We start from the raw sequence: 115,343 nt of genomic DNA, 5'->3' as shown, positions 1-115,343 counted from the left end.
GTGACAAACACCGGAGAGCAGTATTCGGGACGGGAAGTGGTGGAGATCTACGTTTCTGCGCCGGACGGCATGCTGGAAAAGCCGTATCAGGAGCTGGCGGCCTATGCAAAAACGGACGTGCTTGCCCCGGGAGAAAGTCAGACAATGACAGTGGTCAGCCTGACGCCGGAGCTTTCTTCGTATTCTGAGGAGCTGGCCGCATGGGTACTGGAGGCCGGAACTTATCTGGTACGGGTTGGAAACAGCTCCAGAAATACAAAAGTGGCGGCAGTTCTGGAACTGGACAAGACGGTTGTGACGCAGCAGGTGAGCCATCAGCTTGTGCCTCCGGGAGAGGTAGAGGAGATTTCGAAAAAAGGGATTCAGCCGTATACGTATGACAAAGAGGAGGAAGAGATTGCGAAGGCGCAGGTCATACAACTTGACGCTTCTTCCTTTGAGACAGCAATCAATATTTCACCGTACGAGGATGAGCGTTCGATCGCTTACGTTTCTGATACCACGCAGACAGAATATCTCGCAGAAAATCTGCCCTATGAGCCGGAGAGTATTTATCACGGCGCGTATAAGGCGGACGTGGTGTATCTGGACGGTGATTTCAGCAGTGCGACGCTTCGCGATGTGTATGACGGGAAGGTTTCTGTTGAAGCATTTGTTTCCGGACTTACGGTATCGCAGATGGCAGATCTCGTCATTGGCGGGAATAAGCTGGCCGGGGCTTCCGGGCAGTCAAAAGGCGCTGCCTCTGAAAATATGAAACATGCAAGTGACAGTGCGCTTGCAGCGGCGCAGGCGCTTTCTGTACAGGGAGCGGCAGGAGAGACGGCAGGGCTTTATATAGAAGATAAAAAGATTCCGAACATCATTCTGGCAGACGGCCCGGCAGGACTTCGGCTGAAACAGGAATATGAGGATGAAAATGGTCAGGAGTACCATCAGTTCTGCACTGCGTGGCCGATCGGAACCATGCTGGCACAGACGTGGGACACAAAACTGATAAAGGAAGTCGGGGCCGCTTTTGGGGAAGAGCTTATGGAATATGGCGTGACAATTTTACTGGCTCCCGGCATGAATATCCATAGAAACGCGCTGTGTGGCCGGAATTTTGAGTACTATTCAGAAGACCCTTATCTGACGGGCACAATGGGCATTGCGCAGACCCTCGGTATCCAGTCCAATCCGGGCATCGGCGCCTGCATCAAGCATTTTGCGGCAAACAACCAGGAGGCAAACCGGAGAGCGGAAAACAATCTGATTTCAGAACGGACGTTCCGGGAAATCTACTTAAAAGGGTTTGAGATGGCGGTAAAGGGTGCGAAGCCGATGACGATTATGTCGTCTTACAACCGCAACAACGGTGTGCCGGCCGGAGATGATTATGATCTGCTGACGGATGTACTGCGCGGAGAATGGGGCTTTGAGGGACTGGTGATGACAGACTGGGGCGGAGGAGCGTCCACGCCATCCATTTCGATGCATGCGGGCAACGATCTGATCATGGCTGGAAAATATGTGGAAGATATTACAGTCCGGGCGTTTGCCGATGAGGAACCTGTTTTTGGGGAGGATGGCATTTATCCGAAAATCGTGTTGAAGGAGAGGAAGGGCGTATACACTGCCACAGAAAAATGGGGAGAATTTGTTCTGAATGCAAAAGGTGAGGATTCCATTACCCGTTCCGTACCGACGGAGGTATTTCAGCGCGCAGTGTGCGAGGTGCCGGATGAAAGCGGCGCTCTGGTTACTGTTCCGGTTAAAAAGATGCTCGATGAGCTTGGCGACTGTGTGCTGCTGGATGACAACGGCGAGACGACAACGGTGATTTACCGGGGGTATTATAAAAAGAACAACATTACGCTCGGAGATCTGCAAAGAAGCGTGATTCGTATTTTAAATCTGATTTTGGAGTCGGCACAGTTTGCTGGACTGTTTGATGATGTGGAGACAAAGCCTTACTGTGAGGAGGGAGACGAACGTCTTACGGTTTATCTGAGATATTTTTAGCAACAAAAAAGTGCAGCAGTGCAAAAATTTGCTTCTGAATTTGCAATAAACTGCACATATCAGCAAAAAATTGAAAACAAGGGTCTGAAACTGCCTGTTATACTTATTTCTGTAAAAAACGTTTGGAGTTTTTTGACAGAAAGGAGAGCATGTATGAAAAGAAACACAGGCAAAAAGGTAATGGTTGCCGTGCTGACCGGTTCTATGGTACTTGGAACAGCCGGAAGCGCATTCGCCGCAGGACCGGGTGCAGCAACTTCACCGGAGGTCACACAGCATGAGATCGACAGTGCAGAGATTTCGCTTCAGATGGCGACAGAAGGTATGGTCCTTCTTGAAAACAACAACAATGTACTGCCGATGGCAGGAAGCGGAGATGTAGCGCTTTACGGCGCAGGCGCAGTTCAGACGATCAAGGGCGGTACCGGTTCCGGTGCGGTTAATAACCGTATCGTATATCCGGATGGAAGTCATGTGGATGGTGTGGCAATCGCTTCTTCCGTACTCGATGGTTTCAAGAATGCAGGCTACAATGTACTGACCGAAGATTATCTCCGGGAGTACGATGAGATCAACAGCTATGCAGTATCCGGTATGGGACGTGGCGCACTTCCGGAGGACTGGATGCTGACCTACAGCCAGGTTGTTGATATGGCGCAGAAGACAGACACAGCCATTTACGTGGTGCGCAGAAATGCAGGCGAAGGCGCTGACCGCACACCGACGAAGGGCGACTATTACCTGAGCGATACCGAGCTTGGCAATATCCAGCTGCTCAGTTCTGTGTTTGACAAATGTATTGTTGTTCTGAACGTAATCAGCATTGATTCGAGCTGGTTTGAGGAGTCGGGTGCAGATGCGCTGGTTCTGATGTCCAATCCGGGTATGCTCAGCGGTGATGCGCTGGTACAGGTATTAAACGGAACAGTCACCCCATCCGGTAAGCTTGTAGATACCTGGGCTTCTGATATTACGGACTATCCGTCTACCGAACATTTTGCAGCGATCAATGAAGAAGATCCGTGGTCATCCTTCGTAGAGTACTATCTGGAGGATATCTATGTAGGCTATCGTTATTTCGATACGTTTGCTCCGGAAAAGGTTAATTATGAGTTTGGATACGGACTTTCCTACACAACCTTTGATGTTGTGACTGACAGTGTGACAGCGGATGGAGACAAAGTAACCGTAACGGCTACGGTAACAAATACCGGTGATACATATTCCGGAAAAGAAGTTGTCGAAGTTTATTTCTCAGCACCGACAGGAAATCTTGACAAACCGTACCAGGAACTTGCAGGTTTCGGAAAAACGGATAATCTGGCGCCGGGACAGTCCCAGACATTGACGATCAGTTTCAAAACGACAGAGATGTCTTCCTATGACGAAGCACAGGCTGCTTACGTGATGGAAGCAGGCGATTATGTCATCCGTGTCGGCAACAGCTCACGTAATACAGAGCCGGCAGCAGTGATTACACTGGATGAGACGGTTATTACAGAACAGCTTACAAACCAGATGACAGTAGACCGTGACGGCGGCAATGTAGGTGGTTCCGATAACAGCAATGGCAGCGGACGTGGAACACCGCCGTACAATGAGAAAATTGAATTGAGTGTGGAAGAGAACGTGGAAAATCTGAACACGCTGCGGGATGCATTCAAAGAGGCAGGCGCATCGGGAAGCATGTACAGTGACGGAAAGTCAACCGCAAACGCAGTTGCAATTTCTCTTGCAGGCGCTGATATTGAGAATACGGAAAGTATCTATCCGGTTCTGGCAGATGGCGCTACGTATGAAGACGTAAATGAATACGTTTCTGCTACAACAGACGATGTGGCAGTAAACGGCTACAATTATGAGACAAACATTGCTTATAATGTAAATAAGGTTTACTATGATGCAGAAGGAAACGCTGTATCAGAGAAACCGGCAGAGCTGGCAGATTTCCGTGTAAAGAGCGGAAGCGAGGAAGACGGAACAGCTGAATACTATACACTTCTCGATGTATATAACGGCGTACTGACCATGGAGCAGTTTGTTTCCGGTATGAACATTGAAGAGTTGGCAAATATGGTAGAAGGCGGAAACAAATCGCCGAATGCAGACGGTCAGTCCGCAGGAGGAACTTCACCGAGCACCAAGTATCTGAATGCGGAAGCTGCACAGGCAATTGACAATCTGTGGGTACGTGGTGAGGCAGGCGAGACGTGCGGTCTCTATATTGAAAGCCGTATGATCCCGAATACCACAAATGCAGACGGCCCGGCAGGCCTTCGTGTAACACAGAGCTATGAAGAAGACGGAACGACCTACTATCAGTTCTGTACGGCATATCCGGTAGGAACGATGATTGCACAGAGCTGGGATACAAGCGTTGCACGTCAGATGGGTGAGGCGATTGGCGCTGATATGAAGGCAGCAGGCGTAACCCTGTGGCTGGCTCCTGGTATGAACATTCACAGAAATCCGCTTTGCGGACGTAACTTCGAGTACTATTCTGAAGATCCGCTGCTTTCCGGTATGATGGCAGGCTCCGAGGGCGCAGGCGTACAGGAAAATCCTGGACTTGGCGTTACCTACAAGCACTATGCGGCAAACAATCAGGAGACGAGCCGTAACGCAAGCAACAGCGTTGTTTCAGAGCGTGCGCTTCGTGAAATTTACCTGAAGGGATTTGAGATTGCGGTTAAGATGAGCAAGCCGATGGCAATCATGACTTCCTACAATGAAATCAACAACGTTCCGGCAGCAAACGATTATGAGCTGATCGAGAATATCCTTCGCAAAGAATGGGGCTTTGACGGTCTGGTTATGACAGACTGGGGCGGCTCAGGCGGATATTCTGATGCACGTGCAATGCATGCAGGAAACGACCTGATCTGTGCAGGTAAGACCGTTTCTAACATCACAGGTTACATTACAGACGCTGCACCGGCGATTGAGCTGGATGAAAATGGCGTTGCAACAGACGGCGGATATCCGTTCGTTTCAAAGACAACACGTGCAAGCGGTACTTCTGTAACGTATACAACAGTGACACATTGGGGCGATTACCGTCCGGCAGCAGAGGGCAGAGAGTACACAGTAACTACCACAGCAGAAGCATTCGATGGCGAGACACGTCCGGTACGTATCTACATGGACGAGGCAGGCGCTTACTATCTGGCAGCTCCGCAGGGCGTAACGACAACACAGGAAATCCAGGAATGGACCATCCGTGAAATGCTTGACGGCAAGGATCTGGGCGAGACTCACCTGAACGGCATGGTGGATGACGGAACAGCTTCTTACAAAGAAGAAGACGGTGTTGTGACAATTACCTACAAGCTGGAAAAACTGTCTGCACTGGATAATATAAGTCAGGGACATCAGGAAGCAACAACAACGGATATCTTTGGCGATCCGGACGAGAACACACTGACGCTTGGCGACCTGCAGAAGAGTGTTCTGAATATTCTGAACATTGTAATTTCTTCCAACCAGTTTGCAGATCTGGCTGATATCGAGGCTGTATCTTATACACAGGCAAGAGCAGATCAGCTTCAGAGCTTCGTAGAGTGTGCGAAAACAGATGTGCAGTAAAAAGTAAGAAAACAATATGAAATTTCTTTCCTAGAAAGATAACAGGAAGCCGCCGCTTCGCAGCCAGCATATGGCTGCGGGGCGGCGCTTTTTCTGTGTTGTTTTTATTGTTTGCCATGCACAAATTTACTGAAAAGGAGGCAAAGAAAACCGCATTTTTGTGCTTGATAATTGCGCTGGTTACGTCTATACTGTCAATGAATTGAAATCCCGGCATTATTTCAGAAGGCCGGAAGAAGAAAGGCAGGAAGGTTTATGTTTCATTTGAAAAAAATCAGTCTGGCTGTGGCAGTTTCAGTGTTTGGCATAACATCCACAGCGCAGGCAGTGGAGATTCTCGCGATTGAGCAGGAGACAGAACAGGGGCTTGTTCAGGTACAGCCGGAAACAAATGTGCAGGAGATAGAGGTGGATATCAGTGCGGCAGAGGAACCGATTGTGATTTTGTCAAATTCCGGAGAGGTGGAGATTGAGGATATTCAGGAAGTACCTCAGCCATCTGACATTGTGGTAACCACGCCAGGTATACGCGCTGTGGAGACTATAGAGAACCTGAATCGGATGCTTGCGGATGAAAAAGTACAGACAACGGAAATGGAAAGAAAAAAAGAAGAGAGGGTGGAGGAACTTACCGGTTGGCTACAGGAACAGTTTGAGCTGGCAGGTTGCAGTGTGACCTGTGAAGGGATACAGAAGGCAGATGCTGCAAACGAAGTACAGACAGATGAGGAAGAAACATACCATAAAAGTTTTCTGGCTGTGCGGTCTGGCGAAAGCGGGGATGTACATGCTGATATTCTTATGTTGTCTTCCTATCTGGATTTGAATGCAGAAAAAGATGCCAGCGTTGCGGATGTAGCTGTTTTACTGGAAACGGCGAGGGAAATCTCCGGGCTTTCCTCCAATGTGGAAGTCTGGTTCGTGATACTGATCGGGGAAGACGGTGCACAGCAGGCATTTGCGTCGTTCGCAGAGACTTTGACAGAATTGCAGAAGGAACGGATGATTGCAGGCGTTCATTTAGATCTGACAGAAAGAACGGAAGCGGGCTATCAGGTAGCAGCAGAGAACGGTGTGCAGTCCTTGTTGTCAGATCGGCTGCTTGAGGCGGCAGAAACAGTATCCGGGAAGCCGGCTGAACTGACAGAGGTTCTGGAAAAAGATCAACATGCAATTGTGGCAGCCCCGATTCCTGTCGTGACATTCCAGGTCAAAAAGGAACTTACGGGGACAGCTTCCGGGAACATCAGCACAACAAAACAGGAAGAAGAGGTAGGAGAAACGGTACTGGACGAGTGGATTCAGATTTTGACTGCTTTTGTGTCAGATATTGCGTCAGAAGCACCGCAGAAGCTCGCGAGAGCGAATAGAGCCAGCCTGGTTAATCAACCGTGAAAATAAGAAAACCGTCGCCTCGTCATGTAAATGGCCAAGCGGCGGTTTTCTATATGAAAAGTATTTGAGTAAAAGTTTATTATTTTCGCATCTTTGTCAGTAATTCGTTGATTTTTTCCGTTGGAGATTCGATTTTACTGAGCGTCTGGTCATGGTTCAACGATTCGATGATCGTTGCGAGGAAACGGGTCATGTCAGCTTCTTCGTAGTAAGGCTTTGAAAAAATTTCTGGATCACGGTAGTTCAGGTTTGTGGTGACCACCTTGGTGATATAGCCGTTCTCGTAAAATTCGTCGAATTTATCAAACCCGTCTGTAAAAAGGCCAAAGGTTGTACAGATAAATACACGTTTTGCACCGCGCTCCTTGACCTGCTTGGCGACGTCGAGCATGCTTTCTCCGGAAGAGATCATATCGTCTACAATAATCACGTCTTTATTTTTTACAGAATCGCCGAGAAATTCATGAGCGACAATCGGATTTTTACCATTTATGATTGTAGAGTAATCTCGTCTTTTATAGAACATCCCCATATCGACACCGAGAATATTGGAAAAGTAAACGGCTCGGCTCATAGCACCTTCATCGGGGCTGATAATCATCAGATGATCGTTGTCGAGCTGGAAATCCGGAACGGAATCCAGGAGTGCTTTTAAAAACTGATAGGTGGGCATAAAGGAATCGAAGCCGCTCAGCGGAATGGCATTCTGAACACGTGGGTCGTGTGCATCAAATGTAATGATGTTTGAAACGCCCATATCAACTAGTTCACGCAGAGCAAGCGAGCAGTCAAGTGATTCCCGCTTGGAGCGTTTGTGCTGCCGCCCTTCATACAAGAAAGGCATTACGACATTAATTCGCTTGGCTTTCCCCGTTGCGGCAGAGATGATACGTTTCAAATCCTGGTAGTGGTTGTCCGGGGACATGTGATTTTCAAAACCGCAAACAGAATAAGTCAGGCTGTAGTTGCATACATCGACCAGGATATAAAGATCTGCTCCGCGGACAGAATCATTGATCTGTCCTTTGCCCTCTCCGGTACCAAAACGCGGACAATGGCAGTCGAGCAGGTAGGAATCGGAAATATAACCGGGTAGCGCGGCTGCGTCCCCATACAAATGTGCAGAATTTTTTCTGGATTCAACAAGACATCGGTCTACCGCCGCCCCTAATGCGCGACAGCTTTCCAGCGCGGCAATTTTGAGGGTACCGACAGGCAAAATATGACTCACTCCATCAATCGTAGACATGAACTTCCTCCCTATGTATTAAGACAGTATTAAGATATTTATATCATTTTGCGCGGAACGCGTCAAGAAATATGAGGGAAAATGTCAGATAAGCTTACTGATCGAGCATCATTATCTGTGAGGTAAATGTATTGCTGGTGCTGGATACATGGTATTGTCCGTCATATTTTTCTATAATTTCCTGTATGATACGTGTTCCGAGTCCATGCATCTGTGGATTTGGTTTTGTTGTGCACAGATGTGGATTTATTTTTAATACATCGTACAAGCATGTATTGGTACATTGAATCATCAGATAATCTTTGGTCTGGTGTATGGTCAGGGAAATTTCGGCATCATGGATGGGAATACAGGCTTCAATGGCGTTATCACAGAGATTTATGATCAGGACATTCAGATCGCTGATGCCAATTTTCCCTTTTTGTGGAAGTACAACGTCAGTATGAAACCGAATTCCTGCTTTTTCCGCTACGGTTGCCTTTTGATTTAAGATAATGTTCAGACTTTCGTCAGCAACAAAATGACGCAGGTGAATCCCGTCGTACTGATATTGGTGGAGGGATAAAAGATATTCGTGCAGTTCTTCCAGTTTTCCGGCTTTCAGAAATGTATCCATGGCAAAAAGCTGAGCTTTGTAATCATGCCGGAACTTTTTCAGAGAGTCCATCATGTCAATCTGTTGCCGCAGATACTGGTTTTGTACTCGTGTCTGTACGATCTGAGCATTGGCGGTCTTGTTTTTTTCGGCTGCCAGAGAGACGTATTTTATTATGAAAAGCAGCCCGACGGGAATCAGACCGAGGTACAGAGTTAGGAGAATTCGCTGCGGATAACTGGAAAGGATTCTTGGTATTGCAAAAATAGCATCAAACAGAAAGCCTCCAAAGGAAAGCAGGAAAAGCAGGATCCAGTAGGAGACTGGAAGCTCGATATTAAGTTCTTTCGGCCAGCACAGGGTCTTTTGAATGATGAAATATAAAATAAGTTTTACCCCAATCCGCCGCATAAAAAATAGGAACAGAGAAAGCGCAAAGTTCAAAGCATAAATGTCTGTTCCCCGAGGGCAGAGATGGATAATCAATGCCTCAAAACTTATGACAAGGTAGGTTAATACAAAGCAAAGCACTGCTTTTGTAATAAGCTGTCCTCGAAAATAAATGATACTGTAAAGAAGTGGCAGAAGGATCATTACTGTTATATATGGGACGAAGTTGTAATGGGAGAGAATATCGGTGAGATAAAGTGTGACAGCAAGGATTGTAACGACAGCAGCATTTCTGGGAATGGAAATTTTTTTCTTTGGTGTAAAATAACAGTTCACCAGATAGACAAAAAGTCCGGCATCTGCGATGTGACCAAGGATATGAATGGATTTCTGAATAATAAATGCGATCATTGGTAATTGAGCAGTTGATAACATAATAATCTCCTGATACGTATGAATATGTAATAAGTATTGCTGAATTTTTAAGAAAGATCGTATTCCATAAACAGCTGTCGTATTTCTTTTTTGCGAAGCCGGCTCATGGGTACCGTTCGCCCATCGTCCAGCAGAATATGATCGGGATTAATCCGGCGAATGTATTTATAGTTGACAAGATAGCTTCGATGAACACGAATATAGCGATATGGCGTCAGCGCTTTTTCAAGTTCTGTTATGGAACAACGGACCATTTCCTGTTTTTTGGCGCTTACAATATACTGATAATTATCTTTTGCTTCAATGTAAATCGTGCGGTTTACATGGATACGGACCGGATGGCCGAGAGAGTCCTCGAGCGTCACGATCGTTTCCTGTGGTTTTTTCAGATATTTGATGATGGTATTCATAGCTTCCAACATATCATCAGAAAAACAGTTTTTCCGTACGAAGGCCAGAGGCTGTGTTTTAAAGGTTTGAAATACCATGTCTTCTTTAGCTGATACGTAAATAATCAGAGCGTTGCTGTCTTTTTGCTTGATCTTTTCTGCCAGTGCAATACCGTTTAACTCCGGAATATCAATATCAAGAAAATAAAGATCAAAAAAATTATTTTTCTGGATATGTTCGGACAATTCTGTAGAGGAGGAAAACGGTACGGTTTCACACTCCAAATTTTGCGTGGTGAAATACCTTCGGATCATCGCTGACAAATGCGGAAGAAGTAGTATTTCGTCATCACAAATAGCAATTCTAATGTTTTCCATTGATTAATCTCCTGAGATGAAATGAAAGGGGGGATACCATTCGCAAAATAAAAACATCTGTTTTGTGCATTTGGCCACAAAAACGGTCATTTCACAGCATGATATTGGTATTTTTTTTGCTTGCATGCTATTGTAATACAAGTTACAGACGATGTCAATCAAATGCAGGAGGTGGATAAAATGAACAAAAAAATTTGTATGGCAGGATTGGCAGCGGCGCTTGCAGTTGGAATGTCTGTGGGCTCCACGTATGCAGCGGAAGCGCTCTCGCCATCGGAACAGGTGAACATTCTTATTGCAAATGTAAAAACCTGGAAGCCAACAAAGGGAGGCAGCTATGTCCTCACAGATTTGGATGGGAACGGCCGTCTGGAAGTAGTCACATCTTACGTTACCCGCAAACGTACAAAAGCGGTTGGTGTCTGGGAAGTGAATGCGGATGGAAACGGGATTGAGGCGTGTGAGCTTCCGTGGGAAGAGGACGAGGAAATGCCGGAGGTGACCCAGAAAAATGTACCGGTATATTATGATGCGAAAGCAGACATGTATTATTTTGTTTTCGGGGAGACAAACGGGACGGTGATTGCCTTGAAAGACGGCGTACTTTCCTGCTGCTCCTATGAAGAATTGGATATCGCAGAGCTGGAAACGCAGAATGGTGTGCTGAGCTGGATCAGTACAAGCGAACATCCGCTGGACGGGGCTCCGATGGAGCAGATTCTCGAGCTGGCCGGTGAATCCTGTGCAGCATTTTCTGTAAAAGCAGGCGAATAGACTGCACCATGCTTTAGATAGCAGATTGTTGCGGAATATTTATGAAAGTGGATGTTCCTGGTAAATGTATAAAAGCGGGGTTGCAAACAAGTTCCCCATTTTTCTGTACATTTTATAAGGGCTGTCCATAAAAGTTCCGGAACTGGCTATATAACAAAAAGGATAGAAAAGGAGAAGATGAATGAAAAAACGTATTGCAATGCTGATGGCGCTTGGGATGATGGTAACTTCCGTGCCGATGTCTGTTTTTGCAGCAGAGGAAACAGATGGCTCTTATGAGGTTCCGTTTGAAGTTCAGGTGGAAATTGTAGAGGCAGAAGGCGAGCAGGTGGGACTGGAAACGCACACAAAAAAGATGATCGAAGTGGATGGTCTGAAATTTAAGGATCTGGACGGTGACGGAGAACTCGATGTTTACGAAGACTGGCGGGCAGATGTGAATGACCGTGTGGAAGACCTTTTGTCCCAGATGACTCTGGATGAAAAGGTAGGAACCCTGTTTCATATGACAACCGGCGGTACCTTTACTTCCCTTTATCCGTACACGGAAGAATTTATGTACAGCAACGAAGATCAGATTGAAGTAAACGGAGATATGTATACGCCGATTTACCATCAGATTATTTCTGATTATAATACAACCTTCCTTCACAACGTTAATGGTACGCCGCTTGAACAGCAGAAGGAAATCAATGAGATTCAGGAGATTGCGGAAAGCGCGCGTCTCGGTATTCCGGTTGTGCTCAGCTGTGACCGTTCTTACAATACATGGGCCGGTATGGTAAATATGGCAAATTATGCATTCGGTATTGCACATGATGAAGAGCTTCTTTACAATATGGTTGCACAGTATGCGAAAGAGGAAGCTGCAATCGGTTATCACGTACCGTTCCATACATACGGTGTGGAAATCGGCAGCTGGTACGGAGATGAAGTGAACAACATTGCCAAATATACAGCTGTTGAGACGAAAGCTTATGAAGAGAATGGTGTAAATGCATGTACCAAGCATTTTATTGCCCGCGGAGGACGTTCTAATTATGCAGGGGCAAAGAGTCCGGCAAACCTGCTTGACAGCTGGATGGTAGGCTGGAAAGCAGCTGTTGATGCAGGAACATCCTGGATCATGCTCAATAATGGCTATGGCGAAAATGAGTGTAATGTAAATTATGATGCAGAAACAATGGGCATTCTCAGAAATGACCTTGGTTACAATGGAATTGTCGTAACAGATTGGCCGTTGTTCATGGCTGAGCCGTCCGCTACAGGCTTTACACCGGATGGCCGAGACCTTTCTCAGATGTCCGCAAAAGAACTGTACGCAACGATTCTGGAAGCAGATGTAGACCAGTACGGCGGTTTCTTTGCAGCTGACGGAACGGATTGCAGTCAGGCATATATTGATGAGAATTATCCGGGACGTATGCTGATGCACTGGCCGGAAATTGTAAAAGAAGGCATTGAGGACGGTACAATCAGTATGGAACTCGTTGACCGTTCCTGCCGTCGGGTACTGAAAAATAAATTTGTCCTGGGGCTGTTCGAGGATCCGTATCGCAGCGCGGAGGAGATTCTTGATCTTTGCGCAAGCGAAGCATATAAGGCAGATCAGTTTGAACTGACTGCTATTGATGATGTTTATGCGGCGCGCACCGATGAGATGAACGAGATGGAAAAGAAACTTCAGACCGAATCAACGGTACTGTTAAAGAATGACAATAACATCCTTCCGTTATCAGCAGGTACAAAGGTGTTTGTATACGATACAGACATTGATACCGAGGATATGGATAAGGCTGCAATCGGAGCATACACCGAAGTTGTGGAGACCATCGAGGAAGCAGATGTTGTCATTTCACGTATCAGCGATGTAGAAGAAAGTGCACAGTATATTATTGAGGAAGCAAACGCAGCAGGCAAACCGCTTATCCTTGCAGTAGAAGCGGCGAACGGAAGCTTTGCAACCGGTTCTGTGGAGCCGAATACGCTGACTGCTGAAAACAGCGCGGCGCTGCTGATGCTTACCTACAATGCACAGCCGGATCATGGTTCCACGATGGGCAATTTCTTTACACATACACTACCGTCTGTACTGGCAGAGATGCTCTTTGGAGACCGCGAACCGTCAGGAAAACTGATGTACGAAATCGCACGGAATAGTGAGGATGCACTTTCAGCATGGGGCGAGCTTGCTTATGACACTGGCGTAGACCCGACAACAAGACTGTACATGGCAGCAACGGTAAGACAGAATCCGACCGCAGAGCTCGCAAACAATATGGGTGACGTTTTGTATCCGGCTGAGTTTGGCATGAAATACGGTGAGGCGGCTGATATTAAGTTAAATACACTGATCATGGATACAGAGCTTGCAACCGTGGAACGTGAATCTATGAGAGGTGTGCAGGAAGTTACACTTGCAGTAAACAAGACGCAAAAATCCGGCGAAGCATTTGATATCTATATGATCGCAGAAAATGCCGGAGCAGACGGAACAATTTTCGCAGAAGCATATGACGGCGATCAGGTTGTAGGTTCTCAGGTTGTCAGCGTGGAAGGCGGAGATTTCGCAATCGTCACAATGAAAGTAACGCTGGACGGCGCAGGAGAGCATACGATTACCGTAGGTGAAAACAGCCTGACCGTGAACGTAGAGTAATTACTGGTATCGCACATATTTTACCCAAATGCGGTTCCTAAGTACTTTGCAACAATGAAAAGATGAATTTGTGGGCTGCTACAAAGCAGATGGAAAGAATATACTTTCTTCTGCTTTGCGGTAGCTTTTCTATTTGCGTACACCGAATACCAGCGGATTAAAATACCAGCTTATTCGTGGCCCGGGTTGCATTTTTCGGAAGGATATGATAACGTTGAAACAGATTGCGAACATGACAGGAGTTAAAATAGAAGATGAAAAAGAATTGCATGGAACATAAAATTAAAAGCGTTTATTCGGGAAGTATTGCGGAGGAGATGGAGCTGGAGCCGGGTGATGTGCTTCTCGCAGTAAACGGGCAGGAGATTGAAGATATTTTTGACTATCACTATTATATCAATGAAGAATATCTGACAGTGCTGGTGCGAAAGGCAGACGGAGAAGAGTGGGAGCTTGAGATCGAGAAAGAGTTTGAGGAGGATCTTGGGATTACTTTTGAGAATTCTTTGATGGATGAATACCGTTCCTGCCGTAACAAATGTATTTTCTGTTTCATCGATCAGATGCCAAAGGGCATGCGTGATACGTTGTATTTTAAAGATGACGATTCGCGGCTCTCTTTTTTGCAGGGAAATTACGTAACGCTTACGAATATGAGCGACCATGATATTGACCGGATTATTCGGTATCATCTGGAGCCGATCAATATATCTTTCCATACAATGAATCCCCAACTGCGCTGCAAAATGCTGAACAACCGTTTTGCTGGAGACATTTTTCCGAAGGTAAAGCGTCTGGCAGAAGCAGGTATTGAGCTGAACGGACAGATCGTTCTGTGCAAGGGGATTAATGATGGAGCGGAGCTTGAGGATTCGATTCAAAAATTAACGGATTATCTGCCATATCTACGCAGTGTATCGGTGGTTCCGGTAGGGCTTACGAAATTTCGGGACGGGCTGTATCCGCTGGAAGCATTTGAAAAAGAAGACGCCTGTGTGGTCATTGACTGTATTGAGGCCTGGCAGAAAAAGATCTATGATGAATATGGTATACATTTTATTCATGCTTCTGACGAATGGTATATCCTTGCGGGAAGACCATTTCCGGAAGAAGAGCGGTACGACGGGTATTTGCAGCTGGAAAACGGCGTGGGGATGATGCGGCTTTTGACGCAGGAGACGCGTGCGGCGCTCTCCGAAATGCAGAATCGCAAAGGCATACAGAATCAACTGCCGCGGGAACTGTCGCTTGCCACAGGGCGTTTGGCGGCACCATATCTGGAACGGCTCTATCAGGAGATCCGCGCGTATACGCCCGAGGTTACGCTTCATATTTACGGGATTCGAAATGATTTCTTTGGTGAGAAAATTACGGTTTCCGGGCTTTTGACAGGACAGGATCTTCTTGCACAGCTCAAAGGCCAGGTACTTGGAAGCGAGCTTTTGCTGCCGGTCAGTATGTTGCGCAGCGGGGAACAGGTTTTTCTGGATGACATGACAGTGGAGGAGCTGGAAAAGGCTTTACAAATCAGAATTCGTATTGTAAAATCAAGCGGATATGATTTTGTCCGTGCAGTGACCGGGCAGGAGGTTGCCATAGAAGAGGAGGAAGCGGATGAGTAAACCGATCGTAGCGATTGTTGGTCGGCCAAATGTTGGAAAGTCCACACTTTTTAACGCACTGGCCGGAGAAAACATTGCGATAGTTAAGGATACGCCCGGTGTGACCAGGGATCGTATTTATGCTGATGTGGAATGGCTGAATATCAATTTTACGCTGATTGATACGGGGGGAATCGAACCGGACAGCAGCGATATTATTCTTTCCCAGATGAGGGAGCAGGCGCAGATTGCGATTGACACGGCAGATGTCATTCTGTTTATGACGGACTGCAAACAGGGGCTGGTGGATTCGGATGCGAAGGTGGCTGATATGCTGCGACGTTCACACAAGCCGGTAGTCCTTGTGGTAAATAAGGTGGACAGCTATCAGAAATATATCGCGGATGTGTACGAATTTTACAATCTGGGAATCGGCGATCCGTATCCAATCTCCGCGGGTAACAAAACAGGACTTGGAGATATGCTCGATGCGGTGATTGCCCACTTCAATCCGGAGCAGCTGGACGAGGAAGAGGATGACCGGCCGCGCATCGCGATTGTCGGAAAGCCGAATGTGGGAAAATCTTCACTGATCAATAAACTGCTCGGTGAGAAACGCCTGATTGTTTCAGATATTGCCGGGACAACGCGCGATGCAGTCGACACAGCGGTGACATGGCAGGACCGGGAGTATGTCTTTATTGATACAGCGGGCCTTCGTCGCAAGAATAAAATAAAAGAAGAGCTCGAGCGCTACAGCATCATCCGTACCGTGACGGCAGTTGAGCGTGCGGATGTTGTCGTGATTATGATTGATGCGACAGAAGGCGTGACAGAGCAGGATGCGAAGATCGCAGGGATCGCCCATGACCGTGGTAAGGGGATTGTTATTGCAGTAAATAAATGGGATGCGATCGAAAAGGATGACAAGACCATTTACAAGCATACCAATGATATCAGGCAGGTTCTTTCTTATATGCCGTATGCTGAAATTATTTTTATTTCCGCAGAGACTGGTCAGCGTCTGCCGAAGCTGTTTGAGACGATCAATATGGTTATTGAGAATCAGACGCTGCGCGTTGCGACCGGTGTGCTCAATGAGATCATGGCAGAGGCAGTGGCTTTGCAGCAGCCGCCTTCGGATAAGGGCAAGCGTCTGAAGCTGTTTTATATTACACAGGTCTCCGTCAAGCCGCCGACATTTGTGATTTTTGTCAATGACAAGGAGCTAATGCATTTTTCATATACCAGGTATTTGGAAAACAAGATCCGGGATACGTTCGGATTTAAGGGAACATCGCTCAAATTTATCATTCGGGAACGAAAGGACAAGTAAAACTGATGGAACGCTTGATCTGTCTGGCAGTCGGGTACGTATTCGGACTGTTCCAGACGAGTTATATCTATGGCCGTCTGCACGGAATTGATATCCGTAAGCATGGAAGTGGAAACGCTGGGACGACTAATATGCTGCGTACGCTCGGAACGAAGGCGGGCGCAATTACGCTGCTTGGCGATGCGCTGAAGTGTGTAGCGGCAGTATGGGTGATTCGTTTGATTTTCCATGCCACTCATGCAGACATGCTTCCGCTTTTGTCTTTCTATACAGCGGCGGGTGTGATTTTTGGACACAATTTCCCTTTTTATCTGAATTTTCGAGGCGGAAAAGGGATTGCGGCAACAGCAGGACTTATTTTGTCCCTGAACTGGTATCTGACGCTGTTTGGATTTTTGACATTTGCGCTTACGCTGCTCTTGACGCACTATGTTTCCCTTGGCTCACTACTGGTATACGTCGGATTTATGATTGAGCTGGTTATTATGGGACAGCGGGGCGAATTTGGGATGGTGCAGAATTATCTGAATGAAATGTACGCAGTCGGTGCGGTACTGACGGTGCTTGCTTTCTGGATGCACCGCTCCAATATCCAGCGTCTGTGGCATCATGAGGAACGGAAAACATATCTTTTTAAAAAGAAAAATAGGGTAAAGTGATGGCGAAATTAGGTGTGATCGGAGCGGGAAGCTGGGGAACCGCGCTCGCAATTCTTTTAAATGAAAATGGAAATGAAGTGACGTTGTGGTCTCACCGCGAAACAGAGGCGGAGCAGATTCGCAGTACGCGTCAGGTTTCCAAGCTGCCAAAGGTCCGGCTTCCGGAAGCGATTCAGGTGACGTCAGATCTGGAGGCAGCGTCTGCACAAAAGGATATTTTGATTCTTGTGGTTCCCTCGCACTGTGTGCGGGAAACGGCAAAGAAAATGAGCAGTTATGTTGAGGCTGGAACTGTGATTGTCAGCGCTTCTAAAGGAATTGAGGAGAGCACACTGGCGAGCATGACGGATATCGTTTCGGAACTCATTCCGCAATCAGAGGCAGCTGTTCTGTCTGGTCCGAGCCATGCGGAGGAGGTGGCCAAGGGACTGCCAACGACATGCGTGGTGGGAGCGAGATGTGAAAAGACAGCCCGGTATCTTCAGCAGATTTTTATGAGTCCAGTTTTCCGTGTTTATATCAGTCCGGACATGCTTGGCATTGAGCTTGGCGGAGCGCTGAAAAATGTGATCGCTTTGGCTGCCGGTATTGCGGATGGCATGGGATATGGAGACAATGCAAAGGCGGCGCTGATTACGCGTGGCATGGTAGAGATTGAACGGCTTGGCGTCAGGATGGGCGGAAAGCCGGAAACCTTTTTCGGCCTGACTGGGATTGGGGATTTGATCGTGACCTGTGCCAGCATGCACAGCCGCAATCGCAGAGCCGGTATTCTGATCGGACAGGGGTATACGATGGAAGAAGCCATGAAAGAGGTAAATATGGTGGTGGAAGGCGTCTATTCTGCCAAATCTGCAATACTTCTTTCACGGAAATATGGAGTGGAACTTCCGATAATCGAACAGGTAAACAAGATGCTGTTTGAAGGTAAAAATCCAAAAGAAGCAGTCTCAGATCTGATGCTGCGCGACAATAAGCAGGAGAATCCCCTGCTTCCATGGGAGATATAAAGAGAATACAACAGGTGTATGAAAGCATTGTGACAAAAAACGCCGCGGAGTAAATGAGGGCTCATTTTTCCGCGGCGTTTTTGTGAAAAGTGAAAAACTGGAAAGGGAAAGTTCTAAAAAAAATACACGACGGTTGTTGTGAATGACAACAAGATATGGTATAATACCACCAAATGTCGTAGAATGACTAGACATGTGAAAAAAATAACAAACTTTTCCAGAAAGGAGAATACGCATGCATTTGATTCATGATGAAAATGGAAATCTGTGTGTGCACAGTCATGACCACGAGCATGTTCACACGCATACTTATGAGCATACTCATACGCACAGTCATGAGCATGGCCATGAGGATGAGCACGATCATGAGCACAGTCATACACACAGCGGCTGTGAGAGCGGTTGCAGTGGTTGTGGCGGTCATACGCATGAGGAGCCGCAGGGGGATAAGCTTGTGGCATTGCTGGATTATATGCTGAAGCATAACGAGCACCATGCGGCAGAGCTTGACCAGGTGGCTGAGAAGCTGCGCAGTGCAGGAAAGGGAGCAGCAGCAGACCAGCTGCGCAAAGCAGTTGATGAGTTTCAGAAGGGCAATCTGTATTTAAACCTTGCTCTTTCGCTGGTAAAAGAGAGCTAGAGCATTAAGCTTGTGCTGACAAAGCAATAGCGGGAATTCAAATCCGATATGGGAGGTGGACGCATGTGTCTGTCAACTGCATATAAATCAAATGAACCTGACAGTATTATCATGGAATATGTCAGCCGGATTGACATCGACGGAAAACAGGTTACGCTTACAGATGTGATGGGAGACCGCAAAACGGTCGAAGGTACGGTTGTGATGGTAGATCTGACCGGAGGAGTCGTAAAGATTCAATGTGATTAGCAACATGGATTTAATATTGATATAATAAGGAGGCAACAACATGGCGCAGGTAATAGCGATTGCAGGAAAGGGCGGAGTTGGAAAAACAACGCTTTCCGGTATGCTGATCCAGTATATGGGCCGGATGGGGAAACGCCCGATTTTGGCAGTGGATGCAGATGCGAACTCCAATCTGAACGAGGTACTTGGCGTGGAAGTAGAAATGACACTCGGCGAAGTGCGTGAGCAGATTGAACGCGCGGAGGACAGCGTGAAAAATCCGATTCCGGCCGGTGTATCAAAGGCAGATTATACGGAAATCATGTTCCAGCGCTGCCTTGCGGAGGATGATGATTTTGATCTCCTTGTGATGGGAAGGACCCAGGGCAAGGGATGCTACTGTTATGTAAATGGATTGCTTCAGGCGCAGATGCAAAGGCTGCTTCCGAATTATAAATTTATGGTTGTGGATAATGAGGCAGGTATGGAGCATATCAGCCGCGGGATTCTTCCGAAGGTTGACACGCTGATTCTGGTCAGCGACTGTTCCAGACGCGGCGTGCAGGCGGCAGGAAGGATTGCACAGCTTGCAAAAGATTGTAATCTGAATCCCAAAACCATGGGGCTGATTGTAAACCGCGCACCAGGCGGCGTACTGAATCAGGGCACATTAGAGGAAATCGAAAATCAGGGGCTGACGCTTCTCGGCGTTGTACCCCATGATGACCAGGTGTACGAGTATGACTGTGATGGCAAACCGACAGTTACACTGCCGGAGGATTCACCAGTGCGCCTGGCGCTGGGAGAGATTGTAAACAAGCTTTCCCTGTAAATACAGAAACACAGAGATACACCCATTTTATTTAAATATTCAAGGAGGTTTATAATGGGAGATTTTAAATTAACAACGGTGGAAGAGTTTGAAGCGGCTACCGAACGACTTCTGGAAACCGGAAAAAAGGTTGGAGCTGATGCATGGCAGTATCGTGTAAAAAATCAGACGCCGCACTGTAAGTTTGGCGAGCAGGGTATCTGCTGTAGAATCTGTTCTATGGGACCATGCCGTATCACACCGAAGGCTCCGAGAGGAATCTGTGGTTGTGACGCTCATGGTATCGTTGGACGTAACTATCTGAAATTTACGGCAGGCGGAGCTGCGACGCACTCTGACCATGGTCGTGAGATCTGCCATACTCTGTACTGTGCAGATCCGAATGGCGCATACAAGGTAAAAGATCCTGAGAAGCTGGTTCGCATCGCAAAAGAATGGGGTGTTGAGACAGAAGGCAAGGATATCTATGATCTGGCTCATGAGATGGCATACAAGGGACTGGAAGAATACGGAAAGGTATTCGGTTTCCAGAACTTCATGAATCGTCTTCCGGAGCATACACAGGAAATTTGGAAGAGAGAAGAAGTTGCTCCGCGTGCGATTGACCGTGAGGTTTCCTGTTCCTTACATATGTCCCATATGGGATGTTCTTCCAAGCCGGAAGCATTGATTCGTCAGTCTCTGCGTGCAGGTCTTGCTGATGGATGGGGCGGTTCCATGGCTGGTACGGAGTTCTCTGACGTACTGTTCGGTACTCCGAAGCCAATCGACACAGAAGCAAACCTTGGCGTTATGGTAGCAGAGAATGTCAATATCGTTGTACACGGACACGATCCGTCACTTTCTGAGATGATCTGTGAGTTTGCAGATGATCCGGAAATGATCGCATATGCGAAAGAAATGGGCGCAAAGGGCATCACTGTTTCTGGTGTATGCTGTACTTCAAACGAAGTAGCAATGCGTCGTGGTATTCCGATGGCAGGTAACTTCCTGCAGCAGGAGAATGTTGTACTGACAGGTGCCTGCGAGGCGATCGTTGTTGACGTACAGTGTATTTTCCCGGCACTCGGACCTCTTTCTAAGTGCTTCCATACAAAATTCGTCACAACTTCTCCGATTGCACAGATGCCGGATTCTGAATATATCCGTTTTTCAGCAGAGACGGCTGCTGAAAATGCAAAGTCTATCGTAAAGATGGCGATTGAAAACTTCAAGAACAGAAAGCCGGAGCTTGTACATATTCCGGATATGAAACAGAAAGCTACAGTTGGTTACTCGGTAGAGGCGATTGTTAAGACGCTTGACGGCGTTACAAATTCACAGGTAGACGTGACAGGTACGACAAAGCCGCTCATCGAGTGTATTACCTCCGGCGTTATCCGTGGTGCAGTTGCTATGGTAGGATGTAACAATCCGAAGATTCGTCCGGATACCGCTCACATTGAGCTGATGAAGAAGCTGATCGCAAACGACATTATCGTGGTTGCTTCCGGATGTTCCGCACAGGCAGCGGCAAAAGCAGGTCTTATGGATAAGAGAGCAAAAGATCTCTGCGGCGCAGGTCTGAAGAGGGTATGTGAGCTGGCAGACATTCCGCCGGTACTTCACATGGGTTCCTGTGTTGATATCAGCCGTATGATGGTTCTGGTTGCTACGCTGGCAAAGGATTCCGGACTGAATATTTCTCAGCTTCCGGTTGTTGGCTGTGCTCCGGAGTGGATGTCTGAGAAGGCCGTATCCATCGGTAACTACGTAGTAGGTACAGGTATTGATACCTTCCTTGGCGTTGACCCGTATGTAAGCGGTTCTGATCAGGTGGCAGGTCTTCTGACAAATGGTATCAGAGACTGGGTAGAGGCTGCTTATACAGTTGAGACAGATATTGAAAAGCTTGTTGACAAGATGATTGAGAGAATCGAAGAGAAGCGTGAAGCGATCGGAATCTAATCATCAGTCCGGGCGGATTATGAGGTGACGAAAACATGAAGATTGCTGTTACCGGGAAAGGCGGGGTGGGAAAAACCACCTTTGCTGCGACCCTGGCAAGATTATACGCGGAGGAAGGACGTCAGGTTCTTGCCGCGGATGTGGACCCGGATGCAAATCTGGGACTGGCCCTTGGATTTTCAGAAGAAGAGCTTGCGCAGATTGTACCGATTACCAAAATGCGCAAACTGATCGAGGAAAGGACCGGAGCGACACAGGGAAACCAGTTCTACAGTCTGAATCCGAAAGTGAGTGATATTCCGGATACTTATGGAAAGGTATTCGGCGGAGTGAGACTTCTTGTGCTCGGAACGGTAGATACAGCCGGAAGCGGGTGTGTTTGTCCGGAGCATGTGATGCTGAAAAGGATTATCAATAATCTGGTGCTCCATCGGAAGGACGTGGTAATTCTTGATATGGAGGCCGGACTTGAGCATCTGGGACGCGGCACGACCAGCGGAATGGATCAGTTTGTTGTTGTGATCGAACCTGGAGCCAGAAGTATTCAGACGTACCGCAATGTAAAACGTCTGGCCAGTGAGCTTGGCGTAAAGCAGGTACGTGTGGTGGCCAATAAGGTTCGGGATGAAAAAGACGAAGAATTTGTCCGTTCCAGGATTCCAGCGGAAGATTTGCTCGGTTTTGTCCATTACAATACAGAAGTAATAGACGCAGACCGAAACGGCGCTTCTCCGTATGATTACAGTAAATCTGCTGTGGAGGAAATCAGGCGGATCAAGGAACTGATCGACAAAGCAGAGGAAAACTGACAGCAGTCTGTGTTGAGATTATAACTTTAAAAGTTTAGTGGAGGTAGAACAGTGACTTTATTTGATGTTGTTTTTAGCGGAAACGATACGGTATACGGGTTGACAGAGTCAGCCATCAATGACGCGATTGAGAAATACGGCGCTGACAAGCCGGTTGCATTTCCGGATACCGCATACAGCCTGCCGTGCTACTATGGCGTGACAGGAACCAAGGTTGGAAATCTTGGTGAATTAAAAGAGGCTCTTGGCGTAGTAAAAACGCTTATGACAAGACAGAAGAGACTGAATGATGCATTCATGTCCGGTGTTGCCACAGCTCTTTGCGCAGAGTTTATCGAAGTATTGAAATATATGGACGGCGCTACACCGTATGCAGAGCCGTGCTATGGACACCTTGGCGATGCAATCATCCGTGAACTTGGTGTACCGCTTGTAACAGGCGATATTCCTGGCGTAGCAGTTATCCTTGGCTCAGCTCCGAGCGCTGAGGAAGGTGTTGCTCTTATAAAGAGCTATCAGGCACAGGGTATCCTGGTTACTCTGGTTGGCGGAATCATTGACCAGTGTGAAGAGATGGGTTACAAGACAGGTGCAAATGTACGTGTCATTCCGCTTGGTAAGGATGTAACATCTGTAATCCATGTAGTATCTGTTGCAGTAAGAGCAGCGCTTATCTTTGGTAATATTCAGGGCGGCGATGCAGCTGGTCTGATGGAGTATACCTTTAAACGTGTACCGGCATTCGTAAACGCATTCGCTCCGCTTGATCCGGTTATCGTAGCTTGCGGCGCAGGTGCAATCGCACTTGGCTTCCCGGTAGTGACAAATGATGTTGCAACTGCAGAAGCAGTGAACGTAAGGGTTCCGAAGAGCCTGATCGTACAGCCGGATGTTTCTAAATTCAATGCAACCTCTCTTGAAGCAAGAGACATTAAGATCAAGATTACAAATATTGATATCCCGGTAGCATTTGCATCCGCATTTGAGGGTGAAATCATCCGCCGTGGCGATATGCAGGTAGAGTTTGACGGTTCCAGAGTAGACTGCTGTGAGCTGGTTCGCACCTGCGAGGCTTCTGAGGTTGAAGATCACAAGATTGAAGTAATCGGACCGGATCTCGATGAGATGCCGGAAGGAAGCAAGCAGAGCATTGCTTACGTGGTAGAAGTAGCTGGAAAGACGATGCAGTCTGACTTTGAGCCGGTATTTGAGCGTAAATTCCATTCTTATCTGAACTGTGTAGAGGGTATGATGCACACCGGACAGCGTGATATGATCCGTATCCGTATCAGCAAAGACACCTTCAACGCAGGCTTCCGTGCAAAGCACATCGGTGAAGTGCTTTACGCAAAGGTAAAGAGCGAGTTCGCAGCCGTTGTTGATAAGTGTCAGGTGAAGATCTACACAGATCCGGCTGAGTGTACAAAGATCCGTCATGAGGTTGCAATGCCGATGTTCGACAAGCGTGACGAGCGTCTGACTACTCTGACTGACGAGTCCGTAGATGTTTACTACAGCTGTATCATGTGCCAGGCATTCTCCCCGAGCCACGTATGTGTGGTTACTCCGGAAAGACTTGGACTTTGCGGTGCCGTTTCATGGCTGGATGCAAAGGCAACCAACGAGCTCGATCCGCAGGGACCGTGCCAGGTTATTACAAAAGAACGAGTGATTGACGAGAGAATCGGTGAATACGAAGACGTTAATGAGGCAGTTCAGAAGTTCTCCCAGGGTGCCCTTGAGGATGTATCTCTGTACTCCATCATCGAGAAGCCGATGACCTCCTGCGGATGCTTCGAGTGTATCTGTGGTATTGAGCCGCTTTCCAACGGCGTATGTATTGCAAACCGTGAGTACGCAGGTATGACTCCGATCGGTATGACCTTCCCGGAACTCGCTTCCATGACAGGCGGCGGTGTTCAGACACCTGGTTTCATGGGACATGGAAAGCATTTCATTGCTTCCAAGAAGTTCATGAAAGCTGAGGGTGGTATTGAGCGTATCGTATGGATGCCGAAGGATCTGAAAGAACAGGTTGCAGAGAGATTGAACGCTACGGCAAAAGAGCTGTACGGAATCGACAACTTTACTGATATGATCGGTGACGAGACTGTAGCAGAAGATCCGGAGACATTGCTTGAGTTCCTGACAGAGAAGGGCCATCCGGCACTCTCCATGGAACCGATGATGTAAAGAATCAAAATCGGCGACGCCGATTTTAGGGGATTTGCGAAGCAAATCACCGTATGATGTCCGCAGTACAGGATGTCATTTATGACATTCTGTACAAGGGCAGCATGATTCTTTAACGAAGAAAAATGCCATGCATTTTTCTGAGTCTGAAATGAGAAATAGCGTGAATCATTTAACGGAAAAATGCTGTGCATTTTTCTGAGTCTGAAAGTGATAAACGAAGTGAATCATTTAGACTGAAATTTATTATGTGCGGTAGTCCGGATGCTATCTCATCCGAATTTTAAAATATATCTTGAAGAGAATACTGCGATGCAGCGCTGTTTTGCGGCTTCGCTGTGTCGGTATGTAAACACAAGGAGGTAAAAAAGAAATGCCGTTTACTGCAAAATCAGGAAAGTTTAATGCAAAAATTAATACCGTAGAAATCGGTACCGGCGATAAAGCGATCAAAATGGGCGGAGAAAATGTTCTTCCGTTTTACACATTTGACGATGCAATTGAAAACGCGCCGAAGGTAGGTATCGAAATTACGGATGGTGGTGTGGCAGCTGAGCCGGAATGCATTCAGAAATGCTACGAAGGTTGTGAGTCTGTTGTTGACATGGCAAAAAAGGCTGCTTCTTTTGAGGGTGTTGATTTCCTCAGCGTTCGTTTAGAGGGCGGAGACCCGAACGGACAGAACAAACCGACGGAAGAGCTGATTCAGCTTGTAAAGGATATCGCAGACGCTGTTGATGTTCCGCTTGTAATCTGTGGTTCCAAAAACGTAGAAAAAGATTCTGAGCTTCTAGACAAGGCAGCAGCAGCGCTGGAGGGCAGAAATGCTCTTATTCTGGCAGCAAAAGAAGAGAACTACAAGACCATCGGCGCTTCAGCAGGTCTGGCTTACAAGCAGGTTGTCGGCGCTGAGTCAGCCGTTGACATTAACCTTGCAAAGCAGCTGAACGTACTGCTTACTCAGCTTGGCGTTGACGGAAAGAATGTTGTAATGAATATTGGTACAGCAGCCGCTGGTTATGGTTTTGAATACGTAGTGTCCACGATGGACCGTATCAAAGCAGCAGCACTTCAGCAGGGTGACGTAACACTTCAGATGCCGATCATCACTCCGGTAGCTTCAGAGGTATGGGGCGTAAAAGAAGCGATGGCTTCTGAGGCCGACATGCCGGAATGGGGATGCCAGGAAGAGCGTGGAATTGATATGGAAATCGAAACTGCAGCAGCAGTTCTTGCTTCCGGTTCCAATGCTGTTATTCTGAGACATCCGGAATCAGTTAAGACGATTAAGACACTGGTTTCAGAATTAGTATAGATAAGTGAAGCATAAGGAGGAAAATCAAAATGGCATTAAAAGGTCTTGATATTTTTAAATTGTCACCGAAGAAAAACTGTAAAGAGTGCGGCAGCCCGACATGTATGGCATTTTCTATGAAGGTTGCGCAGGGCGCAGTATCTGTGGATGCCTGCCCTTATTTCTCAGAGGATGCAAAAGCTCAGCTGAACGAGGCTACTGCACCGCCAATGAAGACAATCAAGGTTGGCGCAGGAGACAGCGAGATGGTTCTTGGCGGAGAAACTGTTCTGTTCCGTCATGAAAAAACATTTGTTAATAAAACAAGATATGCCGTTTCCCTTTGCAACTGCATGGATGATGCGGCAATCGAAGCAAAACTGGCTGAGATTCCGAAGGTAGATTACGAGCGTATCGGCGAGCGTATGTTCGTTGAAATGGTATATGTGAATTACTGTGCAGACGCAGGAAAAGAAAAATACCTTGATCTCGTAAAGAAAGCAGAGGGACTTGGACGTGTACTGATTCTTGGATGTACAGATCCGGATGTTGCAAAAGAAGCGCTTGAGCTTGTAAAAGCAGGAAAGCCGGTTCTGAACGGAGCAAATGCATCCAACTATGAGGCAATGAGCGCAGTGGCTACTGCCGCAGGCGTTGTACTTGGCGTACAGGGCGCAGATGCCAATGAACTGTATGATACCGTTGCTGCACTTGAAAAGCTTGGCAACAAAAATCTGTTGATTGACTGTGGCGTAAATTCTGTAAAAGAAGCGTATGCAATTGCAGTACAGTTCCGTAAAGCAGCAATCAAGGACAGCGACCGTACTTGCGGTTATCCGTCTATCGTGCGTGTGGATCAGCTTGCAAAGGGCAACGCTCATCTTCAGGCAGCACTTGTTTCTCTGTTCACAATGAAGTATGGTTCCATTGTTGTACTGGAGCAGATGACTTATGCAGAGGCACTTCCGCTTTATGGTCTGAGACAGAATGTATTTACAGATCCGCAGAAGCCGATGAAGGTAGAGCCGGGTATTTATCCGCTGAATGGCGCAGACGAGAATTCCATCTGTGTAACGACGGTAGACTTTGCTCTTACATACTTCGTGGTATCTGGCGAGCTGGAGCGTTCCGGTGTACCGCTTAACCTGATCATCAATGATGCGGGCGGACTTTCCGTACTGACATCCTGGGCGGCAGGCAAGTTCTCAGCAGGTTCCATCGCAAAATTCTTCCAGGAGCAGGATATCGAGGGCAAACTTAAGAGCAGAAAGCTTATCATTCCGGGTAAGGTTGCTGTACTGAAGGGCGAACTGGAAGCAAAACTTCCGGGATGGGAGATCATCATCGCTCCGAAAGAGGCAGTTCAGCTCGTGAAATTTATGAAGGATATTACAGCGTAAGTAAACTGGTGAATAAAAAATTTAAGGAGATAAAACCATGGCAAAATTTGTTACGATTGGTGAAAGACTTTCAACCACAGCTCCGTCTGTGAACAAGGCGTTTACAGAAAGAGATCCGGAGCCGATTCTGCAGCGTGCAAGACAGCAGCTTGCTGCTGGAGCAGTTTATCTTGATGTAAACATTGGACCGGCTGAGAGCGATGGCGAAGATCTGATGAAGTGGGTAGTTCAGCTTCTTCAGAGCGAGTGCGATAATGTTCCGCTTGCACTGGATACAGCCAACAAAAAAGCGATTGAGGCAGGTATCTCTGTTTACAACCGTTCCAAAGGAAAACCGATTGTAAACTCTGCAGATGCAGCTGGAAGAATCGAGTATGTAGACCTTGCAGCTGCAAATGATGCAATCGTTATTGCACTTTGCAATGGCGAAGGTATTGCTAAGGATAATGATGAGCGTATGGCATACTGCCAGACACTTCTCGAGAGAGGTCTTGAGCATGGCATGGAGCCGACCGATCTGTGGTTTGACCCGCTGTTCCTGGTAGTAAAGGGAATGCAGGACAAGCAGCTTGAAATTCTTGAGTGTATCAAGATGTTCTCTGATATGGGTCTGAATTCTACCGGCGGACTTTCCAACAACTCCAATGGTATGCCGAAGCACATTCGTCCGATCATGGATTCCGCACTTGTTGCAATGTGTATGATGCAGGGTCTTACTTCAGCGATCGTAAACCCGAATGACCTTCGTCTGATGGAAACAATTAAGTCTTGTGATGTATTCAAGAACAATACGCTGTACGCAGATTCCTATCTGGAGATCTAAGTCAGAAATTTTTACAGCACCCGGAGGTAACCATTTGCTTCCGGGTGTATCATTAAATATTCCAAAGAGGCAGGATGATCTGAAAATAAGAGCATGAGGTAAATTATGTATACAGTAACTTTTAAGTTTGAGAATGGCGACCGTGTAGCGGCGTACGCCGTTCCCGGTGAGAATCTTCTTGAGGTAGCGCAGAAAACAAATGTGGCTATCGACGCACCATGCGGAGGTAATGGGGCTTGCGGAAAGTGTAAGGTAAAGCTCGTTGGCGGTGAACTTGAGTCTCCGAAGACGCATCATATCACAGACGAGGAATATGCACAGGGGTGGAGACTGTCCTGTGTGAGTAAAGTAACTGCAGATGTGGAAGTACTGGTTCCGGATATTGCATCTGCATACCGTAGCAGGATGAAAGTTGCGGACCTTGATTCCGCAGAGGAATTACATATTTTTGAAAAAACAAAGGCTGACGTCATGGAGGCTGGAATTGAATTCAAAAATGACTTAGAAGTTATGATAGTTGCAATGGAAGCACCGTCTCTTGACAATACGATGCCGGATAACGAACGTCTCATTTGGGCATTGAAGGATGCAGGCAGCGCTTCTGATGTTAGCATTACCTATATTGCTTTGAAAAAGCTGGCAGAAACGCTTCGAAAGTCCTCTTTTAAAGTACAGTGTGTGATTCAGCGTGTAGGAGATAAAATTAAGGTTCTTGATGTCATTCCGGCAGGTGAGGCAGCAAAAGTATGCGGTCTGGCTGTCGATATTGGAACCACTTCTGTTGCGGCGCTCATTATTGATATGCAAAATGGAGAGATTCTGGCAAAAGCCTCTACCGGAAACGCACAGATCCGTTACGGAGCGGATGTGATTAACCGTATTATTGAGCAGCAAAAAGACGGTGGAAGAAAGAAATTGCAGGATGCCATAGTAGAAGAGACTCTGAATCCGCTCATTGGCGAGATGTGCCGTTCTGCGAAGATTTCACCGAAGCAGGTGTATCGGATGTGCGTGGCTGGAAATACGACAATGAACCATCTGCTGCTTGGAGTGGATGCAGATCCGGTGCGTATGGAGCCGTTTATCCCGACCTTTTTTGAGACAGATTCTCTGGTGGCACAGGATCTTGGTCTGAATATTTATCCGCGCGCCCGAATCATCATGGCGCCAAATATTGGAAGCTATGTCGGAGGAGATATCACGGCTGGTACTTTGGCGAGTACCATTTGGAACAGTGAGGAAATGTCTCTGTTCATTGACCTGGGCACAAACGGAGAGCTGGTTTTTGGAAATGCAGAATTTATGATGAGCTGTGCCTGCTCCGCAGGGCCTGCTTTCGAGGGCGGCGATATTAGCTGTGGTATGCGTGCGACGGACGGAGCAATTGAAGCCTGTGAAATCGATCGGGAAACGATGGTACCAACGTTCAAAATAGTTGGAGATGCGGGACAGAAGCCGGTCGGCATCTGTGGTTCCGGTATTATTGATATCATCAGTGAGCTGTTCCGATGCGGAATCATCAGCCCGAAAGGAAAGTTTATTCGCGAGGGTGAACGGATTCGCCACGATGAGTATGGCATGGGAAGCTATGTGCTGGCCTTTAAAGAAGAAGCGGCATCGGTTAAGGATATTGAGCTGACCGAGGTGGATATTGATAACTTTATCCGTGCAAAAGGCGCTATTTTCTCAGCAATCCGTGTGATGCTGCAATCGCTTGATTTCGACGTGAGTATGATTGATCGTGTGCTTGTTGCGGGCGGAATCGGAAGTGGTATCAATATGAAAAATGCAGTGAGCATAGGTATGTTCCCGGATATTGAGTTGGAAAAGTTTTTATATATTGGAAATTCATCCCTGTCCGGTGCTTATACGATGCTGTATTCTGTCTCGGCAGAGGAAAAGGTGGCTGAGGTTGCTCACAATATGACGTATCTGGAGCTCAGCAATGAGCCGACGTATATGGATGAATTTGTGGCTTGCTGTTTCTTGCCGCATACGGATGCAGGATTATTTCCCTCATTGGAAATGAAATAAATTATGGAAATGCAATAGATCTGACAGAGCAAGGAGACAAACATGAATATCGAATACGAAAAGGACAACAAGGAACGCGTCCCCTTTGAACACTACAAAGAAGAATACCGGAGCATGAATCCTTCTGAGATTTCCAGGCGTACGGGATTTCCTTATCTGGAAGAAAAAAAGTGCTTTCTTGTCCGTTTTCTTGGAAAAGAGTATGAAGTTTCTTTTCCTGAATTTTCCGTTGTCCGGACGCAGGAGGAGGATGGTTTTTGTCCGTTACTTTCGATTACGGCGGCGCAGATTCTGATGATACGTTTTCTGACCCACGGCTGCCAGGTTCCCGGAACAGGAAAGTTTCTGACCTATCGCGAGGTTCCGTGGGGAGAAGTGTACTACAGACAGTTCAGCGGTCGGTGTATGGCGCGGCTGGCATTCTCCTACGGGAGTAGAATTGATGCATTTTGTTCTGCGTTTGAGAAAATGCATGCAAAGCCCATCAAGGCCGGAGATGCCGGATATGAGGTTGAGCTGTTTGACGGATTTTTTATTCGGTTTCAGATATGGGGTGGAGACGAAGAATTTCCGCCGTCTTCTCAGATTCTGTTCAGCGACAATTTCCCGGCAGCTTTTCACGCGGAAGATCTTGTTGTCGCCTGCGATGTGGTGATTGGGACAATGAAGAGTGTGTGATGATCGGACGCCCTCTGGCAGCATACCTGTCCGCGGGGTTCCGACAAAGAAGTCACCTCGCGGACAGGTATTCTGCCAGGGAGCTGACTTCGATAATAATTTACAAATTATAACATATTTTATCATAAAAATAGGTGTTATTGTGTTTGTGAATGATTTGGAAATTAAAAAAATTTAGAAGGAGATAGAATAAATGGGATTTTCAACAGTACCATGTAATGAATTTGTTGAAGTACTTGCTTCTAAGGCTCCGGTTCCGGGCGGCGGCGGCGCATCGGCACTGGTTGGCGCAGTGGGCACCGCGCTTGGAAATATGGTGGGAAGCCTGACCGTTGGCAAGAAGAAGTACGCTGATGTTGAAGCAGAGATGTATGAACTGAAGGCAAAATGCGATAAGCTTCAGGAAGAGCTTCTGACCCTGGTAGAGCGTGATGCGGAAGTATTTGAGCCGCTTTCCAAGGCATACGGAATGCCGAGGGCAACGGAAGAAGAAAAGGCAGAGAAAGCTCGTGTGATGGAGATTGTTCTGAAGGATGCATGCTCTGTTCCGATGGAGATCATGGAGAAATGCTGTGAGGCAATCGAACTGATCAAAGAGTTTGCCGCAAAGGGTTCTGCGTTAGCAATCAGTGATGCAGGCGTGGGCGCTGCATTTTGCAAGGCAGCTCTGATGGGAGCCAGTCTGAATGTTTATATTAATACAAAATCCATGGCAAACAGAGAATATGCAGAAGAGCTGAATGCAAAAGCGGATGCAATGCTGGCGAAATATCCGCCGATGGCTGATGAAATTTTTGAGAGCGTACTTGGACGTCTGAAATAGAGAAACTGCGGATTTGGATGACCGCGGATGAAAGGAGCAAAACAATGGCAAAACAGTTACTTGGTAAAGAGGTTACCGCTGCTTTGAACGAAAGAATCAAAGCAAAGGTAGCAGAGGTTGAGGCAAAAGGAATCAAACCGACGCTTGGAATCATTCGTGTCGGAGAAAATGAAAGTGATATTTCTTATGAGAGAGGCGCTACAAAACGCTGTGAAACACTCGGTGTTGCATGTGAAAAAATTCTTCTTCCGGGTGATGTTTCTCAGGAAGAGCTTCTGAAAGTTATTGATGATGTAAACAAGAACGACGCAATTCACGGCGTACTTCTGTTCCGTCCGCTTCCGAAGCACCTGGATCAGAGCGTGATTGAGAATGCGCTTGATCCGGCAAAGGACGTAGACTGTATGACAGACGGTTCCATGTCCGGTGTATTTACTGGAAAGGCAATTGGTTTCCCGCCATGCACACCTCAGGCTTGTATGGAAATTCTTGATCACTATGAAATCGACTGTACCGGAAAGAAAGCGGTTGTAATTGGCCGCAGTCTTGTAGTAGGGAAACCGGCAGCCATGATGCTGATCAAGAAAAATGCGACCGTTACTGTTTGTCATACAAGAACAGTAGATATGCCGTCAGTTGCAAAAGAGGCAGATATCATCATCGTTGCCGCAGGCCGTGCAGGCGTAGTTGGCGCTGAGTACGTGAAACCTGGTCAGGTGGTCATTGATGTAGGTATCAACGTTAACGCAGAGGGCAAGCTTTGCGGCGATGTGGATTACGCTGCGGTAGAACCGATTGTAGATGCAATCACACCGGTTCCGGGTGGCGTAGGCAGTGTTACGACTTCTGTACTTGTAAGCCATGTAGTAGATGCAGCTGCAAAAAAAGCAGGACTGTAATGCAACGGAATAGCTGTGCCTGACCGTGTACAAGGCACAAAACGGTTGACGATTTTCAGAAACCGTGCTATATTTTTAGCGTGTAATGAGAAATTGCCGTATCAAGTGCAGTTTATCTGAAAAGGGAATCAGGTGCGATGCCTGAGCGATCCGGTCACTGTATACAGGGAGTGAGCTTCAAAGTCCATTGCGTACCCAATGAGCGCGAGAAGGAGAAGCAGGCGATGATCTGTGAGCCAGGAAACCTGCTTGATATGAGAGAAGTGCTTCCGAGTAAAGCAAAACACTCCGCACCGGCTGGCTGCCGGTTGTCTGTATCGGGTTAGTCAGACAAAGAAAAAATGGAATGTTGTCTCAAGGCAATGGAGATATACACAAACATACCTCCTTGTGCTCTGGCTGGCATCAGCTTTTTATAAAAGTAAGCCTTCGGAGCTGCGTACAGATGACGTTCCGCAAGCTGATCTGTACGACCGGCGTAGCCTTTTGCAGTCCGCAATGCAAAGAAAGGCTACGCCTTTTCATTTTAGAAAGCAAGCTACCATACAGGCAAAAATGTCTTCGTTTTCATATGATTGAAGAAATTTCTTTAAAAGCGTTCTGAGGTCCATTCCCCCTGCATATATTTAACCAGTATATGCAGGGGGTCTTTTGATGGAAAAATTTGATTTATACAAGGATATTCAGACGAGGACAGGCGGCGATATTTACGTGGGCATCGTAGGCCCTGTGCGGACAGGGAAATCTACCTTTGTGAGAAAAGTAGTAGAGCATTTGGTACTGCCGGAGCTTGAAGGACAGGAACATGACCGGGCAAAAGATGAGATGCCTGCCAGTGCAACCGGAAAGACAGTGACGACAGTAGAACCCAAATTTATTCCGAGAGAAGCCGCACAGATTGCAATAGGGGATGGCACCGTTATGAAATTACGAATGGTGGACTGTGTCGGATTTCTTGTGCCGGGAGCCGAGGGAACAGAAGAGAATGGTGTACCACGTATGGTCAAAACACCATGGCAGGAACAGCCTATGGCGTTTGGCGAGGCAGCCAGAATGGGAACACAGAAAGTAATTACAGATCATGCAACCGTGGGGATTGTAATTACTACGGATGGAAGCTTCGGAGACCTTCCAAGGGAAAGTTTTCTTGAGGCAGAAAAAGAAGCGATTACACAGCTTCAGCAGCTCGGGAAACCGTTTCTTGTGATTTTGAATTCCGCAAAGCCTTACAGTGAAGAAGCACGGGCGGCATCTGCGTATCTGAATGATACATATGGCGTTTCCAGTATGATCCTGAACTGTGAACAGATTGGAACAAAAGAAATTCAGACTGTATTTGAAGAATTTTTGCTGGAATTTCCGCTTACCAGGGTTGTATTTCAGATTCCCAAGTGGACGGAAACACTGGAAAATGGCCATTGGCTGAAACAGGATCTATTTGCAGCTGCAAAGAATGCAATGCAAAAGCTTCATACGGTACGGGATATTTATGCGGACTCGCTCGGCGTAAACAGCGAATTTATCAAAAAAGCAAAGCTTGAAGCGGTCGACCTGTCAAACGGAAATGCAGAGATTGATATCCAGATGCAGGATTCACTGTATTATCAGGTGCTGAGCGAGATGACAGGGACGGAAATAGCAAGCGAATACAAGCTGATTTCCATCGTCAGGGAGATGTCAGCCCTGAAAAAAGAATATGAAGCAGTAGCCAGCGCAGTAAATGCAGTGAGACAGACCGGTTATGGCGTGATCACGCCGCTGAAAGAAGAAATTCAGATGGATGAGCCGGTGGTCATCCGACAGGGAAATAAATATGGCGTAAAGATCAAAGCTACATCACCCTCGATTCATCTGATCCGTGCGGATATTGAGACTGAAATCGCACCGATTGTGGGGAGTGAATCTCAGGCCGAAGATCTGATTAATTACATGCGGGAGAATGAAAATTCTGAAGAAGGAGCCTGGAACACGCTGATTTTTGGAAAATCTATTGAACAGATGGTAGAAGACGGGATTCAGGCAAAACTTTCCTCAATTGGTGAAGAAAGTCAGCAGCGCCTTCAGGATACGATGAAAAAAATTGTGAATGAATCTAAGGGAAGAATTATCTGCATCATATTCTAATCATATTGTTTTTGTATAGTAACCATAAACAGCCTGCAACCCGGCAATTTTATTAAGCGGTACGCGCAAAATGTAACAAAATATGGTTTTTTGTACATAATTGTTTCATTTTGCGCCAGGTTTTGTTTGACATAGTGTAATATTTATCATATAATATGAATCAAATGTTACGAAAACAAATCGAAATTATTAAGTTCCAGAGGAGAAAGTGATGGTTACGAAACACAGGAACAGACGGATGCTATTTGTTACAGTCATATTGTTTTTACTCATGTTTTCCTGTATGAGTGTCCGTGCAGAAGCAGGCTGGAAAAAGAATTCGAATGGCACCTATTCCTATTATTTAAAAGGAAAAAAGGTAAAGAAAAAGTGGATCAAAGAAGGGTCAAAGTCTTACTATGTCAATTCCAAGGGAGTCCGTCAGACAGGCTGGCTCTACAAAGGAAAGAAATGGTATTACTTTAAAAAGACCGGTGTGCTAGTAAAAAATAAATGGATTAAATACAAGAATAATATGTATTATGCAGGCTCCAATGGTGCCGTGTACGCGAATGGCATGAAAAAGGCTCCAAATGGATATACATACGCCTTTGACAAACGCGGAGCAGTTCAGAAGGGCCGACTGACCTACAACAAGAAGATCTATTATTTTGAGTCCAAGCACGGTCGCATGGTAAAAAATAAATGGGTCAAGACAAATGGAAAATACTATTACTACGGCGCAGATGGGGCCATGGTAAAAAACAAATGGATTGGCCGCTACTATGTAGGCAAAACCGGACTCCGTTTGAAAAATACCTGGAAGGATGACTGTTATCTTGGAAGCAATACAAAGGCGTGTATTGGATTACAGAAAATAGGTACCGATTATTATTACTTCGATCCCAAAACCTACAAGAAAACAGTCAATGTAAAACTGACAATTGAAGGAAAAACGTATCAGTTTGACGGAAATGGTATCGGAACAGAGGTTTCTGAGAATGGAGCTCCAAAGCCAACCGCAGGTGTCAAGGTACATAACGAGTATTTTACGGATCCGCTCACAGACGATGAAACACTTCTTGCCACGATTATATACTGTGAATCCGGAAATCAGTCCTATACCGGAAAGGTGGCTGTCGGGCTTGTGCTTTTGAATCGCTTATACAGTCCGTTGTTCCCAGATGTGCTGCGTGAGGTTGTTTATCAGGACATGCAGTTTGCTCCTGCGAGAGACGGAAGTCTTACACGGGCACTGAAAAATCCGGCTCTGGTTGATCCGGAATCGAAAAAGGCGGCCAGAACAGTCATCGCAAGATTTGAGGCCTGCCGGGCGGCAGGTACCGATATCTATTTGCAGCTGGATGGAAAAAAGAAGCCGTTTGATTGTCTGTTTTTCATGACACTGCCGGCATACACAAGTCTTGGTCTTGTTTCTGAATATCAGAAGATTGGGGATCACGTATTTTTTGAAGTATGGAAGCGTTAAGAACAATTTCAAAGAAAAGGATAAAATCGAACGTATGATTGATTTTATCCTTTTCTTATGTTAAAATGCAGAAAGTAATTGCAAAACAGGATAGATGATAAGTTGTGCCGGGTAATCGGAATAAATCATTTGAGAAATTGAGTTCAAAAGATTTTGCGATGATTGTACATGGAACCTACAGAAAATAAGCGTAGGAAAGGGTTTAGCGTGAAAAAAGCAGATATTATATTAGGTGTATCTGTCATTACCGCTGCTATTTTTTTGCTTGCGGCCCGTTCTTTTTTTCAAAAGGATGGAGCACTTGTTGTGGTAGAGAAGGATGGCAGAGCTTACGGAGCGTTTCCTTTGTCAAAAAACCAGGAGATCTGGATCGGCACTGGAAATCGTATCAGGATTCAGGATCATAAAGTCTGGATGATCTTTTCTGACTGCCCGGATCATCTGTGTGAGCATCAGGGTATTATTCAGACAGAGGGAGAAATGATTGTCTGTCTGCCCCATCGTGTTGTTGTGCAGGTTGAGGAAGATAAAGAAAGCCAGGAAGAACAGCCGGATGTCATTGTATCTTAATAAGGCAAAAAGCCGGAGGGAAAGATGAGAGCAAATCGAATCGCATATTTGGGCATTTTTACAGCTTTGGCTATGATTCTTGGTTATATCGAATCACTTTTTCCTTTTCTGGGAGGAATACCGGGGGTGAAGATCGGAATAGCGAACAGTATCTCTTTGTCGGTTTTATACCTGATGGGCTATCAGGCAGCTTTTTTGACAGCCGTGATTCGGATTGTTCTGACCGGAATCCTGTTTGGAAATACTGCTTCTGTTTTATATAGTCTGGGAGGGGCACTGCTTAGTCTGACCGTTATGATTCTGGTGAAAAAAACAGATATTTTTTCCATTGTTGGCACCAGTATTGCAGGCGGGATATCGCATAATATCGCACAGCTACTGATCGCTATGTTGCTTGTTGAAAATCTATCTGTTCTGTACTATCTGCCGGTCTTATTGATTTCTGGTGCTATGGCGGGTGTGGTTGTCGGTGTGGTGAGCCAGGAGGTTGTAAAGCGGATTCCGGCAAAGATATTGGATGAATCAGGGATAAATTCATTAGAAGAATCGTGCAAATAGCAAAGTGGTTGCAAATTATTTTGAATAAATTTTGTGTTTATCGAACAGAAGTTCAAAGAGGAAGGAAAAAGAATGATTGCATATGTACAGGGGATTGTAGAAGAAGTGACGGAAACGAAAGTGGTGCTAGATGTAAACCACATCGGGTTTCAGATTTTTATTTCCGGGCGGGATGCGCAGGAGATGCCGGGGAGAGGCGAAGAAGTACGGATTTATACATATATGAATGTCAAGGAAGACGCGATGCAGCTCTTTGGTTTTCTTACACAGGATGACCTGGAGATGTATCGGCTTCTGATTGCAGTAAACGGCATCGGGCCGAAAGCGGCGCTTGGGATTTTGTCTGTTTTGACAGCCGATGATTTGCGTTTTGCGGTTCTTTCGGATGACGCGAAGACGATCGCAAAGGCGCCTGGCATCGGAGCCAAGACAGCCAAAAAACTGATTTTGGAACTAAAAGACAAGCTGAGTCTGGAAGATGCATTTGAAAAAAAGATACAACATACAGAAGCCGCGCATGTTTCGGGCAGTGAGGCTTCCGCAGCAAAAGCAGAAGCAATTCAGGCGCTTACTGCACTTGGGTATTCAAACAGCGATGCACTGAAGGCGGTAAGCAAAGCAGACCTTACAGAAGATATGGACACTGAGACGATTCTGAAGCTTGCACTGAAGCAGATGGCATTTTTATAATTGAGGGAAAAAGTATATGGCAAAAAGAATTATCACAACAGATACGACGGAAGAAGATATTCGGCTGGAGACCGGACTTCGTCCGCAGCTTCTGAAGGATTATATTGGACAGGAAAAAGTAAAAAGTACGCTAAAGATTTTTATAGAGGCGGCAAAGCAACGAAAAGATTCTCTGGATCATGTTTTGTTTTACGGTCCGCCCGGACTTGGAAAGACAACGCTTGCCTGTATTGTGGCAAATGAAATGGAGGTCAACATAAAAATCACGTCTGGACCGGCAATTGAAAAACCGGGAGAAATGGCAGCAATCCTCAATAACCTTCAGGAGGGAGACGTTCTGTTTGTGGATGAAATACATCGTTTAAACCGTCAGGTTGAGGAAGTACTTTATCCAGCTATGGAAGATTTTGCGATTGACATTATGATTGGAAAAGGGGCGGCTGCCCGTTCAATACGTCTGGATCTGCCGCATTTTACTCTGGTCGGAGCAACGACTCGGGCAGGCATGCTGTCCGCTCCTTTGCGCGACCGTTTCGGTGTGGTAAACCATCTGGAGTATTATTCTGAAAAAGAGTTACAGACAATCGTGCTTCGCTCTGCTCAGGTATTGGAGGTATGCATGGATAACAGAGGCGCACTTGAGATAGCGCGCCGTTCGCGCGGCACGCCGCGTCTTGCCAACCGTATGCTGAAGCGTGTCAGAGATTACGCACAGGTGCGCTATGACGGAAGTATTTCAGGGGCCATTGCGTCAGAAGCACTTGATCTGCTGGAAGTAGATCGTTATGGCCTGGACCGTATTGACCGGGGAATTTTGGAGCTTATGATTGATAAATTCGGAGGCGGGCCGGTAGGACTCGAAACACTTGCAGCTGCCATTGGAGAGGATTCCGGTACAATAGAAGACGTATATGAGCCATATCTGATCAAAAACGGTTTTCTCAATCGGACTCCCAAGGGCAGGGTAGTGACCGATTTTGCCTACAGACATCTGGGCCGCGAGAAATAGTTGTTGTAATTATGTATAATTTGTTTATAATATAAGATATGCGAAGCATATCTTAACGAGGGAAAATGTGCAACATTTTCTCGAGTCTAATTGTAGAGGTTTTGTAATGTAAAATATGCGAAGCATATCTTAACGAGGGAAAATGTGCAACATTTTCTCGAGTCTAATTGTAGAGGTTTTGTAATGTAAAATATGCGAAGCATATCTTAACGAGGGAAAATGTGCAACATTTTCTCGAGTCTAATTGTAGAGGTTTTGTAATGTAAGATATGCGAAGCATATCTTAACGAGGGAAAATGTGCAACATTTTCTCGAGTCTAATTGTAGAGGTTTTGTAATGTAAGATATGCGAAGCATATCTTAACGAGGGAAAATGTGCAACATTTTCTCGAGTCTGTTGTATTAGTTTTGGTAATGTAAGAAGTTTTAAGTCTGAAGATAAATGGAAAGGAAGTTCCTATATGTCATCCAAAAATACCACACAGGTAATCATAGCCGGAAAAATTTATACGCTCAGCGGCTATGAGAGCGAGGAGTACCTGCAGCGTGTTGCAACATACCTGAATGCAAAGATTTCAGAGCTTAAAAATATGGACGGGTATGTCAGACTTTCCCCGGATCTCAGAAATATTCTGCTGAATCTGAATACGGCAGACGACTATTTTAAGATGAAAAAAAAGGTGGAGGAGCTGGAACGTGAGCTCTCTGAAAAAGATAAAGAGCTGTATGATTTTAAACATGAACTGATCACAGCGCAGATTAAGCTGGAGAATGCAGAGAAGGAAGCACAGTTGCTTCAGGAAAAAAATGTTCAGTTACAAAAAGAGAATATTCAGCTGGATACCCGGCTGAAAAATCAGAATAAACGTTAAGCGTCCGGCTGCAATGATTTGCATATACTTTTGTTTCGCGGAAAAAGAAGATATGGAGATGTTGCAGTCGTTTTTCATATTAGAGTGATATTTGGGAGAAAGGAAAAAGGGTGTTGCAAAATGTAGCATTCCCTGAAAGAAAAATTATGGTTGAATTACTGGCGCCGGCTGGTTCTTATGAAGGACTTTGCGCTGCGGTAAATGCCGGGGCAGATGCGGTATATATTGGAGGTACGATGTTTGGTGCCAGAGCATATGCGGAGAATCCGGACGAGGAGCTTCTCTTGCAGGGAATTGATTACTGCCACCTTCGTGAACGAAAGCTTTACATGACTGTGAATACTCTGTTAAAAGAAGAGGAGCTTGAGAATAAACTGTATGACTATTTGTTGCCGTACTACAGAGCAGGTCTGGACGGTGTGATTGTGCAGGATTTTGGTGTGGCTCACTTTTTGAAGGAATACTTTCCAGGACTGGACCTTCACGCCAGTACGCAGATGACTGTGACCGGTGTGGATGGCGCACAGCTTTTAAAAGAGGCCGGTTTTACGAGGGTAGTACCGGCAAGAGAACTTTCTCTTGATGAAATACGGAGAATTGTAGACGAGACAGGGCTGGAGGTTGAGACCTTTATTCACGGAGCAATGTGCTATTCCTATTCGGGTCAATGTTTGATGAGCAGTATGATCGGTGGCCGCAGTGGGAACAGAGGCCGATGTGCACAGCCATGCCGGCTTCCATATCGCGTCATAGGAAACGGAGATAGTACAGGTTATCCGACTGCGGAGCAGTTCCGTAACAGCCGGAACACGAAATATGAGGGGAAACATGAGCAGCCTTTGTATGCACTCAGCATGAAAGACATGTGCACGGTTGATCTGATTCCGGAACTGCTTTCGGCTGGAATTGCGTCTCTGAAAATAGAGGGACGCATGAAACGGTCTGAATATGCGGCCGGTGTTGTGCACATTTACCGCAAATATATTGATCTGTATCAGGAACAGGGCGACAGAAATTTCTGTGTATCAAAGGAAGACAGAGAAATTCTTCTGGATTTGTATAATCGCGGAGGATTTTCACAAGGGTATTATCATTTGCATAATGGCAAGTCCATGATGGCACTGGCACGTCCGAATCATCAGGGGACACAGGCCGCCAGAATAAAAAATATCGGTAAAAATACTGTTTCTGCGATAGCTGCTGAGGAACTTCACAGAGGCGATGTTCTGGAACTTCCGGACGGAAGCTCAATGACGCTGACGGAGAATACGGCTGAGGGCTCTTTGTTTCAGATCAGGAGGCAGGGGCCTTCTATAAAGCCTGGAAGTATTCTATACCGGACAAAAAATGAAAAATTGTTGCAGGAGTTGTCTGATTCATATATAAAAAGAGATAATAAAGAAAAAATTAAGGGTGAATTAAGGATTTTTGAGCATTCACCTGCTATACTAAAGGTAGAAATTGGGCATTTTTCCACTACCGTTTGCGCAGAAATTGCAGAACCTGCAACGAACCAGCCAACCACTCCAGAACAAGTGCGAAAACAGATGATGAAAACGGGAAATACGCCATTTGTATTTGATTCTCTTGATCTTTGGATGGAGGACGGCCTGTTTGTGACTGTCCGGGCATTGAATGAACTGAGAAGAGAAGGACTTTTGCAGCTGCAAGAGCAGATGTTGGCGTCAGCGCGGCGTAAAGCCCCCGGGTGTGTACCGCAAAAAGCGAATATTCCAAAAGAAAGGAACACGTTGCAGAAGAAGACTTCTGATTTGGAAACGACGGGATATGCACTGAATATCTCTGTTATGAGCCGCGTGCAACTGATGGCAGTTCTCGAAGCGTCACAGGATATTGCAGTGGACACGCTGTATTTGGATACCACACTTTTCGGAAATGAGGCAGAACTGCACACAGCATTTACAAATCTCTCAGAGATGATTCAGTCTGTAAAATCTGCGGGGATGCGCTGTTTTTTAAATTGTCCTCCCATTTATCGTTATCAGGAGCGTTCTTTTTTTGAACATCCGGTGATGCGCAGGCTAATGGCAATGCTGGATGGATTTCTTGTTCATACGATAGATGAACTTTCTTATTTCAGGGCTTATATCCGGAAGGCCGATTGTGGTGCGGTGCTTGTTGCGGATGACAATCTGTATTCCTACAATCACCGGGCAGAAAAGTTTCTGCATACATACGGCGTTGAGAGAACTGTGATGTCCTCGGAACTGAATGTACGGGAGCTGAAGCAGTCGGGTCGTGCGGGCCGGGAACTGATTGTATACGGCTATCAGCCTTTGATGCAATCCGCGCAGTGTGTACAGAAAAATATATTTGGTTGCACAAAAGTACCTGGATTTCTTTTGCTGGAAGATCGAAAAAAGGTGCGCTTTCCTGTGCAAAACCGATGTGCGTTTTGTTGTAATACGATATACAACAGTGTTCCGCTTCAGCTTGGCGGGTACCGCAAGGAGATAGAAGAATTGTCCTTGGCTTTTGTGCGGTTATCTTTTACCATAGAATCTGCTGAGGAAACAAGGCAGATTTTAAAGCAGTATCACAGGCTGCTGTTTTCCGGGAACGGTATGTGCGATGAGATGCCAGCCGGTACGCGGGGACACTTCAAAAGGGGAGTAGAGTAATATATGACGAATCTTATCATTCAGGTTTCAAAATATCTTATTATTATTCTGATGGCCCTGTATACGTTTCAAAGCTATACAGTATTTCACAAAAAGGATGATGAGGCCAGAGAATACCTTTTTATGCGGCAGAATATGCTTATGTTTATGATGCATTTTGTGGCGTTTATGGTATTGTTTCTGAACATCTCAGAGACAACGGTGCTTCTTTTTTATGGTGCACAGGTAATCTATCTGGCAGCGGTTCTGGTACTGTTTAAAAACCTTTACCCGCTTGCATCGAGGCTTGTGATCAATAATATGTGTATGCTGCTCTGTGTGGGCTTTATTATGATTACGAGGCTGTCCTACGATCAGAGCATCAAGCAGTTTAAGATTGCCGTGTTTGCTACGGTAGTTGCGTTGTTAATTCCGGTTATTATTCGAAAACTGCGTTTTATTACAAAAATGTACTGGCTGTATACCTTGGTAGGGATTGGTTTGCTTGCCCTTGTGGCGATTGCCGCCCGGTCAACGTATGGGGCAAAGCTGTCATTTACCATAGGCGGGATTTCGATTCAGCCCTCGGAATTTGTCAAAATTATCTATGTGTTTGCGATTGCAGGGCTTCTGACTCACGCCAGAGATTTCCGGCGCATTGTAATTGCAACAGGACTAGCAGCGCTCCATGTCCTGATTCTGGTAGTATCAAAAGACCTGGGAAGTGCATTGATCTTTTTTATTACGTATCTGGTGATGCTGTTTGTTTCTACGAAGAATCCCTTTTATGTGTTGGCAGGGATTTTGTCTGGTTCAGTGGCTGCGGTCGGCGCTTATTTTCTTTTTAACCATGTGCGTGTCAGAGTTGAGGCATGGCAGGACCCGTTTCAAGATTATCAAGGTGGCGGTTATCAGATCTGCCAGTCACTGTTTGCAATCAGCGCCGGAGGATGGTTTGGCACAGGTCTTGGACAGGGATCACCAGGCGCCATTCCTTTTGTGGAACAGGATATGATGTTTTCTGCAATTTCAGAGGAACTTGGCAGTATTTTCAGTATCTGCCTGATTCTCGTGTGTATGAGCTGTTTTATTATGTTTGTAAATATATCTATGCAGCTCACGAACCGTTTTTATCGTCTGGTGGCAGTTGGACTTGGTTCCACGTACGCGGCACAGGTGTTTCTGACTGTAGGAGGCGGGATTAAGCTGATTCCACTGACTGGAGTGACGTTTCCGCTCGTCAGCTATGGCGGCAGTTCCGTACTCAGCACATTAATTATGTTTTCTATCGTGCAAGGACTGTATATGCTGCAGCGGGATGAAGAAGTAAAAAGCGAGCAAAAGCGCATGTTACAGGAACAACAGCTTTATCAGCAGCAAAATGGAGGCTATTATGGCGCGTATGGTGAAAACATAGCCTATACGGGCGAATATGCCGAACATGAATATGAAGATCCGAATGCATCATATGACAGATATGGAGGAAACCGATATGGCAGGGAACAGGGACCATACAGACAAAACCAATACGAAGACCCGCAGAATGCGTATGGACGACCGAAACCCGGAAGAAAACAGGAGACGTACACAGACAGCGGATATGGAAGAGCGGAAAACACGTACGCGGATGAGGGATACGGAGGAATGCGCGATGCATTCCGACAGGAAGGATACCCAGGCTCGCAGAACACGAACGCGCACAACAAATACGCAAGAAGGCCGGAAACGTACGAAGACGGCAGATACGCAGGAAACCCGGAAGCGTTCGAAGACGACGGATACGCAGGAACGTGGGATGAGTTCGAGTACGACGGATACGATACACCATACAGATAAAACGGAAAAGGCACACAGTGGGAAAAAAATACCGCTCAGGGTAAAGGAAGTTTACTTTGAGCAGGAGCCTGAGCCTGTAACGGGAAAGGGCCGCAACACGGAACTTGGTATTGTGACGTATACCTTTGTATTTCTTTTTTTACTGATGATTGGGTATCTTTCCTATTTGAATGTTTTCAAGGCTGATGAGCTGAATTCCAGTTCTTATAATACAAAACAGGATGCAAATATTGACAAATATATCCGTGGTTCTATTATATCCTCGGACGCAAGCGTTTTGGCAAAAACAGAGGTGTCAGAAAGCGGTGAAGAAACGCGTGTATATCCGTACGCTAATGTTTTTTCACACGTTATAGGGTATTCTTCCAATGGAAGGTCTGGCCTGGAGGCAAGCTGTAATTCAGATTTGCTATCGTGCCATGCTTCTGTGCTGACGCAGCTTAAAGATGAATCAAAAAATGAAAAGATGCGTGGAGATTCTGTGGTTGTTACATTGAATGCAGCATTACAGAACGCGGCCTATGAAGCGCTTGGTTCTTATAATGGAGCGGTGGTTGCATTGGAACCAGATACAGGCAGAATTTTGGTTATGGTTTCCAAACCTGATTTTGATCCGAACTCCATTGCGCAAATATGGGAAAGTCTTGTCACAGACAATACGAGCAGTGTACTTTTAAACAGGGCAACCCAGGGATTGTACCCGCCGGGATCGACTTTTAAAATTCTCACAACCTTGGCGTATATGCGTCAGAAGCCGGGGGAATTTCGCGGATTCCAATATGATTGTACCTCCAAAATCACGGTAGATAATGTTACGATTAACTGTAATAACAGCAAGGTGCATGGGACAGAAGACCTGAAGAGTGCTTTTGCCCATTCATGCAACACTGCTTTTGCATCGATCGGGATGGATTTGGATAATACGGATTTCCGTTCACTTTGCGAGGAATTTTTATTCAATCGGACCCTTCCAGCCCCGATGCAGCACAGTACCTCACAGTTTAATCTTGAGGCAAATGATTCCTACGGGGATCAGATGACAACAGCGATCGGCCAGGGTGAAACGCTTGTAACACCGCTTCATATGGCGCTTTTAACTGCAACGGTCGCAAATGGCGGAATTATGATGCGCCCATACTGTGTAGAACGGATTGAGACGTATGACGGGGACACGGTGTCAAAGACAAGCCCTTCCAAGTATAAGCGGCTTATGACGACGGAAGAAGCGCGGTTTCTGACTGAGTATATGCAGGAGACAGTAAACAATGGTACGGCTTCTTCGCTTGCATGGTATAATTTTTCAGTGGCCGGTAAAACCGGCTCTGCAGAGTATGTGTCAAATGGCAGCGTAGGTACGCATTCCTGGTTTGTAGGCTTTTCAAATGTGGAGAACCCGGATCTGGTAGTTGCCGTAATTGCAGAAAACGGTGGAACCGGAAGTGAAACGGCTGTACCGATTGCTGCTAAAATTTTTGAAATGTATTACAATATTTTTGGATATTAATCAGGCGAATTTATTTCCTGTTGCGTGATCTGTGAAAAAGAGTTATACTGTTTGCAGTCATTTGTGGCACAACGCAAACAGGAGGGATTGCAATGATTGAGGCAACAAGCTGTGGCGGTGTGGTGATATTCAGGGGGAAGATACTTGTTTTGTACAAGAGCTATAAAAACAAGTATGAAGGCTGGGTGCTGCCGAAGGGTACGGTAGAGGAAGGCGAGGAGTTCCAGGAGACGGCTGCCAGGGAGGTATTAGAGGAGACTGGCGTTCGGGCTTCCATCATTAAATATATCGGCAAGAGCCAGTATACGTTTAATGTTCCGGAAGATACCGTAGCGAAGGATGTCCACTGGTATCTGATGATGGCAGACAGCTATTACAGCAAACCACAGCGAGAGGAGTATTTTATTGACTCAGGGTATTATAAGTATCACGAGGCGTACCATCTTCTGAAATTTACAAACGAGAAGATGATTTTGGAAAAAGCCTACAGTGAGTATCTGAATTTGAAAAAGAATAATCTCTGGGGAAGCAAAAAATACTTTTGACCACTGAATGCCGGGATTTCGCCTGTTGCGGAATGTCGGCATTTTAAACACACAGGATGTCAGAATAAATAAAAATAAAAAATATCTGAGACTTTAAGATAGAAGAGGTAAACTATGAACTGGTATCCGAACCTGTATGTGGGGAAAAAAGCAGAAAAGAAAAGAGAAGTTTTGATTCGAAAGCTTGAAACTGGGAAGACTCCAGCTAATACGTATCTGCTCACGTTGCCTTTGGGAGAAAAAAATCAGCTTGAAATTATTCCGGCATGGAATTTAAAATTCTGGTACAAGAAACGGATGGTACCTATGATTATCGGGCTTGGCTGTGGGAGAGCGGAGATGCTGGAGTTGTTGCAGCAGATTACAGAAGAGGTATTTAGGCAGACGGGCGGCGCAGATCTGCGAGGATATTTTGAACGTACCATATCAAAATTTGACAGGAAACAGTAACTTTTGGAAATAACTGAGTTAAGAGAGGGTACAGGAGAATATGCTGCACATTATTCTGGGTATACTAAAAGTGATCGGGATTCTTCTGGGATTCCTGCTCCTGTTTCTTCTGGTCTTGCTGTTTGCAGTTCTTTTCTGTTCTGTCCGATATCAGGTACAAGCGGAAAAGCAGGCAGGCAGGACAGAAGGCAAAGTAAAAATAAGCTGGTTGTTTCGTGTGGTTAGTGTGACTTTTTCCGTAGATCATTCCAGGAGATTCTTGCTGGCCATTCGGCTGTTCGGAATGCGGTTGCCTATTCCTGGAAATAAAAAGGTTCGCAAAGCTCAAAAACGCAAAAGGACGAAACAGCAAAGACAACAACGCAAATACAGATCACAGAAAGAGGAAGCAGAGGTTGTTTCGAAATCCATTAATCTGACAGAAACGCTGATTTCGGAGACAGACGATACCACAGAGACTTTCAGTTTGGAAAAGAAGGATGCTATAGAAACACCGATTTCAAACAATAGCAATACGCCAGAGACATTTGTTTCTAAAATAGATCATACAGCTGATACGTTTCTTTCAAAGGCAGAGGATATAGAAGATAGATCAGAAGATAAAAAAGGGTCCCTTTGGCAGAAAATCCGGGATTTTATTAAAATCATTTACGGAAATATCAGAGCTTTAATTGTTTTTTTATCTTCCCTGCCGGAAAAAATACGGCAAACGATAAACGGATTTCGGCGGTTGTGGTCGAAAATCGGCAGTATCGTCGCGAAACCAGGGCAGACTTTGAAACTTATGGAAGAGCTGGAGGCGCGGGAAGTTTTTGGAAATGCTGCCGGATATGTAAAATATCTGTTGCATCATTATAAACCGCGCAGAATCAAAGGCTTTATGCATTTCGGTACCGGAGATCCTATGATTACTGCATATTTGACAGGAATTTTGTATTTAATCCTTCCGGCCAAAGCAGATGATTTTTTGATACAGCCGACGTTCGATGAAGTAGTTTTTGAGACGCAGATAGATGTTCGGGGAAGAATCCGCATGTGCCATCTTGTATATGCTGCATGGAAAGCATTTCGGGATAAAAAGCTGCGGCGAATCATCCGGTATTTGAAAAAACGAGTGTAATGATTGGTAATTTTCAAAATATAGGGTCAGATGAGAGGAGAAAAAATATGGCTGAAAATTTTCAGAATACGGTAGAATCATTATTTAAAGGAATGGAGAATTTTATTACAACCAAAACGGTGGTCGGAGATGCGGTCACGGTTGGTGAGACGATCATTCTTCCGCTTGTGGACGTTTCTTTTGGTGTCGCAGCTTCCGCAAAAACCGAAGAAAGAAAAAACAATGGCGGTGGAGGAATGGGTGGTAAAATTTCTCCAAGCGCAGTTCTTGTAATTCAAAATGGAACGACAAAGCTGGTCAATGTAAAAAATCAGGACAGTGTGACGAAAATTCTTGATATGGTTCCTGATTTTGTAAATAAGTTCGCAGCCGGAAGGAGCACGGAATCAGAGCCAAAGACCAACCCCAATGTGGATGAGGCAATTCATAATGCTTCCAAAGAAGAGACAACTTTCTAAAATCATGCATCGCTGCATATGATAATAAGAAAAGGAAAAAGTATCATATGCGCAGGCTGATCGGCTATACGTTATTCTGGATCGCGGTGGGAATGGTAATCGAATTGTTTATTGAAAGTATCTTTTTCAGTATACTGTTGATACTTTTTCTGTTGCTGCTCGGATATAATCTTTTTGTATGTTAAGTGTAGGAAACTATATAAATGCTCGTAGCATAGAGTTGGAATCTGAACTGCGAACAGATCACGGAAATGGACAAAAACGGTGGGCTATAAAAAATCGCCCCTTGATTTGTCCATTTTCCTATGATACGGGTTCTGAAAAAAGGGTTTTTGAAAAAAAGATGCCCCGTCATATCAAACTTCAAAATCTGAAATTTCATATGACGGGACATCTTATAAAATCATTTTGAATTCCACGCATAAAACATGATTAAGCTCGTTCAACTTTGCCGGATTTCAGACAAGAAGTACAAACATACATCTTCTGAGCAGCACCATTAACCTTAACTTTTACATGTTTGATATTGGCTTTCCATATTTTGTTGCTTCTTCTATGAGAATGACTCACATTGTTTCCGAAATGAACAGCTTTATCACAAATAGCACATTTAGCCATGACCGCACCTCCTTGAAATAAATTAAGTCTACCCTCACGATATAGACTCACAGCACGATTATTCTACCAGATATAACAATATTTTGCAAGCGGAAAATGCGAAAATCATAAATTATTTTAATAATTGGAAAAAACTATCTTTGCAAGCGCCTGCTTTTCTGTTAGAATACGTAGAGAGCAGGGCATGACAGGGAGTTTTGTGCCATTTTGATGCCAGGCTTTTATCCTCAGAAGTACATTGTGATTAACGAGACAATAAATAGATGGAGGTTCTTGTTTATGAAAGGACGTATGAGCAATGAGCTTGGATCGATCGTAATCGATCCTGGTGTGATCGCTACCTATGCAGGCAGTGTTGCAGTAGAATGTTTTGGTATTGTAGGTATGGCGATTGTTAATATGAAAGACGGACTGGTTAGGCTTCTCAAACGAGACAGCCTTGAACGCGGTCTGAGTGTCCGGATTGAGGAAAACAGAATTACAATAGATTTTCATGTTATCGTATCTTACGGTGTCAGTATTTCTGCTGTAGCAGACAATCTGTTTGGAAATGTAAAATATCGTGTAGAAGAATTTACCGGTATGGAAGTCGAGAAAATCAACATGTTTGTTGAAGGCGTCAGAGTGATTGATTAAGGAGGAACTACCAGTGAGTATAAATACGATAGATGCATCTCTTTGCGCCAGAATGTTTCTGGCCGGTGCCCAAAATCTGGAGTCAAAAAAGGAGTGGATTAACGAGCTGAATGTTTTTCCGGTTCCTGACGGAGATACAGGTACCAATATGACTCTTACGATTATGTCCGCAGCGCGTGAGGTAGTTGCACTCGAAACGCTTACGATGGAGACATTTGCAAAGGCCGTCTCTTCCGGTTCACTGCGCGGTGCGAGAGGAAATTCAGGCGTTATCTTATCCCAGCTGCTCAGAGGCTTTACGAAGGTCATTAAGGAAGAACGGGAAATCAATGCGGCAACGCTTGCAGCTGCATTTCAAAAAGCAGTAGAGACAGCTTACAAGGCTGTTATGAAACCAAAAGAAGGAACGATTCTTACCGTTGCCAGAGGCGCTGCTGACCGTGCAGTGGAACTGTTGGAAGAAAACCCGGACACAACACTGGACGTGCTGATTTCAGAAGTGATAAAGAGGGCAGAAGAAGTCTTGAATCGGACACCGGAGATGCTTCCAGTCCTGAAAGAAGCGGGTGTGGTAGATTCCGGTGGCCAGGGACTATTGCAGGTATTAAAGGGCGCCGCTGATGCATTTGCAGGAAAAGAAGTAAACTACCTGATTGAAGATACAAAAGTGCAGTCAGGTGCGCCGGTTGCTTCGAGCACACAGTCGTCAGAGATTTCTACAGCTGATATTAAATTCGGTTACTGTACAGAATTTATCATTATGCTCGAAAAAGAGTACACAGAGAATACAGAGCTTGACTTTAAGGCGTTTCTGGAATCCATCGGCGATTCTATCGTAGTTGTATCGGATGACGACATTGTGAAGGTTCATGTGCATACAAATGATCCGGGGCTTGCAATTCAAAGAGCGCTGACCTACGGTTCTCTGACCAAAATGAAAATTGACAATATGCGTGAGGAGCATCAGGAAAAAGTAATCAAAGAAGCAGAGAAGCAGGCTGCAGCTGATACAGCCCGGACAGCTCCGGCAAAGGCTGAAAGCACGCAGCGCAAAGCAACCGGTTTTATTTCTGTCTCCATCGGCGAGGGAATTGCTGATATTTTCCGGGATCTTGGTGTGGATTATCTGATTGAAGGCGGCCAGACGATGAATCCGAGTACAGAGGATATGCTGAATGCAATCGAAAAAGTAAACGCAGATAATATTTTCATTCTTCCGAACAATAAAAATATTATTCTTGCAGCCAATCAGGCGAAAGAACTGACGGAGGACAAAAATATCATTGTGATTCCTACAAAGACCATTCCGCAGGGAATTACGGCAGTCATCAACTATGTACCGGAGAAGTCCGCAGAGGAAAATGCGGCGGTCATGGAAGAAGAGATTGCCCGTGTGAAAACAGGACAGCTTACGTATGCTGTCAGAGACACACACATAGATGATAAGACCATCCATGCCGGAGATATTATGGGCGTCGGTGATCATGCGATTTTATCTGTTGGCAAAGAAATCAATGCGGTGGCGCTTGATACGGTTGCTCAGATGGTGGATGATGACACAGAGCTGATCAGTATTTATTACGGAGAAGATATCGGTGAGGAAGAAGCACAGGTACTGCGCGACAAATTGGAAGAGCAGTACGGAGATTTTGATATCGAATTGAATTTCGGCGGCCAGCCGATTTACTATTATATTATTTCAGCAGAATAGGATACGACTATGGAATTAGAGGACTCCCTCGATTGCCTGAAAGGGATCGGGGAAAAGACGAAGCAGGTTTTTCAGAAAACCGGCATTGAAAATTTAAGAGATTTGATTACACATTATCCCAGAACCTATGAAGCTTACGAACCACCAAAAGAAATTCGCGCACTATCAGAGGGAGAGGTGGCAGCTGTGGCTGTGCAGCTTACAGCGCCTCCTGCCACACGGTACATTCGCGGGCTTTCTATTTCCACCGCATTATGCAGTGATGGAAATGAGGTCATGGCGGCAACTTGGTTCAATATGCCGTTCTTAAAAAACCAGCTTCGAAGCGGAGTTCCCTACATATTCCGGGGAAGAATAAAAACAAAAGGCAATCGGCTGCTCATGGAGCAGCCGGCTGTTTTTCATGTAGAACAATACAAAGGACTTTCTGGAGCACTTTTGCCCATTTATACGCTTGTCAAAGGGTTAACAGGCCAGATGATTCAAAAAGCAGTGCGTCAGGTCCTTGCGCACAAATCTTTACTGACGGATTATCTGCCGGAAGAGATTCGCAGCCGCTATCAGCTTTCAGAATATAATTTTGCAATTGAACAGATACATTTTCCGAAAGACTATCATGCTATGCTGCTGGCAAGGAAACGGCTTGTTTTTGATGAATTCTTCTTTTTTATTCTGCAGCTTCGGAGTCTGAAATCTGTCCGGGAAAAAGCGGCAAATCACTTTCAGATTAAAAAAAGTGAAAAAACACAGGTTTTGCTCAACAATCTTCCTTATAAACTGACAAACGCACAGCTTCGGGTCTGGAACATAATGGAACAGGAAATGACCGGAGATACTGTGATGGCAAGGCTGATTCAGGGAGACGTCGGTTCCGGAAAGACCATCGTGTCAATTCTTGCACTTCTGATGGCTGCGGACAGCGGATATCAGGGTGCATTGATGGTGCCGACCGAGGTGCTTGCAAGGCAGCATTATACCTCATTGCAGGAGCTGTTTGCAAAAAATGGGTTCTCTTTTGAAGTTGTTTTGCTCACCGGTTCTATGACTGCAAAGCAAAAACGGGAGGCTTATGCTAAAATTGCATCCGGAGAGGCATCCGTTGTCGTTGGTACACATGCGCTGATCCAGGAAAAAGTGATTTATCAAAATCTGGCGCTTGTGATTACAGACGAACAGCACCGGTTTGGCGTAAGGCAGCGGGAGCTGCTTTCCATGAAAGGAGAAATGCCGCATACTATCGTTATGAGCGCCACGCCGATTCCGAGGACGCTTGCCGTAATTTTGTACGGTGATCTGGATATATCGGTCATTGATGAGATGCCGGCGAACCGCCTGCCGATTAAAAACTGCGTGGTAAATACAGGATACCGGAAAAAGGCATACGAATTTATAAAAAATCAGGTAGCGCAGGGCCATCAGGCATATGTGATCTGTCCGATGGTAGATGAAAGTGAAGCGATTGAGGCAGAAGATGTGATTAATTACACAGAAGTGCTTCGGCGTGAACTTCCGGATGGAATATGCGTGGAATATCTGCATGGAAAAATGAAGCCTTCTCAGAAAAATGAGATCATGGGCCGTTTTCTTGCAAATGAAATTCAGGTGCTTGTATCAACGACAGTCGTAGAAGTGGGGGTCAATGTACCGAACGCGACAGTGATGATGATTGAAAATGCAGAGCGCTTCGGACTTGCGCAGCTTCATCAGCTGCGTGGACGCGTTGGCAGAGGCTGCGATCAGTCATACTGCATTTTTCTGCATGCAATAGAAGGAAAAGCGATCCGGGAGCGGCTTGATATTCTGTGCAAATCAAACGATGGTTTTGAAATTGCAAACCGTGATATGCAGCTGCGCGGGCCGGGAGATTTGTTTGGCGTACGACAAAGTGGTATGCTGGATTTTACACTTGCGGATATCTATACGGATGCGGAGGCGCTTCAGCAGGCCAACGAAGCGGCAGGAATCATTCTTTCAGAGGACCCTGAGTTGAAAGAGCCAGGACATCAGAGACTGCGCACGCATTTTGACCTTCTCATCCGGCATCAGAGTGACCATCTGAATTTATAAATAGAAGCAGGCAAAACATTTTTTGTTGTTAAAAAGTGCTTTGCCTGTTTTTGTTTGTGCGTTTTTATTTTTTATATTTAAGACATTGCAGAGTTCACACTTAAAAATCATCCGAGCGGATATTCAGCCTCCAGTCAAGATCTCCGCGTGCAAGCCCCAAAACAAGAGATTCTGCGGTTGCAATATTCGTTGCAATGGGGATGTTGTATTCGTCACAACAGCGGGTGATCGCGTAAATATCAGGCGCATTTGGACTTGTCTCCAGCGGATTGTAGAAGAAGATGACCATATCCATACAGTTTCGTTCGATCATATCAATGAATTGCTTGTCGCCGCCAACGCTTCCCGGAAGGAATTTGTAAACCTTCAGATTTGTAACGTCTTCAATTCTCCGTCCCGTAGTTCCTGTCGCATAGAGCCTGTGCTTTGAAAGAATATACTTGTATGCGAGACAGAAATTTTCGATCAGAGTTTTTCTGTTGTTGTGTGCGATAAAACCGATATTCATTTTCATCAAACCTTTCAAAATATATTGAACCAAATTTATACATATTAAGTATATCAGAAATTTCTAAAAAATCAATAATTATTTTGCTTTTTTTAGGAATAATGACTGAAAGAAAGCGATGGCTATTCTGTTCAAAATGTCGTATACTGTCAGAGAGCAGGATGCGGTGGCCAAAACCGTATCCAATTTATGAGACAAAATTAAAAACGAGGTACAGAATGAAAACAGGATTTGATAACCAAAAGTATCTGCAAATGCAATCTGAAAAGATCAAAGAACGGATTTCCATGTTTGACAACAAGCTTTATCTGGAATTTGGCGGAAAGCTGTTTGACGATTATCATGCTTCCCGGGTTCTTCCGGGATTTGCGCCTTCCAGTAAACTTCAGATGCTGTTACAGCTCCGGGAGCAGGCTGAGATTATCATCGTTATTAACGCAGAAGACATTGAAAAAAACAAAGTTCGTGCAGATCTTGGAATTACCTACGATCTCGATGTATTGCGTTTGATTGAAATTTACCGCTCCCACGGACTTTACGTTGGCAGTGTTGTTCTGACCAGATACCATAATCAGGGAACGGCTATTTCCTTTAAAACCAAACTTGAGAATCAGGGAATTCCGGTTTACTGCCATTATAAAATCGAAGGATATCCGAAAAACATATCTCTGATTGTAAGTGAAAAGGGTTATGGAAAGAACGACTATATCAAAACAACCCGTCCGCTCGTTGTCGTGACAGCCCCGGGACCGGGAAGTGGAAAAATGGCCACCTGCCTTTCTCAGCTCTATCATGAGCACAAACGTGGAATACGCGCCGGCTATGCAAAATTTGAGACTTTTCCAGTTTGGAATCTTGCACTTTCCCATCCGGTCAATCTTGCTTATGAAGCAGCAACTGCGGATTTGAATGATGTAAACATGATAGATTCCTTTCATCTGAGCGCTTACGGGATCTCTACGGTAAATTATAACAGGGATATTGAGATTTTCCCGGTTCTTTATGCAATGTTTGAGCGTATTTTCGGAAAAAGCCCCTATAATTCTCCCACAGATATGGGAGTCAACATGGCGGGGTACTGTATTGTTGATGATGAGGCCTGCTGTGAGGCGTCAAAGCAGGAGATTATAAGGCGTTACTACGAATCCATGCTTCGAAAAGCTGACATGGAAGCGACTGATGACGAATTGTTTAAAATTGAATTCCTCCTGCAGCAGCTCGGTATGACACCAAAGGACCGACCATGTGCAAAGGAGGCCAATGAACTGGCAGACCGGCTGCAGAGAAGTGCGGCAGCGATTGAGCTGGCTGACGGAGGTATCGTGACCGGAAAGACTTCAAAGCTACTCGGACCTTGTTCTGCCGTTCTTTTGAATGCATTAAAAAAACTGGCCGGTATTGAACATGAGCATCTTCTGATTTCGGCAAAAGCGCTTGAGCCGATTCAGAAATTGAAGACTCAGTATTTTGGAAGCAGAAACCCGCGCCTTCATACGGATGAGACGTTGATCGCACTTTCGATCAGCGCCGCAGAAAGCGTGATGGCGCAGCGTGCACTCGACTGCATCCCCATGCTTCGCGGATGCCAGCTTCATTGTTCTACCAGACTTTCCAAGGTGGATTTGAGTACGCTGCGCAAGCTTGGCCTTCAGGTGACAACAGAACCGATTATGGAACGTATTTGATTCCGGATCTTGCCTGTTGCGCGGAGATTTGCCTGTGTTCATTATCGGGATGCTGTTTCTGATATGATCTGGTTTATATTGGCAAAATCATTGGCAATAATGACCAATTTTGTCCCTTTTGTTTTGGCTATATGTCACGAAGTTTTGATGGAATCGTCCGTATTTTTGACTTGCACTGCTCCCGTTTTTGGTTTATGATTCAAAGGAAAGAATTAAGCTGAGTTTGCGCATATACTAAAAAAGGAAATGCAGAGAAGTCGTAAGCTTCACTTTCAGGAGGGATTTTTAGAATGAAGAAAATCGTAAAAGATGCAGAAATTGCAGCAAAAGAAACTGCGGAGAAGGTAGTTGCCGAAGTAAAGGAAGCGCCTAAGACAGCCAGAAAAGTGACACGCAAAGCAGTGAAAGCTGCCACAGAAACAGTAGCCGGAGCAGCAGAGATTATGGAAAAAAAGGCGGAGGAAGTAAAAACTGAGGCAAAGAAGGCGGTAGCAGCAAAAAAAGCAGCTCCGGCCAAAAAAGCAGCAGTAAAGGAAACGGTCTATCTTCAGTATCTTGGGAAAGAGATCAATCAGAACGACTTGATGAAGCGCGTAAAAGAAATCTGGACGAAAGATATGAAGCAGAAAACGGGGGACCTGAAATCCGTAACGCTTTATGTGAAGCCGGAAGAGAACATGGTTTATTATGTGTTGAATAACGATGTGACAGGAAGCATTGGTATCTAATCCTTTTCCTGACACTGAAAAGACGGGGCAGATACAGGAAGTATTTGCTCCGTCTTTTTCTCACAGCATAACTTTTAATTTAAAAGCCCTGTTGTGACTGCTTCTTTTTTGTACTTTAAGAAAGTTACATCATCGTGCCGGATGTCTGAGTAGTTCCGGACATCTGAGTGTTACCGGACATCTGACGCTCCTGCGCCTCGATCATTTTCTTTACCATATATCCGCCAACAGAACCATTCTGCTTGGATGTCAGGTTTCCGTTGTAGCCGTTTGTAAGCGGCACACCCAGTTCATTTGCTACTTCAAATTTAAAACGGTCTAATGCACTCTTTGCTTCCGGTACTGCTGTTGTGTTTGTTGATGACATATCAAACGCCTCCTTTGTTTTCAGTTCTTTTTTTATCTGTCGATTTTTTTTAATGCAGTTCTTTACTGCACTTCTAGTATATGCAACTGTGAAAGATATAAACTGGAAATTGTTGCAAATTGTTTTCATTCTTTTTTTCATGAAAAAAACGTGAATCGGCAGAATGTCTGTTCCGTATTGACATGATTCGTAGGAATCTTTATAATAATTCAGAATAGTCTATACATTAAGGATGATATATGAGAGTTATAGCTGGAACAGCGCGGAGACTTCCGCTTAAGACAGTGCCTGGAATGGATACAAGGCCAACCACAGACCGAATCAAAGAGACGCTGTTTAATATACTGCAAAATGATATATATGAATGCCGTTTTCTGGATATTTTCAGTGGAAGCGGAGGGATCGGGATAGAAGCCTTAAGTCGTGGAGCGGTTCATGCCTGCTTTATTGAACAGAATAAAGCGGCGGCACAATGTATTCGGGAGAATTTGACCTTTACGCATCTGGATGCACAGGCAGATTTGCTGCAATGTGATGTATTTTCTGCTTTTTCCAGAATGGCCGGACAGGCGCCATATCAGATCGTGTTTATGGACCCGCCTTACGGAAAAAATCTGGAACGGGATGTTTTAGAATATTTTTCCATGCATCGGCCAACCTTTGTCAATCAGGAAACACTGTTTATCACAGAGGCGTCGCTCGGTACTGATTTTTCTTATGCATCACAGTTGGGATTTGAAGTGGTGCGTGTAAAAGAATATAAGACAAACATGCATGTTTTTTTAAAAATACTGGAAGGGGAGCGTTCATGAAGCGTGCGGTATATCCCGGAAGTTTCGACCCTGTGACAAAAGGTCATCTTGATATCATCGAGCGTGCAGCAGCAATGGTGGACGAGCTGGTGGTCGGTGTACTGAACAATAATGTGAAAACACCGTTGTTTTCCGTTGGGGAACGTGTTAAAATGTTAGAGGATGTGACCAGCCATATTCCGAATGTCCGGGTAGAGTCTTTTTCCGGTCTTTCTGTTGAATTTGTCAGAAAATGTGAGGCTTCTTTCATCGTCAGAGGACTTCGTGCCGTAACTGATTTTGAATATGAATTGCAGATGGCTCAGACAAACCGGAGCATTGATCATACCGTAGATACACTGTTTCTTGCAACAGAACTGAACTATGCGTACATAAGCTCAACAATCGTCAAAGAAGTGGCGTGGTATGGAGGAGACATATCAGGCTTTGTTCCATTTTCTATTGCAGAGCTTGTCTACCGCAAAATTGAACAAAAGAAGAAGGGTATAAGTAAAGTATAATTAATAAGGAGAGAGCACTATGAGCAGCAGGATTGAACAGATTATTGAAGAAATTGAGGAATTTATCGACAGCTGTAAATTTCAGCCTCTTTCGTCCACAAAGATTGTGGTAAATAAAGAGGAATTGGAGGAACTTCTCAGAGAACTTCGGATGAAAACACCGGATGAAATTAAGCGTTACCAGAAGATTATCAGCAATAAGGATGCTATTTTGGAAGATGCACAGACGAAGGCTGATAACATCATCGCAGAAGCACAGGCGCAGGCGCAGAAGATCGTGAGCGAGAGCGAAGTGATGCAGGTGGCTTTGCAACAGTCTAATCAGCTGATTGAACAGACGAATGCACAGGCACAGGAGATTATGGACAAAGCCACGGAAGATTCCAACAACATCCGTATGAGCGCGATTCACTATACAGACGAGATGCTGGACAATCTTGAGAAGATCATGAGCCATTCCATCGAAGCTGCCGGCAGTAAATATAATAATTTTATTAATTCCATTCAGTCCTGTTACGATATTGTCAGCAAAAACCGTGCAGAGCTTTCACCGCAGGTAGCGCCGTCAAGTTATACTTCTGTGCCGTCAGAGCCGGAAGATCCTCAGGAATAGAATCGAAAAAATTGAAAAAGCGATCGTGAGCAGGGTAATCATTACCCTGCTTTTTATATAATAAAAAAGTGTTTTTTCTTTCAGTCCGGCAATGGAAACGGTCTGTGCCAGAGCAGACAGTCCGCCGAATGCACAGAGTGCATTTACCAGAACAAATTTTACATGTACGGACAACTGTGAGACAGCAAGCAGATGAACGCCTCCGGTCACTTCAATGGATGCGCCAAGAAACAGAAGGATCGGATTACCGGAAGGGAGAACAGCAAGGACCGCATCGCTTATAATTTTAAATACCGTTATATAAACGCCCAGTTTTACGGTATTTAGAACAGCGCCATAGATACAGCTGTCAATGATCTCATAGGTTCCGGCAAGATCAAGTGCATGAAGAACAACAGGCTGCGACACGGAATGGCCCTTTCTGAGGTTTTTTGAGGTAACATATCCATAAAGCAGCGCGGTACCGAGAATGTTCATCAAAAAAAGTAATTTATACTGCGGAAGCCCCATCTGACTGACAGAAACATACGACAAAAGAAAAGCCGGGCTCACATTATTGACGAAACCATACAGATAATGTGCTTCACGTTCACTTATTTTTCCCTCTGCCTGAAGATCGGAAGTTATTTTTGCTCCCATGGGAAAGCCACAGAGAAAACCAATTAATACTGCAAATGCTCCGTGTACACTCACACCAAGAATTTTCTCAAAGGGCCTGGTCAGTCTGGCCGGGACATGTTCCATCAGACCAAATTTCAGAAGGAGGCTGCTTACCAGCATAAAAGGAAACAATACAGGAAGTACAGAATGATACCATAAAAGCAGTCCGGCACGCGTACTTTCCAGTGCGTTTTCCGGAAAAAAGAGAAGATAGAGAAAGAAAATAAAAAGGCCTGGCAGGAGCATGGCAAACCTCAAAAGATCATGTCCTTTTAACATATGTAGGAAACAAGCAAGAATATACATGGTCTATCTGTCTGTGCCCGTTCATATATATAGAAGGAAGCCTTTTCGGAGTACCTGGCAATGAAAAATTTCAAACAATTTCTGCATTACCTTCTGTTGATCTTTCTGTTGTTTCTGACTTCCTCCTGGCTTTCACAAATTATATATCAGCAGAGTATCGCAATCAGGCTGACCTATGTGGCGCCGGATGCTTCCTCGTTTCGTGAACAGCGGCTGGCAGAAATGGAACTGCAGCCTTTTTTTGAGCTGTCACAGAACTCTCAGTTGACACCCGGAGAACTGATGCTGATCGGGAACTGTATTTCACCGGGACATCCCTTTTCAGGAGAATACGGCTTGGATGAATCCGCGTATCTTAAATGGAAGTATCAGATGCTGAAATACAACAGTGAAGGTTATGAAAAACTTGCATCTGCATATGGCGCAATCTGGAATGATATTGAATGTTTTCCGGTTCCGTCAAATGATATTACATTTGAAAACAGCTGGATGTTTGAACGAAATTATGGTGGAAAACGTGGCCATGAGGGGACTGACTTAATGCCTTCCGAAAATATACCAGGCCATTATCCGGTTGTCAGTATGACGGACGGAGTTGTCGAAAAAGTCGGATGGCTGGAAAAGGGAGGCTGGCGGATTGGAATAAGAAGTCCTTCCGGCGGTTATTTTTATTATGCGCATCTTGACCAATACAGCCGTGATTTTCAGGAAGGAGATGTGGTCACGGCCGGAACCGTCCTTGGCAAAATGGGAGATACCGGCTACGGTCCGGAGGGAACCAGGGGAAAATTCGATGTACACCTGCATCTTGGGATTTATATTTGCACAGAGGAGTACGAGGAACTCAGTGTGAATCCTTACTGGATTTTGAATTATGTGCGGCAATATTTGTAAAATACCGGCAACAAGTAATTGGTTAAAAATTATTTTTAAGAAGATTTAGACCTGTATTGAGGTGTAAACGATTCATTGCAACTTGTGTATAAATATGTTATTATATTTATTTAAGGCTAACCACGATTCCGGGATCACCGGGTAAGTGATGCGGACACAGTCCGACTGGAGGTAACCTATGGAAATACAGTTATGGCGTGAGATATTGACTCCATATGATCTGGCAGTAAAAGAGCTCATTGTAAAATTTGAGCATTTGATGCAAGAACACCGGAACCAGGGGCAGTACTGCCCGATTGAGCAGGTAACGGGACGCGTAAAAACAATTGCTAGTATTTTGGATAAAGCACAGAAGAAAAGAATTTACATCAGCGAGATTGAAGATAAGCTTGTCGATATAGCCGGCGTCCGCATCATCTGTCAGTTTGTGGAGGATATTGAAAAGGTTGTGGAAATTATCCGCAGGCGAACGGACATGGAAGTTATCAAGGAGCGCGATTATATCAATCATATGAAAGACAGCGGATACCGCAGCTATCATATGATCGTCCATTATGAGGTACAGACGTTGCAGGGAAGCAGGAAGATAAAAGTCGAGATTCAGATCCGCACGCTGGCCATGAATTTTTGGTCTACCATCGAGCACTCCTTACAGTATAAATACAAGAAAAATATCCCGGATCATATCCGTGAAAAACTGATGAATGCGGCAAATGCAATTATTGCGCTTGACAATGAAATGTCCTTTGTGCGCAGTGAGATTATGGATGCCCAGAATTCCTTCCAAATACATACAAAGCTGGTCTCTGATATTCTGAATAATCTTCAGAATCTATACGGAATCGCCAATGAGCGGGAGGTACTGAAAATCCAGGATGAATTTTATCGCATTTACGAACTGAATGACATTGACCAGCTGAATCGCTTTGGCAGAGAGCTGGATATTATCGCGGAGGGCTACCGGGCGCAGTCCTTCTCAATGGAGGAAACGTAAGTGATACCAGTACTTCCGAAGACTTTTATGGATCGGATGAAAAAACAGCTCGGAGAGGAATTTGATTCTTTTCTGGCTTGTTTTTCCGATGAAGAATACAGTGGAATCCGGGTAAATACCGGAAAAATATCCGTAGAAGATTTTTTATCAAAGATACCATTTCACTTGTCACCAGTACCATGGTGCGAAAACGGCTTCTACTATCACAAAGACGAACATGCAACCAAACATCCGTATTATTTTGCAGGACTTTATTACGTCCAGGAACCAAGCGCCATGCTGCCGGCTGCGAGACTTCCCATCGAAGAAGGAGATATTGTACTCGATCTGTGCGCAGCACCGGGTGGAAAATCAACGGAACTGGTATCAAGGCTTCAGGGAAGCGGACTTCTGATTTCAAATGACGTCAGCGCCAGCAGAGCAAAAGCGCTTGTGAAAAACCTTGCTGTCTGGGGTTCTGCCAACTGTTGTATCACAGCGGAAACCCCTCAGAAACTACTGGAACAGTTTGGTTGTTGCTTTGATAAGATTCTGGTGGATGCGCCTTGCTCCGGAGAGGGAATGTTCCGCAAAGATCATTCCCTCATGGAAGCATGGGAGGAACGGGGGCCCGAGACATACATACCTTTACAGCTGGAGATTCTTGACTGTGCGGTGCAGATGCTAAAGCCGGGCGGGCTGCTTGCCTATTCAACGTGTACCTTCTCAGAGGCCGAGGATGAAGAAACAGTCGCTGCCGTGCTTTTGCGATACCCGGAGCTGGAACTGGTACAGCCTGAGCTGACGGACGGATTTTCATCCGGGAAAGCGCCATGTGAAAAGAGCATTCGACTCTGGCCGCATAAGATCAAAGGAGAAGGCCATTTTTTTGCGCTTATGAGAAAGCGTTCCGCTTTGACGGAAGCGGAAATACAGAGCAACCAGACAACGGAATCTCATACAAAAAAGCATACAGAAAATGCGTCTCTTGCATTGTATTCAGAGAGTGAGCTGCGTAAAAATCACAGTAAAATACCAGAGGAAGTAAGAGACTTTTTGCAGCAGTTGCCGGAAAAATTTCAAAAAAGCTTTGTTTTTGCACAGCTTGGAGAACAGTGTTTCCTACTGCCGCCATACCATTTGCCGCAAAAGATTCGATATCTACGCACCGGAATCCTTCTCGGAACTTTCAAAAGCAAACGTTTTGAACCTTCCCAGGCTCTCGCGATGCTGCTTGACGCATCCTCCTTTCCCTGTGTTTTGAATTTAAGTGCTTCAGACACAAGGGTACTTCGGTATCTGAAGGGAGAAACGCTGGAGCTGACCACAGAAGAAGAGGCAGCGCAGAAACAAAAAGGATGGATACTCATCTGTGTAGATGGCTTTGGCCTTGGATGGGGAAAATACGTAAACGGAAGTGTCAGAAATAAATATTATCCCGGCTGGAGGCTTCAGTAGACAATGGAAATGATACGTTTGGACAGGTTTCTGACCCAGGCCGGCGTCGGAACAAGAAGTGAGGTAAAAAAGTACCTGAAAAACGGGATGGTGCAGGTAAACGGTGAAACGGTAAAAAAACCGGAACAGAAAATTGATTCGGAAAAAGATCAGATTACATATCAGGGAAAGCTTTTGCAATACGAAAGTTTTGTGGCATTGATGCTTCACAAACCAGGCGGGTGTATTACAGCTACTTCAGACCGCTTGCAGAAAACGGTTCTGGATTATATCGACCATCCGCGTAAGGAAGAGCTGTTTCCGGTGGGGCGGCTTGATATTGATACGGAAGGCCTGGTTATTCTGATGAATGACGGAGACCTGGCCCATCGTATGCTTTCTCCGAAATATCATGTAGAAAAGACGTATTTTGTCCGGGTAAACGGTTCTCTTTCGGAAGAGGATGTGACTGCTTTTGCAGAAGGCATGGAAATCGGGGAAAAGAAACCCACACTGCCTGCACGGCTTCATATTTTAAAATCCGGTGAAATTTCCGAGGCTGAAGTTACCTTGCGTGAAGGAAAATTTCATCAGATCAAGCGGATGTTTGCAGCCCGCGGCGGTCAGGTTTTATATCTGAAGCGGATTTCCATGGCGGGAATTGCGTTGGATGAAGCGCTTGCGCCAGGAATGTGGCGAGAACTGACACAGGATGAAAAAGACAAGCTTCTGCAGCCTTGATGGGGCCAGAAACAGGAGGAGAAAAGATGCTGACAGAAATGTTAACCGGAATAAATGCTGTTATTTTTGACCTGGATGGAACTTTGATGGATTCTATGTGGGTCTGGACTGATATTGATATTGAGTATCTGGGCAGATACGGACAGACGCTTCCGGAGGATTTGCAGGATGACATTGCCGGCATGAGCTTTACCGAGACCGCCGAGTATTTCAAAAAACGTTTTCAGCTTCCAGAGTCACTTGATGAGATCAAAAAAGAATGGAATCGTCTGGCGTATGAGCAGTATGCAAAACATGTCACCTTAAAGTCCGGAGCAGCGGCATTTTTGCAAGAGCTAAGAGCGGCGAAAATCCCTCTTGGGATTGCAAGCAGCAACAGCCGGGAACTGATTACGGCATGCCTGCGTTCCAATCATGTTGCTGATTTTTTTGACAGCATTACGATTTCCTGTGATGTGCCAAAAGGCAAGCCTGCGCCGGATGTTTACCTGCTGGCAGCCAGATCGCTCGGTGTACAGCCACAGGATTGTCTCGTGTTTGAGGATATCCCAGAGGGGATTCTGGCAGGCAAAAATGCGGGAATGAAAGTATGTGCCGTAGAAGATGCTTTTTCGGCCCATCTAAAGCAGGAAATCCGGCGCCTGGCAGATTATTATATCAGATCGTATGATGAAATTGCGGACGGTACATATGAGGCGCTCGCAGAGACTCCCTAAAGACAGATGGAGGAAATAAATATGAACAGAAGATTTCTTCCGACAACTATGGCAGAGCTTCAGAAGCGGGGGATAGAACAGCTTGATTTTGTATATGTGACAGGCGACGCCTATGTAGATCATCCGTCGTTTGGACATGCCGTAATCAGCCGGGTTCTGGAAGCTCATGGCTACACGGTCGGCATTCTGGCACAGCCTGACTGGAAGGACGTGGAGAGTGTAAAAGCGCTTGGAAAACCGCGGCTCGGCTTTTTGGTAACGGCCGGAAACATGGATTCCATGGTAAATCACTATTCTGTGTCGAAAAAACACCGCAAAACAGACGCCTACACGCCTGGCGGCGTCATGGGGCGGCGGCCGGATTACGCAGTCGTTGTATACTGCAATCTGATCCGCCGGGCATATAAGGATGTTCCGATTATTGCAGGCGGGATTGAGGCAAGTCTGCGCCGTCTGGCGCATTATGATTACTGGTCAGATTCTCTGAAGCGTTCTATTTTGATGGACAGCGGAGCAAATCTGATTTCTTACGGTATGGGGGAACGTTCTATTGTAGAGATTGCAGACGCTCTGCGCTCTGGGATGGCAATCTCCGATATCACCTTTGTGGATGGGACCTGTTACCGGACCAAACATCTGGAACAGGTTTATGATTACGTTCTTTTGCCGGATTACGAAGCATTGTGCAGGGAAAAACGAAACTATGCAGAAAGCTTTTACCGGCAATATTGCAGCACAGATCCGTTTACCGGGCAGCGGCTTGTCGAGCCATACGGAACGGTGTATGTGGTACAGAATCCTCCGGCAAAACCACTTACAACACAGGAAATGGACGATGTGTATGACCTGCCATATTGCAGAACGTGGCATCCGATGTATGACGAAGCAGGCGGGATTCCGGCTATATCGGAAGTAAAATTCAGCCTCGTCAGCAATCGTGGCTGTTTTGGTGGCTGCAATTTCTGTGCGCTCACCTTCCATCAGGGGCGTATCATCCAGACACGCAGCCATGCATCCATTCTGCAGGAGGCGGCGGCTATGACGGAAGAACCTGATTTTAAAGGCTATATTCATGACGTAGGAGGGCCTACGGCTAATTTCCGTCAGCCGTCCTGTGAAAAGCAGCTTACCAGGGGCGTCTGCCGGGATCGGCAGTGCCTGTTCCCTTCGCCGTGTAAAAACCTGCGTGCAGACCACAGCGATTATGTGGAGCTTCTGAGAAAGCTCCGTGCGCTTCCGAGAGTAAAAAAAGTATTTATCCGGTCCGGAATTCGGTTTGATTATCTTCTGGCAGACCAGAACGATACATTTTTTCGGGAACTTGTGAAGCATCACATCAGTGGACAGCTCAAAGTTGCGCCGGAGCATGTGGCAGATTCTGTACTTCACACGATGGGGAAACCGCCTCACAGTGTTTATCTTAAATTTACAGAAAAATATCACCGGCTGAACCGGGAATACAAGATGAATCAGTTCCTTGTGCCGTATCTGATGTCTTCACATCCCGGATGCTCTATGAAAGAGGCCGTTCAGCTTGCCTGTTATCTGCGGGAGCTTGGATCTATGCCGGAACAGGTACAAGATTTTTATCCGACGCCATCCACAATCTCAACGTGCATGTATTACACTGGTCTTGACCCGCGCACGATGAAGCCTGTGTATGTGGAAAAGAATCCGCATTATAAGGCGCTTCAGCGCGCGCTGATCCAATACAGAAAGCCTGAAAATTATGCGATGGTCGAAGAAGCACTGAAACTTGCAGGCCGTGAGGATCTGATTGGGTTTGGCCCGAAATGCCTGATTCGACCGCGCAGGCAGCAAAACCAGGAGATACACGTCCCCGGGACAGGACCAAAAGAAAGTGGAACTATGAGAAAGAAACACACTGCACTACCTGAGAAATCGTCCAAAGCCAGAAAGAAAACCATACGAAACGTTCATAAAAAGAAGAAAGGATGACCTCATGAAGAAAGTAAAAAAAGGAACCTTTGGTTATATCAAATACCAGAAAAAGAAAACCTTCCTGATTACGTTTATTCTGTTCCTGATACCGCTGGTTATTTATGTGACCGGATATATACAGACAAAAACAAAGCTGAATCTTTTTACCTTTGTTGCTATTTTGGGCTGTCTTCCTGCCTGCAAATCACTGGTCGGGCTGATTATGATTATGATGCAAAAATCAATAGACACCGCTACCTATGAAGCGGCAAAAAAGGCTAACGGAAATCTGGTATCCGGCTACGAACTGGTATTTACTGCTTATGAGCACACCACGCCGGTCAATGCGCTGCTTGTCTGCGGCGATCAGGTTGTATGCTACACGCCGGATGAAAAAGCAGACACCGCTTACCTGGAAAAGCACATTTCCAAAATTCTGACCATCAATGGCTATCCGTCTGCGCAGGTGAAAGTTATGACAGAATTAAAAAAATATTGCCAGAGGGCATCCGAGATCTGCCAGAAACAGGGACATTATCGGGAAGATATTTCGTTTACACCCGATGAACGATATCCGGATTTATCAAGGGAAGAGCTGATTTATCATACACTGCTCGCGATTTCCCTGTAGGACGGTGGGAAATGAGAGAGATTAAAATCACAGAAAATGAATCTGGCCAGAGACTCGACAAGCTGCTTGGAAAGTATCTCAGGGAGGCTCCGGCAAGCTTTCTGTATAAAATGATGCGAAAGAAAAACATTACGCTGAATGGAAAAAAAGCGCAGGGCAAAGAACTGCTTTGTGTCGGGGATGAGGTGAAACTCTTTCTTTCCGAAGATACCATTGTAAAATTCCAGGGCGTACAGCCTCAGCCGGTAAAATCCTCTACAAAAATGAGAAAAACCGCAGCATTGGAAAGAGCGCACTGCCAGTTGAAGATTATATATGAAGATCAGCATATTGTTCTGATCAACAAACCAGCCGGTATGCTTTCTCAAAAAGCAAAGCCGCAGGACGTTTCACTGGTTGAATATCTGACGGTATATCTTCTGGAAAACGGAAGTATTACCCAGGACGCGCTTCAGCTTTTTCATCCGGCTGTGTGCAACCGTCTGGACCGGAATACCTCCGGACTCGTCATTGCCGGAAAAAGCCTGATTGGATTGCAGACAATGAGCCGCCTCTTAAAAGAGCGTTTGGTGCGCAAATATTACCGGTGTATTGTGAAAGGAACCATGACAGGAGAGCAGCACTTAAAAGGATATCTGACAAAAGACACTGCATCCAATCGTGTCACAATTTCGCAGACGCCGCGCACAGAAGAGGACAAGCCGATTGAGACGCAGTATCGTGTAATCAGTTCCGCACAGGGGCTGACCATGCTGGAAGTGCATCTGATCACAGGACGCAGCCATCAGATTCGCGCGCATCTTGCCTCTATCGGACATCCGATTCTCGGAGATGCCAAATACGGGGATGAAACGCTGAATCGGTTTTACCGGAAAAAATATAATCTTTACGGACAGCTGCTCCATGCCTTCCGCCTTGAGTTTCCTGAAATGGACGGAGCGCTTGGCTATCTGTCCGGTCAGGTTTTTTCCGCAGAGCTGCCGGCTATATATGATATAGTTTATCTGGAATCGAGAAAAATGAATCAAGAAGAAAAGTAAAAACGAGGTACCATTATGGCTACGTGGAATACACGCGGTCTGCGCGGCTCCACGCTGGAAGAGCTGATCAACCGCACGAATGAACTATATCTGGAAAAAGGTCTGGCGCTGATCCAGAAGGTTCCGACTCCAATTACTCCGATTAAAATCGACAAAGACAGCCGCCATATTACGCTGGCTTATTTTGAACAGAAAAGTACCGTGGACTATATCGGTGTGGTCCAGGGAATTCCGGTTTGTTTTGATGCAAAAGAATGTACGATTGATACGTTTGCTTTGCAGAATATCCATCCGCATCAGGTTGAGTTTATGACACAGTTTGAAAAGCAGGGTGGAATCGCATTTCTGATTCTTTTTTTTAGCATGCGAAATGAGCTTTTTTATCTGCCGTACCGGCACATGATGCGATTCTGGAACAGGGCGCAGGAGGGCGGACGCAAAAGCTTTCGTTATATGGAGCTCGATCAGGATTACTATATCCATCCCCAGGGAGGCATTCTGGTACCGTATCTGGAAACGCTCCAGAGAGATCTTGACGAGCGGGATGAGCCGTAAATATTATTGCTTGACATTACAGGAGCTATCTCTTATAATTTGTTCAATGTTTTTGTATGGTAGCGAATTATCACTGCGAAGTGATAAAGTATTAGCGATACATATAAAAACAAGAAATAGAAAAGAAGAACACGCATACAGAACTGTTTTTAACTGTGATTCTTGCTATAAGACAGTCCTGCCGGAAAGGAAGAATTTGTTTATGCAGAAAATTTTACATACACCGGAAGGTGTCCGTGATATTTACAGCGCAGAGTGCGAGCAGAAGCTTGCGTTGCAGCAAAAGCTCCATACAGTGATCAAGTCGTATGGTTATCGTGACATTGAGACTCCGACGTTTGAATATTTTGACGTATTCAGCAAAGAGATTGGTACGATTCCCTCCAGGGAGCTGTACAAATTTTTTGACCGCGAGGGAGAAACTCTGGTACTGCGTCCTGATTTTACGCCATCTGTGGCGCGGGCTGCAGCCAAATATTTTCTCAACGAAAATATGGCGATACGTCTCACCTACCTTGGAAATACCTTTGTCAACAATTCCAGTTATCAGGGGCGTTTAAAAGAGACGACTCAGATCGGCGGAGAGCTGATCGGGGATAAAAGCGCAGATGCAGACGCTGAGGTGATCGCGCTTGTTGTTCAGATGCTCCTGTCAGCAGGCCTTCAGGAGTTTCAGATCAGCATCGGCCATGTCGGATTTTTCCAGGCGCTCGTATCGGAAGCAGGATTTTCGGCAAGTCTGACGGATGAGCTGAAAGAACTGATTACAAATAAAAATACCTTTGGCGTCCAGAAGCTTTTATCCGGCCAGAATATAAGTGAACAGCAAAAGACGGCATTTTCTTCCCTGACCGGTCTTTTTGGAACAGAAGATGCCCTTGCGCGGGCAGAGGAGCTGACAGACTGCGCAGGCGCACTCGATGCAATTTGTTATCTGCGCAGTATCTGGGAGACGCTTAAGCTATACGGAGTATCCAAATACGTTTCGTTTGATCTCGGAATGCTGAGCCGCTATATGTATTACACCGGAATCATTTTCAGAGGCTATACCTTTGGCACCGGAGATGCCGTGATCAAGGGCGGACGATATGACGGACTCCTCGGACATTTCGGAAAGCATGCGCCGGCTGTCGGTTTTGTGGCTGTTGTAGATCAGTTACTCAGCGCGCTCTCAAGACAGAATGTGGAGCAGGACATTGCCGGAAGTCACTGTATGATAATCTACGAAAATGAAAAGCAGGCAGAAGCGATCGCCAAAGCATCGCAGCTTCGCCAAAAAGGAATTGATGTAGAACTGGTGCGTGTATCGGCAGAACGCAGCAGAACGGACTGCAGGGCTTATGCCAAAGCACAAAACTGTACGCTCGTTGTAGAATTGTAATAGGCAAAGGAGTCAGAACTATGAGCAGTGAAGGAAATAACAATCCAAGATATTTGACATTTGCCCTTACAAAAGGGCGTCTAGCAAAAAAGACAATGGAACTGTTCGAACAGATCGGCATTTCCTGTGAAGAAATGAAAGATCCGGATTCCCGGAAACTGATTTTTGTGAATGAAGAATTAAAATTGAAGTTTTTCCTCTCCAAAGGTCCGGACGTACCGACTTATGTGGAATATGGAGCAGCAGATATCGGAATAGTGGGACGCGACACCATCCAGGAGGAAGGCAGAAAAATATACGAGGTTCTGGATCTTGGTTTTGGCAGATGCCGGATGTGCGTATGCGGGCCGGAATCTGCGCGTGAAAAGCTGCGCGGTCAGGAACTCATCCGCGTGGCAACTAAATATCCGCATATTGCAAAGGATTATTTTTACAATCAGAAAAATCAGACCGTGGAGATCATCAAGCTGAATGGTTCGATTGAGCTCGCACCCATTGTTGGGCTTTCGGAGGTCATTGTGGATATAGTAGAGACAGGCTCTACTTTAAAAGAAAACGGACTTGTGGTATTAGAAGAAATCTGCCCGCTCTCCGCGCGCGTTGTCGTGAATCCGGTCAGCATGCGGATGGAAAATGAACGAATCACCGGTCTTTTGTCAAAATTAAACCGTGTGATTGCACAGGAGGAATAAGTCATGAAAGTTGTCCGGTTAACCGATGAGACAAAAAAGAACATTCTGGACCAGCTTCTGAAGAGAAGCCCTGCGAATTACCAGGGATTTGAAGCGCGTGTAAATACGATTCTCCAAAACGTAAGAGAACAGGGCGATGAAGCAGTTTTTGCCTATACAAAGCAGTTTGACGGTATTACGGTTACAGCAGAAACGGTGCGCGTGACGGAGGAAGAAATCGAGGAAGCGTATCGAAACGTAGACCAGACGCTGCTGGAGACAATACGCAAGGCGCTTGTCAATATCCGCAGCTACCACGAGAAGCAGAAAAAATGCAGCTGGTTTGACAGTTCGGAGAACGGAACCATGTTGGGACAGAAAATTACGCCCCTTGCAACGGTTGGTGTTTACGTTCCGGGAGGAAAAGCAGTGTATCCGTCTTCTGTTTTGATGAATGTTGTGCCCGCAAAAGTAGCCGGTGTGGAGCGCATTGTGATGACTACGCCGCCAGGTCAGGACGGAAAGGTACCGGCATCCACGCTTGTTGCGGCACACGAAGCCGGTGTGGATGAGATTTATAAAGTAGGAGGGGCGCAGGCCATTGCAGCGCTGGCATACGGCACAGAGAGTATTCCGAAAGCAGACAAGATTACAGGCCCCGGAAATATTTATGTGGCGCTGGCAAAAAAGGCAGTCTATGGAAATGTCAGCATAGATTCCGTTGCAGGACCGAGTGAGATCCTGGTACTGGCAGATGAAACGGCAAATCCGCGTTACGTTGCCGCCGACCTGCTTTCACAGGCAGAGCATGATGAGATGGCTTCCGCAATTCTTATAACAACCAGCGAACAGGTTGCAAAGCAAGTTTCCGAGGAGATTGACGGATTTTTGAAAACGCTTTCCAGAGCGGAAATTATCCGGAAATCGCTGGATCAGTACGGGTTTATTTTACTGGCAGACAGCCTTGCGGATGCGATTGACGCTGTGAATGAAATTGCATCGGAGCATTTGGAGATTGTAACAAAAGATGCATTCCAGGTCATGACAAAAATCCGCAATGCAGGAGCGATTTTTATCGGAGAATACAGCAGCGAACCGCTTGGAGACTATTTTGCCGGGCCGAATCATATACTTCCAACAAACGGTACGGCCAAATTTTTCTCACCGCTTTCCGTCGATGATTTTGTAAAGAAATCCAGCATTGTGTATTATTCACGCGAGGCCCTGAAGCCGATTCATAAAGATATCATTGCATTTGCCGAGGCAGAGCAGCTGACCGCACACGCAAATTCCATCAGGGTTCGTTTCGAAGAAGAGGCGGAATCATAGCAATCAGAGCAGGAGGATCATATGGAACGGAGTTCTGAAATAGTAAGAAATACAAAAGAAACACAGATTTCAGTTCGGTTGAATCTGGACGGAAGCGGGCAGTATCAGATTCAGACCGGTATCGGCTTTTTTGATCATATGCTGGAGGGATTTGCCCGTCATGGGTTGTTTGATCTGGAAATAAAAGTCAGCGGCGATCTGCATGTAGACTGTCATCATACGATCGAGGACACCGGAATTGTGCTTGGCCAGGCAATCCGGGAGGCTGTGGGGGACAAAAAAGGAATCCGGCGTTACGGCAGCAAACTTCTTCCCATGGACGAAGTTCTTGTGCTGTGCGCGCTCGACCTTGGCGGCCGCCCATATTATCGTTCCGATGCCGTATTTCCGTCAGAACGAATCGGGTCCATGGATACGGAAATGGTTCGTGAATTTTTTTATGCCGTTTCCTATTCCGCTGCAATGAATCTCCATTTTAAAATGCTGGAGAACGGGAACAGCCATCACATGGCGGAGGGCATGTTTAAAGCCTTTGCCAAGGCGCTTGATGAGGCTGTAAGTTTTGATACGCGCATTACAGACGTCCTTTCGACAAAAGGAATTATTTAGGGAAGATTTTTGGGAATAGATGTGGTATAGTAAAGCTATACCATAAAAAGTATATCTGAAACAAAATATTTGGATGCAATCAAGAATAGGATGGCATAAATAGAAAGAGTGCAGGGAGAACAGCATGAGCTATAAAGAATTGCTGGTACCGCTTTATCTGAAAAACAAAAAAGCGGTGACTGGCCTGAAAGATCATACCATGATAGAAGACGGAGATGCACTGCGCCTGGCGGCAGCTTATGACAATGCCGGCGCAGACGGGCTGCTCGTTTTTGATCTGTCACAAGGAGACAGTGAACACGAAGAAAATATTGCGCTGATGAAAGAAATTGCAAGGACTGTGGATATTCCGTTGTATGGAGGGGGAAATATCCGCCGGATGGAGGATGTAAAAAAACTGCTTTATGCCGGCTGTCGGAAAGTGTTCCTGAATTTTGCAAAAGAAGAAAACGTTCGGTTGGCACACGAAGTGTCCAGCCGTTTTGGTGTGGAAAAGATTCTGGCATGCACAAGAACCAAGGAAGCACTTTTGGAGGCTGTCGCCCATACTACGGTTCTGGGAGGCATTGTTATGCTGGAGGCTCTTGCACTCGATACAATTCTTATGGATCAGCTGACAGAGCAGGAAACAGATCATCTATTTACCGTATACTATATAAAGGAAGCGTATACAGAAGCGTCATTGAAGCGTATTCTTGCACTTCCGCAGATATCCGGGCTCGGCCTTTCTGATTTTATGCACACGGAAACGCTTCCGGATCTTATGTCAATGAAACATGCGCTACGCGTTGCAGACATCCCGGTGAACACGTTTGAGGCGTCTCTTTCCTGGTCAGATATCAAGACCGGAACGGACGGACTGCTTCCTGTCGTTGTTCAGGATTATAAGACGCAGGAGGTTTTGATGGTTGCCTATATGAATCAGCAAGCATTTGAAACGACTGTACGAACAGGGCGCATGACCTACTGGAGCCGGAGCCGCAGTGAATTATGGGTAAAGGGGCTTACTTCCGGGCATTTCCAGTATGTGAAAGAACTCAGCATCGACTGCGACCAGGATACGCTGCTCGCCAAGGTATTTCAGGTGGGTGCGGCTTGCCATACCGGAAACCGCAGTTGTTTTTACCGGACAATTTTGAAAAAAGAATTCGACGATACAAATCCGCTTAAAGTATTTGAAGAGGTATTTCAGGTAATTCTTGACCGTAAGGTTCATCCAAAAGAAGGTTCCTATACAAATTATCTCTTTGAAAAAGGAATTGACAAGATTCTGAAAAAAGTAGGAGAAGAGGCAACGGAAATTATTATTGCAGCTAAAAATCCAGATCCCGAGGAGATCAAGTATGAAATTTCTGATTTCCTTTATCATATAATGGTTCTGATGGCAGAGCGCGGCGTATCCTGGGAGGATATCACACAGGAGCTTGCTCGCAGATAAAAAGGAGGGAACCTCTATGAGACTGAAAAAAGCGGCAGCATGTTTACTTAGCGTTCTTTTGACCGTCACGTCCTGTACTGTTTTCACACAGGCTGCTTTTGAGCCGGGCGTGGAAGCGGCTTACAACACAGCTGTGCAGGGGCAGGATGCTCTTGATGGTCTGGATGTAGTACTGAAAGAAAAAACAGTTTCTTCCAGCACAAACATCTCTGCAAACAAAACGGTGAATCTGAAAGTTTCCGGTATGAAAGGCAGTTCTTTGAAAGCGGAAATTCAGGTAGATACGGATGAGGGTACGACAAAAAGCTATTATCAGAATGGATATTACTATACGACTGTTTCCGGTAAGGAACAAAAACGTGAAATGGACCGTACTGCCATCTGGGATATGATCAATTCAGAGATTTATATGAATATGACGAGTAATTATCTGCGGATGCTGTATTCTGAGACGGCCCCTGACGGCAATGTCACCTATTATTTTGCAGCAACAGCAGAAACACTCGGCGACTATTCCAAACGGCTTCTTGAAGGTTCCGGCGGAAGCCAGGGAATCGTGATTGACGGGTTGCAGGGCTCCATGCAGACAAATGCACAGGGAAATGTAATCCGGAGAACCATTCAGATGATCTATACGGTCATGAATGGCGATAATCAGGAAACATTTATGGTTCAGACAGAAGCACAGTTCAGACAGAATGGTCAGGCGGTTTCCGTTGAGCTTCCGGATCTTTCTTCCTATCAGAAGATACAGCCCGAGAAGCCTGTTGCAACAATTACTCCTTTGCAACGTACTATTTATGTGACAGCTGACGTTAATGTCCGGGCGGCAGGAAGCCTGAGCGCTGTGATTTTGGGCGGTCTTACGGCAGGAAGTGGTGTGACAGAGACAGGGTATACGAGTGACGGCTGGATTCAGATACAGTATAACGGCGCTACCGGATATATCTGGGGCGATTATACCAGTACCCGTAAGCCGGTACGCACTTCTGACGGAAGCGGTACCATGTACGCAACGGCTGCGGTCAATGTCCGCGATACGTATTCTTCGGACGGACTGATTCTTGGTACGCTGCAAAAAGGACAGGGGATTGAGATCACTGGTATGACAGACAATAACTGGATTCGCGTGAAGTACAACGGACACATCGGGTACGTTTATGCAGACTATCTGTCCTGGTCAGAGCCGGTTTCTGATACGTATGTGGAGAACGGCTATCTGACCGGAATCGTGACAGATGCGTCCTTTGGCACACTTACCATCCAGCGGGATGATGGCCTTGGTACTGCAATTTTCAATACAACTTATGCTGTTATGAATTTGAAAGATACCATCTATACCGGCGACTGGATAGAGGTTTACTACACAGGGGCCGGTGTGCCCTACACAGCTTCCCTGATCAGAAACAACACGATTCACGATGACGCTGACGAAGCACGTTCTGTATCAGTGGAAGGCGTCATTGTATCATGCACCCCGTCTGTGCTTGAGCTGAGCGGTTCTGATGGACTTTACCGCACGTTCTTCATAGAAAATACGGACATGGAGATGGGAGACAACCTTTCTGAGGGCCAGGTAGTAACTGTCACGTGGATGTCCCGTACGAATGGCGCAGAGACAAGAAACATTGAGGCGCTGCGGATTAAGGGGTAATTATACTGCAAAATTGCAACTTGCAAAAGGAAACGGAATATGAGAAAACTAGCATTAAGTGATGAAATTTTACTGTCTGTGGAAAAGCCTGCCCGCTATATTGGCGGGGAGGTAAATTCCGTTATGAAAGACAAAGACAAGATAGCCATTCGTTTTGCGATGTGCTTTCCGGACGTTTATGAAATTGGGATGTCGCACCTCGGCATCCAGATTCTTTATGATATGTTCAACCGCAGAGAGGATGTCTGGTGTGAACGCGTCTATTCTCCGTGGGTAGATCTGGATAAAGTAATGCGGGAGAAAAAAATCCCGCTGTTTGCGCTTGAATCTCAGGACCCGATAAAAGACTTTGATTTTCTGGGAATCACACTTCAATACGAAATGTGTTACACCAATGTTCTACAAATTCTTGATCTGGCGCAAATCCCGCTTCTGGCTGCGGAGCGCGGCGAGGAATATCCTCTGGTCATCGGCGGCGGGCCATGTGCATACAATCCGGAGCCTTTGGCTGAATTTTTTGATCTGTTTTATATTGGCGAAGGCGAAACCGTCTATGACGCACTTCTTGATCTGTATCAGACAAGCCGGAAAGCCGGGGAAACGCGGAACGATTTCCTGAAAAAAGCTGCACAGATTCCAGGCATCTATGTGCCGTCGCTGTATGAGGTGACTTACAAAGAAGATGGTACCATCGGTTCTTTTGAGCCAAAGGTTCCTGGAATTCCTGCTGTGATCAAAAAGCAGGCTGTGACAGAACTGACACAGGCTCCCTATCCGGAGGCTCCTGTAGTACCGTTTATCAAGGTCACGCAGGACCGTGTGGTTCTGGAAATCCAGCGCGGCTGTATCCGTGGCTGTCGGTTCTGTCAGGCAGGGATGCTATACCGTCCGACGCGGGAACGTACATTAGAAGTCCTGAAAGAGCATGCATACCAGATGTTGAAAAGCACAGGCCATGAGGAAATTTCCCTGAGTTCCTTAAGCTCCAGCGACTATAGTGATCTGCCGGGAATTGTGAATTTCCTGATCGACGAGTTCCGTGATCAGAATATCAATATCTCCCTTCCGTCACTCCGAATTGATGCATTTTCCCTGGACGTTATGAGCAAAGTGCAGGATGTCCGGAAAAGCAGTCTGACTTTCGCACCGGAAGCGGGTTCTCAGAGGCTGCGCAACGTCATCAATAAAGGGCTCACAGAGGAAGTGATTTTGGATGGCGCCGATAAAGCGTTCCATGGCGGTTGGAATAAGGTCAAGCTGTATTTTATGCTCGGACTGCCAACGGAAACAGAAGAGGACCGGAAAGCGATTGCACATCTGGCAAATGCGATTGCAGTAAAATACTATGAAATTCCAAAAGAGGAACGGAACGGAAAGTGTCAGATCACAGTAAGCACATCGTTCTTTGTCCCGAAACCATTCACCCCCTTCCAGTGGGCGCAGATGCATCAGCCGGGAGATTACCTCGGCTTTGCCAAAACAGTGAACCACGAGATCAAAGAGATGCTGAATCAGAAAAGCATTCGCTATAACTGGCACCAGGCAGACGTGACTCTGCTCGAGGGAGTATTCGCAAGAGGAGACCGCAAAATTTCCAGCGTGATTCTGGAAGCGTACCGCCAGGGCGCACTGTACGATGCGTGGACCGAATACTGGAATTATGACAGGTGGCTTCAGGCTTTTGAAACCTGCGGCATCCAGATGGATTTTTATACGGTGAGAAAACGGGAACTTGATGAAATATTCCCGTGGGATTTCATTGATATTGGAGTGACAAAAACATTTTTGAAAAAAGAATGGCAGACCGCCCATCAGGAACTGGTAACGCCGAACTGCCGTATGCAGTGTTCAGGCTGCGGAGCCGGAACGTATCAGACTGGTATCTGCATAGAAACAAAGACGGGCAGCGCTACATTTTAATAAAAATATATTTTGCACACTTCTGCGATCTAAAAAACGGAACAGAAAATCCTTGGAAAGGGAACTCTGAGATGAAAGTAAGAATCAAATTTTCAAAATATGGCATTATGAAATTCATCGGTCATCTGGACGTTATGCGTTATTTTCAGAAAGCAATCCGAAGGGCCGGAATTGACATTGTATATACGGAAGGACTTAGCCCCCATATGGTCATGTCATTTGCTTCGCCTTTGGGAGTCGGTTTGACAAGCGACGGCGAATATATGGATATTGAAATCAAAACGCCGATTTCTTCCTCAGAAGCGATCGACGCATTGAACCGCGTCGGTGTAGAAGGAATCCGTGTAACCGGCTTTTACCAGATACCGGAAGGAAAAGCCAGCAAAGCCATGACACTGGTGGCAGCGGCTGACTATGAACTGCGTTTCCGAAAGGGGCATGAGCCTCGCATGGACTGGCAGTCTGATATCTCGCATTTTTTTGCTCAAAAATCTATTTTAGTGATGAAAAAAACAAAAAAATCTGAAAAAGAAGTGGACATTCGGCCTATGATTTATCAGATGTCGGTAAATAGCGGAACTGTGTTTATGAAGCTTGCTTCTGGCAGCACTGCAAACCTGAAGCCGGAGCTGGTCATGGATACCTATCTGCAAACGCTTGGCATCGTTCCTGAACCGTTCGCATACGAAATTCACCGATGCGAAGTATATGCAGATATTGGCCCGGAGGGAAGACCAAAACAGACAGCGCTTGGTGCGCTTGGAACAGAAATCAAATAATGAGAACCAGGAAATTCCGTCGTCTGGCAACGTCGTACAATTTACCATAAAATGGAGAAAAAATATATGAAACAGTATCTGATTACCCGGATGCAGGGCGGCGTATTTTCATTTTTGCTGCATGGCCAAAAAACAGTTGAAATCCACTGTGACCCGGATGCAACGGCTGGGCTTCTCGGCAATATTTATATCGGGAGAATCAAAAATATAGCAAAAAATATCGGGGCAGTTTTCATTGAAATTGCACCAGGGCAGGTTTGTCATCTGGCGCTCAAGGATATGCAATCTCCCATTTATACAAAAAAAGGAGCCTCCCGTCTGCCACAGGCCGGAGATGAGCTTTTGGTTCAGGTATCCCGTGAAGGAATTAAGACAAAGTATCCGTCCGTATCAACCAATCTGACGTTCCATGGAAAATATGTACTTCTGACTACCGGGAATACGGCAATATCCGTATCGGCAAAGCTGCCGGGAGAACGCAGGGAACAGCTTCGGAATTTCGTGGAATACTGGGAAAACAACAAAACCGTCTTGCATCTTCAAGGAGCAGGGTACGATGACGGATCACCATATTCCGAGCTGGAACACAGTGGCACATCGCAACATTCTGAGCTGGAAAATTCAGAACACCAGCGCAGACCATTCGGTTGGCTTGTCCGGACGAATGCAGGTTCCGCCTCTGAACGGGAAATTGTGGCAGAACTTACAGCTTTGCGGGAGCGTTATGAAACACTCCTGTCTCAGGCAAAATTTCGCACTTGTTTTTCCTGTCTCTCCAGTACACCTCCTTCCTACCTTTCCAGACTGGCTGATCTCTACGATTCTGATGCAGAGCAGATTCTGACAGACAATGAAAAGCTGTATTCGGAAATCAGTGAATATCTCACCCACCATCAGCCAGGGGATTTGGGCAGACTGGTACGGTATGAGGACCGCATGCTTCCGATGCAGAAACTGTATTCGCTCGAACACCGCCTGGAGCAGGCACTGCGCGAAAAAGTCTGGCTGGACAGCGGCGGATATCTTGTGATTCAGCCAACCGAGGCTTTGACCGTAATTGACGTGAATACGGGGAAATTTGAGGGCGGGAAAAAAACAGAGGATGCTTTTTTAAAAATCAATCTTCAGGCAGCCATAGAAATTGCACGACAGCTCCGACTGCGAAATATCAGCGGAATTATAATTATTGATTTTATTAATATGAAAGAAGAGACTTCTAAAAAGACGCTTCTTTCTCTGCTGGAAAATGAACTCAGAAAAGATCCGATTCCAACCTGTCTTGTCGATATGACAAAACTGTCCCTGGTAGAAATTACACGGAAGAAAAAAGAAAAATCTCTGGCACAGTGTTGCCGTGAATGTGCGGTTCCAAAATAGAAATTTTTATGAAGATATCCGAATCCATTTGTGCGATATCTTCATATTTTATTAATTATTTTACTGATTTTGCATATACTGATACCAGTAGGAAAAAATTCTGTTTCAGACAGGGAAAAAATACCGAAGTTGTGGTGCGTTGAAAAGCCATCTGCCGTACATAGCATTTACAGGAGGTATTTTATGTGTACAAGTCTTACATTGCAAACAGGACATTTCTATTTTGGCCGAAATCTTGATCTCGAATATTCATTTAATGAACGGGTTGTCATTACGCCGCGACATTTTCCGTTTGTCTTTCGCAAAGCAGGTGTTCTGCACAGTCATTATGCAATGATTGGTATGGCTTCTGTTATTGACGGTTATCCTTTATACGCAGATGCCATGAATGAAAAGGGCGTCTGTATTGCAGGTTTGAACTTTCCAGACAATGCTTACTATCCGAAAAAAGAAGAACCTTTTAAAAATAATATTTCTCCATTTGAGCTGGCCCCCTGGCTGCTCGGGCGTTGCAGCAGTGTAGCTGAAATTCGCGAACAAATCAAAGAGATGCATCTGATTGACATACCGTTTCGGGAAGATATTCCCCTGTCACCGCTGCACTGGCATATCGCAGACCGGAACGATTCTATTGTATTGGAATGTACCAAGGATGGGATGCAGGTTTATGAAAACCCGGTCGGCGTTATGACAAATAATCCGCCTTTCGGTTTTCAAATGCTCAATCTCCGTCAATATCTTGCCATCAGCTCCGGATATCCGGAAAATTGTTTCAGTACTGCACTCGATTTGTGCCCGTTTGGACAGGGGTTTGGTGGAATCGGTCTGCCTGGAGACTTTTCTCCGGCTTCCCGTTTTGTCAAAGCGGCCTTTCTGAAAATGAATTCTTCCTGCGAAAGTGATGAAGAGAGCAGTGTCGCACAATTTTTTCATATTTTAGACAATGTATCTATGGTGCGGGGCAGTGTTTATAATCAGGACAAAAAATGTCTTACAACAACTTATTCCTGCTGTATGGATTGTGATGAAGGCATCAATTACTACAAAACATACTATAACAATCAAATCAATGCAGTATGTCTGCGTTGGGTTGACCTTGATCAGAGCTGCCTTCTCGAATATCCTCTGGAAAAAACGCAGCAGATTGCATGGAGAAATTAAAAAATCCTGTTGTTTCTGGTTCATTGTAAAATAAGATGCGACAAGGGAAATATACTCTAAAGCATCTTATTTTTAACAGAAAATAAGAGAGTGCTACAAGAGAATTAAAAAACTCTTGTGGGCACTCTTTTTTTATTTCACCAAAACTAGAAAGGAGATAAAGGGGCATGAGGAAAGGAAATAGACGGCTGAACTTCACGGACCGCCAGACCATTGAGAGGATGCACGCAGCAGGGGTAAAGGTTTCTGCTATTGCGGATGAAGTGGGAGTGCATAGGGCAACTATCTACAATGAATTGAAACGTGGTGGGGAGCCTTACCGGGCAGAGGTAGCACAGAAAGCATTATAGGCCAGGCGGCAGCAGGGCAGAAAGTGAGGAACTTAATAGAATGAACGAAGCAGAACGGGAAAGAGAGTTCGAGGAATTTAAAGAAAAAAAGAAACTGAAAAAGGCACAGATGACGGCCATGCAGAATTTACCCTACAACATAAAGGTTAGGCGTGCGGAAATCCGGGCACATGAATTTATTTCAACTTTGGACGGCATGGGGTTGGAAGCCCATGTGTCAGTTGGCGGCCTGGATAGTATTACACTTTTATATTTTTTACGGTCAATCGGTATAAATGTTCCGGCCATATCCGTTTCGAGCCTGGAAGATAAGAGCATCCAAAAAATCCATAAGGAAATAGGGGTCATTTCGTTAAGTCCAGGGAAAAGCAAAACACAGATTCTTAATGAGTTTGGATTTCCAGTAATTAGTAAAAGGATAGCCGGGAAGATTGAAACATTGCAGCATCCAACGGAGAAAAATAAAACGGTCCGCCATGCAATAATAACCGGGGAATGTGGGGCACAAGGACATTTCGCAAAGAACAGCCGTATGAAATTACCTCAAAAGTGGCTTGAATTATTTGCAGGATATGAGAATGAAAATGAGGACGTAAACTATAAGATTGCCCCGTTTCTTGTATCAAATAAATGCTGCCTTTACATGAAAGAACAGCCTTGTGATAAATGGGCCAAGGAACACAATAGCAAGCCATTCCTGGGACTTATGGCATCAGAGGGCGGACAACGTGAGGATGCACTTGTGGAGCATGGATGTAATTATTTTGGAAAAAATGTCATCCGTTCCGCACCATTCGCCCCATTTTTAAGGCAAGACCTTTTACAGCTTGCCATTGACTTGAAAGTGCCAGTGCCGGAAATATACGGAAGTATTGAAAGAAAGGCAGATGGAACCCTTTACACAACAAAGGCACAACGTACCGGGTGCAGTATGTGCGGATTTGGGGTACATATGGAAAAACGGCCACATAGATTTGACTTGCTAAGGGCACGGAATCCCAAAGAGTGGGATTTCTGGATGTATAGATGTTGCACAGACCCTAAGACGGGGGGGGGGAAGTTCGGATGGGGCCGTGTACTGGACTACATAGGAGTGGAATGGGAAGATGAATACTTCCCGGAGCCGGAGCAGATGACAATTTTAGATTTTATGGAATAAGCACCACCCAGGGCGGCATCCATACCGCCCGGCAACTAAAACGGCCATGCTGACCGTGGGCGGCGTGAGGGTCCAAAGCCCCTACAAACTGTTGATGGGTTGCACTGGTGCAAAAAGTACCTACCAGGGAAGCGTACACGCCTATTCTTCCAAGGTAGGCCGGGAACTAGAAAACCATGCCACGCCCCGGTGAAGTTATCCGGCGTTTAAAAGGTTGTACGATAACACCCGGTATATTGCAAGTAGTCATCCTATAAAGCCGTAGGGCGTGATACGGACGGATGGCCGCTTGCGGTATGCGAAAACCAGAAAGGAGCGGTAAACGTGGCGGATAAAATCAGATGTAAAGATTGTGAGCATTGCAAAGATTTTAGAAAAGTAGGCAATACAAGAGCGAGTTTTTCATGTGAACATCCAAACCAGAAATATATTTTGAATTATTTCAATGAACATAGAATACAGAAAATGCCGGGATTTCTAGGATATGGCAAACCGTATTCGAGAGAAGTTCCCATAAAAACATCCCCGGCGTGGTGCCCAAAGAAAAAGAAAGAGGGCAGGAAATAGCCGCTTACATCTATAAGCAAATAACAGAAAGCGAGGGTTTAAGCATGAAAATCATGTTAAAAAGGGACACCGATTTGAAAGACCTTGAAACAAAGGTAAATGAAAACCTGGCCGCCCTGGAAGCAGACGGGGCGGAGATAATGGGAATTGAGCATGGAACAGAAACCTTGCCCGTCATCCGTGGAAAGGAGATTGCAGACTATAGGACTTCTTACACGGTGATGATTGTCTACGAACCGTCCAGGCCGGGGGCGTTGAAATGAACGCCGGGTTGACATTGGGGAGCCTTTTTGATGGGATAGCCGGGTTTCCCCTGGCAGCAGGGCGGCACGGTGTCAAGACTGTATGGACAAGCGAGATAGAGCCGAACTGTATAGACATAGCAGGGCGGCATTTTCCAGATGCCGTGAACCTGGGGGACATTAACGGGATAAAAGGCGGAGAAATCCCCGTGGTGGATATTATCAGTTTCGGAAGCCCTTGCCAGGATTTGAGCGTGGCCGGGAAGCAGACGGGGCTTGACGGTTCCCGTTCCGGCCTATTCATGGAAGCCGTGCGGATTATACGGGAAATGAGGGAAAAGACAGATGGAGAATATCCAAAGTATATCATATGGGAAAACGTGGCCGGGGCTTTTTCAAGCAATAAGGGAGAGGATTTCCGCCGGGTCCTGGAAGAAATCACAGAAGCCAGTATTCCAATGCCTACAAGTGGGAAATGGGCATCCGCCGGATTGGTTGGAATTGAGGAACCAGGGGGGGGGGATTTGCGGACAGTCGCATGGCGGCAGCTTGACGCACAATTTTGGGGAGTTCCCCAACGTAGAAAAAGAATCTACCTTGTCACAGATTTTAGAAATGGACGTGCTGGACAAATACTTTTTGAGTGCGAAAGCGTGTTGGGGTATTCTGTCACGGGCCGAGAAGAGGGAAAAGGAAGTTCCGACAATCCTAAAGATAGCCCTATTGGAGAGGATAGCGGAGGACTGGCAGAGGAACCAGGCGGACAAATGAAACTGGATTTCGGCAGGACGGCGGATAGGATTTACATAAACGCCACGAAGAGCGTAACCCTTATGGGGAGGGCAAGGGGCGGAGGTGGAAAGACTGGCCTTTACTTGCTTCCCGTCTATACCATAGCCGGAAACGTCATTGGCCGGGATGCAAAGCACGGCGGAAATCAATTAGGGATAAACCAGGACGTTGCCCCAACGCTTACAAGCACGGACCGGCACGCCGTAGCCTATACACAAAGCGGTTATGCAGAGTTCAAGGAGGGCGTGGGGACCATAAAAAAGAGCCGTGGGGCAGCAGGGGGAGGAAGTGAAACCCTTGCCGTGATAATTGAGCGGATTGCCGCAGCGGTAAAGTACCGGGTCCGCCGCCTTACGCCGCTTGAATGTGAACGCCTGGACGGGTTCCCGGACTATTGGACAAGGTACGGGGCATCCGGCAGGGAAATGTCAGACAATGCCCGTTACATGGCCCTGGGAAACAGTATTGCGGTCCCGTGTGCAGAGCGTGTATTTATCGGCATAATCAAAGCGGAAAGCGAGGGTGGAAACCATGGTGGTACGGGAGTTCCTGGAATTGATATGCAATTCGGATAATCTGCTGATAGTACGGGATGCCAAAAGCGAAGCAGGGCAGGAAACCATATACAAAGGGTATAAGGCATTGTTGACACATGACCCCGTAGCGGATGCCGTCCTGGATGCCCAGGTGAAACGGTTTAGGGCATCCCCGGAAATTCGGCATAAGGAATGGAAAGACCGGGGACTGATGCCGCCAATGGAGCCGGAGAAAACGCCGGACTTCCGCTTTTCCGATTTACAGATGACCCTATATTGCAAAATTATCATTTAGGAGAAGAAAAAATGGCGGAAATGAAAGTGACGGTGGAAATAAAGGATTGGCCGGAATTTAAGGCCGGGATTTCCAGGTTGAAAAAGGTAATGCGGCGGCGTGCCTGGATAAATGGCCAGAGGGCCAGGAAAGCGAGGAAAAGAGGATGGACAGATTAAGGGCGGCGGAAGCAAAGTATAAAAGCTATACGCCTATCAATGGCGTGGTGGAGCCGGATTTTCTGGAATATCTCAAAGAAACATTCCGAAAGTGGCAGCAGTACCATGAAGAGGGCGTGACGTTGGGCAGCCGTGAGATTGCGAAGCTGTCAAACGTGGTGGAGGGGGCAAGGATAAATTCCCGTTTCGGGTTTGAAAAGTTCGCCAACCGTTTCACGGATGAAGAGGGGGAAGAGTGGTTCTCTTTGATGATTTATAAGAACCGGGAAGAAATGGAAATTGATGCAGAACCTTTATATTGTTTTGCATCCAGGATTTACAGATAGAAAGAGAGGAAAAGGGCATGGGATTATTAGATGGATTCACAAGTGACGGAACAGTGGACATGAAGTACACGGAATTTTACAAACTTATGAGGGAAGCGGCAAAGGCGGAGTTAATGGGAAATGCGGCCAGGTGCAACGTGCCCCATGAGTACGTCCGGGAAATGCTTACCGGGAAGATGGAAGCCCCGGAGATTCTGCCGGAAGTGGAACCACACCCGGACTATGAGATTGAGAGCATGATTACATCCGCCAGGCGTTTCTTGCGTATGCTGCCAGATGAAGAGCGGTTGGAAAAGGGTGTGGAAACCTTAAAAAGTATCGTGGAACTGGCAGAACGGGAACGGCTTAATGAAATCATTCTGGACAATGCGGAAAAGTTAAAGGCCAGGGAAGCCGCCGGGGAAAAGAAAAGGACGGAAACATGGAGTTGTGAAACGTGCGTAAACAATGCCATGCGTGAAACATTTACCGCCGGAGAATGTGAAACGTGCGAGGATGGAAGTCATTATGAAGCGATAGACGGAACCGGGCAGCAGGACCAGGACACGGACGGGGAAAAGGAGGATGGAAGCCATGGCAATGAATGAGTTAAGGGCAGAGGTTGAAGCCGCTGCCCAGGCAGAACTGAACAGGGCAAACGAAAAGTTCCCTTTATTCAATAGCCGCCATGAGGGTTACGCCGTGACCCTGGAAGAATTGGAGGAAGCAAAGGAAGCCCTGGAAAACGTGGAATCTTCCCTTGCCGTGTTGTGGGATGGAGTAAGAGGGAAAAAGATAGCTTGTTTCCTGGTGGAAGATGCAAAGCCAATGGCGATATACCGCCAGGCCGTGGATGCCGCTTGTGAAATGGTCCAGGTGGCGGCCATGCTGTTGAAATATGAAATGAGCCAGGCGGATGCAGACGGCCAGGCAGAAAGCGAGGGAAAAGACTATGGCGATTTATGCAGTTGATTTTGACAATACACTGGCAGTTACCAGGTTCCCGGAAATCGTGGGGCCAAAGGAAAAGGTTGTGGCGGCGGTGAAGATGCTGAAAGCCAACGGCCATAAAATTATCCTCTGGACAAGCAGGGCCGGAAAGGATTTAAAAGATGCCGTGGAATGGTGTACAGAGCAGGGTATTATCTTTGATGCGGTGAATGAGCCGTTGCCGGAGCAGATGGAAAGATGGGGGAATGACACAAGAAAAGTCTATGCGGATTTCTACATAGACGATAAGGCCATGACTGTTGAAGCCCTGGAAAGCATCATGGACCGGGTTGTGGACATAGTGGAAGAATATAAGTTGCAGCAGTAGGGCGGAAAGTGAGGGACTTAACATGGGGAGCCGGATGCGGTTTGTGATTGGCGGAATGAAGTATGACACGGACAAGATGGAACGGGTGGCAGCAGTAAGGAAATGGTATAAAAATGACAGCCCTTTAATGCGTGCAGTATTCCAGGGGCAAGAAGTAGGAAAAACGTATGATTGCGAGTTATGGAAATCTGAAAAAGGGAACTGGCTGTTGACCCATGAGGAAGATTTCCAAAGGACGTATGGTGAAGCGATAGAGGAAGAGGAAGCAAAAGCCCTTTTGATGCGTTACGCAACGGAAACATACGAAAGTATGTTCGGAGAGTTGCCGGAAGCATGAACGGGGAAAGCGAAACCCGGTTGCAAGGTGGGGAACACCAAAAGCAACCGGGTTGGAACTTAACAAGGACAGTATAGCACAAGATATGGAGGAAAGAAAGGGTTTTCTTCCATATATAGAAAGAAAGGCGGAAAACATGGAAGTTTACATAATTATGGCGGCAGTAGCGGCGGCAATGCTGATTATATCCGGCCTGGCCTTGTTCGGTTTTGCACTGATAAAGAAAGCGTTTGATGGATTTCTGGACTGATTTTTTAAATGGGCGGTGCCCCTTGCCCGTCCTTGTAATGGGTATTAGCATATCGGACGCCCCGGGAATTATAGGAAGATATAAAGGGATAGGTGGGTGATGGTGATGGGAAGATGGAGGGAGGGGAGGGAAAGGAGAGATACCCAGGGAGCAGGGAAGAGGGCAGGGGCTTGACATATAAAGGTGGGGAACATGAAAAAACTGTATGATGATTACGATTATGAGGAAGCATACCAAAAACAGTGTGACACCCTGGAAGAATGGGAGTTGGAAAAGCTGTTAAAGGATGGAAAGGTGGCGTGCCTTTATCGGACAACCACCACCAAGGCGGAGAACATCCAGAACGGAACCGTATTACTGGAAAGCCAGGTATACCCGGCCTTTAAGGATAAAAAGGATATGCCAGTAACGGCAAAGAAGAGGGAAACCAGGCCGTCACAGCGGAACCTAAACGATAAGAACGCAAGACGTTATCTGATACGCCTGGCAAATATCAATTTCGGCAAGGGTGATATTTGGGCCACATTTGGATGGAATGATGGTTGTCTGCCTGGTGATGAAGAGAGGGCCAGGAAAGATATAACCAATTTCATAAAGCGGATAAACCGCCGCCGGAAAAAAGACGGGTTGGACAATGCAAAATATATTTATATCCTTGCCTTTGACGGGTACAAACGCCCACACTTCCATATTCTGTTATCCGGGGACGGGATGGACCGGGACGAACTGGAAGAACTATGGGGAAAATGTGACAGACCGAACACCAGGAGGATAAAGCCGGATGACGATTTCCTTATAACCGGGCTTGCCACGTACATATCACAGAACCCACACGGGACAAAAAGATGGTGCCCGTCAAAGAACCTTAAAAAGCCGGACAAGCCGACAAGAAGCTATTCAAAGTTTAAAAAGGGCAATGTGGAGCGGATGGCAAGGGACCATGAAGAACTGAAAAGCCAGATGGAAAAAGCATACCCTGGATTTGAATTTCTGGATGCAGAGGTTAAGTACAACGGAATCAATGCGGCGTTCTACATATACGCCCGTATGGTGAAGATTAAGCGAAAGGAGCCTAACAAGAAATGAAGATTGTTTCAGTCATCAATTTAAAGGGTGGGTGTGCCAAGACCACCACAGCCGTTTCCATGGCGGAACTGTTGGCAGAGGGGGACAAGAAAAGAAAGCGGCCTGGTAGCAGGGTATTGTTGTTTGACAATGACAAGCAGGGGAACGCTTCCCGTATGTTTGAGGTATACAACCGGGACCAGGAGGCGGAAGCGTGCCGGATTATGCGGACCGGCCATATGGGAGAAAACAGTATTCGGAGGGTTTCCGGGATTGCGGCGGATGAAAAACTGGATGTAATACCTTGCAACTATTTCATGGAGTTGGCGGAACTTGCCGTAAAGGCAGACCAGGACCATGCACAGCATGACCGTTATAAAACCGCCCTGGGGGAAGTTGCCGGGGAATATGACTATTGCATCATAGACAATCCGCCGGACCTGGGGATGAACGTCATAAACGCCATGGTGGCAACCCATGAAATCATCATTCCCGTGTGCCTGGATGCCTATTCGTTGGACGGTCTGGAAGAACTGGTGGAGCAGATAAACCAGGTTAAGGCGTTGAACCGAAAGGCCAGGATTGCCGGGGTGCTTATCACGGACTATGAGAAGTCGGACACAAGCGAAGCGGCGGAAAGTTGGTTGAGGGCAAAGAGCGGATGCCCTGTTTTCTCACAGAAAATCAGACATTCCACAAAGGCCAAGGATGCCACGTTCTACCACCAGACACCGACACGCTACAGTGTACGCAGCGGAGCCGCCCAGGATTATAAAGCCTTTGTGGCGGAGTATGTACAGAAATTTGGGAACCTGGAAGCAGGGGAAAGGGGTTAAGGGATGGGATTTAATATTCTGGATGTCGTGAACGCCGCAACCAGGGCGGAAGCAGGGGAAAACAAGGATTACCGGGAAATCAACCTGGACTACCGGGACATTGTTGTGACGGCGCATAATAAATACAGCATGGACGAATTGCAGGAAATAGCCACGGGAATTGAAATGGACGGGTTGCAGCAGCCCCTTGTATTGGGGCGTGTAAATGGGGAATACTGGCTTGTTTCCGGCCACCGCCGCCTGGGAGGTATAAAAATCCTTGTGGCAGAGGGGAAAGAAGAGTTTGAAACCGTCCCTTGCCGCTACAAAGATATGACGGAAATAGAATTTCGGATTGCCCTTTTAATCGGCAACACGTTCAACCGCAAAATGTCGGATTATGACCTTATGACCCAGGCGGCGGACTGGAAAGAGGTATTGACCCAGGCACGGAAAGAGGGCTTGCTTGTCCTGGAAGCAGGGGAGAGGGTCCGGGATTATGTGGCGGCAGTGATGGGGGAGAGCGTGCCGAAGATAAGGACCCTTAATACCATAGACCAGAACGCCACGCCGGAAGTGAAAGAACAGTTCCAGAAAGGCAATATGGGCATCACGGCGGCCATGGAAGCATCCAGGGCAGACGAGGGAACCCAAAAAGAGATTGCAAAGGCTTCCGAGGACAAAGGCGGCATGGGTGCGGAAGAAATAAAGGCCATGACCGAAGAGAAAAAGCACCGAAAGACCAAGGAAGAGGAAACCAGGGAAGCCAATGTGTCAGATACCGACACAACCGAAGAGGAAAAGGCAAACGCCCGGAAACTTCACGCCGTAAGGATGATTGAAAAATATTATACCTGGCTGAATGAAGAGGAAACGGGCATCCTGGAAAGGATGTTGGAGGATCTAAAGCGGCGTAAACGGGAATATGCCATTGAGGAAGAATAGGAGGTTTGGAAAATGAGGATGCAGAACATGAAGAAAGGGGAAACCACGGAGCAAATGGCTCTTTTTATGTGGGCCGGGAACAATATGCACGTCCTGCCGTGCCTTTCCCTTATGTACCACGTCCCAAACGAGGGGAAGCGGACAAACGGGGCGGTATTAAAGGCCATGGGGCTGAAAAGCGGCGTGCCGGATGTGTGTCTGCCCGTGGCAAGCCATAATTTCCACGGCCTTTATCTGGAAATGAAGTATGGCCGGAACAAAGCAACGCCGGAGCAGGAAGCATTTATGGCCGGATTGCGGCAGCAGGGCTATAAGACAGCGGTATGCCATGGGGCGGAGGAAGCAAAGGCGGAAATCCTGGATTATTTGCAGGAACCCGGAAAGATGCCGCTTGCCAAGTGTCTGAACGCCCCGTGGATTGACGGGAAGTGTGACGGCGTTCCAATGGGGCGTATGTTCTGCCGGGAGCATTGCCGCAAGTGTGAAAAGCACACGCCGACACGGGCGGAAAGCACCATAAACGCCAACATGGCAGCAGTAGACGAATATTTCAAGGTGCCGATAATAAAGACCATTGCAGACCTTTCCGCCGGGAAGCCGCTAAAGAACATGACGTTGGAAGATACGTTGGAAACCATAAACAAGAACCTGGCATTTCTGGTGACGGGCACACAGTTGAGCGTGGAGCAGTCGGCGGCGGTGCTTACCGTTGCCATGGATGCCTATAACCAGGCAAAGAAAGGGGAGGATAAGGCATGAGAAAAAAAGACAGACGGCGGCCATGCGATACCAGAAGAGGATTTAAGGGAAATGGAGCAGGAAGAGGGCCGGGAAATGCCGGAGGGCGTGGAGAGCCAGACGGGATATTGCCGCTTTTGCGGTCAGGGCGGCGTTGTCCATACAATGATGGGATGGGGCCAGGATGAAGTAAACGAAGCCGTGACGTGTAGGTGCCAGTGTGAGGAAGCCAAAAAGTATGCAGAAAGTAAGGAACGGGTGCAGAAAGCAAAGAGCCGTATTGAAGAACTATTCAGCAGCACGGCGGAAAAGCCCATTGACCAGAGCGTTGTAAATATCATGTTCCGGGCCGTGGATGCCATAGAGGAAAAGGCCATGAAAGGCATCACGATTGACGTAGGGCAGGGCATAAAGGCAAGGGTTTCCAAGATGGCAAAGGAAAGCATAAAGGTGGAGCGTTCCGAAGTGCAGAAAAAGACCTATGAGGAATAGGGGGGGGGCAGAGGTTGGAAAGGATGGATGCCGATATTAAGGCAGTAGCCAGAAGTATCATACAAGGCAACGAAAAGCGGAAAAAGAGAATAAAAGCCGGAAAGGCCAGTGCCTTTGACATTATGGCCGCCGCCGTTGTGGAAGATGCCTTGTGTTCTTCTTGCCAGAATATTGAGAGCATCCAGGCCAGGTGGCAGATGCAGAAAAGGATTTATGAGAGCATTGTATATAATACGCCCTATGAATACATAGCGGATGCCTTGTGTGGCCGCCGCCAGTTCTATGAGTATCGGACGGAATTTATAACACGGATTGCCCAGGCAATGGATATGTTGCCGGGTGGGAAAGGAATGGAAGATGGGAATTGATTTAAGCAGATTCAAAGTAATACATGGGGGAATGGTATTAAACGCCATAGCACTAATGGAAGTGCGGATGCCGGATGATATGGATTACAGTAATAGGGACACGATTGTAAAGCCCAGGTTTATTGAAGTCCTGGCAATCAATGAGGATGGGAACATTATATCTATCCGGGATGAAGCATGGACATTTCAGTTTGTCCCGAACATTACAAAGTTTACCCAGGAAATCACAAAGTAGCCAGGCGGCAGCAGGGCATACAGTAAACGGGTCAGAATATGGGGATGATTTATATTAACATGGGCTTATGGATGGGAATATCTGTAGGCCCTTAATCATGTACAGAGAAAGGATGGTGGCAGCAGTTGAAAGAATATGCAAAGAGTTTCTATCAGTCGGATGCCTGGAAGAAAGCAAGGCAGACAGCAATCAAGCGTGCAAACGGATTGTGCGAGCGGTGCAGAGCCGCCGGGCGTTTCGTTCCCGGTGTGATTGTCCACCACAAGAAGTATATAACGCCTGGCAATATCCATGATGCCAGGGTAACGCTTGCCCTGGACAATCTGGAATTGGTTTGTGAGGATTGCCACAACAAGGAGCATAAGGCGAAGCACGCCGCACGTTACCGATTTGACGGAAACGGGAACCTGCTGCCGCCGCCAGGAGAAAAGGAGAGGGTACGCCCCCCCGGTGGGCAGAATTTTGGAGGGGCCGGAAGAACCGAGGGAGATACCTCAAAAAAACTCCGCAGGGTCGCACGCATATGAGGGGGGATGAACATGGAGGAAAAGAAAAAATCTTCTTTAAGTAAGTCGAAGAAAACCGACACGCCAAAAAAGGCGGAAAAACTGGATGAAAATAAAGAGAAATCCGACACGAAACCTAAGAGAAGAATAAACAAAATCACACCGGCCCGAATAAAAAAGGAGATAGATTTTTTAAAGCCAATGTTTGACGGGATAGATGACGGGGACAAGAAAAACCTGGTAAATTCACTGATAGAGGAAGCGGCTTTTCTGAAAGTGGCGTGCTTCCAGGCAAAGGAAGAATTGAAGAAAGAGGGGCTTACAACGGAAACGGTGAACGCTTCCCAGAAGTTTGTAAAGGCCCATCCGTCCGCCACGATTTATGAAAAATATTCACGCCAGTATACGGCCATAATCCACACGCTTATTGAATATCTGCCGCCAAAGGAGAAAAAGAACATAAGCAGATTAGCGGCGTTGAGGAATGAAAAATAATTATATCTTTCAGTATTGGGATGCCATACAAAACGGCACCGTAACGGTAGGCGAGTGGATAAGGACCATTTACAAAATACTTGTGGATGGCCTTAAAAGTGGCAAGTGGGATTTTGACGGAGAAAAGGCAGGAAAAGCAATAGGTTTCATAGAAGAGTTTTGCCACCATTCCGAGGGCCGGAACGATTTACTGAAATTAGAATTGTGGCAGAAAGCCATTGTAAGTGCCATATTCGGCATCATGGATAAAAAGACCGGGTATAGGCAGTTTAGGGAGGTTTTCGTTGTTGTTGCCCGTAAGAACGGGAAAACATTATTCGCCGCCGCTATAGCGGCATACATGGCGTATATAGATGGGGAGTATGGGGCAAAAGTTTATTTCCTTGCCCCTAAACTGGACCAGGCGGACCTTGTGTATGATGCGTTTTACCAGATTGTCCAGGCAGATAAAGAACTGAAAAGCATCACGAAGAAACGCCGGAGTGACATTTACATCAAGGAATTTAACACAAGCATCAAAAAGATTGCCTTTAATTCCAAAAAATCAGACGGTTTCAATCCGCAGATGGTTGTCAATGATGAAATGGAAGCCTGGCCAGGGGACCAGGGCTTGAAACAGTATGAAGTAATGACTTCCGCCCTGGGGGCAAGGAAGCAGCCGCTTATATTGTCCATATCAACGGCAGGGTACATAAATGACGGGGTATATGACGAACTGATGCGGCGTGCAACGTCATTCCTAAAGGGCAATTCCAAGGAAAGCCGGATTCTGCCTTTCCTCTACATGATTGACAATATAGAGAAATGGGACAGCCTGGAAGAACTGAAAAAGAGCAATCCCAACCTGGGCGTTTCCGTGACAGAGGAATTTTACATTGAGCAGATAGAAATTGCAAGGGCATCCCTTTCAAAGAAAGTGGAGTTCCTTACAAAATACTGTAATATCAAGCAAAATTCCAGTGTGGCATGGCTTGACTATTGGGACGTGATGAAAGCCGTAAACGAGGACATACACCTTACTTTGGAGCAGTTCCGGGGTTGTTATTGCGTGGGTGGCATAGACCTTTCACGCACAACGGACCTTACGGCGGCATCAATCGTTATCTGGAAGAACGGGAAATGGAACGTCATAACAAAATTCTATATGCCCAAGAAACGGTATGAAGTGGCCGTGAATGAAGATAACGTGCCCTACAATCTGCACCGGGAACGGGGGTTCCTGGAAATATCCGGGGAAAACCAGGTGGATTACAAGGACGTTTACAAATGGTTCATAGAACTGGTAAAGGTTTATAAAATCCGTCCTCTGAAAATAGGCTATGACCGATATATGGCAGGGTATTTGATAGACGAACTTAAAATGGCCGGGTTCCAGACGGATGACGTTTACCAGGGCACCAACCTAACGCCTATCCTACACCAATTCGAGGGGGATTTAAAGGACGGAAAGTATAACCTGGGGGACAATACCCTTTTGGCATCCCACCTTTTGAACGTGGCCGTGGAAATCAATATGAATGACAGCCGCATGAAGCCCGTAAAGATTGAAAAGCGGTTAAGGATAGACGGGGCGGTTTCTGTATTTGATGCAATGACAATGGTTTCAAAATACCATAGCGAGATTGGAAAGAAGCTGCTGAACGAAGCGGCATAAGGCGGCATCCGGCAGCAGGATTTTAAAGTGGGTCAGAATTTCAACACGAATATATTTACAATGGGTCCATGGGCGTGTTCCATGGGCCTATTTTTGAGGAAAGGGGGTAATAGTACGGGAATCATTGCAAACGTGTTTGGAGCCTTTAGGGCGAAGTACAGACCGCTTTTATTGAGCCGTGGGGAATATGTGCCAACGGGGACGTTACGGGATAATGACATTGTGGGAGCCATAGCGGATGCCATAGCAAAGAACGTGGGCAAGCTACAGCCCCAGGTAATCCGAAAGGATGAAAAAGGGCTGACGGTGAAAAATGACTATCTGGCAAGGATTTTGACCTTGCGGCCATGCCCGGAAATGTCAACCTATGATTTCCTTTACCGCATAGCATCCGATTTGGTTTATACTTCCAATTCCTTTTCCGTGATTTTTTACAATGAGGATTTTACAAGGGTAACGAGCATACAACCGATTACAACGAAAAGTTACCGCATTTTTGAGGATGACCGCCACAACGTCCTATTCCGTTTCCGTTGGGATTATGACGGGGAAACGTACACGGTGCCTTACCAGAACGTCATCCACATAAAGGCAAGGTACAACAAAAAGCGGTTCCTGGGAACGTCCCCGGATATTGAGTTAAAGCGGAGCCTGGACCTTGTGGAAACATCCGGGGAAATCATAAAAAATATGGTGAACCGTTCCAATTCGCTTGCCGGGTACTTGAAATATAGCAACCTGGCGGATGATGAAGAACTGAAAAAGATAGCCAGGGATTTCCAGGATGCCTACATGAACAAAGAAAACGCCGGAGGAATTGCGGCGATTGACAGCACCGTGGAATTTAAGGAGATAGCACAGCGGACCCCAAACGTGCCTACGGCACAGATTACTTTCTTACGTGACAACGTATACCGCTATTACGGCGTGAATGAAAAGGTGCTGACTTCCACCCTTTCAGACCAGGAATGGATTTCATTTTATGAAAATGTGATTGAGCCAATAGCAATCCAGTTGGGTTATGAGTTCACATTTAAACTTCTTACGCCACGGGAAATAGGGTATGGAAACAAGATAGAGTTTACCGCCAACCTTTTGCAGTATGCGACATTGCAGACCAGGGACACAATAGGCGGAAATATGTTTGACCGTGGAGCCATGACAATAAACGAATACCGGGCACTTATGTATTATCCGCCAACGGAGGACGGGGACGTGCGTATGGTTTCGCTGAACTATGTAAAAGCCGGGGACCAGAGTCTTTACCAAGTGGGAAAGGACGGGCAGCAGGGCGGAGATGGGGAACCGCCGCCGGGGCAGCAGGACAGACAACGCCGGGCAATGGAAGCGGCGGCCCGTGCTTATTTTACGGCCATGAAAGGGGGTTAGGAGGATGCCGGGCATAAAGAAAAAATTTATGGCGTGCCGGGACGGGGCACACGCAACCGTGGAACGGTTCTATGAGTTCAAGAACGCAACGGAAACCACCGTGGACCTGTATTTTTACGGGGATATTGTTTCAGACTGGTGGGGAGCGTGGCAGGAAGAGGACCAGTACCCGGAAGCAATCAAGAATTTCCTTGCGGAAGCCGGGGGAAAGGATTTGAACATATACATCAATTCCGGCGGCGGTTCCGTATTCGCCGGGATTGCCATTTACAATATGCTGAAAAGATACCAGGGAAAGAAAACCGTCCATGTGGATGCCCTGGCCGGGTCCATTGCTTCCGTCATTGCCTTTGCGGACAGCGATATGCCCACCATACCGTCAAACGCTTATCTGATGATTCACAAGCCATGGGCAGGGTGCGAGGGGAACGCCACGGAACTTAGGAAGATGGCGGAAACCCTGGATGCAGTGGAAAGCGGCATTTGGAGCATTTACGCCGAACACCTGGCGGATGGAGTAGACATTGAAACGGTGAAAGGGCTGATGGAAGCAGAAACGTGGCTGAACGGAACCCAGGCGGCGGAGTATTTCCGGGTAAAGGTGGGGGAGGAAAACACCATTGCCGCAGCGGTGCAGGATTACACGAAACTGTATTGCCATAATACGCCAGGGGAGATTTTAAAGCCGGAGAGTGCAGCAGGGCAGCAGGACACCGGGGAGCAGGACAGGCGGAAAGAGATTGTTTCACTTGCCATGGAGTACATGACCAGGTGAGGGAGTAAGAAAGGAGAACATAGCAATGACAAGAGAAGAGTTGATGAAACTTTCCAAAAAGGAACTTAAAAACCGGGCGGCGGACCTGGGGAAGAAAGCCCAGGTGTTTTCCGGCCAGGAATTGACGGATGCCATGGACGAAATGCGTCTGATTGGTGAAATCCTGGATGAAATCAAGACAAGGGAAGAATTGATGGCGGCAGCAGCCGCAGCAGGGACAGCGGACCCGGAAGAGGGGGCAGAGGAACCGGGAGCCGGAGAGGGGAGCCAGGAGCCGAAGAACCAGGCCAGGGCAAAGAGCGGCAGGGCCTTAAAGGACGGGAAGAAAGTCACTTTTAAGGCAAAGGCGTTGGCAAGTCCCAAGAACGCACTTTCCACCGCCAACGGGATTGTGATGCCGCAGCATGACAGCCCGGACATTTCCCCCACGTTCAACAATGTTTCTTCCCTCATTGACCGGGTGCATACCGTTCCGCTTCCGGGCGGCGAAAGCTACAGACGGCCCTATGTGGTTTCTTATGGGGACGGGGCAGGAAGCACCGCAGAGGGAGCAGACTACAACGCTTCCGAGCCGGAATTTAACTATGCGGAGATTGTACGGGAGAAAATTACGGCCTATGCCGAAGAGCCGGAAGAAATGATTAAATTGCCGGATGCGGATTATGATGCCGTGGTGGAGGACAGCGTGACCCGTGCAATCAAGCGTTACGCTTCCAGACAGATTTTAGTGGGGCCGGGCGGCACTGGAAAGTTCCGTGGCATCTTTTTCAATCCCACAGAAGAAAAGGAGCAGGTCATTGACCCGTCCACGGACATCACCACGATTACGGCCATTGATGACGGGACCCTGGATGAAATCATTTATTCCTATGGCGGTGATGAAGATGTGGAGGACGTTGCCGTGCTTATCCTCAATAAAAAGGACCTTAAAAAGTTCGCAAAGTTGCGTGACAAGCAGGGCCGCAAGGTGTACACAATCAAGAACCATGGCAACACGGGAACCATTGATGAAGTGCCTTTTATCATAAATTCCGCTTGCGGAGAGGTTGGAGGAACCGCCGGGGCATATGCCATGGCATACGGCCCGTTAAGCAATTATGAAGTGGCAATTTTCAGTGATATTGATGCAAAGAAATCCGAGCATTACAAATTCAAGCAGGGCCAGGTTGCCTACCGTGCGGATGTGTTCATGGGCGGAAACGTGGTTGCCAAGAATGGATTCATCCGTGTAAAGAATCCGGCAGCGGCAAAGTAGGAAGCAGGAAAGGCGGCAGGGCATGACAAAGGAAGAACTGATTTCCAGGGCAAAATTGCGGATTCGCAAAATGTCAACTGACACCCTGGACATAGACGTGGGGCAACTGGTAGAGGTTGCCCTTGCAGACCTAAAGCGGATAGGGGTGCATCCGTCATACTTAGGGCCGGAGGACATAAAGGACCCGTTGATTGTGGAAGCCGCTTTACTCTATGCGGATGCAAACTTTGGACACCCGGACAACCACAAAGAGTTGATGGAATCATACAACATGATTTGCACGAAAATAAAGGGCGGTGGCTACAATCGAAGCAATAGTGAAACTGTTGGTTAAAAAGAACCCAAAGGAATACCTGGAAAAAGAAGCCTATGGGACAATCCACCCGGTAGGCCGTGATGAATTTACGGCAGCAGGGCAGAAAAGTTTCAAGGCATCCATGATGGTTGAGGTTTGGGGATTTGAATATGAGGGACAGACGGAAATAGTGGTGGACGGCAGGACATTGGCTGTCTATCGGACATACGGCCCCAAAAGCAACGGGAAGATTGAACTTTACGCCGGGGAAAGGGCTGGTAAGAATTGAGGACATCCATTGACGGCCTGGGGGATGCCATAATGTCACAGTTGGAGGAATGGACAAACGGGGAGTTGAAACAAGCCGTAAATGAGGGCTTGAAAGAAACCGCCGCCGCAGCGGAAAAGGCGTTGAAGCAGGGCGGACCGTACACGGAGAGAACCGGGAAATATACCAAGGACTGGACGCATGACGTAAGGGGCAGCAGGGCATCCGCAATTACTGGATTGAACGGATATTCCGTGTATAACAAGAAAAATTACCAACTGACCCATTTACTGGAAAAAGGGCACCAGGCAAGGCACGGCGGCAGGGTAAGGGCGTTTGAACATATCGGCCCCGTAAATGATACCCTGGGGGAATTGGCCGTACAGAAGATAACGCAGAAAGTGAGGGGATAGCGTGGGGGTTGAAGAACTTGTGCAGAGGGCAAAGGCATTTTCTGTAAAACACGGAATACCGCTTGCGAAGAACCAATTTGAGGGAACCGTTGATGACCCGGTGCCGCCGCTTCCCTATATGGTTTATATGCTTCCGCATGATACGGGCAGGGGAGCGGACAACCTAAACAATTTAAAGGCCAGGGATTTTGACCTGGAATTATATACCGTGGCGGATGATGAAGAACGGGAGGACCTGGCCGGAAAGATGGAAGCGGAAATTTTCCCGGATGTGGAATATGAAATGTACCTGGCCCCTATCCAGGATGAAGAATGTTTCCAGACGGCCTATGAGGTAAAGGGGCTGCTTACCAAAACGAAAGGAGCGAAAAGAGCATGAACAAAGAAAGCATTGTCTTAGGTTCCGGCGATTTGTATTGTACGGAGTTTGAGGGCACGGACAAGGAATTGCCAACCAATGAAGCATTGGAAACGGAAGAAAACCGCCTGGGCTATATCAAAGGCGGTGCTGAAATCGAATATGCACCGTCTTTCTACGAAGCCAAAGACGATATGGGAAAGGTTTCCAAGGTCATCATAACGGAAGAGGAAGCAACCTTTAAATCCGGGATTATGACCTGGTGCGGAACCACGTTACAGAAATTATGCCAGACCGCAAGGGTCACGGAGGACAAGGCAAAGAAGAAACGCATTGTGAAGATTGGAGGAATCGGCAATGCGGATGGAAAGCGGTATGTTATCCATTTTGTACATAAAGACCCGGTGGACGGGGACGTAAGGGTAACAATCGTTGGAAACAACCAGGCCGGATTTACCATTGCATTTGCCAAGGACAGCGAAACCGTCATTGATGCAGAGTTTAAGGCACAGCCCATGGACAAGGAGGGCACGCTTATTCTGTATGAAGAGGATATGGACGCTACAGAGGAAGCAGCAGGACCCGAAAGCGGAGGGGGACAAGGCGGAGAAGAGGAACCCGGCGGCGAAGTATAAGACCGTAAGAGCGGCCAGGGAGAAGCCCCCAGGCCGCTTATTCCATGAAAGGAGAATGAGGGCATGGCAGTAAAGGAATTTAATTGCAACAAGCTGAAAAGGACGTTCTGGCCGTTCACGCTGAAAGACAAGGTGGACGGGGACGGGAACGTGGTGGAAAAGGGCAGGAAAATCATTGTGAGGATGCCGCAGAAACAGGTTTTTGAAGCCATTAAGGAAATCCAGGACGTGGAAGAGGAAAACGCCACGGTGGAGGACACGGAAGCCATTTACAGACTGTTGGCGGCAGTCCTTAACAACAATATGAACCGTGTAAGGGTGACGGAAAAGGACCTGGAGGATTACGACATAGAAGAGTGTACGGCAATCCTGGAAGCCTATATGTCGTTTGTGGACGAACTGAAAACAAACCCAAACTAGCCATGCCCTTTTATCCACGCCAGGATAAAGGGGAAGAGATACCGTACACATTGCTTACACGCCCGGAAAAACTGGTGATGGATTATTGCCATATAGACATTTACGAAGTGCAGGAAATGGAGATTGACGTTTATCTGTTTTTCATGCGTGAAGCAATGATTTATGAAAATTCACAGACCGAAGAGGGCCGGGAATATCTGAAAAACTGTTGGCGGATGGAGCAGACGAAGCCGGACCGTGAGGGGCTACGAAGAAATTTCAAGAAGAAAGGGGGCTGATACCGTGGCAAACAAGGGGATAAAGGGAATCACTATTGAGATTGGTGGAGATACCACCAAACTTGAAAAGGCACTTTCCGGCGTGAATGGGAAAGTGAGGAATACCCAGGCAGAACTAAGGGAAGTAAACAAACTTCTTAAAATGGACCCCAAGAACACGGAAGCCCTGGCACAGAAACAAACGCTTTTAAGTGATGCCATTGAGGAAACCAAGGAAAAACTGGATATTCTGAAAACGGCGGAAAGGCAAGTGCAAGAACAGTTCCAAAGGGGAGAGGTTTCGGAAGAGCAATACCGGGCATTGAAAAGGGAAATTGAAAAGACAAGCCTGGAATTGGAGGATTTGGAGGAAGCGGCAAGGCAGACGGACAAGGCCGTGGAAGAATTGGGGAAGTCATCCGCTCTTTCCGGCGAAGAATTGAAAAAGGCAGAGGAAAAGGCCGGGACTTTCAAGGAAAAGTTAGGGAAGCTAGGAGAAGCGGCGGAGGGTGCGGCAAAAGCATTGGGGGCCGGATTCGTTGCCGCCGCTACATATGCCACGAAGTTTGAAACGGATTGTGATAAGGCTTTAAACACAGTCATCACACAGACGGGGGCGGCAGACAGTGAAGTGGAGGGGTTGGAAGAAACCCTTTTAAGCATATACAAGGATAATTTTGGAGAGGACATAAACGACATAGCAACGGCCATGGCGGCAGTCAAGCAGCAGACGGGCCTTGCAGACGAAGAACTGAAAAACACCACGGAAACCGCAATTCTGATGCGTGACACCTTTGATATAGACGTAAACGAGGGCATCCGGGGCGTTAATGCCATGATGAAGCAGTTCGGCATTTCTTCCGAGGAAGCATATAACCTTTTGGCCCAGGGGGCACAAAAGGGGCTGAACCAGAACGGGGACCTTGCGGACCAGTTGGCGGAATATTCCGTGTATTACAATGACCTGGGGATTTCCGCCGAGGAAGCGTTTAACATGATGGCGAATGGTGCCAAGAACGGCACGTTCCAGATTGATTATTTGAATGATGCCGTGAAAGAGTTCGGCATAAGGGTAAAGGATGGAACGGCGGATGATGCCTTTAAGGAATTGGGCCTTAATGCGGAGGATTTGAAAAAGAAGTTCGCAGAGGGCGGCGAGGGGGCAAGGGAAGCCTTTGACATAGTGAACAATGCCCTTTTTTCTTGTGATGACAAAGTGCAGCGCAACATTTTAGGCGTTACGCTTTACGGGACAAAATGGGAGGACTTAGGGGAAGATGCGGTGCGTTCCCTGGTGAATACCCAGGGGGAAATTTCAAACGCCAATGATGCCCTGGAAAAGATAAATGAGAATAAATACAATGACCTGGGGAACCAGTTTGAAGAGTTAGGGCGGAACATCAAAGTTGATTTGATAAAGCCCATAGGCGAAGAACTACAGCCAGTAATCAGTGATGTAATAAAAGAAGTCAAAAGCAAGATACCGCAAGTAAAAACCATTGTACTTGCGGTTATCGACAAGGTAAAGGAATTTATTTCTTTTGTGTCAAAGCATGGGTCACAGATTATTTCCATCATTGCCGGGATTGCCGCCGGGATGCTTGCATGGAACGTGGTAACAATGATTCAAGGGCTGATTTCTGCCTTTAAGGTATGGAAAACAACCACCGAGGGCGTGACGATTGCACAGAAACTTTTGAACACGGCAATGAACGCCAACCCTATCGGCATTGTGGTAACGATAATAGGAACGCTTGTGGCGGCACTTGTTACCTTATTCGCAACGAATGAGGATTTCCGAAACAAAGTGATTGCCATATGGAACAAAGTAAAGGAAGTAGCGGCGGACGTTTTCGGTTCCATAGCGGACTTTTTCACCGTAACAATACCAAACGCCTTTAAGGCCGTGGTGAATTTCATAAAATCGAACTGGCAGGGGCTTTTATTGCTGATAGTCAATCCGTTTGCCGGAGCCTTTAAACTTCTTTACGATAATTGCGGGGCGTTCCGGGAATTTATAGACAATCTGGTGGCGAACATCAAACAATTTTTTCAAAATTTGTGGGATGGCCTGGTTTCCATCTTCCAGGGCGTGGGCCAGTGGTTCACGGACCGATTCACGGAAGCATACAACGGCGTGACAGGCGTATTTGCGGCAATCGGTTCCTGGTTTGGGGCACGTTGGAACGATATAAAGGCCGCACTGGCAGCAGTAGCAACATGGTTCCTTACCATGTTCACCAACGCCTATAACAACGTGACCCGTGTGTTTGCGGCAATCGGTCAGTGGTTCGGTGCCAGATGGCAGGATATAAAGAACGCCCTGGCCCAGGTGGCGGCGTGGTTCCTCACTATGTTCACCAATGCCTATACCAATGTGACGAACGTATTTAAGGCAATCGGTCAGTGGTTCGGTGCCAGATGGCAGGATATAAAGAACGCCCTGGCCCAGGTGGCAACGTGGTTCCTTACCATGTTCACCAACGCCTATAACAACGTGACCCGTGTATTTGCGGCAATCGGTTCCTGGTTTGGGGCACGTTGGAACGATATAAAGAACGCCCTGGCCCAGGTGGCAACGTGGTTCCTTACCATGTTCACCAACGCCTATAACAACGTGACCCGTGTATTTGCGGCAATCGGTTCCTGGTTTGGGGCACGTTGGAACGATATAAAGAACGCCCTGGCCCAGGTGGCAACGTGGTTCCTTACCATGTTTACAAACGCCTACAACAACGTGACCCGTGTATTTGCGGCCATAGGTTCCTGGTTCGGTGCCAGGTGGACGGAGATAAAGACCGCCCTTTCAAACGTCCCGGCCTGGTTCAAGACGCAGTTTGACAACGCATGGACCAACATAAAGAACGCCTTTGCCAACGTGACTTCTTTCTTTTCCGGGCTATGGGATAAAATAAAGGGCTGTTTCGTGGACGTGGGCGTGAAAATCGGTTCCGCCGTTGGGGATGCCTTTAAATCGGCAATCAATAGCTGCCTTTCCACCATAGAGGGCGTGGTGAATAAATTCATAGGCATGATTAACGGCGTGATTGATGTAATCAATGAGATACCGGGCGTTTCCCTGGGGAAGATAGGCACCTTGTCATTGCCAAGACTGGCAAAGGGCGGCGTGTTGAGGGAGGGCCAGGCAATGGTGGCGGAAGCCGGCCCGGAACTTTTGAGCATGGTAAACGGAAAGGCGGTTGTAACGCCGCTTACGGGGAGCGCAAGGAATAAGGCCATGGAGAACGCCGGGAACGGCGGCGGTGGGTATGTGCAGAATGTGAACATCACAAGCCCCAAGGCGTTAAGCCCTTATGAGGTGGGCAGACAGACCAGGCTACAGACCAGGGCTATGATTTTAAGGATGCAAAGGGGGTAAATCCAGTGTCGGACATTAAAGTGATATGCACAAGCGACAAGAACGTGGCATTGACCTTTACCTGGGACGGGTTTACCCCGTTCCACCTGGTAGACATAGAGGGCATATACGGGATTGAAAGCAATGTGGTAACAAGCGAGAACACCACCACGGACGGAAGCACCTACCAGGGGGCAACGGCAAAGGAAAGAAATATTGTGCTGACCGTGGAAATGGACCAGGACTATAAGGAGAACCGAAACCTTTTATACCGCACGTTCCCCATAAAGCGGACCGGGACCATGCAGTATATAGAGGACGGGGAAGCCAAGACCATTGATTATGAGGTTGAAAACATCCTACCGGGAGCCACAACGGGAGTGGTGCGTGACTATACCATTTCCCTAAAATGCACGGACCCGTATTTCAAGGACCTGGCAGACATTGAAGTGGTGATGGCTTCATGGGTGAGTGATTTCTTTTTCCCGGCGTGCTTCCCAAAAGAGGGCGTTATATTTGGGCACCGGGAGGCGGAACTTGTAAAGGAAATCGAAAATGACAGTGGAGCTGACAATATCGGAATCGTGGTAATCTTCCATGCGGACGGTGCCGTGAAGAACCCGGCCATATACCATGCCGAAAGCGGAGAGTTCACAAAGGTTGGGTATGCGGAGAACAGTTTCACCATGGCATCCGGCCAGTACGTCATCATAAACACCTATACGGGGAAAAAGAACATATACCTTTTGGACGGCGTGACCCAGGCGGAGATTGAGAACCACAAGAACACTTACGGGGTGATTGATTGGGATGCCGTGATTGAGCGGTACGGGACCGTGATAAATGAATACCTGGATGAAGATGGGGACTTTATACAGTTGCAGGACGGGACAAACACCCTTACCTATTCGGCGGACGAGGGAGTGAACTACCTTTCCATATCTGTATATTACAGAATTTCATATTTGGGGGTGTAGGAATGGAGATACACGTCTATGACCGCAACCTTAGACGGTTGGGGCACATTGAGAACCACACGTCCCTACAGTGGCACAGAAAATATTATGAATGTGGGACATTTGAACTTCATTGCCCGGTGACGGCGGAAAATCTTAGGCTTTTGAAGCCTGGGAACGTCATAACCAAAGGGGACAACAAACTGGAAGCCGCCGTGATACGGGGGGACCAGACGGAAGAGGAAAGCACGCTTGTAAATGAGATTACCAGGAACGGGAAGTTTCTTCCCGTGTACCTGGGGGACCGGCTGACCGGGCCGCTTTTCAATTACAGCGGAACCGTGGAAGATGCCATGCGCTTTATGTTGGGCAGGATGGCAGCAGTCCCCCTATTGCAGATTGCGGAGGGGACCGGGGACAAGACAAAAATACAGTTCCAGGCCACTTACAAGAACGTCTTGGAATACCTCACCAAACTGGCGAGGTATGCGGAAATCGGGTTCCGTGTGGTGCCGGATTTCAAGAAAAAGACCATGACATTTGAAACCTACAAGGGGATAGACAGAACCCAGGCACAAGGGAAGAATCCCAGGGTCATCTTTTCGGAAAGCTACGATAATCTGAACCAGGCAAAGCACAATTACAGTGACGAAAGCATGAAAACAAAGGTAATTGTGGGAGGGGCCGGGGAGGGGTTAAACCGTGTCTATGTGACCGTGGGCGGCGGCAGCGGTTTTGACTTACGGGAAGTGTTCCTGGATGCAAAGGACATAAACAAGGACGAACTGACGGAAGCGGCATACCTGGCCGCATTGCGGACCAGGGGGCAGGAATACCTAAACGAAAACAAGGTATTTGAAAACTTTGAAGCTGAAGCCGAAGCGGACGTGAATTTCACCTACCAAAAAGATTATGACCTGGGGGACGTTGTGACCGTCAAAAAGAAAAAATGGGGCACGTCACAGAATCTACGGATAACGGAACTTTGCGAGGTTTACGAATACGGGGGGATGTACGTTGTTCCCACGTTTGGGGATGCCCTGCCCACGGCAATAAAATGGGACGATTAGGGGAAAGGAGGAAAAGACAATGGCAGTAAGGGGTTTCTTCTACAACGCCACGGATTTGAACGATAAGGAGCGCAGATACAACGGCCAGGACATGAACGAAGATAAGGCACCTTTCTACAAAGAGGGCGTTGTATACGGCCATTTGCAAGTCACGGCAGGGGACGGGATGGAAGTAAGGGTGGACGGCGGAAGCCGCAAGGGGTACGCCTATATAAATCTTCACACCATACACAATACCGCCGTCCTGCCGCTTACCGTGAGCCAGGCAAGCGGAACGCTTCCGAGGATTGACCGGGTGATTGTGCGGAATGATGAAACGGAGCGCAGGCCGAGCATATTCATCCGGGAGGGGGCATTTTCAAGCAAGCCGCAGCCGCCGGGGCTGATAAACAATGACGTAATCCAGGAAAAGAGCCTGGCCCGTGTCTATGTGAGGGCCGGGGCGGTGGCGATTACCCAGGCGGACATAACGGACGAAAGGGCGGATGATTCCGTGTGTGGGTTCGTGGCTTCACAGTTCAAGGAACTGGACTTCTCACAATTCCTTTCACAGTTCAATGCCTGGTTCGCAGAGGTAAAAAAGGCAATGGAAAAAGACCATGCCGCCTTTGTGAAAGAGTATACCGAACTTATCCGGGATTTCACGGATGGCCGGGAAGCTGATTTGGAAAAGTTCAATGCCTGGCTTGACAAAGAGAAAAAGGCAATGGAAAAGGACCGCCTTTCCTTTGTGGAAGAATATGCCGTGATGACAAGGGATTTCATGGAAACCCAGGCGGCGGAATGGGAAAAGTGGTTCCAGGGAAAGCAGGATGAACTTGCCGGGGACGTGGCCGGGAAATTGCAGTTGCAGATTGACGGCCTTAGAAAGAAAGTCCACAATATGGCGTTCAAGCTATGGATTGCCTACCGCCTGGAAAGCATCCAGGAAGCCGTGACCGTGACCCTTTCCAACGTGACAACGGGGAGCATCCAGACGGCGGACTTCACGGAAAGCGGCATTGGATTCTACATCACGGAAGCCGGGGAGTATACCGTGAGGACCAACAAATGGGGCGTTGTGGCAACGCCTAACAGATTTACAGTTGATAATGTGGACCTGATGCACACAATGACCGTTTCCTTGCGTGACGGGGCGGATAGGGGCTATATCGGCAACTATATGGGTGCCTACATCCAAAGGCAGACGGTAAGGATTTATATTGCATATCTGTTGGAGGGCATCCAGGGGGCCGTAACCCTCACCCTTACCAACACCACAACGGGGAGGGTGCAGACGGCGGCGGTTTCGGAAAGCGGCGTTGGCTTCCATATCCAGGAAGCCGGGGACTATATCGTGGAAACGGACATGGAAGCCGTGATGCCCATACCAAGGACGTTTTCCGTTGGAAACGTGGACTATATGCCGCCAGGGCATACAATGACCGTTTCGTTGCGTGAGTGTGCCAATATGGCCTACATAGGCAACTATATTGGAACCCATATATTAGGCTAAAAAGAAAGCGAGGTAAGAAAGAGGATGAAAGGATTTCCAAAAGTAATCAAAACGAAGTCGGACCTGGTGAACACGTTCAAGATGGCGAAGAAAGGGAGCCTTAAAAAGGCGGATTGGTTGGAAGCCGTGGCGAAACTGGAAAACCAGAACTGGATTATGTGCCCGGTCATCAATCTGTCAGAGGACAGAAAGGCGGTCACAATCATGTTCTGTGCCGAAGCGGCAGCAGGGCAGAGGGTCAAGAACGGGGCGGTATATCCGACAATACAGAGCGTTGAAACGGTGGAGGTAGGGAAAAGTACCACCGACACGGAAAACGCCGCCACAGAGGGCCAGGAAGCGGCCAGGGAGGGCACGGAGAGCGGCCAGGCGGCAGCAGGGCAGCAGAACACCATAACCCACACCATACTGAACCTTTCCAAAGCCGTGAATATCGGCACAACGGAAATCGGCATCCCGGCGGCGGTATCGTTCTATGACCGCCTGGGGATTTCCAAAGAGGAAGTGGAGGAAATGAAAGGAGAATTGGAAGCATGAGCAGATTATTTGTGTATGACGAAAATATGTTGGATGAACGGGCGAAGATTACCGTTGCCAAGATGGCGGCCATTTCTGATATTGTGGCCCCGGAAAAGGCGTACATCCAGTACAGCGGACGGGGAGAAGTCACGGTGATTGCCGGATGCGTGATTGCGGTGGGCGAAACGTCCGTGTTCAAGACGGCGGAAACCGTACTTTCCAAGGAGAACCTGGACCAGGGAAGCGATTTCGCACATGGCAATGATTATTATATCTATATATGTGACCCCGGAACGGACAACCAGGATGAAAAGTATCTGATTTCCTTAAATTCCACATTCCCGGACGGCGAGGGATGGGACGATACAAACACCCGTAAGATTGGCGGATTCCACTATGGCCGTGTGAGGAATACGGATGAATACGGCAGGCCAATCAATACATCCGGGGCGGTGAGGGGTGCCGGATGGGAGGGGAATACCCGTGTGGACATTATCCCTAATTCCGTATGGACCACGAAGCACCGCCCTAAATGTGACCCGTCCGGCATGGTATACCTGGGGAACGCTTTATGGGGTGACATTTACCTTTCCAGTGATGACGGGGCCAATGGGTTGCAGTCTGTATATTGCGGCACGCCTATCACGGGCACGGAGGGCCTTAACTGGTATATCGCAGGGGAACGGGCAAGGCGTGTGGGGAAACATTTGCCGGATTACATGGAATTTACAGTGGCAGCAGACGGAAGCCCCCAGGGGTTGGACGATTCCAACACAAACGGGTGGACGGCAACCGCAAACAAGGCAAGAACCGCCGTTGGGAACATTGCAAACGCCGTGAGTGCCTTAAATATATGTGACCTGGTGGGAAACGTGTGGAAATGGCTGAATGAACTGATACATGACCCTACGGCAACCACGGGAGCGTGGCAGGACCCCATGGCCGGGCAGGGTTACGGTCAATTGTGGATGTATTCGGCAACGGGCTTGCGCGCCCTCATTGGCGGCGGCAGTTGGGTCGACGGCGTGCGTTGCGGTTCACGGGCCGTCTATTGCAACGATTACCCGTGGGGCGTGGCCGCGTACATTGGCGTGTGGTGCGTGTGTGACAGTCTGTAAATCTGTTGGGGACGGGCGGAAGCCCGGCCCTGGCTTTTGAAGAGGTGGGAAAATGGCCCAGGGAAAAGAAACCGAAAACAAGCAAATGAACGGTTTCATGGAAAGCATGAAACTATTCAAAAAAGTTTATGATTTCCTGGTTTATATCTTTCCAATCTTAGGACAGCTTCCGAAGTTTGAAAAGTTCGCATTGCAGCTATACATAAAGCAGTCACTTTTTGAACTGGTAAAGAACATAATACGGTTCAGAAAGACGGGAACGAAAAGCCATATCTATGCGGCGGACGTGGAACTGGAATTTATCCGGGTGCTGATTCGGCTTGCATATGACTTGAAATATTCGGCGGTGAACAAACACCGTTATGAAGTGGCAAGCCGGAAACTGGCAGAGGTAGGGAAGATATTAGGCGGCATTATCGGAGCCGTGAAAGATGGGAAATGGAAATGATAAATAAAATTTGGGGAAACTGTTAATTCGCACCTGGCCGGGCTTGCACGCCCTCATTGGCGGCGGCAATTGGAACAACGGCGTGCATTGCGGTTCACGGGCCGTCAATTGCAACAATTACCCGTGGAACGTGAACACGAACATTGGCGTGTGGTGCGTGTGTGACTAATCAACTTTGCAGACTTAGGGGCCTACGGGCTACTAGCAAGATTTATCAATCATTCTGATAAGTCAGACGGTTTTCCCGTTCCGGCGTTTTGTCCGGACAAAATAGAAAAGGCACCGCCTTTTGAGTAGAAGAATATTTGAAAATTGGTAGGGCAAAAATGAACACAGTTAAGGGGCTACATGAAAAAATGTATACCTTTGACAATGCCAATACATCATTCAAGAAAGCCGCAGAGAATAAGCGGTTCAATGAAGAGGTATTGGCATTTTCCATGTCAAAGGAGGATGAACTGTTTAGGGCGTGTGAGGAATTGGAAACCCTCACCTATGAGCAGGGGGACTATACCGTTTTCAAGGTATGGGAGCCAAAGGAGCGGCTTATCATGGCATTGCCGTTCTATGACAGAGTGGTGCAGCACATGATTGTGAACGCCATAGGGCCGGTATTTGAACAGAGGTTCTATACCCATTCCTATGCGTGCCGTGAGGGGAAAGGGATGCACGCCGCAAGCAACCAACTGTATCAATGGATGTATGAATTGATGACGGTTGCAGGATTGCGGCTATACGGCTTTAAAGGGGACATAAGCAAATACTTTGCATCCATTCCACATGACGAACTGAAAAAGGAAAATAGGCGGTACATAGGGGACAAGAAAGCCCTCTTCCTTATGGACAGTATCATTGACAAGAACGGGATATTGCCGGACGGCGTGGGCATCCCCGTGGGGAACCTCACAAGCCAGTTGTTTGCCAATGTGTACGGGAACCGCCTGGACAAGTTCGTGAAACATACCTTGCACATCAAGTATTACATCCGATACATGGATGATTTTATCATCCTTTCCCAGGACCTGGCACAGCTAAAGGAATGGGTAAAGAGGATTGAAGAGTTTTTGGAAGAGGAAATGAAATTACATATGAACCCCAAAAGCACCATTCTTTATGCAGGGAACGGGATTGATTTTTGCGGATATATCCACCACCCGGAATATAGGAAAGTCAGAAAGGCATCCGTCCGGCGGCTGAAAAATGACGTGAAGCACCTGGAAGCCGGGGAACTGGACCGTGAAGCCTTTGAACGGAAATACAAAAGCCGCCTGGGGCACATGGGGCACGCCGACACATACCACGTCACAAAGGCCATAGAATATGAATTGCTGTTTTGGGAGTGGGAGCAGAGGGAAAGCGGCCTTTTAGTCAAGGCGTAAGTGGGTCAGAATTTGAACGCCATGGGCGGTATGATACGGATAAAGCTATTCATGGAGGGTAAGGAAATGGATTTACAAACACTGATTCTTGCAATGAGTATTCCGAGTGCGGTAACTGGATTCTGTTTCTGGCTTATTGAAGAGAAAATCAAGAAGCAGCAGAAAGAGAACGAGGAAAAGGAACGGGTCCGGGAGAAAAGCGAAGTCTTAATCATTAAAAGCGTGATGGCATCAATCGCCCTGGGGGAAGCAACCGCCACGGCCCTAAAGAACGGGCACGCAAACGGGGAAACGGAAGCCGCCTTGCAGTATGCCAGGGAAATAAAGCATGAGCAAAAGGACTTCTTAACGGAGCAGGGCATCCGGGGGATTTATTAAAAGGCATCCACACCCAAAACGGGTTTGGAAATATAAAGAAAGGCGAAAGGAGAAATGGACAATGAAAAATGTAAATTGGGTAAGGAAACTTACAAGCCGTAAGTTATGGACGGCGGCGGCTTCCTTTGTTTCCATGATGATTGTTGCAACGGGAGGGACGGAGAACACCGCCGCCCAGGTAACGGCACTTATCATGGCCGGGGCATCCGTTGTGGCCTATATCATTGGCGAGGGCTTGACAGATTCGGCCAATGCCGGGATTGAAGTAGGCGTGGAAATCGAGGATGCGGAAAAGGAAGTGTAAGGGATGGAAAAGCAGGATTTCATAAAAAAGGTTGCCGGGTATGTGCAGAAATACGCCGCCGCATACGGGATTTCCGTGCATAGCCCCATTATTGCCCAGGCAGTCCTGGAAAGCGGATGGGGGGAAAGCCGCCTGGCGGCGGTGTACCATAATTATTTTGGGCTGAAATGTGGGACAAGGTGGACCGGGAAGAGCGTGAACCTTAAAACCATGGAAGAATACACGCCGGGAACCCTTACGCAGATTAAGGACAATTTCCGGGTGTACGGCAGCATGGAAGAGGGCGTGAAAGGGTATTTTGATTTCATCCAGTTGGAAAGATACCAGAACCTTAAAGGCATCACGGACCCGGCGGAATACCTGGAAACCATCAAGGCGGATGGGTACGCCACAAGCAGCAGATATGTGGAAAATACCATGCGTATTGTTTCACAGTATGATTTACAGCAATATGACGTGAAAGGGGAAATGGGTATGGCAAAGACAGCAAGTGCCGCCCTGGCCCAGGCAAGGGAATGGATTGGCAGGAATGAAGCAGACGGAACCCACAAGGGCATCATAGACGTATACAACGGCCACAAGCCGCTTGCAAGGGGCTATAAGGTAAAATATACGGATGCCTGGTGTGCAACCTTTGTTTCTGCCGTTGCTATCAGATGCGGATTGACGGAAATCATCCCGACCGAGTGCGGATGCGGCCAGATGGTAGAATTATTCCGTGCCATGGGGGAGTGGCAGGAAAGCGATAGCAGAACGCCGGCCCCTGGGGATGTGATTTTCTATGATTGGGACGATTCCAGGACCGGGGATTGTATGGGATGGCCGGACCATGTGGGCATTGTTGAGGGCGTGGACGGCGGAAAAATCACCGTCATTGAGGGCAATAAAAACAATGCCGTTGGCCGCCGGGTCCTGGCCGTGGATGGTCGATACATACGGGGGTATGGCGTTCCCAGGTATGAAGAGGAAAGCGGAGCGGATGCCGCCGGAAGCGGAGCAAAGAGCGTGGCCGCCGTTGCAAAGGAAGTGGTTGCCGGAGCATGGGGAAACGGGACGGAGCGGAAAGAACGCCTTACCGCCGCCGGGTACGATTACCAGGCCGTCCAGAGCCAGGTAAACGCTTTACTGAAAGGGAATGAAAAGCCCACAAAGAGCGTGGCGGAGGTTGCCAGGGAAGTGATTGCCGGGAAATGGGGCAACGGAGCAGAGAGAAAGAAACGCCTGGAAGCCGCCGGGTATGATTACCAGGCCGTCCAGGACAAGGTAAACAGATTATTGAAATAATCTGTAAAAAACCGCCTTTTGGAGAAAAAGGCCAAAGCAAGGAACAATGATATGTCACGGGATAGGGAACACGTCAAAACGGACGTGTTCCTTTTTCGTGAAAATTTTTTAGGAATATGTCGGAATATGTATTGACATATGCCGACATATGTTATATAATAAAGACAGTTAAGGGAGATACTTAACAAATACATGGGCAAGCATAGAAAGGAAGAGCGTATGGACGAAGAAATGAACACAAGCGAACTGTTAAAAGAAGTCGTTGAGGAAAACCAGACAAGAAAGATTCTTGAAATCTTAAATGACTGTAAAGACCTTGCGGAAGCAAAGGAAAAAGTAAAAGCCTTACTTAATAAGTAAGACCAAAGGGAACCAGAAAGGGCGGTGGACTTGCCAAAGCCGCCCAATCTGCTACACGCAATTATACACCATTTGGCAAGGGAAAGGAAGAGTGAATTTGCCGGAAGAAAGGTTGGGACGTATGCCAAGAGCAAAAAGCGGAGAATTTAACCAGATTGCTTACCAGAATGAATTTAACAAGAAAAACTATGACCGCATAGAAATTAAGGTTCCAAAAGGGAAAAAGGCGGTCATAACGGAAGCCGCAGCGGCAGCAGGACAAAGTGTAAGCCAATATATCACCCAGGCCATTGATGCACGAATGAGCCTGGATTAAGGTGCCGCCCCCCAGGCAGCAGGATAGCCGCCGGGGGCAACTAAAACGGCCATGCCAACCATGGGCGGCGTGAGGGTCCAAAGCCCCTATAAACTGTTGATGGGTTGCACTGGTGCAGAAAGTACCTACCAGGGAAGCGTACACGCCTATTCTTCCCAGGTAGGCCGGGAACTAGAAAACCATGCCACGCCCCGGTGAAGTTATCCGGCGTTTAAAAGGTTGTACGATAACACCCGGTATATTGCAAGCTGTCATCCTATAAGCCATAGGGCGTGATATGGACGGATGGCCGCTTGCGGTATGCAAAACCACAGATTCATACAAAGGGAGGAACTTAACATGGGAATCTTAAAAAATCTATTCTCTAAAAAGCAGGAAGAGCCGACACCGACACCACCGCCCCAGGAGGAACCCAAAAGGCCGAAAGGGATAATCAAGACACAGCGGCATAAACTGGACAATGTGGAAGCCCACATGGAAGAGATTATGGAACTTGTGGAGAAAAACGAGGACTATAAACTTTCCAAAAAGGAAATCATAGAAAGCGGCCTAGAGGATGAAAAAATCTATGAGTATAAGCTATCCGAAAAAATAGAACTTTTGTTCGGGGGGGGGGGAGAACCTATTCAAGCCTTTGTGGGTAAGGTATGTATTGGAGAAATAAAGAAAGGCAGCAGGGCAAAGGTTAAAAAGCTGATAGAAAGCGGAACTATCCAGAAGATTGAAGCGGAGGTTTCCGGCGGAAATTATAAAATAGTGCGGTATGACAGCGGCAGGGACAAATATTATTATGATTCGTTAGAAGATGCGTTTTGCATCACCATTGAAATCACTTACCGGGAAGAGATTAAAGAGGATGTATAAAAAATAGGACATTGGGCGGCACGGATTCTTTCCGTGTCCGTTTCTTTTGGAGGGATGATTTCATGGGGAAGCACTTAACTAAAAATGATAGGATAAAAATGGAAACAATGCTTAATTCCGGCCATAAGGTAACGGAGGTTGCGGCATATTTGCACGTTCATAGAAGTACCATATACCGGGAAATCAAAAGGGGAGAATATACGCATAGAAATAGTGACTATACCGAGGAAGTGAGGTATAGCAGCGATTTGGGGCAAAAGAACCATGATTGGAACGCCCAGGGGAAAGGGCGTAGCCTTAAAATTGGGAACGATATGCCTTTAGCTGAATATATAGAGGATAAAATTGTAAACGATAAGTACAGCCCGGAAGCCGCATTGGCCGCAGCGGCCCAAAGTGGGATTGAGTTTAAAACCTCTATCAGTGTGAGGACTTTATATAGATATATAGATAATGGTATCTTCC

At 46.8% G+C, this 115,343-nt stretch carries 116 protein-coding genes and 1 riboswitch (2 of these 117 running past the window's edge); of the genes, 109 read left to right on the top strand and 7 right to left on the bottom strand.

The genetic code is table 11. The annotated features are described in order from the left end of the window. From AC6I2O_RS10955 to AC6I2O_RS10945, 3 genes are all read left to right on the top strand, one after another. On the top strand, positions 1–2,004 hold the 3' portion of the coding sequence (locus AC6I2O_RS10955; RefSeq protein ID WP_497742653.1) for a glycoside hydrolase family 3 protein. The gene continues 1,005 nt to the left of window position 1, outside the view; only the last 2,004 of its 3,009 coding nucleotides appear in the window; the start codon falls outside the window, past its left edge; the stop codon is at positions 2,002–2,004. A gap of 153 nt (positions 2,005–2,157) precedes the next feature. Then, complete coding sequence (locus tag AC6I2O_RS10950; protein WP_497742652.1) at positions 2,158–5,589, top strand: glycoside hydrolase family 3 protein; 3,432 nt, start codon at positions 2,158–2,160, stop codon at positions 5,587–5,589. 255 nt (positions 5,590–5,844) lie between these two features. After that, a complete protein-coding gene (locus AC6I2O_RS10945; RefSeq protein WP_497742651.1) occupies positions 5,845–6,984 on the top strand; it encodes a hypothetical protein in 1,140 nt (379 codons plus the stop codon). 79 nt (positions 6,985–7,063) lie between these two features. Here AC6I2O_RS10945 and AC6I2O_RS10940 read toward each other — a convergent pair whose 3' ends face one another. The 3 genes from AC6I2O_RS10940 to AC6I2O_RS10930 form a co-directional block, all read right to left on the bottom strand. After that, positions 7,064–8,233 (bottom strand): ribose-phosphate pyrophosphokinase, encoded by a 1,170-nt coding sequence (locus AC6I2O_RS10940; protein ID WP_120392125.1) that lies wholly within the window; start codon positions 8,231–8,233, stop codon positions 7,064–7,066. Positions 8,234–8,327: 94 nt separating this feature from the next. Then, complete coding sequence (locus tag AC6I2O_RS10935) at positions 8,328–9,653, bottom strand: sensor histidine kinase (RefSeq protein ID WP_120392124.1); 1,326 nt, start codon at positions 9,651–9,653, stop codon at positions 8,328–8,330. A 47-nt stretch (positions 9,654–9,700) separates the two neighbouring features. Beyond that, the gene (locus AC6I2O_RS10930) at positions 9,701–10,420 is read right to left on the bottom strand and encodes a LytR/AlgR family response regulator transcription factor (RefSeq protein WP_120392123.1); all 720 of its coding nucleotides are present in this window, start codon (positions 10,418–10,420) and stop codon (positions 9,701–9,703) included. A gap of 180 nt (positions 10,421–10,600) precedes the next feature. On the opposite strand from AC6I2O_RS10930, the gene AC6I2O_RS10925 reads away from it, so the two are divergent. The 33 genes from AC6I2O_RS10925 to AC6I2O_RS10765 all read left to right on the top strand — a co-directional run bounded on the left by AC6I2O_RS10925 (position 10,601) and on the right by AC6I2O_RS10765 (position 48,884). Continuing rightward, positions 10,601–11,194: a hypothetical protein gene (locus AC6I2O_RS10925; protein ID WP_120392122.1), complete on the top strand. Its 594-nt coding sequence runs from the start codon at positions 10,601–10,603 to the stop codon at positions 11,192–11,194. Positions 11,195–11,375: 181 nt separating this feature from the next. Continuing rightward, positions 11,376–13,853: a glycoside hydrolase family 3 N-terminal domain-containing protein gene (locus tag AC6I2O_RS10920; RefSeq protein ID WP_120392121.1), complete on the top strand. Its 2,478-nt coding sequence runs from the start codon at positions 11,376–11,378 to the stop codon at positions 13,851–13,853. A 254-nt stretch (positions 13,854–14,107) separates the two neighbouring features. Beyond that, positions 14,108–15,475: a DUF512 domain-containing protein gene (locus AC6I2O_RS10915; RefSeq protein ID WP_497742650.1), complete on the top strand. Its 1,368-nt coding sequence runs from the start codon at positions 14,108–14,110 to the stop codon at positions 15,473–15,475. Continuing rightward, complete coding sequence (der, locus tag AC6I2O_RS10910) at positions 15,468–16,790, top strand: ribosome biogenesis GTPase Der (RefSeq protein ID WP_120392119.1); 1,323 nt, start codon at positions 15,468–15,470, stop codon at positions 16,788–16,790. Before AC6I2O_RS10915 ends, der begins: the two co-directional genes overlap by 8 nt. A gap of 5 nt (positions 16,791–16,795) precedes the next feature. After that, positions 16,796–17,449: a glycerol-3-phosphate 1-O-acyltransferase PlsY gene (gene plsY / locus AC6I2O_RS10905; RefSeq protein WP_497742649.1), complete on the top strand. Its 654-nt coding sequence runs from the start codon at positions 16,796–16,798 to the stop codon at positions 17,447–17,449. Continuing rightward, positions 17,449–18,459 carry an NAD(P)H-dependent glycerol-3-phosphate dehydrogenase gene (locus tag AC6I2O_RS10900; protein WP_120392117.1) on the top strand — a complete coding sequence of 337 codons (1,011 nt, stop codon included), beginning with the start codon at positions 17,449–17,451 and terminating at the stop codon, positions 18,457–18,459. Before plsY ends, AC6I2O_RS10900 begins: the two co-directional genes overlap by 1 nt. Positions 18,460–18,694: 235 nt before the next feature. Next, positions 18,695–19,099, top strand: a complete 405-nt coding sequence (locus AC6I2O_RS10895) for a DUF8180 domain-containing protein (RefSeq protein WP_120392116.1) — start codon at positions 18,695–18,697, stop codon at positions 19,097–19,099. Positions 19,100–19,162: 63 nt separating this feature from the next. Continuing rightward, complete coding sequence (locus tag AC6I2O_RS10890; protein WP_120392115.1) at positions 19,163–19,348, top strand: CooT family nickel-binding protein; 186 nt, start codon at positions 19,163–19,165, stop codon at positions 19,346–19,348. A gap of 40 nt (positions 19,349–19,388) precedes the next feature. After that, positions 19,389–20,159, top strand: coding sequence for an ATP-binding protein (locus AC6I2O_RS10885; protein WP_120392114.1), 771 nt, complete (start codon positions 19,389–19,391; stop codon positions 20,157–20,159). A 54-nt stretch (positions 20,160–20,213) separates the two neighbouring features. Beyond that, the gene (gene cooS / locus AC6I2O_RS10880; RefSeq protein WP_120392113.1) at positions 20,214–22,106 is read left to right on the top strand and encodes an anaerobic carbon-monoxide dehydrogenase catalytic subunit; all 1,893 of its coding nucleotides are present in this window, start codon (positions 20,214–20,216) and stop codon (positions 22,104–22,106) included. Positions 22,107–22,141: 35 nt separating this feature from the next. Then, positions 22,142–22,915 carry an ATP-binding protein gene (locus AC6I2O_RS10875; protein WP_497742648.1) on the top strand — a complete coding sequence of 258 codons (774 nt, stop codon included), beginning with the start codon at positions 22,142–22,144 and terminating at the stop codon, positions 22,913–22,915. 51 nt (positions 22,916–22,966) lie between these two features. Beyond that, positions 22,967–25,108, top strand: coding sequence for an acetyl-CoA decarbonylase/synthase complex subunit alpha/beta (acsB, locus tag AC6I2O_RS10870; RefSeq protein ID WP_120392111.1), 2,142 nt, complete (start codon positions 22,967–22,969; stop codon positions 25,106–25,108). Between the two features lie 373 nt (positions 25,109–25,481). Beyond that, entirely contained in the window at positions 25,482–26,423 is a 942-nt protein-coding gene (gene acsD, locus AC6I2O_RS10865; RefSeq protein ID WP_120392110.1) for an acetyl-CoA decarbonylase/synthase complex subunit delta, read from the top strand. 29 nt (positions 26,424–26,452) lie between these two features. Next, positions 26,453–27,802: an acetyl-CoA decarbonylase/synthase complex subunit gamma gene (gene acsC / locus AC6I2O_RS10860; protein ID WP_120392109.1), complete on the top strand. Its 1,350-nt coding sequence runs from the start codon at positions 26,453–26,455 to the stop codon at positions 27,800–27,802. Positions 27,803–27,839: 37 nt separating this feature from the next. Further along, the gene (gene acsE, locus AC6I2O_RS10855; RefSeq protein WP_120392108.1) at positions 27,840–28,625 is read left to right on the top strand and encodes a carbon monoxide dehydrogenase/acetyl-CoA synthase methytransferase subunit; all 786 of its coding nucleotides are present in this window, start codon (positions 27,840–27,842) and stop codon (positions 28,623–28,625) included. Positions 28,626–28,730: 105 nt separating this feature from the next. After that, a complete protein-coding gene (acsV, locus tag AC6I2O_RS10850) occupies positions 28,731–30,659 on the top strand; it encodes a corrinoid activation/regeneration protein AcsV (protein ID WP_497742647.1) in 1,929 nt (642 codons plus the stop codon). A 42-nt stretch (positions 30,660–30,701) separates the two neighbouring features. Then, positions 30,702–31,337, top strand: coding sequence for a DUF3786 domain-containing protein (locus tag AC6I2O_RS10845; RefSeq protein WP_120392106.1), 636 nt, complete (start codon positions 30,702–30,704; stop codon positions 31,335–31,337). 193 nt (positions 31,338–31,530) lie between these two features. Further along, entirely contained in the window at positions 31,531–32,160 is a 630-nt protein-coding gene (locus AC6I2O_RS10840; protein ID WP_120392105.1) for a cyclodeaminase/cyclohydrolase family protein, read from the top strand. Between the two features lie 44 nt (positions 32,161–32,204). Then, positions 32,205–33,059: a bifunctional 5,10-methylenetetrahydrofolate dehydrogenase/5,10-methenyltetrahydrofolate cyclohydrolase gene (locus AC6I2O_RS10835; protein WP_120392104.1), complete on the top strand. Its 855-nt coding sequence runs from the start codon at positions 32,205–32,207 to the stop codon at positions 33,057–33,059. A gap of 86 nt (positions 33,060–33,145) precedes the next feature. Next, a riboswitch (cobalamin riboswitch) is annotated at positions 33,146–33,326 on the top strand. A 387-nt stretch (positions 33,327–33,713) separates the two neighbouring features. Further along, positions 33,714–35,183 (top strand): stage IV sporulation protein A, encoded by a 1,470-nt coding sequence (gene spoIVA, locus AC6I2O_RS10830; protein WP_120392103.1) that lies wholly within the window; start codon positions 33,714–33,716, stop codon positions 35,181–35,183. Positions 35,184–35,394: 211 nt separating this feature from the next. Further along, positions 35,395–36,651: a cell wall hydrolase gene (locus AC6I2O_RS10825; protein WP_120392102.1), complete on the top strand. Its 1,257-nt coding sequence runs from the start codon at positions 35,395–35,397 to the stop codon at positions 36,649–36,651. A gap of 207 nt (positions 36,652–36,858) precedes the next feature. Next, the gene (locus AC6I2O_RS10820; protein ID WP_497742646.1) at positions 36,859–37,221 is read left to right on the top strand and encodes a NusG domain II-containing protein; all 363 of its coding nucleotides are present in this window, start codon (positions 36,859–36,861) and stop codon (positions 37,219–37,221) included. A gap of 24 nt (positions 37,222–37,245) precedes the next feature. Then, complete coding sequence (locus AC6I2O_RS10815; RefSeq protein ID WP_497742645.1) at positions 37,246–37,779, top strand: Gx transporter family protein; 534 nt, start codon at positions 37,246–37,248, stop codon at positions 37,777–37,779. Positions 37,780–37,851: 72 nt separating this feature from the next. Next, positions 37,852–38,469, top strand: coding sequence for a Holliday junction branch migration protein RuvA (gene ruvA, locus AC6I2O_RS10810; protein WP_120392099.1), 618 nt, complete (start codon positions 37,852–37,854; stop codon positions 38,467–38,469). Positions 38,470–38,485: 16 nt separating this feature from the next. Further along, complete coding sequence (gene ruvB / locus AC6I2O_RS10805) at positions 38,486–39,478, top strand: Holliday junction branch migration DNA helicase RuvB (protein WP_120392098.1); 993 nt, start codon at positions 38,486–38,488, stop codon at positions 39,476–39,478. A gap of 461 nt (positions 39,479–39,939) precedes the next feature. Then, positions 39,940–40,350, top strand: a complete 411-nt coding sequence (locus tag AC6I2O_RS10800) for a cell division protein ZapA (protein WP_120392097.1) — start codon at positions 39,940–39,942, stop codon at positions 40,348–40,350. Positions 40,351–40,496: 146 nt separating this feature from the next. After that, positions 40,497–42,992, top strand: coding sequence for a peptidase U32 family protein (locus AC6I2O_RS10795; protein WP_497742644.1), 2,496 nt, complete (start codon positions 40,497–40,499; stop codon positions 42,990–42,992). 3 nt (positions 42,993–42,995) lie between these two features. Further along, entirely contained in the window at positions 42,996–44,807 is a 1,812-nt protein-coding gene (locus tag AC6I2O_RS10790) for an FtsW/RodA/SpoVE family cell cycle protein (RefSeq protein ID WP_497742643.1), read from the top strand. Beyond that, complete coding sequence (locus AC6I2O_RS10785; protein WP_497742642.1) at positions 44,767–46,311, top strand: peptidoglycan D,D-transpeptidase FtsI family protein; 1,545 nt, start codon at positions 44,767–44,769, stop codon at positions 46,309–46,311. Before AC6I2O_RS10790 ends, AC6I2O_RS10785 begins: the two co-directional genes overlap by 41 nt. Positions 46,312–46,403: 92 nt before the next feature. Beyond that, on the top strand, positions 46,404–46,856 hold the full coding sequence (locus AC6I2O_RS10780; protein WP_120392095.1) for an NUDIX hydrolase: 453 nt from the start codon (positions 46,404–46,406) through the stop codon (positions 46,854–46,856). Positions 46,857–46,970: 114 nt separating this feature from the next. Beyond that, positions 46,971–47,306, top strand: coding sequence for a hypothetical protein (locus AC6I2O_RS10775; RefSeq protein ID WP_120392094.1), 336 nt, complete (start codon positions 46,971–46,973; stop codon positions 47,304–47,306). 40 nt (positions 47,307–47,346) lie between these two features. Beyond that, a complete protein-coding gene (locus tag AC6I2O_RS10770) occupies positions 47,347–48,426 on the top strand; it encodes a DUF2953 domain-containing protein (RefSeq protein WP_497742641.1) in 1,080 nt (359 codons plus the stop codon). Between the two features lie 47 nt (positions 48,427–48,473). Continuing rightward, positions 48,474–48,884 carry a GerW family sporulation protein gene (locus AC6I2O_RS10765; protein WP_120392092.1) on the top strand — a complete coding sequence of 137 codons (411 nt, stop codon included), beginning with the start codon at positions 48,474–48,476 and terminating at the stop codon, positions 48,882–48,884. Positions 48,885–49,316: 432 nt separating this feature from the next. On the opposite strand, the gene rpmB is transcribed toward AC6I2O_RS10765, so the two are convergent. Further along, positions 49,317–49,502 (bottom strand): 50S ribosomal protein L28, encoded by a 186-nt coding sequence (rpmB, locus tag AC6I2O_RS10760; RefSeq protein ID WP_120392090.1) that lies wholly within the window; start codon positions 49,500–49,502, stop codon positions 49,317–49,319. Between the two features lie 279 nt (positions 49,503–49,781). Between rpmB and AC6I2O_RS10755 the strand changes: the two genes are divergently transcribed. Genes AC6I2O_RS10755 through recG form a run of 3 tightly spaced genes read left to right on the top strand, consistent with a single transcriptional unit; the run spans position 49,782 to position 53,916 of the window. After that, the gene (locus AC6I2O_RS10755; protein WP_120392089.1) at positions 49,782–50,138 is read left to right on the top strand and encodes an Asp23/Gls24 family envelope stress response protein; all 357 of its coding nucleotides are present in this window, start codon (positions 49,782–49,784) and stop codon (positions 50,136–50,138) included. 13 nt (positions 50,139–50,151) lie between these two features. Next, on the top strand, positions 50,152–51,849 hold the full coding sequence (locus AC6I2O_RS10750) for a DAK2 domain-containing protein (RefSeq protein ID WP_497742640.1): 1,698 nt from the start codon (positions 50,152–50,154) through the stop codon (positions 51,847–51,849). A gap of 9 nt (positions 51,850–51,858) precedes the next feature. After that, the gene (gene recG / locus AC6I2O_RS10745) at positions 51,859–53,916 is read left to right on the top strand and encodes an ATP-dependent DNA helicase RecG (RefSeq protein ID WP_120392087.1); all 2,058 of its coding nucleotides are present in this window, start codon (positions 51,859–51,861) and stop codon (positions 53,914–53,916) included. A 100-nt stretch (positions 53,917–54,016) separates the two neighbouring features. Here the strand turns inward: recG and AC6I2O_RS10740 are convergent, their stop codons facing one another. Beyond that, positions 54,017–54,424, bottom strand: coding sequence for a methylglyoxal synthase (locus AC6I2O_RS10740; protein ID WP_120392314.1), 408 nt, complete (start codon positions 54,422–54,424; stop codon positions 54,017–54,019). Between the two features lie 218 nt (positions 54,425–54,642). Between AC6I2O_RS10740 and AC6I2O_RS10735 the strand changes: the two genes are divergently transcribed. Together AC6I2O_RS10735 and AC6I2O_RS10730 are read left to right on the top strand one after the other, a co-directional pair. Next, positions 54,643–56,109: a DUF1846 domain-containing protein gene (locus AC6I2O_RS10735; protein ID WP_497742639.1), complete on the top strand. Its 1,467-nt coding sequence runs from the start codon at positions 54,643–54,645 to the stop codon at positions 56,107–56,109. Positions 56,110–56,399: 290 nt separating this feature from the next. After that, positions 56,400–56,837 carry a DUF6465 family protein gene (locus AC6I2O_RS10730; protein WP_120392085.1) on the top strand — a complete coding sequence of 146 codons (438 nt, stop codon included), beginning with the start codon at positions 56,400–56,402 and terminating at the stop codon, positions 56,835–56,837. 124 nt (positions 56,838–56,961) lie between these two features. Here the strand turns inward: AC6I2O_RS10730 and AC6I2O_RS10725 are convergent, their stop codons facing one another. Next, positions 56,962–57,204, bottom strand: a complete 243-nt coding sequence (locus tag AC6I2O_RS10725; protein WP_120392313.1) for an alpha/beta-type small acid-soluble spore protein — start codon at positions 57,202–57,204, stop codon at positions 56,962–56,964. 239 nt (positions 57,205–57,443) lie between these two features. On the opposite strand from AC6I2O_RS10725, the gene rsmD reads away from it, so the two are divergent. Genes rsmD through AC6I2O_RS10710 form a run of 3 tightly spaced genes read left to right on the top strand, consistent with a single transcriptional unit; the run spans position 57,444 to position 59,129 of the window. Next, positions 57,444–58,016 carry a 16S rRNA (guanine(966)-N(2))-methyltransferase RsmD gene (rsmD, locus tag AC6I2O_RS10720; protein WP_497742638.1) on the top strand — a complete coding sequence of 191 codons (573 nt, stop codon included), beginning with the start codon at positions 57,444–57,446 and terminating at the stop codon, positions 58,014–58,016. Further along, complete coding sequence (coaD, locus tag AC6I2O_RS10715) at positions 58,013–58,516, top strand: pantetheine-phosphate adenylyltransferase (protein ID WP_497742637.1); 504 nt, start codon at positions 58,013–58,015, stop codon at positions 58,514–58,516. Before rsmD ends, coaD begins: the two co-directional genes overlap by 4 nt. A gap of 19 nt (positions 58,517–58,535) precedes the next feature. After that, a complete protein-coding gene (locus AC6I2O_RS10710; RefSeq protein ID WP_120392082.1) occupies positions 58,536–59,129 on the top strand; it encodes an ATP synthase subunit B family protein in 594 nt (197 codons plus the stop codon). Here the strand turns inward: AC6I2O_RS10710 and AC6I2O_RS10705 are convergent. Further along, positions 59,103–60,047, bottom strand: a complete 945-nt coding sequence (locus AC6I2O_RS10705; RefSeq protein WP_497742636.1) for a hypothetical protein — start codon at positions 60,045–60,047, stop codon at positions 59,103–59,105. The two genes, AC6I2O_RS10710 and AC6I2O_RS10705, sit on opposite strands and share 27 nt — an antisense overlap. 108 nt (positions 60,048–60,155) lie before the next feature. On the opposite strand from AC6I2O_RS10705, the gene AC6I2O_RS10700 reads away from it, so the two are divergent. The 65 genes from AC6I2O_RS10700 to AC6I2O_RS10380 all read left to right on the top strand — a co-directional run. Next, a complete protein-coding gene (locus AC6I2O_RS10700; RefSeq protein ID WP_497742634.1) occupies positions 60,156–60,989 on the top strand; it encodes a M23 family metallopeptidase in 834 nt (277 codons plus the stop codon). Between the two features lie 178 nt (positions 60,990–61,167). Continuing rightward, positions 61,168–61,983: a GTP pyrophosphokinase gene (locus AC6I2O_RS10695; RefSeq protein ID WP_120392080.1), complete on the top strand. Its 816-nt coding sequence runs from the start codon at positions 61,168–61,170 to the stop codon at positions 61,981–61,983. Further along, positions 61,984–63,420 carry an RsmB/NOP family class I SAM-dependent RNA methyltransferase gene (locus AC6I2O_RS10690; RefSeq protein ID WP_497742633.1) on the top strand — a complete coding sequence of 479 codons (1,437 nt, stop codon included), beginning with the start codon at positions 61,984–61,986 and terminating at the stop codon, positions 63,418–63,420. A 3-nt stretch (positions 63,421–63,423) separates the two neighbouring features. Next, entirely contained in the window at positions 63,424–64,140 is a 717-nt protein-coding gene (locus AC6I2O_RS10685; protein WP_497742632.1) for a pseudouridine synthase, read from the top strand. 38 nt (positions 64,141–64,178) lie between these two features. Further along, a complete protein-coding gene (locus AC6I2O_RS10680) occupies positions 64,179–64,856 on the top strand; it encodes an HAD family hydrolase (protein ID WP_120392309.1) in 678 nt (225 codons plus the stop codon). A 21-nt stretch (positions 64,857–64,877) separates the two neighbouring features. Continuing rightward, positions 64,878–66,815, top strand: a complete 1,938-nt coding sequence (locus AC6I2O_RS10675; RefSeq protein WP_120392079.1) for a YgiQ family radical SAM protein — start codon at positions 64,878–64,880, stop codon at positions 66,813–66,815. Positions 66,816–66,819: 4 nt separating this feature from the next. Further along, entirely contained in the window at positions 66,820–67,428 is a 609-nt protein-coding gene (locus AC6I2O_RS10670; RefSeq protein ID WP_497742630.1) for a hypothetical protein, read from the top strand. Positions 67,429–67,439: 11 nt separating this feature from the next. After that, entirely contained in the window at positions 67,440–68,468 is a 1,029-nt protein-coding gene (locus AC6I2O_RS10665) for an RluA family pseudouridine synthase (RefSeq protein ID WP_120392077.1), read from the top strand. 15 nt (positions 68,469–68,483) lie between these two features. Continuing rightward, complete coding sequence (locus AC6I2O_RS10660; protein ID WP_120392076.1) at positions 68,484–69,023, top strand: Holliday junction resolvase RecU; 540 nt, start codon at positions 68,484–68,486, stop codon at positions 69,021–69,023. 202 nt (positions 69,024–69,225) lie between these two features. Beyond that, positions 69,226–70,404: an ATP phosphoribosyltransferase regulatory subunit gene (hisZ, locus tag AC6I2O_RS10655; RefSeq protein WP_120392075.1), complete on the top strand. Its 1,179-nt coding sequence runs from the start codon at positions 69,226–69,228 to the stop codon at positions 70,402–70,404. 20 nt (positions 70,405–70,424) lie between these two features. Further along, positions 70,425–71,096 carry an ATP phosphoribosyltransferase gene (gene hisG / locus AC6I2O_RS10650; RefSeq protein WP_120392074.1) on the top strand — a complete coding sequence of 224 codons (672 nt, stop codon included), beginning with the start codon at positions 70,425–70,427 and terminating at the stop codon, positions 71,094–71,096. 3 nt (positions 71,097–71,099) lie between these two features. Next, positions 71,100–72,404 carry a histidinol dehydrogenase gene (hisD, locus tag AC6I2O_RS10645; RefSeq protein ID WP_120392073.1) on the top strand — a complete coding sequence of 435 codons (1,305 nt, stop codon included), beginning with the start codon at positions 71,100–71,102 and terminating at the stop codon, positions 72,402–72,404. A 21-nt stretch (positions 72,405–72,425) separates the two neighbouring features. Continuing rightward, entirely contained in the window at positions 72,426–73,013 is a 588-nt protein-coding gene (gene hisB, locus AC6I2O_RS10640; RefSeq protein ID WP_497742629.1) for an imidazoleglycerol-phosphate dehydratase HisB, read from the top strand. Positions 73,014–73,137: 124 nt separating this feature from the next. Beyond that, positions 73,138–74,451 carry a bifunctional phosphoribosyl-AMP cyclohydrolase/phosphoribosyl-ATP diphosphatase HisIE gene (gene hisIE, locus AC6I2O_RS10635; protein ID WP_497742628.1) on the top strand — a complete coding sequence of 438 codons (1,314 nt, stop codon included), beginning with the start codon at positions 73,138–73,140 and terminating at the stop codon, positions 74,449–74,451. 16 nt (positions 74,452–74,467) lie between these two features. Then, a complete protein-coding gene (locus tag AC6I2O_RS10630; RefSeq protein ID WP_497742627.1) occupies positions 74,468–76,105 on the top strand; it encodes an SH3 domain-containing protein in 1,638 nt (545 codons plus the stop codon). A gap of 39 nt (positions 76,106–76,144) precedes the next feature. Then, on the top strand, positions 76,145–78,025 hold the full coding sequence (locus AC6I2O_RS10625) for a TIGR03960 family B12-binding radical SAM protein (protein WP_120392069.1): 1,881 nt from the start codon (positions 76,145–76,147) through the stop codon (positions 78,023–78,025). A gap of 71 nt (positions 78,026–78,096) precedes the next feature. Beyond that, entirely contained in the window at positions 78,097–78,804 is a 708-nt protein-coding gene (locus AC6I2O_RS10620; protein ID WP_497742626.1) for a TIGR03936 family radical SAM-associated protein, read from the top strand. 66 nt (positions 78,805–78,870) lie between these two features. Then, entirely contained in the window at positions 78,871–80,181 is a 1,311-nt protein-coding gene (locus tag AC6I2O_RS10615) for a ribonuclease E/G (RefSeq protein WP_497742625.1), read from the top strand. 183 nt (positions 80,182–80,364) lie between these two features. Continuing rightward, a complete protein-coding gene (gene bsh / locus AC6I2O_RS10610; protein ID WP_120392066.1) occupies positions 80,365–81,342 on the top strand; it encodes a choloylglycine hydrolase in 978 nt (325 codons plus the stop codon). Between the two features lie 167 nt (positions 81,343–81,509). Beyond that, complete coding sequence (locus AC6I2O_RS10605; protein ID WP_135990067.1) at positions 81,510–81,692, top strand: helix-turn-helix domain-containing protein; 183 nt, start codon at positions 81,510–81,512, stop codon at positions 81,690–81,692. Positions 81,693–81,732: 40 nt separating this feature from the next. Continuing rightward, on the top strand, positions 81,733–82,851 hold the full coding sequence (locus tag AC6I2O_RS10600) for a hypothetical protein (RefSeq protein ID WP_497742624.1): 1,119 nt from the start codon (positions 81,733–81,735) through the stop codon (positions 82,849–82,851). Positions 82,852–83,462: 611 nt separating this feature from the next. Beyond that, positions 83,463–83,681: a hypothetical protein gene (locus AC6I2O_RS10595; protein WP_304430081.1), complete on the top strand. Its 219-nt coding sequence runs from the start codon at positions 83,463–83,465 to the stop codon at positions 83,679–83,681. Beyond that, a complete protein-coding gene (locus tag AC6I2O_RS10590; protein ID WP_497742623.1) occupies positions 83,678–85,027 on the top strand; it encodes a DNA cytosine methyltransferase in 1,350 nt (449 codons plus the stop codon). The genes AC6I2O_RS10595 and AC6I2O_RS10590 overlap by 4 nt, the downstream gene beginning before the upstream one ends. Then, on the top strand, positions 84,984–85,283 hold the full coding sequence (locus AC6I2O_RS10585; RefSeq protein ID WP_497742622.1) for a hypothetical protein: 300 nt from the start codon (positions 84,984–84,986) through the stop codon (positions 85,281–85,283). The genes AC6I2O_RS10590 and AC6I2O_RS10585 overlap by 44 nt, the downstream gene beginning before the upstream one ends. A gap of 11 nt (positions 85,284–85,294) precedes the next feature. Further along, a complete protein-coding gene (locus AC6I2O_RS10580) occupies positions 85,295–85,441 on the top strand; it encodes a hypothetical protein (RefSeq protein ID WP_497742621.1) in 147 nt (48 codons plus the stop codon). Then, positions 85,429–85,767, top strand: coding sequence for a hypothetical protein (locus tag AC6I2O_RS10575; protein WP_497742620.1), 339 nt, complete (start codon positions 85,429–85,431; stop codon positions 85,765–85,767). Before AC6I2O_RS10580 ends, AC6I2O_RS10575 begins: the two co-directional genes overlap by 13 nt. Before the next feature lie 17 nt (positions 85,768–85,784). Beyond that, positions 85,785–86,354, top strand: a complete 570-nt coding sequence (locus AC6I2O_RS10570) for a hypothetical protein (protein ID WP_497742619.1) — start codon at positions 85,785–85,787, stop codon at positions 86,352–86,354. After that, complete coding sequence (locus AC6I2O_RS10565) at positions 86,341–86,718, top strand: hypothetical protein (RefSeq protein WP_497742618.1); 378 nt, start codon at positions 86,341–86,343, stop codon at positions 86,716–86,718. Before AC6I2O_RS10570 ends, AC6I2O_RS10565 begins: the two co-directional genes overlap by 14 nt. Then, positions 86,699–87,064 carry a hypothetical protein gene (locus AC6I2O_RS10560; protein ID WP_497742617.1) on the top strand — a complete coding sequence of 122 codons (366 nt, stop codon included), beginning with the start codon at positions 86,699–86,701 and terminating at the stop codon, positions 87,062–87,064. Before AC6I2O_RS10565 ends, AC6I2O_RS10560 begins: the two co-directional genes overlap by 20 nt. Before the next feature lie 22 nt (positions 87,065–87,086). Further along, positions 87,087–87,401: a hypothetical protein gene (locus tag AC6I2O_RS10555; protein ID WP_497742616.1), complete on the top strand. Its 315-nt coding sequence runs from the start codon at positions 87,087–87,089 to the stop codon at positions 87,399–87,401. Positions 87,402–87,843: 442 nt separating this feature from the next. Continuing rightward, a complete protein-coding gene (locus AC6I2O_RS10550) occupies positions 87,844–88,737 on the top strand; it encodes a hypothetical protein (RefSeq protein ID WP_251210286.1) in 894 nt (297 codons plus the stop codon). Next, positions 88,734–89,552 (top strand): ParA family protein, encoded by an 819-nt coding sequence (locus AC6I2O_RS10545; protein WP_497742615.1) that lies wholly within the window; start codon positions 88,734–88,736, stop codon positions 89,550–89,552. The genes AC6I2O_RS10550 and AC6I2O_RS10545 overlap by 4 nt, the downstream gene beginning before the upstream one ends. Before the next feature lie 3 nt (positions 89,553–89,555). Further along, entirely contained in the window at positions 89,556–90,476 is a 921-nt protein-coding gene (locus tag AC6I2O_RS10540; RefSeq protein ID WP_497742614.1) for a ParB/RepB/Spo0J family partition protein, read from the top strand. A gap of 12 nt (positions 90,477–90,488) precedes the next feature. Further along, on the top strand, positions 90,489–91,235 hold the full coding sequence (locus AC6I2O_RS10535) for a VRR-NUC domain-containing protein (RefSeq protein WP_497742613.1): 747 nt from the start codon (positions 90,489–90,491) through the stop codon (positions 91,233–91,235). 51 nt (positions 91,236–91,286) lie between these two features. Continuing rightward, positions 91,287–91,706 carry a hypothetical protein gene (locus AC6I2O_RS10530; RefSeq protein WP_497742612.1) on the top strand — a complete coding sequence of 140 codons (420 nt, stop codon included), beginning with the start codon at positions 91,287–91,289 and terminating at the stop codon, positions 91,704–91,706. A 23-nt stretch (positions 91,707–91,729) separates the two neighbouring features. Then, on the top strand, positions 91,730–92,074 hold the full coding sequence (locus AC6I2O_RS10525; RefSeq protein WP_497742973.1) for a hypothetical protein: 345 nt from the start codon (positions 91,730–91,732) through the stop codon (positions 92,072–92,074). Then, a complete protein-coding gene (locus tag AC6I2O_RS10520) occupies positions 92,064–92,309 on the top strand; it encodes a hypothetical protein (RefSeq protein ID WP_300914023.1) in 246 nt (81 codons plus the stop codon). The genes AC6I2O_RS10525 and AC6I2O_RS10520 overlap by 11 nt, the downstream gene beginning before the upstream one ends. Positions 92,310–92,434: 125 nt before the next feature. Continuing rightward, positions 92,435–92,836 carry an HNH endonuclease gene (locus AC6I2O_RS10515; protein WP_497742611.1) on the top strand — a complete coding sequence of 134 codons (402 nt, stop codon included), beginning with the start codon at positions 92,435–92,437 and terminating at the stop codon, positions 92,834–92,836. Between the two features lie 12 nt (positions 92,837–92,848). Beyond that, a complete protein-coding gene (locus AC6I2O_RS10510; protein ID WP_497742610.1) occupies positions 92,849–93,310 on the top strand; it encodes a hypothetical protein in 462 nt (153 codons plus the stop codon). After that, a complete protein-coding gene (locus AC6I2O_RS10505; protein ID WP_497742609.1) occupies positions 93,300–94,964 on the top strand; it encodes a terminase large subunit in 1,665 nt (554 codons plus the stop codon). The genes AC6I2O_RS10510 and AC6I2O_RS10505 overlap by 11 nt, the downstream gene beginning before the upstream one ends. Before the next feature lie 93 nt (positions 94,965–95,057). Further along, positions 95,058–96,353, top strand: coding sequence for a phage portal protein (locus tag AC6I2O_RS10500; RefSeq protein ID WP_497742608.1), 1,296 nt, complete (start codon positions 95,058–95,060; stop codon positions 96,351–96,353). A gap of 4 nt (positions 96,354–96,357) precedes the next feature. Continuing rightward, positions 96,358–97,128, top strand: a complete 771-nt coding sequence (locus AC6I2O_RS10495) for a head maturation protease, ClpP-related (RefSeq protein ID WP_300914017.1) — start codon at positions 96,358–96,360, stop codon at positions 97,126–97,128. 25 nt (positions 97,129–97,153) lie between these two features. Next, a complete protein-coding gene (locus AC6I2O_RS10490; RefSeq protein WP_497742607.1) occupies positions 97,154–98,383 on the top strand; it encodes a phage major capsid protein in 1,230 nt (409 codons plus the stop codon). Positions 98,384–98,405: 22 nt separating this feature from the next. Then, the gene (locus AC6I2O_RS10485) at positions 98,406–98,717 is read left to right on the top strand and encodes a hypothetical protein (protein WP_172530985.1); all 312 of its coding nucleotides are present in this window, start codon (positions 98,406–98,408) and stop codon (positions 98,715–98,717) included. Next, positions 98,701–98,967, top strand: a complete 267-nt coding sequence (locus tag AC6I2O_RS10480) for a hypothetical protein (protein ID WP_300918008.1) — start codon at positions 98,701–98,703, stop codon at positions 98,965–98,967. Before AC6I2O_RS10485 ends, AC6I2O_RS10480 begins: the two co-directional genes overlap by 17 nt. Positions 98,968–98,999: 32 nt before the next feature. Then, the gene (locus tag AC6I2O_RS10475; RefSeq protein ID WP_497742606.1) at positions 99,000–99,359 is read left to right on the top strand and encodes an HK97 gp10 family phage protein; all 360 of its coding nucleotides are present in this window, start codon (positions 99,000–99,002) and stop codon (positions 99,357–99,359) included. A gap of 1 nt (position 99,360) precedes the next feature. Further along, positions 99,361–99,738 carry a hypothetical protein gene (locus AC6I2O_RS10470; protein ID WP_304430469.1) on the top strand — a complete coding sequence of 126 codons (378 nt, stop codon included), beginning with the start codon at positions 99,361–99,363 and terminating at the stop codon, positions 99,736–99,738. Beyond that, positions 99,735–100,352 carry a hypothetical protein gene (locus tag AC6I2O_RS10465; protein ID WP_304430470.1) on the top strand — a complete coding sequence of 206 codons (618 nt, stop codon included), beginning with the start codon at positions 99,735–99,737 and terminating at the stop codon, positions 100,350–100,352. Before AC6I2O_RS10470 ends, AC6I2O_RS10465 begins: the two co-directional genes overlap by 4 nt. Before the next feature lie 63 nt (positions 100,353–100,415). After that, positions 100,416–100,772 carry a hypothetical protein gene (locus tag AC6I2O_RS10460; RefSeq protein ID WP_497742605.1) on the top strand — a complete coding sequence of 119 codons (357 nt, stop codon included), beginning with the start codon at positions 100,416–100,418 and terminating at the stop codon, positions 100,770–100,772. A 77-nt stretch (positions 100,773–100,849) separates the two neighbouring features. Next, positions 100,850–101,050, top strand: coding sequence for a hypothetical protein (locus AC6I2O_RS10455; protein ID WP_275443269.1), 201 nt, complete (start codon positions 100,850–100,852; stop codon positions 101,048–101,050). A gap of 4 nt (positions 101,051–101,054) precedes the next feature. Continuing rightward, the gene (locus tag AC6I2O_RS10450; RefSeq protein WP_497742604.1) at positions 101,055–104,408 is read left to right on the top strand and encodes a phage tail tape measure protein; all 3,354 of its coding nucleotides are present in this window, start codon (positions 101,055–101,057) and stop codon (positions 104,406–104,408) included. Between the two features lie 5 nt (positions 104,409–104,413). Next, positions 104,414–105,364, top strand: coding sequence for a phage tail family protein (locus tag AC6I2O_RS10445; protein WP_497742603.1), 951 nt, complete (start codon positions 104,414–104,416; stop codon positions 105,362–105,364). Positions 105,365–105,366: 2 nt separating this feature from the next. Continuing rightward, positions 105,367–106,413, top strand: a complete 1,047-nt coding sequence (locus tag AC6I2O_RS10440) for a siphovirus ReqiPepy6 Gp37-like family protein (protein WP_497742602.1) — start codon at positions 105,367–105,369, stop codon at positions 106,411–106,413. A 19-nt stretch (positions 106,414–106,432) separates the two neighbouring features. Continuing rightward, the gene (locus AC6I2O_RS10435; protein ID WP_497742601.1) at positions 106,433–107,908 is read left to right on the top strand and encodes a hypothetical protein; all 1,476 of its coding nucleotides are present in this window, start codon (positions 106,433–106,435) and stop codon (positions 107,906–107,908) included. A 24-nt stretch (positions 107,909–107,932) separates the two neighbouring features. Beyond that, the gene (locus tag AC6I2O_RS10430; RefSeq protein ID WP_497742600.1) at positions 107,933–108,445 is read left to right on the top strand and encodes a hypothetical protein; all 513 of its coding nucleotides are present in this window, start codon (positions 107,933–107,935) and stop codon (positions 108,443–108,445) included. Beyond that, complete coding sequence (locus AC6I2O_RS10425; RefSeq protein ID WP_497742599.1) at positions 108,442–109,545, top strand: phage major tropism determinant; 1,104 nt, start codon at positions 108,442–108,444, stop codon at positions 109,543–109,545. Before AC6I2O_RS10430 ends, AC6I2O_RS10425 begins: the two co-directional genes overlap by 4 nt. A gap of 52 nt (positions 109,546–109,597) precedes the next feature. Beyond that, complete coding sequence (gene avd, locus AC6I2O_RS10420) at positions 109,598–109,993, top strand: diversity-generating retroelement protein Avd (protein WP_497742598.1); 396 nt, start codon at positions 109,598–109,600, stop codon at positions 109,991–109,993. Between the two features lie 326 nt (positions 109,994–110,319). Then, positions 110,320–111,372, top strand: a complete 1,053-nt coding sequence (locus tag AC6I2O_RS10415; RefSeq protein WP_497742597.1) for a reverse transcriptase/maturase family protein — start codon at positions 110,320–110,322, stop codon at positions 111,370–111,372. A gap of 66 nt (positions 111,373–111,438) precedes the next feature. Then, positions 111,439–111,750 (top strand): serine/threonine protein kinase, encoded by a 312-nt coding sequence (locus AC6I2O_RS10410; protein WP_172495955.1) that lies wholly within the window; start codon positions 111,439–111,441, stop codon positions 111,748–111,750. A gap of 61 nt (positions 111,751–111,811) precedes the next feature. Beyond that, positions 111,812–112,054 (top strand): hypothetical protein, encoded by a 243-nt coding sequence (locus AC6I2O_RS10405; protein ID WP_135990101.1) that lies wholly within the window; start codon positions 111,812–111,814, stop codon positions 112,052–112,054. A 3-nt stretch (positions 112,055–112,057) separates the two neighbouring features. Further along, a complete protein-coding gene (locus AC6I2O_RS10400; protein ID WP_497742596.1) occupies positions 112,058–113,338 on the top strand; it encodes a glucosaminidase domain-containing protein in 1,281 nt (426 codons plus the stop codon). Positions 113,339–113,557: 219 nt separating this feature from the next. After that, positions 113,558–113,698, top strand: coding sequence for a protein phosphatase (locus AC6I2O_RS10395; protein ID WP_251206850.1), 141 nt, complete (start codon positions 113,558–113,560; stop codon positions 113,696–113,698). A gap of 97 nt (positions 113,699–113,795) precedes the next feature. Next, complete coding sequence (locus AC6I2O_RS10390; protein WP_497742595.1) at positions 113,796–114,014, top strand: type II toxin -antitoxin system TacA 1-like antitoxin; 219 nt, start codon at positions 113,796–113,798, stop codon at positions 114,012–114,014. A gap of 339 nt (positions 114,015–114,353) precedes the next feature. Further along, a complete protein-coding gene (locus AC6I2O_RS10385) occupies positions 114,354–114,878 on the top strand; it encodes a hypothetical protein (RefSeq protein ID WP_497742594.1) in 525 nt (174 codons plus the stop codon). A 62-nt stretch (positions 114,879–114,940) separates the two neighbouring features. Then, positions 114,941–115,343, top strand: the 5' portion of a protein-coding gene (locus AC6I2O_RS10380; RefSeq protein ID WP_497742593.1) for an IS30 family transposase. The gene runs 632 nt beyond the window's last position; 403 of the gene's 1,035 nt are visible here — the first part of the coding sequence; its start codon is at positions 114,941–114,943; its stop codon lies off the right edge, out of view.

This window comes from Blautia sp. St.27G3, assembly GCF_059728505.1.
This window is presented reverse-complemented; position numbering and strand designations above follow the sequence as displayed.

Coding starts and splice junctions, on each gene's coding strand:
- AC6I2O_RS10950 (WP_497742652.1), top strand. CDS start 2,158: ATGAAAAGAAACACAGGCAAAAAGGTAATGGTTGCCGTGCTGACCGGT.
- AC6I2O_RS10945 (WP_497742651.1), top strand. CDS start 5,845: ATGTTTCATTTGAAAAAAATCAGTCTGGCTGTGGCAGTTTCAGTGTTT.
- AC6I2O_RS10940 (WP_120392125.1), bottom strand. CDS start 8,233: ATGTCTACGATTGATGGAGTGAGTCATATTTTGCCTGTCGGTACCCTC.
- AC6I2O_RS10935 (WP_120392124.1), bottom strand. CDS start 9,653: ATGTTATCAACTGCTCAATTACCAATGATCGCATTTATTATTCAGAAA.
- AC6I2O_RS10930 (WP_120392123.1), bottom strand. CDS start 10,420: ATGGAAAACATTAGAATTGCTATTTGTGATGACGAAATACTACTTCTT.
- AC6I2O_RS10925 (WP_120392122.1), top strand. CDS start 10,601: ATGAACAAAAAAATTTGTATGGCAGGATTGGCAGCGGCGCTTGCAGTT.
- AC6I2O_RS10920 (WP_120392121.1), top strand. CDS start 11,376: ATGAAAAAACGTATTGCAATGCTGATGGCGCTTGGGATGATGGTAACT.
- AC6I2O_RS10915 (WP_497742650.1), top strand. CDS start 14,108: ATGAAAAAGAATTGCATGGAACATAAAATTAAAAGCGTTTATTCGGGA.
- der (WP_120392119.1), top strand. CDS start 15,468: ATGAGTAAACCGATCGTAGCGATTGTTGGTCGGCCAAATGTTGGAAAG.
- plsY (WP_497742649.1), top strand. CDS start 16,796: ATGGAACGCTTGATCTGTCTGGCAGTCGGGTACGTATTCGGACTGTTC.
- AC6I2O_RS10900 (WP_120392117.1), top strand. CDS start 17,449: ATGGCGAAATTAGGTGTGATCGGAGCGGGAAGCTGGGGAACCGCGCTC.
- AC6I2O_RS10895 (WP_120392116.1), top strand. CDS start 18,695: ATGCATTTGATTCATGATGAAAATGGAAATCTGTGTGTGCACAGTCAT.
- AC6I2O_RS10890 (WP_120392115.1), top strand. CDS start 19,163: ATGTGTCTGTCAACTGCATATAAATCAAATGAACCTGACAGTATTATC.
- AC6I2O_RS10885 (WP_120392114.1), top strand. CDS start 19,389: ATGGCGCAGGTAATAGCGATTGCAGGAAAGGGCGGAGTTGGAAAAACA.
- cooS (WP_120392113.1), top strand. CDS start 20,214: ATGGGAGATTTTAAATTAACAACGGTGGAAGAGTTTGAAGCGGCTACC.
- AC6I2O_RS10875 (WP_497742648.1), top strand. CDS start 22,142: ATGAAGATTGCTGTTACCGGGAAAGGCGGGGTGGGAAAAACCACCTTT.
- acsD (WP_120392110.1), top strand. CDS start 25,482: ATGCCGTTTACTGCAAAATCAGGAAAGTTTAATGCAAAAATTAATACC.
- acsC (WP_120392109.1), top strand. CDS start 26,453: ATGGCATTAAAAGGTCTTGATATTTTTAAATTGTCACCGAAGAAAAAC.
- acsE (WP_120392108.1), top strand. CDS start 27,840: ATGGCAAAATTTGTTACGATTGGTGAAAGACTTTCAACCACAGCTCCG.
- acsV (WP_497742647.1), top strand. CDS start 28,731: ATGTATACAGTAACTTTTAAGTTTGAGAATGGCGACCGTGTAGCGGCG.
- AC6I2O_RS10845 (WP_120392106.1), top strand. CDS start 30,702: ATGAATATCGAATACGAAAAGGACAACAAGGAACGCGTCCCCTTTGAA.
- AC6I2O_RS10840 (WP_120392105.1), top strand. CDS start 31,531: ATGGGATTTTCAACAGTACCATGTAATGAATTTGTTGAAGTACTTGCT.
- AC6I2O_RS10835 (WP_120392104.1), top strand. CDS start 32,205: ATGGCAAAACAGTTACTTGGTAAAGAGGTTACCGCTGCTTTGAACGAA.
- spoIVA (WP_120392103.1), top strand. CDS start 33,714: ATGGAAAAATTTGATTTATACAAGGATATTCAGACGAGGACAGGCGGC.
- AC6I2O_RS10825 (WP_120392102.1), top strand. CDS start 35,395: ATGGTTACGAAACACAGGAACAGACGGATGCTATTTGTTACAGTCATA.
- AC6I2O_RS10815 (WP_497742645.1), top strand. CDS start 37,246: ATGAGAGCAAATCGAATCGCATATTTGGGCATTTTTACAGCTTTGGCT.
- ruvA (WP_120392099.1), top strand. CDS start 37,852: ATGATTGCATATGTACAGGGGATTGTAGAAGAAGTGACGGAAACGAAA.
- ruvB (WP_120392098.1), top strand. CDS start 38,486: ATGGCAAAAAGAATTATCACAACAGATACGACGGAAGAAGATATTCGG.
- AC6I2O_RS10800 (WP_120392097.1), top strand. CDS start 39,940: ATGTCATCCAAAAATACCACACAGGTAATCATAGCCGGAAAAATTTAT.
- AC6I2O_RS10795 (WP_497742644.1), top strand. CDS start 40,497: ATGGTTGAATTACTGGCGCCGGCTGGTTCTTATGAAGGACTTTGCGCT.
- AC6I2O_RS10790 (WP_497742643.1), top strand. CDS start 42,996: ATGACGAATCTTATCATTCAGGTTTCAAAATATCTTATTATTATTCTG.
- AC6I2O_RS10785 (WP_497742642.1), top strand. CDS start 44,767: ATGAGTTCGAGTACGACGGATACGATACACCATACAGATAAAACGGAA.
- AC6I2O_RS10780 (WP_120392095.1), top strand. CDS start 46,404: ATGATTGAGGCAACAAGCTGTGGCGGTGTGGTGATATTCAGGGGGAAG.
- AC6I2O_RS10775 (WP_120392094.1), top strand. CDS start 46,971: ATGAACTGGTATCCGAACCTGTATGTGGGGAAAAAAGCAGAAAAGAAA.
- AC6I2O_RS10770 (WP_497742641.1), top strand. CDS start 47,347: ATGCTGCACATTATTCTGGGTATACTAAAAGTGATCGGGATTCTTCTG.
- AC6I2O_RS10765 (WP_120392092.1), top strand. CDS start 48,474: ATGGCTGAAAATTTTCAGAATACGGTAGAATCATTATTTAAAGGAATG.
- rpmB (WP_120392090.1), bottom strand. CDS start 49,502: ATGGCTAAATGTGCTATTTGTGATAAAGCTGTTCATTTCGGAAACAAT.
- AC6I2O_RS10755 (WP_120392089.1), top strand. CDS start 49,782: ATGAAAGGACGTATGAGCAATGAGCTTGGATCGATCGTAATCGATCCT.
- recG (WP_120392087.1), top strand. CDS start 51,859: ATGGAATTAGAGGACTCCCTCGATTGCCTGAAAGGGATCGGGGAAAAG.
- AC6I2O_RS10740 (WP_120392314.1), bottom strand. CDS start 54,424: ATGAATATCGGTTTTATCGCACACAACAACAGAAAAACTCTGATCGAA.
- AC6I2O_RS10735 (WP_497742639.1), top strand. CDS start 54,643: ATGAAAACAGGATTTGATAACCAAAAGTATCTGCAAATGCAATCTGAA.
- AC6I2O_RS10730 (WP_120392085.1), top strand. CDS start 56,400: ATGAAGAAAATCGTAAAAGATGCAGAAATTGCAGCAAAAGAAACTGCG.
- AC6I2O_RS10725 (WP_120392313.1), bottom strand. CDS start 57,204: ATGTCATCAACAAACACAACAGCAGTACCGGAAGCAAAGAGTGCATTA.
- rsmD (WP_497742638.1), top strand. CDS start 57,444: ATGAGAGTTATAGCTGGAACAGCGCGGAGACTTCCGCTTAAGACAGTG.
- coaD (WP_497742637.1), top strand. CDS start 58,013: ATGAAGCGTGCGGTATATCCCGGAAGTTTCGACCCTGTGACAAAAGGT.
- AC6I2O_RS10710 (WP_120392082.1), top strand. CDS start 58,536: ATGAGCAGCAGGATTGAACAGATTATTGAAGAAATTGAGGAATTTATC.
- AC6I2O_RS10700 (WP_497742634.1), top strand. CDS start 60,156: ATGAAAAATTTCAAACAATTTCTGCATTACCTTCTGTTGATCTTTCTG.
- AC6I2O_RS10695 (WP_120392080.1), top strand. CDS start 61,168: ATGGAAATACAGTTATGGCGTGAGATATTGACTCCATATGATCTGGCA.
- AC6I2O_RS10685 (WP_497742632.1), top strand. CDS start 63,424: ATGGAAATGATACGTTTGGACAGGTTTCTGACCCAGGCCGGCGTCGGA.
- AC6I2O_RS10680 (WP_120392309.1), top strand. CDS start 64,179: ATGTTAACCGGAATAAATGCTGTTATTTTTGACCTGGATGGAACTTTG.
- AC6I2O_RS10675 (WP_120392079.1), top strand. CDS start 64,878: ATGAACAGAAGATTTCTTCCGACAACTATGGCAGAGCTTCAGAAGCGG.
- AC6I2O_RS10670 (WP_497742630.1), top strand. CDS start 66,820: ATGAAGAAAGTAAAAAAAGGAACCTTTGGTTATATCAAATACCAGAAA.
- AC6I2O_RS10665 (WP_120392077.1), top strand. CDS start 67,440: ATGAGAGAGATTAAAATCACAGAAAATGAATCTGGCCAGAGACTCGAC.
- AC6I2O_RS10660 (WP_120392076.1), top strand. CDS start 68,484: ATGGCTACGTGGAATACACGCGGTCTGCGCGGCTCCACGCTGGAAGAG.
- hisZ (WP_120392075.1), top strand. CDS start 69,226: ATGCAGAAAATTTTACATACACCGGAAGGTGTCCGTGATATTTACAGC.
- hisG (WP_120392074.1), top strand. CDS start 70,425: ATGAGCAGTGAAGGAAATAACAATCCAAGATATTTGACATTTGCCCTT.
- hisD (WP_120392073.1), top strand. CDS start 71,100: ATGAAAGTTGTCCGGTTAACCGATGAGACAAAAAAGAACATTCTGGAC.
- hisB (WP_497742629.1), top strand. CDS start 72,426: ATGGAACGGAGTTCTGAAATAGTAAGAAATACAAAAGAAACACAGATT.
- hisIE (WP_497742628.1), top strand. CDS start 73,138: ATGAGCTATAAAGAATTGCTGGTACCGCTTTATCTGAAAAACAAAAAA.
- AC6I2O_RS10630 (WP_497742627.1), top strand. CDS start 74,468: ATGAGACTGAAAAAAGCGGCAGCATGTTTACTTAGCGTTCTTTTGACC.
- AC6I2O_RS10625 (WP_120392069.1), top strand. CDS start 76,145: ATGAGAAAACTAGCATTAAGTGATGAAATTTTACTGTCTGTGGAAAAG.
- AC6I2O_RS10620 (WP_497742626.1), top strand. CDS start 78,097: ATGAAAGTAAGAATCAAATTTTCAAAATATGGCATTATGAAATTCATC.
- AC6I2O_RS10615 (WP_497742625.1), top strand. CDS start 78,871: ATGAAACAGTATCTGATTACCCGGATGCAGGGCGGCGTATTTTCATTT.
- bsh (WP_120392066.1), top strand. CDS start 80,365: ATGTGTACAAGTCTTACATTGCAAACAGGACATTTCTATTTTGGCCGA.
- AC6I2O_RS10605 (WP_135990067.1), top strand. CDS start 81,510: ATGAGGAAAGGAAATAGACGGCTGAACTTCACGGACCGCCAGACCATT.
- AC6I2O_RS10600 (WP_497742624.1), top strand. CDS start 81,733: ATGAACGAAGCAGAACGGGAAAGAGAGTTCGAGGAATTTAAAGAAAAA.
- AC6I2O_RS10595 (WP_304430081.1), top strand. CDS start 83,463: ATGAAAATCATGTTAAAAAGGGACACCGATTTGAAAGACCTTGAAACA.
- AC6I2O_RS10590 (WP_497742623.1), top strand. CDS start 83,678: ATGAACGCCGGGTTGACATTGGGGAGCCTTTTTGATGGGATAGCCGGG.
- AC6I2O_RS10585 (WP_497742622.1), top strand. CDS start 84,984: ATGGTGGTACGGGAGTTCCTGGAATTGATATGCAATTCGGATAATCTG.
- AC6I2O_RS10580 (WP_497742621.1), top strand. CDS start 85,295: ATGGCGGAAATGAAAGTGACGGTGGAAATAAAGGATTGGCCGGAATTT.
- AC6I2O_RS10575 (WP_497742620.1), top strand. CDS start 85,429: ATGGACAGATTAAGGGCGGCGGAAGCAAAGTATAAAAGCTATACGCCT.
- AC6I2O_RS10570 (WP_497742619.1), top strand. CDS start 85,785: ATGGGATTATTAGATGGATTCACAAGTGACGGAACAGTGGACATGAAG.
- AC6I2O_RS10565 (WP_497742618.1), top strand. CDS start 86,341: ATGGCAATGAATGAGTTAAGGGCAGAGGTTGAAGCCGCTGCCCAGGCA.
- AC6I2O_RS10560 (WP_497742617.1), top strand. CDS start 86,699: ATGGCGATTTATGCAGTTGATTTTGACAATACACTGGCAGTTACCAGG.
- AC6I2O_RS10555 (WP_497742616.1), top strand. CDS start 87,087: ATGGGGAGCCGGATGCGGTTTGTGATTGGCGGAATGAAGTATGACACG.
- AC6I2O_RS10550 (WP_251210286.1), top strand. CDS start 87,844: ATGAAAAAACTGTATGATGATTACGATTATGAGGAAGCATACCAAAAA.
- AC6I2O_RS10545 (WP_497742615.1), top strand. CDS start 88,734: ATGAAGATTGTTTCAGTCATCAATTTAAAGGGTGGGTGTGCCAAGACC.
- AC6I2O_RS10540 (WP_497742614.1), top strand. CDS start 89,556: ATGGGATTTAATATTCTGGATGTCGTGAACGCCGCAACCAGGGCGGAA.
- AC6I2O_RS10535 (WP_497742613.1), top strand. CDS start 90,489: ATGAGGATGCAGAACATGAAGAAAGGGGAAACCACGGAGCAAATGGCT.
- AC6I2O_RS10530 (WP_497742612.1), top strand. CDS start 91,287: ATGGAGCAGGAAGAGGGCCGGGAAATGCCGGAGGGCGTGGAGAGCCAG.
- AC6I2O_RS10525 (WP_497742973.1), top strand. CDS start 91,730: ATGGATGCCGATATTAAGGCAGTAGCCAGAAGTATCATACAAGGCAAC.
- AC6I2O_RS10520 (WP_300914023.1), top strand. CDS start 92,064: ATGGGAATTGATTTAAGCAGATTCAAAGTAATACATGGGGGAATGGTA.
- AC6I2O_RS10510 (WP_497742610.1), top strand. CDS start 92,849: ATGGAGGAAAAGAAAAAATCTTCTTTAAGTAAGTCGAAGAAAACCGAC.
- AC6I2O_RS10505 (WP_497742609.1), top strand. CDS start 93,300: ATGAAAAATAATTATATCTTTCAGTATTGGGATGCCATACAAAACGGC.
- AC6I2O_RS10495 (WP_300914017.1), top strand. CDS start 96,358: ATGCCGGGCATAAAGAAAAAATTTATGGCGTGCCGGGACGGGGCACAC.
- AC6I2O_RS10490 (WP_497742607.1), top strand. CDS start 97,154: ATGACAAGAGAAGAGTTGATGAAACTTTCCAAAAAGGAACTTAAAAAC.
- AC6I2O_RS10485 (WP_172530985.1), top strand. CDS start 98,406: ATGACAAAGGAAGAACTGATTTCCAGGGCAAAATTGCGGATTCGCAAA.
- AC6I2O_RS10475 (WP_497742606.1), top strand. CDS start 99,000: ATGTCACAGTTGGAGGAATGGACAAACGGGGAGTTGAAACAAGCCGTA.
- AC6I2O_RS10465 (WP_304430470.1), top strand. CDS start 99,735: ATGAACAAAGAAAGCATTGTCTTAGGTTCCGGCGATTTGTATTGTACG.
- AC6I2O_RS10460 (WP_497742605.1), top strand. CDS start 100,416: ATGGCAGTAAAGGAATTTAATTGCAACAAGCTGAAAAGGACGTTCTGG.
- AC6I2O_RS10455 (WP_275443269.1), top strand. CDS start 100,850: ATGGATTATTGCCATATAGACATTTACGAAGTGCAGGAAATGGAGATT.
- AC6I2O_RS10440 (WP_497742602.1), top strand. CDS start 105,367: ATGGAGATACACGTCTATGACCGCAACCTTAGACGGTTGGGGCACATT.
- AC6I2O_RS10435 (WP_497742601.1), top strand. CDS start 106,433: ATGGCAGTAAGGGGTTTCTTCTACAACGCCACGGATTTGAACGATAAG.
- AC6I2O_RS10430 (WP_497742600.1), top strand. CDS start 107,933: ATGAAAGGATTTCCAAAAGTAATCAAAACGAAGTCGGACCTGGTGAAC.
- AC6I2O_RS10425 (WP_497742599.1), top strand. CDS start 108,442: ATGAGCAGATTATTTGTGTATGACGAAAATATGTTGGATGAACGGGCG.
- avd (WP_497742598.1), top strand. CDS start 109,598: ATGGCCCAGGGAAAAGAAACCGAAAACAAGCAAATGAACGGTTTCATG.
- AC6I2O_RS10415 (WP_497742597.1), top strand. CDS start 110,320: ATGAACACAGTTAAGGGGCTACATGAAAAAATGTATACCTTTGACAAT.
- AC6I2O_RS10410 (WP_172495955.1), top strand. CDS start 111,439: ATGGATTTACAAACACTGATTCTTGCAATGAGTATTCCGAGTGCGGTA.
- AC6I2O_RS10405 (WP_135990101.1), top strand. CDS start 111,812: ATGAAAAATGTAAATTGGGTAAGGAAACTTACAAGCCGTAAGTTATGG.
- AC6I2O_RS10400 (WP_497742596.1), top strand. CDS start 112,058: ATGGAAAAGCAGGATTTCATAAAAAAGGTTGCCGGGTATGTGCAGAAA.
- AC6I2O_RS10395 (WP_251206850.1), top strand. CDS start 113,558: ATGGACGAAGAAATGAACACAAGCGAACTGTTAAAAGAAGTCGTTGAG.
- AC6I2O_RS10385 (WP_497742594.1), top strand. CDS start 114,354: ATGGGAATCTTAAAAAATCTATTCTCTAAAAAGCAGGAAGAGCCGACA.